Here is a 115,343-nt window from a genome sequence, read left to right as displayed (position 1 = left end):
GAGCGCAGCACGGCACGGCCGTCGCCCATGCGCGAATACGGCGTGCGGCCCGCCCCCTTGAGCTGGACTTCCAGCGGCGGGTGGCCGTCGGCGCCGGCGGTTTCGCCGAGCAGGATGGCGCGGCCATCGCCCAGTTGCCCAGCCCAGACGCCGAACTGGTGGCCGCTGTAGACGCTGGCCAGCGGTGCCGCACCCGCCACGATCCGGTTGCCGGTGAAGGCCTGCAGGGCGGCGTCCGAAGCCATCCAGCCGGCATCGACGCCGAGCAGCGCGGCCGCGTCGGCGCTCTGCGCGACCCAGTACGGCGCGGCCAGCGGCGTGGGCGACAGCAAGGTCGAGAACGCCGGGCCCAGCGCGGCGAAACGGTTGCGCCAGGTCAGTCCGGTGTCGATGGACAGGGTGTCGGCAGTGGGATCGAGAACGGATTGCATCGCGCGATTGTCCGGCACTCGGGATGGGCGTGCGCCGGGCAGGGCCTTGGGCCCGGGGTGTGCCGCAGGTGACGGTCTGGGTAGAACCCCCACGCCGCGCGGCGCAGGCCCTGGGCAATACTGTGGCTTGTCCATGAATCCGAAAAACCACCAGGAGACCCCTCATGCTCGGCTTGATGCAGGACCAACCGCTGTTGATCTCGTCACTGATCCAGTTCGCCGACCGGCACCACGGCGACGGCGAAATCGTCTCGCGCCGCGTCGAGGGTGACGTGCACCGCACCACCTGGCGCGGCATCGCACGCCGGGCACGCCAGGTGGCAAATGCGCTCGACGGCCTGCAGCTGGGCTTCAGCGACCGCGTGGCCACGCTGGCCTGGAACGGCTACCGCCACCTGGAACTCTACTTCGGCGTGAGCGGCTCGGGCCGCGTGCTGCACACCGTGAACCCGCGGCTGCACCCCGAGCAGATCGCCTGGATCACCAACCACGCGGAAGACCAGGTGCTGTGTTTCGACGCCACCTTCCTGCCCATCATCCAGGCCATCCACGGCAAGTGCGCGACGGTGAAGCACTGGGTGATGCTGTGCGACGCCGACAAGCTGCCCGAGGGCACGGGCATTCCCGGGCTGCGCAGCTTCGACGCCTGGATCGACGCGCAGTCCGACACCTACGTCTGGCCGGTCTTCGACGAGAACTCGGCCTCCAGCATGTGCTACACCAGCGGCACCACCGGCAACCCCAAGGCCGCGCTGTACAGCCACCGCTCGACCTCGCTGCACGCCTATGCGGCGGCCTTGCCCGACGTGATGAACCTCAGCGCGCGCGATTCCGTGCTGGCCGTGGTGCCGATGTTCCACGTCAACGCCTGGGGCATCCCGTACAGCGCGGCGCTCACCGGCTGCAAGCTGGTGTTTCCCGGTGCGGCGATGGACGGCAAGTCGGTCTATGAACTCATCGAGGCCGAGCAGGTCACCTTCGCCGCCGGCGTACCTACCATCTGGCAGATGCTGCTCGGCCACATGCGGCCGCAGGGGCTGAGGTTCAGCAGCCTCAAGCGCACGGTGATCGGCGGCTCGGCCTGTCCGCCGGCGATGATCCACGCGTTCCAGGAGGATTACGGCGTGGAGGTGCTGCACGCCTGGGGCATGACCGAGATGTCGCCGCTGGGCACGCTGTGCACGCTGAAGAACAAGCACCTCGGCCTGCCCAAGGAAGAGCAGATGAAGATCCGGCTGAAGCAGGGCCGGGCTATCTACGGCGTGGACATGAAGATCGTGGACGCCAACGGCGCGGAGCTGCCGTTCGACGGCACGAGCTACGGCGACCTGCTGGTCAAGGGGCCGTGGATCGTGGCCCAGTACTTCAAGGGCGAGGGCGGCGACCCGCTGGTGGCCGACGCCGACGGCCAGCGCTGGTTTCCCACCGGCGACGTGGCCACCATCGACGCCGAAGGCTACATGCAGATCACCGACCGCAGCAAGGACGTGATCAAGTCCGGCGGCGAGTGGATCAGTTCGATCGACATCGAGAACATCGCCGTGGCGCACCCGGCCGTGGCCATGGCCGCCTGCATCGGCGTGAAACACCCGAAGTGGGACGAGCGGCCGATCCTGGCCGTGGTCAAGAAGCCGGGCGCTGAGCTCGACCGGGACACCCTGCTCGCGTTCTACGAAGGCAAGGCCGCCAAGTGGCAGGTGCCCGACGACGTGGTCTTCGTCGACGCGATCCCGCTCGGGCCGACCGGCAAGATGCTCAAGACCCGGCTGCGCGAGATCCTCAAGGATTACCAGTTGCCCACCGGCTGAGCGCAACCGCACGGAATCTGGAAAGAGTCGCCTGTGCGATAGCTGCCGCGACCTTGCAAGGGCAATCCCTGAGCGGCGCGCCGGGCTTGGCCCTTAATCTCGGTGGCCTGTTCACCACCGGAGACACACCATGGCATCGGTTTTCAAACACATCGCCCTGACGGTGGCCATCGGCTGCGCCGGGCTCGGGCAGGCCTGGGCCCAGACGGCCGCACAGTCCATGGCGACGGGTCCGCTCAAGGGCGAGGTGGTGAAGATCGCCTGGATCGATCCGCTGTCCGGGCTGATGGCCGGCGTGGGGCAGAACCAGCTCAAGAGCTTCCAGTTCCTCGCCGAATACTTCAACCGCCGCAACCCCGCCGGCGTGACCTTCGAGATCACGGGCATCGACAACAAGCTCAGCCCGCAGGAGACGCTGAATGCGCTGAAGTCCGTGATCGACCAGGGCGTGCGCTACGTGGTGCAGGGCGACGGCTCGGGCGCGGCCGCGGCCATCATCGACGGCGTGGCCAAACACAACGAACGCAACCCGGGCAAGGAGGTGCTGTTCGTCAACTACGCGGCCATGGACCCGGACTTCACCAACAGCAAATGCAGCTACTGGCATTTCCGCGTGGATGCCGACACCTCGATGAAGATGGAAGCGCTCACCACCTACATCAAGGACCAGCCCGACATCAAGAAGGTCTTCCTGATCAACCAGAACTACGCCCACGGCGTCCAGGTGGTGAAGTTCGCGCGCGAGAACCTGGCGCGCAAGCGGCCCGACATCCAGATCGTCGGCGACGACCTGCACCCCCTGGCCCAGGTGCGCGACTTCGCGCCCTACGTCGCGAAGATCAAGGCCTCGGGTGCCGACACGGTGATCACCGGCAACTGGGGTTCGGACCTGGCGCTGCTGATCCGCGCGGCCAACGACGCGGGGCTGAACAACGTCAAGTTCTACACCTACTACGGCGGCATCACCGGTGCGCCCACGGCATTGGGTGCGAACGCGGCCGGCCGCGTCTACCAGATCGCCTACAACGCCACCAACATGCCCGGCGAGATCGGCACGCTCATGGGTGACTTCAAGAAGAGGTTCAACGAGGACATGTACACCGGTGCCGTCTACCACACCTATGCGATGCTGGGCGAGGCCATGGCCAAGGCGCGGTCCTCGGACCCAGTGAAGGTCGCGGCTGCGCTGGAAGGGCTCAAGTTCAAGAGTTTTAACGGCGACGTGGAGATGCGCCGCACCGACCACCAACTGCAGCAGACGCTGTATCTCTCGGTCTGGCAGAAGACCGACGCCAAGAATCCGATGCAGGCCGAGAACACCGGCCACGCCTTCGTGCCGGTGAAGGTGTATGAGCCCTACGTCGCCTCCACACCGACCTCGTGCCAGATGAAGCGGCCCGGTTGAGAGGTTGAGAGCCTCTCGGCCCGGGCCCGGAGCCAGATATCCTTGGCCCCCTCGGCATTCTTGAAGAGGATCGATGGAATTTTTCACCATATCGCTGCTGAACGGCGTGAGCTACGGCTTGCTGCTGTTCATGCTGAGTTCCGGCCTCACGCTGATCTTCAGCATGATGGGCGTGCTCAACTTCGCGCATGCCTCGTTCTACATGCTCGGCGCCTACCTGGCCTACAGCGTCTCCGAATGGCTCGGCTTCTGGCCCGCGCTGGTCGTGGCGCCGCTGCTGGTCGGCCTGCTCGGCGCGGGCTTCGAGAGGTTCTGCCTGCGCCGGGTGCACAAGTTCGGTCATGTGCCGGAGCTACTGATCACCTTCGGCCTGAGCTACATCATCCATGAGCTGGTGCAACTGGTCTGGGGCCGCAGCGCCGTCAACTACGGCATTCCGCCCGAGCTGCAGGGCCCGCTCTTCACGCTGTACGGCACGCAGTTCCCGGTCTACCGCGGCTTCATGATGCTGGTGGCAGTGCTGATGCTGGTGGCGATCTGGGGCCTGCTCACGCGCACGCGCATCGGCCTGGTGATCCAGGCCGCGCTCACGCATCCCGAAATGGTCGAATCCCTCGGCCACAACGTGCCGCGCGTGTTCATGCTGGTGTTCGGCGGTGGCGCCGCGCTGGCCGGGCTGGCCGGTGTGATCGGCGGCAACGCCTTCGTCACCGAGCCGGGCATGGCCGCCACCGTGGGCTCGGTGATCTTCGTGGTGGTGGTGGTCGGCGGCATGGGTTCGCTGGCGGGGGCCTTCCTGGCTTCGCTCTTGATCGGCTGCCTGCAGACCTTCGCGGTGGCGATCGACAGTTCGCTGCTCGGCGCGGCCGGCACGCTCGGCTGGCAGCTCACGCCCGAGAGCTTCGGCTATGCGCTGTGGAAGCTCAAGCTCAGCCAGGTGGCGCCGATCCTGCCTTACCTGTTCCTGGTGCTGATGCTGATCTTCCGGCCCAAGGGCCTGCTCGGCACCCGGGAAGGTTGAAGGCATGGCCAGCACTTCCGTCTACGGCTTCAAGCCCTTGAACCTCGGCCGCATCGCCGTCTGGTCGGCCTTCGCCCTGGTGCTGGTCGTCGCGCCGCTGGTGTTTCGCAGCAGCCTGGCCCATACCATGCTGAGCCAGATGGGCATCGCCATCATCGTCTGCCTGAGCTACAACATCCTGTTCGGCCAGGGCGGCATGCTGAGTTTCGGCCATGCCGTGTATCCGGGCCTCGGTTCGTTTCTGGCCATGCACACGCTGAACTGGGCCAGCGCCGGCAACATCCCGTTTCCCGTGAGCCTGGTGCCCCTGGTCGGGGGCCTTGCCGGGCTGTTCTTCGCGGCGCTGTTCGGCTGGATCACCACGCGCAAGTCGGGCACGACCTTCGGCATGATCACGCTCGGCCTGGGCGAGCTGGTCTGGGCGATGTCGCTGATGTTTCCCGAATTCTTCGGCGGGGAGGGCGGCATCTCGGGCAACCGGGTCACTGGCGCCAAGCCATTCGGCATCACGTTCGGCCCGCAGATCCAGCTGTACTACCTGATCGCCGCCTACACCTTCGCCTGCACCGCGCTGATGTTCGCGTTCACCCGCACGCCGCTGGGGCGCATGCTCAATGCGGTGCGCGACAACCCCGAGCGCGTGGCCTTCGTCGGCTACGACACGCAGATGGTGCGCTATCTCGCGTTCGTCATCGCCGGTTTCTTCGCCGGCATCTCGGGTGGGCTGGCCGCGCTGAACTTCGAGATCGTCACCTCCGAGGTGGTGAGTGCCTACCGCTCTGGCGCCTACCTGCTGTTCACCTTCCTCGGCGGCGCCACGTTTTTCTTCGGCCCGATCATCGGCGCGGTCCTGATGGTGCTGGCGACCGTCCTGCTGAGCGAATTCACGCAGGCCTGGCTGCTGTACCTGGGCCTGGTGTTCCTGTTCATGGTGATGTATGCGCCCGGCGGCATCGCCAGCCTGGTGATGATGAACCTGCGTGTCGCCGCCGCGGGCCGCTTCGGCCAACTGCGCCTGCCCTACCTCGGGCTGCTGCTCACCGGCGCGGTGGCCTTCGTCGGCATCGCGGCGCTGATCGAGATGGTGTATCACCTGCAACTCAATGCGGCGCTGAGCCCGCAGTTGCGGTTCATGGGCGTGATGCTGGACACGCACGGCAGCGCCGACTGGCTAGCCGCAGCGGCAATCGCCGTCGTGGGCTGTGCGCTGTTCGTCATCGCCTGCCGGCGTTTCGCGCAGGTCTGGGGCGGCATCCAGGACGCGATCGAGGCCGAACGCCTGGGCCGCGAAGGCCGGCCATGAACGGCCCGGCACTCGAGCTCGTCGATCTGCGCAAGCGGTTTGGCAAGACGGAGATCATCCGCGGCGTGAACCTGCGCGTGGCGGCGGGCGAACGTGTGGCCGTGATCGGCCCGAACGGAGCGGGCAAGTCCACGCTGTTCAACCTGATCAGCGGGCGCTTCGCGCCCAGCGGCGGCGAGATCCGGCTGGCCGGGCGGCGCATCGACGGCAAGACACCCTACGAAATCAACCGTCTCGGCCTGGCGCGCAGTTTCCAGATCACCAACATCTTTCCCAAGCTCAGTGTCTTCGAGAACCTGCGCTGCGGCGTGTTGTGGAGCCTGGGTTATCGCTACAGCCTCTTCCGGTTCCTCTCCCGCCTGGACGACGCGAACCGGCGCACCGAGGAGCTGCTGGCGATGGTGCGCCTGGAGGGCAAACGCGAGGTGCTGGCGATGAACCTGACCTATGCCGAGCAGCGCGCGCTCGAGATCGGCATCACCATCGCAGGCGGCGCGCCGGTGGTGCTGCTCGACGAACCCACGGCCGGCATGAGCAAGGCCGAAACCGCGCGCTTCATCCAGTTGATCCGCGAGGTCACGGTGGGCCGGACGCTGCTCACCGTGGAGCACGACATGGGCGTGGTCTTCGGCCTGGCCGACCGCATCGCGGTGGTGGTCTACGGCGAAGTCATCGCCTTCGACACACCCGACGCGGTGCGCGCCGACCCGCGCGTGCAGGAAGCCTACCTGGGTACGCCGGCGCAGCCCGAAGGAGACGCCTGATGCTGCAGCTCAAGGACGTGCATGCCTACTACGGCAAGAGCCATGTGCTGCACGGCGTCTCCTTCGAGGTCCGGCCCGGGGAGATCGTGGCGCTGCTGGGGCGCAACGGATCGGGCCGCTCCACCACCGCCAAGGCCATCATGGGCCTGGTGCACGGGGAAGGCTCGCTGCAGTGGCGCCACCAGGAGGTGCTGGGCAAGAAAGCCTATGAAATCGCCCAACTCGGCATTGGCTATGTGCCGGAAAACCGCGACGTCTTCCCACGGCTCACGGTGGAGCAGAACCTGCGGCTCGGGCAGAAGCACCGGCATCCGAGCGGCCGCTGGTCGCTCGAGGACATGTACGCCATGTTCCCGCGGCTGCGCGAGCGCCAGCACACCGAGGCCGGGGTGCTCTCGGGCGGGGAGCAGCAGATGCTCACCTTGTGCCGCACGCTGATGGGCGACCCTGATCTCGTCATCATCGACGAACCCACCGAAGGCCTGGCGCCCCAGATCGTGGAACTCGTCGGCCAGTACCTGAGGCGGCTCAAGGACCGCGGTATCTCGGTGCTGCTGATCGAGCAGAAGCTGACCATCGCCATGGCGATCTCCGACCGCACGCTCGTCATGGGCCACGGCAGCATCGTGTTCGAAGGCACCCCGGACGCCCTGCGCGCGGACGCCGGCGTGCGCAGGGAGTGGCTGGAGGTTTGACTGCCGACCGGCCGCGTCGATGGGGGCAAAACCGGATGAAAATAGGGCCCATGCTGGCGCAGCCTGCAGCTTCAGAAAGATAAAGGGAACCATTTCATGCGAGCTACTTTTGTGGGCCATGCCTCCTTGCTGGTCGAGGCGAACGGGGTGTCCATACTGTCCGACCCCTGGTGGCAGGGGCCTTGTTTCGGTGCCCAGTGGTGGGTGTATCCAGCGCCTCATCTGGCTGCGGTGACGGACCGCAGGATCGACTACATCTACATCTCGCACGGGCACCACGATCACCTGCATCCCGGCACGCTGAACACTTTCGACCGCACGACCCGCGTGCTGGTGTCCAGCGCGCTGGACCTGGCCGCCGGCATCCGCGAGATGGGCTTCGAGGTGATCGAGGTGCCGGACGACGACAGCGAAACCGACCTGGGGCAGGGCGTCAAGGTGCGCATCCGGCAAACGCACGGCGGCGACACGCTGTTCTGCGTCTCCGACGGCAAAGAAGTGCTGGTGAACCTGAACGACGCGCTGCACAGCGCCACGGCCGAAGTGCAGCGGCAGTTCTCCGATTTCCTGCGACGCGCCTACCCGGCCATCGACTATCTGTTCTGCGGCTACGGCGTGGCTTCGCATTTTCCGAACTGCTACGTCGTGCCGGGACAGGATCGCGGCCTGACCGCCGCGCGCCGTCAGCAATATTTCAACCGCCAGTGGGTGTCCCTGGTGCGCGCCATCCAGCCCAAGTTCGGCTTCCCGTTCGCCGCGGATGTGGTGTTCCTGGAGAACGATCTGTCGTGGGCCAATGAGCCGACACACAACAGCGAGCGGCCCGTCGACGTTTTCAAGCAGGCGTATCCGGATGCCGCGACCCAGGTGTACGACATCGCGCCCGGCTTCTGCATCGACGGTGGCCGGGTCGTGGACGCGGTGTTGCGCACTCCCCTCGTCAACGCCCGGATACTGAACGAACTCAAGGACCAGGTGCAGCGCGCCAACCGCTACGGCAGTGAGTCGACGGAACAAGTGCAAGCCGTGCGCGACCTGTTCGCGCAATGTATCGACAAGTGCCAGGCTTATCTGGCGGAATTCAGGGGCGACTACCGCATGCTGATCAGGCCGCGTGCGGCGGCCGAAGGCATCGTGATCGAAAAGCAGGGCCAGCGCTTCGCGGTGACGACGGTGGCGCTCGACGGACTGCGCGACACCGACTTCGACCTGGCCTACAGGGCGCGACTGGTCTACCTGAAGAACGCATTGACGACATCTTACGGCAATGAAATCCTGTTCGTCGGCTCGGGGGGCATCTTCGAGTACTTCAGCACGGCGGCCGTGAAGAAGAGGCTGCATGTGGAACTGATCACCCTGTTGCGCGCCAGCACGGGCGTACCCAAATCGCGTTATGGCGGCCAGTCCTATTACCAGTTTGCGGCCAAGCAATGGGTGAAGCGCCTGTTGCGGGTCAAGAGCGGCATGGATCTCTACGATCTCGATGCGTGGACGGTCTACAAGGGCGACAGGCTCCCGGCCTGAACCGACGCGCCGGCTTTGTCCCGAGCGGGACAAAACCATCCTGGGCGAGGCGCCACAATCAAAAAGTCACGCTGGAGGAGCAAAAAATGAGTGCCGAATACCAAGTCCATGGCGACGTCGCCGTGATCACCCTCGTCAATCCCCCCGTCAACGGGCTGGGCTATGCCACCCGGCTCGGCATCACGAAGGGCCTCGCGGCAGCCAATGCCGACGCGGCGGTGAAGGCCATCGTGATCACCGGCGCCGGCAAGGCGTTCTCGGGCGGTGCCGACATCAAGGAGTTCGGCACGCCGAAGGCGCTCATGGAGCCCAACCTGCTGAGCGTGATCCTCGCGGTCGAACACGCCGACAAACCCGTGGTCGCAGCCATCCATTCGGTGTGCATGGGCGGCGGGCTGGAGCTGGCGCTGGGCTGCCATTACCGCATCGCCGCGCCGGGTTGCAGCGTCGCGCTGCCCGAGGTCAAGCTCGGCCTCGTGCCGGGTGCCGGCGGTACGCAGCGCCTGCCGCGCGTGCTCGGCGTCGAAGCCGCGCTGAACATGATCGCCACCGGCGAGCCGGTGAAGAGCGAGGTGCTGGCCGCGCTGCCGGGCCAGAAGCTGTTCGACAAATTGGCCGCATCGCCGGAAAGCCTGGCGGAAGAAGCGCTCGCGCTGGCCCGCTCCGTGAGCGACGTGCGTCCCTTGCCGCTGGTGCGCCACCTGCCTTGCAAGCATCCGCTCGGGGACGCCTATTTCGGCTTCGCGCGCAACATGGTCCAGGGCATGGCGAAGAACTTTCCCGCGCCGGGCAAATGTGTGGACGCGGTCGAAGCCGCCACCAAGCAGAAGTTCGAGCAGGGCATGGCCACCGAACGCGAATTCTTCATCAACCTGATGTGGACGCCCGAGAGCCGCGCGCTGCGCCACATCTTCGCGGCCGAACGTGCGGCCTCGAAGATTCCCGACGTGCCCGAAGACACGCCGAAGCGCGAGATCAGAGCCGTGGCCGTGATCGGCGCCGGCACCATGGGTGGCGGCATTGCGATGAACTTCCTGAACGCCGGCCTGCCGGTGAAGATGCTCGAGATGAAACAGGAGGCGCTCGACCGCGGCCTGGCCACGATCCGCAAGAACTACGAGTCGCAGGTCAAGAAGGGCAAGCTCAAAGCCGACAAGTACGAGCAGCGCATGGCCCTGCTGAGCACGACGCTGGACTATGCCGACCTCAAGGACGCCGATCTCGTGATCGAAGCCGTGTTCGAGGAACTCGGCGTGAAGCAGGCCGTGTTCCAGGCGCTCGACCGCGTGGCCAAGCCCGGCGCCATCCTGGCCTCCAACACCTCCACGCTCGACGTGAACAAGATTGCGGCCTTCACCGAACGCCCGCAGGACGTGGTCGGCATGCATTTCTTCAGCCCGGCCAATGTGATGAAGCTGCTCGAAGTGGTGCGCGGCGAAAAGACCGGCAAGGACGTGTTGGCCACGGTGATGGCGCTGGCCAAGAAAATCAAGAAGACGGCCGTGGTCTCGGGCGTGTGCGACGGCTTCATCGGCAACCGCATGATCGAGCAGTACAGCCGCCAGGCTGGCTTCCTGCTGGAGGAGGGCGCCACGCCGGAGCAGGTGGACAAGGCCGTCGAGAAATTCGGCTTCGCCATGGGCCCGTTCCGCATGGGCGACCTGGCCGGCAACGACATCGGCTGGGCCATCCGCAAGCGGCGTTACGTGGAAAAGCCCGGCCTCAAGTACAGCAAGACGGCTGACCTGCTGTGTGAGATGGGCCGTTTCGGCCAGAAGACCGGTGCGGGCTGGTACGACTACCAGGCGGGCAAGCGTGACGCGATCCCGAGCCAGGCGGTCGTCGACATGATCGAGCAGCACCGCAAGGCGCTCGGCATCGCGCCGCGCAAGATTGCCGACGACGAGATCGTGCAACGCCTGGTGTATTCGCTCGTGAACGAGGCCGCGCACATTCTCGAGGAAGGCATCGCTTCCAAGGCCAGCGACATCGACATGGTCTATCTCACGGGTTACGGCTTCCCCATCCATCGTGGCGGCCCGATGCTGTATGCCGACACGGTGGGTTTGTTCAACGTGGTGCAGAGCATGCAACGCTTTGCGAAGAACCCGCTCGACGACGCCGAATTCTGGCAGCCCGCGCCGCTGCTGGCCCGACTCGCGGCCGACGGCAAGACCTTCAATTGAGGACCGAAACATGACCGCTGCCGTGATCGTCTCCACTGCCCGCACTCCCCTGGCCAAGAGTTGGAAGGGTTCCTTCAACATGACGCACGGCGCCACGCTCGGCGGCCACGCGGTGCAGCACGCCATCCAGCGCGCCGGCATCGAAGCTGCCGAGGTCGACGACGTGATCATGGGCTGCGCCACGCCCGAGGGCGCGACCGGCGCCAACATTGCGCGCCAGGTCGCACTGCGCGCGGGCTGTCCTGTCACCACCTCGGGCATGACGGTGAACCGTTTCTGCTCCTCCGGCCTGCAGACCATCGCGCTGGCCGCGCAACGCATCATCGCCGGCGAGGGCGATATCTTCGTGGCCGGCGGCGTGGAGAGCATTTCCTGCGTGCAGCAGGAGATGAACAAGCACATGCTGACCGACCCCTGGCTCGTCAAGCACAAGCCCGAGATCTACTGGAACATGCTGCAAACCGCCGAGCAGGTGGCCAAGCGTTACGGCATCGGCCGCGAGCAGATGGACGAATACGGCGCCTTGAGCCAGCAGCGCGCGACCGCGGCGCTCGAGGCCGGCCTGTTCCAGGCCGAGATCGCACCGATCACCGTCACCATGGGTGTGGCCGATCCGGTGCGCGGCTTGAGTACCAGGGAAGTGACCTGCAGCCAGGACGAAGGCATCCGCCCCGGCACCACGGTCGACGGCATCCGCGGCATCCGCCCGGCGATTCCGGGCGGCGTGATCTCGGCCGGCAACGCGAGCCAGTTCTCCGACGGCGGCGGCGCGGTGGTAATGATGAACGAAACCCTGGCCAGCCAGCGCGGACTGCAGCCGCTGGGCCGTTTCCTCGGCTTCGCGGTCGCCGGCTGTGAACCCGACGAGATGGGCATCGGCCCGGTGTTTGCCATTCCCAAGGTCCTGAAACGACTCGGCCTCGGCATCGACGACATCGACCTGTGGGAACTCAACGAGGCCTTCGCCGTGCAGGTGATCTATTGCCGCGACAAGCTCGGCATCCCGGCGGACAAGCTCAACGTCAACGGCGGTGCCATCGCGGTGGGGCATCCCTACGGCGTGACCGGCCAGCGCCTCACCGGCCACGCGCTCATCGAAGGCAAGCGCCGCGGTGCGAAGCGTGTGGTCGTCACCATGTGCATCGGCGGCGGTATGGGCGCGGCCGGCGTCTTCGAGGTGTTGTAGGCGCTGTAGACCCGCGCTAGTCGCGACAACTTTCGCTTTTTAGTACAGTGGCCTGCATGGCTACTCTCAAGACAATCAAAAGGCTGCAAAACCTGATCTGGATCCTGGTCTACGGCGGGCTGCTCACCCTGGTGCTCGGGGTCTTCACCGAGCGCAGCGACGAGCCGCTCGGCTGGACCATGGTCGTCGGCGGCGGCGTTGTGGCCGCCATCGGCTTCGCGCTGATCTTCGTGCGCGCCCGCTTGAAGCTGGACCCGCCCTGAACCATCGCCGCAACCCACCAAAAACAAGAGGAGACAAGACATGACCCGCACCGTCCAGCAACTGTTCGATCTCACCGGCAAGAATGCCCTCGTCACCGGCGGCTCGCGCGGCCTGGGCCTGCAGATGGCGCAGGCGCTCGGCGAGGCGGGTGCGCGCATCATGCTGAGTTCGCGCAAGGCCGGCGACCTGGAGGAGGCCAGCGCCACACTGCAGAGCCAGGGCATCGACACGCGCTGGATCGCGGCCGACTGCGGCAAGGAGGAAGACCTGCGGCGGCTTGCCGACGAAACCCTGGAGCGCATGGGCCCGATCGACATCCTGGTCAACAACGCCGGCGCCTCCTGGGGCGCGCCAGCCGAAGACCATCCCGTGGCGGCCTGGGACAAGGTCATGAACCTCAATGTGCGCGGCTATTTCATCCTGAGCCAGCACGTGGCCAAACACAGCATGATCGCGCGCCGGCGCGGCAGCATCATCAACGTCGCCTCGATCGCCGGGCTGTCGGGCAATCCGCCCGAAATGCAGACCATCGCCTACAACACCTCCAAGGGCGCGGTCATCAACTTCACGCGCGCGCTGGCGGCCGAATGGGGAAAATACGGCATCAACGTGAACGCGGTCTGTCCCGGCTTCTTCATGACCAAGATGGCGGCCGGGCTGATCCAGTCGATGGGCGAGGACCGGATGGCCGCGCAGGCGCCGCTGGGCCGGCTCGGCGGCGACGAGGACCTCAAAGGCCCGGTGCTGCTGTACGCCAGCGAAGCCGGCCGGCACATCACCGGCCAGTGGCTGGCGGTGGACGGCGGCGTGAGCGTGGTCACCGGCTGAACCTTGTTTCTGAAAGACCCCACATGAGCTTCGGCGTTCCGATTCCTTTCGTCGAACATCTCGGCTTCGAACTCACGCGGTTCGAGGACGGCTGGTCGCGCATCCTCTACACCCCGCGGCCCGAGCATCTGAATTCGTTCGCCGTGACCCATGGCGGTGCGGTGATGACGCTGATGGACGTGACCATGGCGGCGGCGGCGCGCAGCTTGCAGTCCGAGATGGGCGTGGTCACCATCGAGATGAAAACCAGCTTCATGCAGCCGGCGCGCGGTCCGTTGCGCGGCGAAGGCCATCTGCTGCACCGCACCCGTTCCATGGCCTTCACCGAGGCCAGCATCTTCGACGCCGAGGGCCGGCTTTGCGCCCATGCCACCGGCACCTTCAAGTACGTGCCTCGGCGCCCCCTCGCAGACGGCGGCACCGCGGCGAACCTTTCCACCGACTGAGGAATCACCATGCCCCGCAACCAGCAGATCCTCCTGAAGAGCCGTCCGAGCGGCGATGCCGGCCTCGACAACTTCGAGCTGGCCAGTGTCGATACACCGGCGCTGGAAGATGGCCAGGTGCTGGTCCGCCACCATTACCTGAGCCTCGACCCCTACATGCGCGGCCGCATGGATGAAGGCAAGAGCTACGCCGCCCCGCAGCCGCTGGGAGCGCCCATGATCGGCGGCACGGTGGGGGAGGTGGCGGAAAGCCGCAACGCGCGGTTCCAGCCTGGCGACGCCGTGGTCGGCATGGGCGGCTGGCAGCTGTACAGCGTGGTCGATCCGGACGTGCCGGGTGCGCTGCGCAAGGTCGACACCAGCCACATTCCGCTCTCGGCCTACCTCGGCGCCGTGGGCATGCCGGGCGTCACGGCCTGGTACGGCCTGGTGCGCATCTGCGAGCCCCGGCCCGGGGAAACCGTGGCGGTAAGTGCGGCCAGCGGCGCGGTGGGCAGTGCCGTAGGCCAGCCGGCCAAGGCGCGCGGCTGCCGCGTGGTCGGCATCGCCGGAGGCGCCGAGAAGTGCGCCTATGTGGTGGAGGAGCTCGGTTTCGACGCATGCATCGACTACAAGCCGCATGCCGATGCGCGTTCGCTGTCGCGTGCCATCAAGGAGGCCGCGCCCAAAGGCATCGACGGCTATTTCGAGAACGTGGGCGGCATGGTGCTCAACGCCGTGCTGAGCCGCATGAACGCCTTCGGCCGCATCGCACTGTGCGGCATGATCGCCGGCTACGACGGGCAGCCGGTGCCGATCACCGAGCCGCGCCACCTGCTGACGAACCGGCTCAAGCTGCAGGGCTTCATCGTCTCGGAGCACATGGAGGCCTGGCCGGAGGCGCTGGGCGAACTCGGCGGCCTGGTGGCCAGCGGCCGGCTCAAGTACCGCGAGAGCGTGGCCGAGGGCCTGGCGGCCGCGCCCGAGGCCTTCCTGGGACTGCTCAAGGGCCGCAATTTCGGCAAGCAACTCGTGAAGCTGGTCTGAGAAAGCCTCTGTGTCTCAACAAGGAGCCGTCCCCATGTCCGAGCTGATCCTGCACCACTATCCGAGTTCACCGTTCTCCGAGAAGATCCGGCTGGTGCTCGGCTACAAAGGGCTGGCCTGGCAGTCGGTGCTCATCCCGAGCATGCTGCCCAAGCCCGATCTGCAGATGCTGACCGGTGGCTACCGCCGCGCACCGGTGTTGCAGGTAGGCGCCGACATCTATTGCGACACCGCGTTGATCTGCGACGTGCTCGAGCATGCGGCGCCCGAGCCCACGCTCTATCCGCCGCATGCCAAGGGCGTGGCGCGCATCCTGGCGCAATGGGCCGACACCACGCTGTTCTGGACGGCGATGGCTTACAACACCCAGCCTCGGGGCCTGGCGGAGATGTTCGCCGGTTTGCCGCCTGAGGCGGCCAAGGCTTTTGGCCAGGACCGCGCGGCGATGAGCGTGGGCATGACGCGGCTGCGCCCGAGCGACGCCACGGCCGCCTACCGCAGCTACCTGCGGCGACTGGCCAACATGCTGGAGGAACATCCGTTCCTGCTCGGGCCCGCGCCTTGCATCGCCGACTTCGCAGCCTTCCATCCGCTGTGGTTCACGCAACACCGCGTGCCATCGCTGGCCGGCATCTTCGATGCCACGCCAGTCATCGGTGAGTGGATGGCACGCATGCAGGCCATCGGCCACGGCACGATGCACAAGCTGGGTGCGGCCGAGTCCATCGCCCTGGCCGCCAAAGCCGAACCTTTGCCGGTGGCCGCCTCGGAACCCTTCCAGGACGACCACGGCATCGCGCTCGGCACACAGGTCAGCATCACCGCCGAAAGCTTCGGCCTGGAGGCCACGCACGGCGAACTCATCGCCGCCACGCGCATGCACTTCAGCCTGCGGCGGATCGACGAGAGCTTGGGCACGGTGCATGTGCACTTCCCGCGCATCGGCTACATGCTGCGCAAGCTGGAAGCCTAGAAAGATGATCGAAGAATTCAATGGCCAGACCGCGGTGCTGACCGGCGCCGGCTCGGGCTTCGGCCTCGAATGCGCCCGCATCGGCGCCAGGCTCGGCATGAATCTCGTGCTCGCCGATGTCCAGCCCGACGCGCTGGAGCGCGCGACGGCGGAGGTCGAGGCCGCCGGCGCCAAGGTGCTGCCCTGGCGGCTCGACGTTTCGCGCGCGGCCGACGTCGAAGCCCTGGGCCGGGCCACCCTGGCCCGTTTCGGCGCGCCGCACCTGGTGTTCAACAACGCCGGTGTCGGAGCGGGCGGGCTGATCTGGGAGAACTCGCTGCAGGACTGGGAATGGGTGGTCGGCGTGAACCTCATGGGCGTGGCCCACGGCATCCGTGTCTTCACGCCGATGATGCTGGCCGCGGCCGCGGCCAATCCCGCCTACCGGGGCCACATCGTCAACACCGCCAGCATGGCCGGCCTGCTCAGCGCGCCGAACATGGGCATCTACAACGCCACCAAGCATGCGGTGGTGGCCATGTCGGAAACGCTGTACCAGGATCTGGCCCTGGTCACCGACCAGGTCGGCGCCTCGGTGCTGTGCCCGTACTTCGTGCCGACCGGCATCGGCCGGAGCCAGCGCAACCGCCCCGCGGAGGCCGCACCGGCCGAGCCCACGCGCAGCCAGCGCATCGGCCAGGCCATGATCGACAAGGCCGTGGGCGCGGGCAAGGTCACCGCAGCGGAGGTGGCGCAGAAGGTATTCGACGCAGTGGCAGCGCGGCAGTTCTACATCTACAGCCATCCGCAGGCCATTGGCGCGGTCCAGACCCGCATGGAAGACGTGCTGCAGGGACGCAATCCCACCGATCCGTTCGCGCACAAGCCGGCGCTCGGCGAGTCGCTGCGTGCAGCGCTACGGGGCTGAAGAGGCGACTACGCCATCAACTGCTTCATCGCGCCCAGCAGGCGATGGGGCTCCAGCGGCTTGGAGAGGTGGATGTCGAAGCCGGCCTCAGCCGCCGTTTGTTTGTCGCTGTCCCGTCCGAAGGCTGTCAGCGCGATCGCGGGAATTCGGGCGTTGCGACCGGCGCCGGAGCGGACGGTGCGCAGCAGTTGATGCCCGTCCATGCCAGGCAGACCGATGTCGCTGACGATCAGGTCGAAACCCGTTTCCGCCAGGGCCAGCAGCCCCTCCCTGGCGTCGCACGCCCATTGCACCTGCGCGCCCCTGTCCTGCAGAATGAGGACCAGCAGATCGGCCGCTTCACGGTCGTCTTCCACCAGCAGGATTTTTCGACCGGTCAGAAAGTACATGTCGTTGCTGTCGCCTCCGGCAAGGTCAGCCGCCGCCGCGATCTTTTGAGGCAGTTTGACGGTGACCGTCGTGCCTTGGCCCAGGCCGGGGCTTTCGACGGCGACGGTGCCGCTATGGAGTTCCACCAGGTGTTTGACGATGGACATGCCCAGCCCGAGGCCGCCTGCCGAGCGGCTACCAGGCAAGTCCGTCTGCGCGAACTTGTCGAAAATGCGTGGGATGAACGCCGCGTCGATACCTTTGCCGTGGTCTTTCACGCAAAGAATCAGTTCACCTTCGCGCAGCACAAGGGACACTTCGACGGTTGCGTCCTGGTTGGAGAACTTGATGGCGTTGTTCAGGATGTTCCAGAAAATTTGCTGGAATCTTGCGCCGTCCAGGTAGGCCATGCAACCGGCGGGTGCGTCCGAAACCTGCAGCACAATCCCTCTCTTGTCGGCCAACGGTTTCATCGAATCCAGTGATGAAGCGATCAGCGCGGCCGGATCGATCCACTCGAGCTCCAGACTCAGCTTGCCCGAATTGATGCGAGACACATCCAGGATGTCGGAGATGATGCGTGCCTGGGTGCTGGCATTGCGCTGTATCGCGTCAATGAATTTGATGAATTTTTCGGGCGGGTTCTGGCGCCCCAGCTGGTGGACGTTCATCAGGATGGCGCTGAGCGGATTACGCAGTTCATGGGACAGGACGGCGACGAAGTCATCCTTGCTGCGGCTGTGTTTCTCGGCCGCCACCCGCGCGGCCTGTTCCCGGTCGAGCAGCGCCTGGCGCTCGCGCTCCAGTGCCACCCGGTCCGAGATGTCGGCCACGGCAACGATGCGCAAGTCATTCTCCACCGGCAACGACACGCTGAGTTCGGCATGCACAGGCAGGCCTGCCGGCGTCAGGAATTGGCATTCGTCGCGCGCGCTCTCCTGGTTCAAGGCGACGCTGGATGTCAGAGCCTCCACCCTTGTCCGGTCTGGCGGCGCGACGAATTCGAGGATCGAACGACCGATCACGGCGTCCGCGGTGCGCCCCAGCATCCGCAGCATGACGGGATTGGCGTCGCGGAAGTGGCCTGCGGCGTCGATGAGCGCGATGCCGCTCTGGGCTTGGTCGTAGATCGATCGAAACTTGGCCTCGCTGCGGTGCACGCGCTCCTCGGCCATCCGCGCCCGGATCAGCGCCTGCACCGAGGCGATCAGCAGCGCCGGTTCCGCAGGATGGATCAGATAGGCGTCCGCGCCCGCATTCAGGCCTGCCACCTTGTCCGTGTCGGAGACGAATGCCGCCGAAAGATGGACGACGGGGATGGCGGTGGTCGTCGGCTGCTGGCGCAGCCGGCGGCAGACCTCGAAGCCGTTGATATCCGGCAGGTTCACGTCGAGCACCACCGCCGAAACGCCCGACGCCGCCGACACGATGGCTTCGCCGCCGGAATCGGCTTCCTTTGCCATGAATCCGGCGGCCGTCAGCGTGCGCACGGTGGCGTACCGCGTGACGGGGTTGTCGTCCACCACCAGCACGGTGTGTTTCGAGCGATCGATGGAGACGTTCAGGCTTGGCGTGACTTCAGGCATCCGACCCTCCGGCATCCGACGCATCGCTTCGCGGCGCCGCGACGGGAATCGTGACGCAGAAGCAAGATCCCTTCTGCAGTTCACTGGTGACCTCGACACGGCCCCCGAGCAGTTCCGCGAGCCGTTTGCTCAGGGACAGTCCGAGTCCGGTGCCGCGCAGCCGCTTCTGGATCGGAGAATCGATCTGCGAATAGTCCTGGAAAATAGCGTGGTGGAATTCGGGCGCGATGCCGATGCCGGTGTCCGACACCGAGAACGTCACCTCGTCGCCGCTGCGACGGGCCGCCACGCGGATCTCGCCTTTCTGGGTGAACTTCAGCGCGTTGCTGATGAAATTTCTCAGGATCTGCGCCAGCTTGCGGTCGTCAGCGAACAGTTTCGGCACGCCCACCGGCTCCTCGAAGATGAGCGTGACTTCGGGATTGACCAGCACCGGTTTGAACATCCCGCGCAACGCCGAGAACAGGTCCACCATGTCGAACCAGGCAGGGGAGACGTCGATGCGGCCGGCTTCCACTTTCGCCAGGTCGAGCAGGTCATCGACCATGTCGGAAAATTCGGTGGCCGTCTTTTGAATGAAGCCGACCTGCCGTTCCTGTTCCTCGGTCAACGGCCCATCCAGGCGGTCCTGCAGGATCCGTGCGATGCTCAGGATGGCTCCGATCGGCGTCCGGAATTCATGGCTCATGTAGGCCAGGAAACGGCTCTTGAGCTCGGTGGCGCGCTTCAGGTCGTCGGCCTGGGACTCGAGTTCCGCATACAACGCCAGGACGCCACGGTTGGTTTCATCAAGTTCTGCGCGCAGTTCGTCGAGCTCGCGCTCCTTCTCGCTCAACCGCAGCAACAGTTCTTCCGCCGCGCGGGGGACGACGTCGTTCGCCGTTTGAGAGGTGTCGATCGGGTCGGTCATCATGGATTCCTGCGTCTCAACACCACCACGGTGGCGTCGTCTTTTCCGCGCACGTAGTCGCGCAGCAGCACGGCAGCGGCCAGGCCGGGGTCGTGGTTGAGCAGCGGCGTCAACGCTTCGGCCGGCCAGCGCGAGATGACGCCGTCCGTGTGCAGCACCACCATGGCGTGCTCCGGCCAGCTGTTTTGCAGTTCTTCCACCCGCTTGATCTGCACCCCGACCGTTCCGTGCTGCGCCATCAGGCTGCGGTTCTGCGTGCCCGAGACCATCCGGATCAGCACGTTGCCCGCGCCCGCCGAGCGGATCGTTGCTTCGTCGCGGTCCAGCTGGACCACCGACAGGGCCGCGCCGCGTGTCATGCGCAGGGCGACGTGGGCATCCTCCACCTGGCGTTTGAGGTCGGCGAATGGCTGCCTGGCGAACAGCGCCACGGCGGCTTGCGCCGCTTCCGAAGCCTGAGGCCCATGACCCAGACCGTCGGCCAGCAAGACAGCTGCGCGCTTGCCATCCACGGCGATCGCCCAGCCATCGCCGCACGCCAGTTCACCTGGCGCGGCCAGCCCCATGGCAGCGCAGAGGAAATCTCCGGGCGCGCTGGCGCCCTGCGGACGGACGCGGGCAACGATGACGGTGCCGGCAACCAGGTCCGAATAGGCGTCGAAGTCGCAGGCCAGCCGACGGACCGCGCCAAGCCCCGTACCCGATGTGCCACCGGTCGAATAGCCGTCGGCCATCGCACGATCCAGGTTGGGAATGCCCGGACCGGCATCCATCGAGACGATTTCCATCTCGGCAATTTCGCCAATGCTGCGGCTGGCGATCAACAACTTGCCCTGTCGCGCGTGTTTGACCAGGTTGGTACCCAATTCAGTCACGATCAAGGCCACCCGGCCCGCGGTCGTGGTGTCGAAGCCGATGGACGCCATGAGCAAGGCGGCGTGCCTGCGGGCCTCGCCGACACGGGTGATCTCATCCATCGGGAAGGCAAGGTGAGGGCTGCCGCGCCTTACTTCCACCGCGTCACACTGACACGAGTGCCCCGTCCAACTTCCGACGTGATTTCAAAGTCGTGCACGAGCCGCTTGCTGCCCGAAAGGCCCAGGCCCATGCCTTTGCCCGAAGTCCAGCCGTCCTTCAGTGCGAGCGCCAGATCCGGAATGCCAGGGCCTTGATCGCAAAACTCGAGCTTGAGTCCTTGCTTGATCCCTACGCTGACGATCTCCCAGCGCATTTCACCACCACCGCCGTAAGTGACCGTGTTTCGCGACAATTCGCTCGCCGCAGTGATCATCTTGGTCTGGTCCACCAGCGAAAACTTGAGCGCAGCACAAAGCTTTCGCACAAGCTGGCGACTGCCGACGATGTCGGCTTCGGTGCGCAATGACGCTGTGCCCGACGTCTCATTGCTCAACGTCTTCTCCCGCCGCGGCTTGCGCCAGCATCTTCAGACCGCGCCGCACATTGAGCGCCGTCTTGACACCTTCCAGCGACAGACCCAACTCGACCAGCGTGATGGCGACGGCAGGCTGCATGCCGACCACCACGGTTGACGCATCCAGCACCTTGCCGATGCCGGAGATGGCGGCCAGCATGCGACCCACGAAGGAGTCGACGATCTCGAGCGCCGAGATGTCGATCAGCACGCCGTTGGCACCGGTTTCGGCAATCTTTTCCGCCAGGTCGTCCTGCAGTTGCAACGCCGTCTGGTCTTCCATATCGACCTGGATCGTCACCAGCAGCGCACGATCCATCTGAAGAATGGGTATGCGGTACATGCTATGTCGCCGAGTCGATCTTCTTGATGATGTAGCCCGTGCGTTTCAAGGCGAGCTTGAGCGCGTTGGCCAGCGACGCCTTGGAGAGCACGGACTGCAGGTCGATGCCCAGGTGCACGATGGTCTGCGCGATCTGCGGTCGCACACCGCTGATGATGCAGTCCGCACCCATCAACCGGATGGCGGCCACGGTTTTCAGCAGATGCTGCGCCACCAGCGTATCCACCGTGGGCACGCCGGTGATATCGATGATGGCCAGTTCGGACTCTGTCTCGACGATGCGTTGCAGCAGGGTCTCCATGACGAGTTGCGTGCGGCTGCTGTCCAGCGTGCCGATCATGGGCACGGCCAGAATGCCGTCCCACAGCTTGATGACCGGCGTGGACAGTTCCAGCAATTCCTGTTGCTGGCGCGTGATCACCCCTTCGCGCATGGACTGGTAGAAGTCCACTGTCCATTGGGCCATGCGGTCCACGACGGCGGTCGTGACATTGACGTTGTTCGCGAAGCCGCCGAGGTCGCCATCGGCCTGCTGCTCCAGCGCCTTGAAGATCGGCCCCTTGAGGAACAACACGAAGGCGCTGGTGGCGCCTCCCGTGAAACCTTGGCTGACCCGGGTGGAGGAGAAGTCTTCCAGCGCCTTCCTGACGGTCTTCCACGCGCTGCCGTCAAGATCGTGCGCATCGCTCGATAGCAGCGTTTCGCGCAATGACGCCAGGATTTCCGTCGCCTCGTCTCGCCCCGCCTTGGACAGCTTTGCGGCCGGTTGGTCCAGCCAGGCATCCAGGATGGTGGACTCGTGTTTCGCGATCGTCTCCGCAACCGCTTTCTCGTTGGATTTCATTGGTTCGCTCGTTGCAATGGTTAAAGTGATGATTGTCAAACAGTTCAGGCTCAATATAGCACCCGACCCCACTGCGGCGCGGGGGTGGCACGAGCCGCCGCCGATGGTCGGCGCCAACCGACAGGCTATCGATCGACGGGGGGCCAGGTGACGTTAATGCACGTTGCGCGGCCTGTTGGGCGCGAACATTTCGACCTGCAGCAGGTCCGCACCGGGCTGGCCCATGAGGTCCACCAGCCGCAGCAATTCCTGGTCCTTGATGAAGCTGGCCGATGAGGTGGCGGCCAGGATTTCCTGTGGCAGCTGCGGCCGGGCCACGGCGTAGCCCTGGACGTAGTCGACACCGATCTCGGTCAGGGTCTGCACCGTGGCGGTGTCCTCGGCCCATTCGGCGATGGTCTTCATGCCGAGGTTGCGCGCCAGGCTGACGATGGCCTCGACGATCGCCACATTGGCCGGGTGGCTGTTCATGTTGACGATGAAGCTGCCGTCGATCTTCAGCAGGTCGGCCGACAACACCTTGAGGTAAGAGAACGAGGTATAGCCCGCGCCGAAATCGTCGAGTGCAACCTTGGCGCCGTAGCTGCGTACGCGGTCGATGAAACGGCGCGTGTTCTCCAGGTCGTGCAAGGCCACGGTTTCGGTGATCTCCAGGCACAGGTGGCCGGCGATGTGGATGTTCTGGGCCAGCATGGCGAAGACGTCGCGCGTGAAGGCTTCGTCGTTCACCGAGGCGCCGCTCAGGTTCATGCACACGAAGCGCGTGCGCGTGAGTCGGGCCGCATGGGTGTTGAGCCAGGCCAGCGTGGTGGACAGCACCCAACGGTCGATCTGGCCCATGTGGCCGCTGCTTTCGCCGGCGGCGATCAGCCGGTCGGTGGGCACCAGCTTGCCGTCGGGGCCGCGCATGCGCAGCAGCACTTCGAAGTTGAGCGAGTCCAGCGGCGCGGTCAGCGACATGATCGGCTGCATTTCGACGAACAGGTCGTCGAGCGCGACGCTGGACGACAGCCGTTCCACGAGCTGCAACTCGGCTTCATGCTGGCGGAAGGCGGCGGCGTTCTTTTCGTACACCACCAGCCCATCACCGCCCGCGCCGCTCTTGGCTTCGCGGCAGGCGCGGTCGGCGGTGGACATCGCGTCCTTCAGCCGCGTGTCGGCCGCAACCTCGATCAGGCCGATCGAGCCGCGCACGTGAAAGGCCTTGTCGCCGATCTGGTAGGGCGTGGCGCCGATGCTGTCCACGATGCCCTGGCAGATCACGGTGGCCAGCGGTATCCGCGTGTCGGGCAACACGATCACGAATTCGTCACCGCCGACCCGGCCCATCTGCATGCCGACCGACAGCATGTCGCTCACGCGCTTGCAGACCAACTGCAGCACTTCGTCGCCCGCGTTGTGGCCGTAGAGGTCGTTGATGAGCTTGAAGCGGTCCAGGTCCAGGTAGGCAAGGGCCAGCGAGCGGCCACCGGCGAGCTGCTGCATGGCATGGTTCAGGATCTTCTCGATGCCGCGGCGGTTCAGCACCTTGGTCAGCGCATCGTTGTTGGCCATGAACTGCAGGTCTTCGGTGGCGCGCGATTTCTCGGTCACGTCCTGCAGCGAGCCTTCGATCTTGTCGTGCGCGCGCGTGGCCTTGACGAGATACCTTTTCGGGCTGTCCACGCCCTCCGTGCCGTCGCGCTTGATCTCGAGCTCGCCATCGGCGTGTGAATGCACCATGTGGTGCAGCTGCATCCATGCCGCGTTGCCGAAATAGCGGTGCCATTCGCGGCTGCCTGGCGCGAGCAGATCGGGGCCGAGCATGCGGCGCATGGCCGGGTTCGCGCTCATGAAGCGGCCGTTGAGATCCAGCGTGAACAGCCCGATCGGCGTCGCTTCGTAGGTGTGCTCGAGTTCGGCCTGCACGGCCAGGCGCTGCTGGTGCTCCTGCCGCATCTGCTCGGCGATCGCCAGCGAAGCCAGCAGGCTGGATGACAGCGCCGCCGTGACACTGTTGATGTTGCCGATGAAGCCCTTGACGCCCAGGGCCGCGGAGATGACCTCGTACAGGCTCGCGAACAGCGTGATCGCCAGCGACGCGGCATACCACATCGCCACATAGGAGCGGGTTTTGAGCAGGATGCGTGTCAACAGGAAGCTCAGCACCGCGATGCTGAAGCCGGATGACACCCAGATGGTGGGCAAGAAGGAGCCGTACGGCAGCACCAGCGCCCCCAGCAGCAGCGGCAGGCAGCTCCATTGCGCGAAGCGAATCAGGCCGTTGTAGCCGACGCGGGCCAGATCGTCCTTGAACAGGGTCTTGAACAAAGTGACCGTGACAAGATAGTACAAGGCCAGCGACACGGCCCGAGCTTCGAACAGCCAGTTCTGCGGCACGCTGCGGCCCAGCCATTGGCTGTCCCAGCCTGCCGAGAGTGCGGCCACACGCAGGTTCAGCAGCAGCCAGGTGGCGAACAGCAGGTAGGTGCCTTCGCGGTTGATCAGCGCTGTGATCAGCACAAACAGGGCCAGCACGGTCAGACCGCCGTCGAGCAGTCCCGCATTGTGGTGAAACTCGTGTTCAGAGATCTGCAACTGGGCGGCCGGCCATTGCACCAGCGACAGCCGGGCGGGACCGAGTGCACTGGTGCGGCAAAGGTATTCGGTGGCCCGCGCCGAGACCGGGACGGCCAGCGCGAAGCCGGCCTTGGCGATCGATAGGCTGCCGTCGGCGGTTTCGCGGTTGGCCTGTCCCAGCGGCGTTTTCGTGGCGGCGTTCCAGCAAGCGAGGCTGACTGCATGCCGCGAGGTAAATTCCACCATCGTGTTCTCGCCGGCCTTGGTCGGCCCGACGGTGAACAACATCCAGAACCCGGCGGGAGACAATCTGGTATCGACGTGCTGCAGGCTGCCCAGTCCCCTCAACTGGGCCAACACCGCGTCCATGTCGGATGCCGCAGCCGTTTCTTGGACGACCTTGAAAGCCAGCGGACGGGCATCTGCGGGGGCATAGACCGGACTCCAGATGATGAGCCCGAGCAGCGAAATCAGGCCGATGGCCAAAGGCAGCGCGTAGGTGGACCCCAGATAGAGCAAGCGATCCAAATGGAGGGTGGCCCATTCCCAAGGCCCGACTTTCCCCGCAGCGCTTTTTGACATCGTTAGTGTTTCACCATAGCGGCAAACATCGTAACGCAAAGTATCAGCGCTGTCCTAGACCTGCATACAGCTTGGAATGCGAATGTGTCGAAACAGCGACGCCCCGCCAACTAGTTGGCGAGGCATCGCCACCTTACATGACGTGCCGCGTGGAAGGAGGGGCGAAACGGACGCCGGCGTGGACGGGCAGGATGGCCTTGGCCCGCACCCGGAGGTCGATGTCGGGATGGCGGGTATGGAAGATGAAGTTCTGCAGGGGATGGTTGGCCGCCGCCCAGCGAGCCTGGGCCGTGGCCACCTCGAACGACATGATGCGATGCGGAAGATTGCCCACGTGGGGCAGGGGGATGTATCCGAGTTCCGGGTACACGTCCTTGAACAGCAGGCTGTCGTATTGGCGGTCCACCGGCGCCCGGCCGGTGACCACCATCCAGTCGATACCGTTTTGCTGGCAATAAAGGAAGAATGCCTTGAACAGCACGGTCTTGACCAAGCGGCCCACGCCAGTGCCGGTCACGCCCAGTCGCGTGGCCTCGGCCAACGACAAGCCCTGCAGGCTGTCGGGAAGGGTCAACGAGTGCTCGAGGCTCAGCGGGCCGAATTGGTTGGTCTGGATGCGCATGGTGCCCAGGGGTGATCCGTCCAGCTTGGATTCGGCCAGCAACACGGCGATGCCATCTTCGAAATCGGAGGCTTCGGGAAAGCGCAGGGTATCGGCAAATGCCGGCACATGGCGCGCATAGGCCGAATGCCGAATGTGCACGGCCTTGGCCAGGTCTTCTTCGTTGCACACCAGGCGCACCGTGAACGGCAGTCGTTCTTCGGCCATGGCCTGGCTTGGCAGCCTCTGCGGCTGCACTGGTGCAGGTTCACGCTGGACCGTGATCGGAGTGGAATCAAAGTGCCGGTTCGTCATTGCTCAATTCCTGGGTATTGTTGAGGGAAGGCCGGGGAAGCCATGAAAGGTGAAAAAGATGTAAGAGACTGTAGAAGCTGGCCCGAAAAAGATTAAGTCGGGGGGCTGCTATTCCTGAACTAGGAATTTGCCTTACAAGCCGAAGGGAGATGCGGACCAAGGCCGATCGTCCGGACGCCATGCCCGTAGCGCATTTCATGCTATGAAGTTTGAATATCGTTGGTGCTGATGAACCAGGCTTTGCCGCCTCCGATCGGCTTGCCTCACCCCGGTCGAGGGCGTACGATGTGTACCAAAAACGGCTTTTGAAACAATTGAAAACACGTGCTCGCCGTCCAATTCTTGCTTGTGCACTGGGTTTGCTGGCGATCGTGCATCTGTCGAACGGCGCAGCGCAGGAGTTGCTGCAGATCGGCCGGGCCATCGACTCGCCGCTGTCCGACATTGCCGAGCGCGTCATCACCGAGGCAGGCCGGCGGGCCGGCATCGCCATGCAGTTCCAGCGCATGCCGCTGACGCGCTCGATCGGTTTGGTGAGCGACGGCGAGCTCGACGGCGACCTGATGCGCATCGACGGCATCGACAGGAACGATCCCAACCTGCTGCGGCTTTCCGTGTCGCACGTCACGGCCGAAGTCGCCGCGTATGGCCATTCCGCCGGCTTCGAGGGCCGCGGCCGGGACGATCTGCGCCTGATGCGCTTCGGCATTCCGAAGGGCGTGGCGGTGCTGCGCAAGTACACCGAGGGTCTGCAGGTGACCGAAACGCAAACCAATGCGACGCTGTTCGACATGTTGTCCGCCGGCCGTTTCGACGTGGTGCTCATGACCCATGTCGACGCGGAGGTGGCACTGCGCGAGAGGCCGGTGCCCGGCGTCGTGCGCTGGCCCCATGCCTGGGCCTCCGAGCCGCTGTACTTCGTTCTCCACCGCAGGCATGCCGAAGTGGGCGCGAGGCTGGAGCGGGCGCTCAGGGAGATGCAAAGGGAAGGTCTGCCCAGGAAATACTATGTGGAAGGACTGAAGCACTATGACATCAAGCCGTTCGCCCCTTTGTGATGGTTGATCCATTGTGGTGACCAACTCCATTCGAACCCGGCTGATCCTGGTCTTCCTGACCGCGATCTCGATCGGACTGGCCGCCTTCGGCGCCTGGAACTATCACGTCAGCCAGGCCGAGCGGACCCAGGAGATGGACGAGCAGCTGGACAGTGCGGCCTCGCGGCTGTCCACCAGCCTGCCGGTGGCCATCTGGGAGTTCAACCAGGACCAGATCGAGCTCATCGTTCGCGCGGAAATGGGCTCCGCCTACGTGGCCGGCATCCGCGTGCAGTACGGACAGAACCGCGCGCTCGGCTTTCAGAAGATCGGCGACCGCATCGAAGCGCTGGACCACCCGATGACGGCGGACATCGTCAAATCGGTGCAGCTGCACAAGCTCGACGCCGGGGCGTTGCGAGACCTGGGCGACGTACAGATCTATGCGACGCGCGCGCGCATCGAAGCCGGCCTGCAACGCGAGCTGTACCGCTTCCTGCTGCAGAGCATCGCCGTGAACCTCATCGCGATGGCCGCCCTCTATCTGTCGGTGTCGGTCGCCGTGCTCAAGCCGCTGCGCCGGATCCGCGATGCCTTGATGCACATCGCCAGCGGCGATGCCGACCTCGGCCTGCGCCTGAAGGCCAATCCCATACGCGAGTTCGACGAGGTGTCGGTCAGCTTCAATGCCTTCGTTGCCAAGCTCGAACGCGTCATGGGCGGCACGATCGACGCCGTGCATGCCAGCATCAAGGGCATTTCCGCAGGCGACCTGGACACCGCCATCACCGTGCAGGACAACAACCGGGACAGCATCCTCGGCAAGCTGGCCGTGATGCGCGACAACCTGAAGCAGGTGAACGAGAACGGGAAGCGGGTGGCCGCCGAGCTCGCCCGTGCCAACCACCTGGCCAACCAGGCCCTGGCGCTGGCCCAGTCCGGCCAGTGGCATGCCAAGTCGGGCGAACTCGACACCATCTATTCGTCTGCACGCATGGCCTCGCTGTGCGGCGAGGCGCCTCGGCCGCCCGACTGGAAATACGACGCCAAGGCCGAACTGTGGGACCGCATGTTCGAAGCCAACCCCGAACTCGCCCACGTGGCTGCGCAGAATTTCCGCGACGCCGTGACCGGGCGGGTGCCGGTGTTCGATGCCACCTACCAGTACCGGCGGCCGGTCGATGGCCGGGTCATCTGGATCCACACGCTGGGCCACGTCGAACGCGGCGCGGACGGGCGCATGACCGAGATCTTCGGCGTGAGCCAGGACATCACCGCGGTCAAGGAGGCCGAGATCGCCACGCTGCAGGCCAAGCAGGCGGCCGAGGAGTCGAACCGCGCCAAGTCCGACTTCCTGGCCAACATGAGCCACGAGATCCGCACGCCGATGAACGCCATCATCGGCATGTCGAGCCTGGCGCTGAACACCGAGCTCAACGCCAAGCAGAAGAACTACATCGAGAAGGTCCATCTGTCGGCCAACAACCTGCTGGGCATCATCAACGACATCCTCGACTTCTCGAAGATCGAAGCCGGCAGGATGGAAATGGAGGTGACGAACTTCCAGCTCGACGACGTGCTGGAAAACCTGGCCAACCTGCTGGGCTCGCGCGCCGACGACAAGGGTGTGGAATTCCTGTTCGATGTCGATCCCGACATCCCCACCGCCCTGATGGGCGACCCGCTCAGGCTGGGCCAGGTGCTGCTGAACCTGGCCGGCAACGCGCTGAAGTTCACCTCCGAAGGGGAGATCGTGGTCGGCGTCCAACCCGCTTCCGATACGCAAGGGCCGCACGCCGATGCCGGCCATGCGCGGGAAGGACGGGAAGGACGGGAGGCACGGGACCCACGGGACGTAGCCCTGCACTTCTGGGTGCGCGATACCGGCATCGGCCTGAACGAGGAGCAGATCGGCCGGCTGTTCAAGGCCTTCACGCAGGCCGATACCTCGACTTCGCGCAAATACGGCGGTACCGGGCTCGGCCTGACGATTTCCAAGACCCTGACGGCGCTGATGGGCGGCGAACTCTGGGTCGAAAGCCAGCCCGGCGTCGGCAGCACCTTTCATTTCACGGCGCGGTTCCAGCGCCAGGCCGAGCAGGACTACGAACGGCGCAAGGCGCGCCGGCCGGAATTCCAGCGCACCCGCGTGCTGGTGGTGGACGACAACGACAGCGCACGCGAGATCCTCGGCCACATGAGCACGGCCTTCGGCCTGCAGGTCGACGTGACCGACAACGGTGGCAGCGCGGTGGCGCTGTCGGTGCAGGCCCACCAGAAGGGTCAGCCCTACGACATGATCCTGCTCGACTGGATGATGCCCGAGCTCGACGGCATCGCCACCTTGAAGCGGCTGCAGTCGCAGGCCGGTGTTCCGCTGCCCAAGGTGGTGATGGTCACCGCGTACGGCCGCACGGAGGCGCTGCATGCGGCGCAGCAATCGGGCGTGGGCATCCAGGGCGTGCTCACCAAGCCGGTGACCGCCTCCACCCTCTACGACACCCTGAACCGCGTGATCGGCAGCGCGCCCTTCGTCGAGCAGACGCGTCAGGTCGTGCAGCGCGAATCGATCCGTGAAAGCGCGGCCAGGCTGCGCGGCCTGAAGCTGCTGCTGGTGGAAGACAACGAGATCAACCAGGAACTGGCAATCGAGCTGCTGCGCAACGCCGGCGTGGAGGTGGCCGTGGCCAGCAATGGCCAGGAGGCGATCGACATGCTGGCCGGGCCGCATCGCTTCGACGCGGTGCTGATGGACTGCCAGATGCCCGTGATGGACGGCTACACCGCCACCTCGATCCTGCGTCAGGACCCGCGCCATGCCGAGTTGCCGATCATTGCCATGACCGCCAACGCCATGAGCCGCGACCGGGAGCGCGTGCTCGCGGTCGGCATGAACGACCACATCACCAAGCCGCTGGACGTGACCACCATGTTCACCACCATCGCCCGATGGGTGCGCCCGAGCGCCCCGGCGCAGGGCATGCGGGTGGCCGGCGGCGCGACGGCCCCGGAGCCCGCCCAATCGACGGTATCGACGGCGCTGGCGGTGCGCCGCGCGCGCGGCGCGGCTGGGGCGGCATCGTTGCCGCCGGACCTGCCCGACCTGCCCGGCATCCAGGTGCTGGCCGGACTGAGGGTGATGTCGGGCAACGTGTCTTTCTATCGGCGCATGCTGCGCAAGTTCGCCAACAGCGAACGCGACTTCGCTGGCCGTTTCGAAGCCGCGCTCGGGCAAGCCGATGCGGGCGCGCCGGCGCGGCTGGCCCATACGCTCAAGGGCCTGGCCGGCAACCTCGGCGCGCGCGAATTGCAGGATGCCGCGGCGCGGCTGGAGGAAGGCTGCCTCGCCGAGACCATCGACACCACGGCCTTGGCATCGCGGCTGAAGCCCGTGCTGGATGAACTCGCGCGTGTGGTGGAAGGGATCGACCGGCTGTTGCCACCCGCCGGCGGCACCGGGCCCGCGGACCCGCCGGCGGCCGGGATGTCGGCGCAGGAGCGCCAGGCGGTGCTCGGCTTGCTCGCCGAGCTTTCGGTGCTGATCGACAACAGCGATGCCGACGCCATCGACAAGGCGGCTGAATGCGTGGCGCGGCTCCAGGGCAGCAACATGCGCGTCATGGCCAACGCACTGGGTCTGGCGCTGCAGGCCTACGACTTCGACAAGGCCGCGGAAAGCCTGGCGCTGCTGCGCAGTGCGCTGGCCTGATGGCGTCCGTGGATCGTTCCCGGTCTCGCGCCACCCGTTACATTTCCACCTGGAATGCTATCGATTGGATAGCTGGCGATGCCGACCCATATTGCGCCAGATGCCAATTGGGCAGGTAACACTTTGCGCACGGGGCAATGCCTCATTCGGCCGCGCTTAAACTCTCGCCCTTTCTCCGCTCTCCTTTCCGATCCAGCGCCCTATGCAGAAAATCATTCGCCAGCTCGCCGCAGAAATCAAGGTTCGTGAAGAACAGGTCAGAACCGCCGTCGAACTGCTCGACGGCGGCGCCACCGTGCCCTTCATCGCGCGTTACCGCAAGGAAGTCACGGGCGGCCTCGACGACATCCAGCTGCGCGAGCTCGAAGCGCGTTTGAGCTACCTGCGCGAACTCGAAGACCGGCGCGAAAGCATCGTCGCCAGCATCGAAGAGCAGGGCAAGATGACCGACGCACTGCGGGTGGCGCTGTTCCATGCCGCCACCAAGCAGGAACTCGAAGACCTCTACCTGCCGTTCAAGACCAAGCGCCGCACCAAGGGCCAGATCGCGCGCGAAGCCGGCATCGAACCGCTGGCCGACCGCTTGTTCGAGAATCCATCGTTGGTGCCCGCCGATGAAGCCCAGGCTTTCGTGAAAGCCGAGAAGGGCGAGAACGGCGACGACTTCACCACGGTGCAGGCCGTGCTCGACGGCGTGCGCGACATCCTCTCCGAACGCTGGGCCGAAGACGCCGGCCTGGTGCAGAACCTGCGGCAGTGGCTGTGGGACGAGGGCCTGCTCAAGAGCAAACGCGTGGAAGCCAAGAACGAGAACGACCCGGACGTGGCCAAGTTCCGCGACTACTTCGACTACGACGAACCCATCGGCCGCGTGCCGTCGCACCGCGCGTTGGCCGTGTTCCGCGGCCGGGGCCTTGAAATCCTCGACGCCAAGCTGGCCTTGCCGGTCGAACCCGAGCCGGGCAAGCCATCGATGGCGGAAGGCCGCATCGCCCTGCACCTGGGCTGGAGCCACGCGGCGCGGCCGGCCGACGACCTGATCCGCAAATGCGTGGCCTGGACCTGGCGCGTCAAGCTCAGCATGTCCACCGAGCGCGACCTGTTCGCACGCCTGCGCGAGGAGGCCGAGAAGGTGGCGATCAAGGTCTTCGCGGACAACCTGCGCGACCTGCTGCTGGCCGCGCCGGCCGGCCCGCGCGTGGTGCTGGGGCTGGACCCCGGCATCCGCACCGGCGTGAAGGTGGCCGTGGTCGACACCACCGGCAAGCTGGTGGAAACCGCCACCGTGTTCCCGCACGAGCCGCGCAAGGACTGGGAAGGCTCGCTGCACACGCTGGGCAAGCTCTGCGCCAAACACGGTGTGAACCTGATCGCCATCGGCAACGGCACGGCCAGTCGCGAGACCGACAAGCTCGCCGCCGACCTGATCAAGCTGCTCGCCAAGATGGCCGATCAGGCCGGCATGCCGGCGGTGGACGTGCAAAAGGTGGTGGTCAGCGAGGCCGGCGCCTCCGTCTATTCGGCCAGCGAATTCGCCTCGCAGGAAATGCCCGACGTGGACGTGAGCCTGCGCGGCGCGGCCAGCATCGCGCGGCGCCTGCAGGATCCGTTGGCCGAATTGGTGAAGATCGATCCCAAGTCCATCGGCGTGGGCCAGTACCAGCACGACGTGAACCAGAGCGAACTCGCGCGCACGCTGGAAGCCGTGGTCGAGGACTGCGTGAACTCGGTCGGTGTGGACCTGAACACGGCCAGCGTGCCGCTGCTGTCGCGGGTCTCCGGCCTGTCGGCCAGCGTGGCCAAGGCGGTGGTCCGCTGGCGCGAGGCCAACGGCGCCTTCGCCAGCCGCCAGCAACTGATGCAGGTCAGCGGCCTGGGCGCCAAGACTTTTGAGCTCAGTGCCGGCTTCCTGCGCATCCGCGGCGGCGAGAACCCGCTGGACATGACGGGTGTGCATCCCGAGACCTACCCGGTCGTCGAGAAGATCATCGCCCAGACCGGCAAACCCGTGGCCGAACTCATGGGCCGCGCCGAGATGCTCAAGAGCCTGCGCCCCGAACTCTTCGCCAACGAGAAATTCGGCGTGATCACGGTGAAGGACATCCTCGGCGAGCTCGAGAAACCCGGCCGCGACCCGCGCCCCGACTTCAAGGTGGCGCGTTTCAACGACGGCGTGGACGACATCAAGGACTTGGTCGAAGGCATGATCCTGGAGGGCACGGTGAGCAACGTCGCCCAGTTTGGCGCCTTCATCGACCTCGGCGTGCACCAGGACGGCCTGGTCCACGTGAGCCAGCTGAGCCACAAGTTCGTCAACGACGCGCGCGAGGTCGTCAAGACCGGCGACATCGTCAAGGTCAAGGTGATGGAGGTGGACGTGGCGCGCAAGCGCATCGGCCTGTCCATGCGCCTGGACGCCGCGCCGGCGCGCAAGGATGGCCCGCGCGACAACCGTTTCGAAGGGGCAGGGCGCGGACAGCAGATGCCGCGCCGGCAGAACGAACCCGTGGCGCAGTCGGCCATGGCTTCGGCATTTGCGAAATTGCAGACCAAGCGGTGAAGCGGACATACATAATCCCACATGCCTTTCACATCCGTACCTGAGTCCATGCTATGGAGTTGAGCGTCCTGCTGACTTCCGAGGCCGCGCTGCCAAGCATCCCCAAGGTGGTGGCGCTGTTGCTGAGCGAACTGGGGCGCAAGGATCCCGACCTGCGCAAGATGAGCCAGCTCATCAGCGCCGACCCTGCGCTGACCACGCGGCTGCTGACGCTGGCCAATGCCTCGATGTTCCAGCTTGCGCGCAAGGTCAGCAGCATTCCCGAGGCGCTGGCGGTGCTGGGGGTGGAGCACCTGCGAACCCTTGCCACGGCGGCCGCGCTGGGCGGCAGCTTCCGTTCCGTGCCGGGCATCGACATGCAGCAGTTCTGGCGCTACAGCGTCAACAGCGCCAAGATCTCGCGGTCGCTCGCCGGCATGGTGCGGCAGAACCAGGCCACGGCCTTCACCGCCGGCCTGATCCATGCCGTCGGCGAACTGGTGATGCACCTCGGCATGCCCGACGCCATGGCGCCGCTGAACCGCATCACGCCGGTGCTCGACCTGAGGCGCGCGCGCACCGAGCAGCGCATGTTCGGCTACTGTTATGCGGAAGTCGGCGCGGGTTTTGCCCGCAAGTGGCAGTTTCCCGACCTGATCGTGGACGCCCTGCAGCACCAGATCGAACCCTTCGACAACGACGCCTACGAGCCGCTGGCCGGTGTCGTGCACCTGGCGACCTGGCGCGCGCGCGCCAAGGAAGCCAACCTCGACGACAAGGCGCTGGCCGTGAGTTTCCCCGATGTCGTCGGCCTCACGCTTGGGCTCGACATCGACATGGTGCTGCAACAGGACCCGATCGACTGGAGCGCGAAGACGGACATGGGCGCGTTTGTGTGACCAGGGCAGAGGAGCGAACCGCATGGATGCCAAACAACGAGATACTTTCATCGAGGTGTTGAAGCAACGCTTCGCTGACCACCCGCATCGGCATGCCACCGTCGATTGGGCTGCCGTCCAGGCCCGGCTGCAGGCGCACCCCGGCAAGCTGAAAACGCTGCTCGAAATGGAAAACACGGGCGGCGAGCCCGATGTGATCGGCGCGGCGGATGCGCACGGCGCCTACCTGTTCTGCGATGGTGCCACGGAGAGCCCGCAAGGTCGCCGCAGCCTGTGTTTCGATGAACCAGCCCTGATGGCACGCAAGGAGAACCGGCCCGAGGGGAGTGCGCTCGGCATGGCCCAACGCATGGGCGCCGAACTATTGACCGAGGCGCAGTACGCCGAGCTCCAGCGGTTCGGCGAGTTCGACCTGAAGACCTCCAGCTGGCTGGCGACACCGCCCGAAATCAGAGCGCGCGGCGGCGCGCTGTTCGGCGACCGGCGTTATGGCCGGGTCTTCACGTACCACAACGGCGTGCAGTCGTACTACGCGGCACGCGGCTTTCGCTGTGCGCTCAGCGTTTGACGGCGCCGCGACTACATCGCTTCTTCGAGCAACCCGCGGTATTCGTCCGCCGTCGCAATCCGCGGATTGGTCTTGTGGCAATGGTCGGCCAGCGCGCCGCTGATGATGTGGTCGAACTGATCGGTCGCCACGCCCATGGCGGCCAGGCCGGTGGGCAACCCGAGCCGGGCGTTCAGATCGCGGATCGCCTCGGGAATGTCGCCTGCGGATGACAGGCCCATGGCCTGGGCCATGCGCTCCAGCCGGTGGTCTTTCTGCACCGACTCGGCACTGGCGTTGAACTTCACCACCGCCGGCAGGAACATCGCGTTCAGCGTGCCATGGTGCAGCCGTGGGTCGACGCCGCCCAGGCTGTGGCTCAGCGAATGCACGCAGCCCAGGCCTTTCTGGAACGCCATCGCGCCCTGCATCGAGGCGCTCATCAGGTTGAAGCGGGCCTCGCGGTCGGCACCAAAGCGCGTCGCGCGTTCGATGAAGGCCCAGCCGCGCTGCAGGCCGTCGAGCGCGATGCCGTCGGCCGGCGGGTTGAAGGCCGGCGCCATGAAGGTTTCCATGCAGTGGGCGATGGCGTCCATGCCGGTGGCGGCGGTCAGCCGGGCGGGCAGGCCGAGCGTGAGTTCGGGGTCGCAGATCGCCGTCTTGGGCACCAGATGCCAGGAATGGAAGCCAAGCTTCCTGTGGTCGTCGACGATGAGGATGGCACCGCGCGCCACTTCGCTGCCGGTGCCGCTGGTGGTGGGCACGGCGATGATGGGGGCCACGCGCTCGGTGATCAGACCCGAGCCGCCTTCGATGGTGGCGTAGCGTGCGAGCGGCCCTTCGTGCGTGGCGGCGATGGCCACGCCCTTGGCGCAGTCGATGGCCGAGCCGCCACCCACGGCGATCAGGCCATCGCAGTTCCCCGCGCGGTAGGCGGCGGCCGCGGCACGCACCGCGGCTTCGGTCGGATTGGACGGGGTCTGGTCGAACACCGCGACCGGGATGCCGGGCAGGGCGTCCAGCGCCTTCTGCAGCACGCCGGCGGCCTTGACACCGGCATCGGTGACGATCAGCGGCCGGGTGATGCCCACGCGTTCGCATTCCTGTTTCAGCAGCTTGATGGCGCCGAACTCGAACTGGATCTGCGTCACGTAATAGATCAGGGCCATGGGTCTTGTCTCTTCCTCGTTGTAGGATGACCAACTTTACCCAGACCGCCGCTTCCCCGCCATGCTCCGTAACCCCAGTCCGCCGGGCGCGCCGCCCGCCGCGCCCCACCGATTGACGCCCGCGATGCGTTCCGTGATCGACCGCATGGCCAAGGCCGGCCGGCCCGCGATGCACACCTTGACCGGCGCCGAAGCCCGCGCCGCCTATGCCTTGGGCGCGGGCGTGCTGGAAATCCCCAAGCCCGCACTCTTGCGCGTCGAAGACTTCCGCATTCCCGCGCGCGACGGCTTTGCGCTGCCGGCCCGGCTGTACGCACCGTCCCACGAGGTGCTGCCGCTGCTGCTGTATTTCCACGGCGGCGGCTTCACCATCGGCAGCATCGAAACCCACGACATCCTGTGCCGCGAACTGAGCCGGCTGTCGGGCTGCATGGTGGTGTCGCTCGACTACCGGTTGGCGCCAGAGCACAAATTTCCAACCGCGGCCAACGACGCCTGGGACGCGCTGGGCTGGCTGGCCGGCCACGCGGCGCAACTCGGCGCCTTGCCAGGGGCGCTGGCCGTGGGTGGCGACAGCGCCGGCGGCACCCTGGCCGCGGCCTGTGCGCTGCAGGCGAGGGCTACGGCCGATGCGCCCGGCCTCCCGCTGGCGCTGCAGTTGCTGTTCTACCCCGGCCTGTCGGCGGACCAGGACACTCCTTCACACGCCATGTTCGCCGACGGCCTGGTGCTCAAGCGCTCCCACATCGACTACTTCTTCGACCTCTACCTGCGCACGCCGGCCGACCGCGACGACTGGCGCTTCGCGCCGCTGCTGGTGCCGGAGGTAGACGGCGTGGCGCCGGCCTGGATCGGCCTGGCCGAATACGACCCGCTGTTCGACGAAGGCGTGGCCTATGCCGACCGGCTGCGCCTGGCCGGCGTGCCGGTGGACCTGGACATCTACCGCGGCGTGACGCATGAGTTCATCAAGATGGGCCGGGCATTGCCCGAGGCGCGCCAGGCCCACCGCGACGCGGCCAAGGCCCTACGCGCCGCCTTCCACCTGCCCGAAACAACACCCACGGACGCCCGATGACCGAACCAAGCCAAGTCTTTTCCCACCGCCTGCGCGTACGCTGGTCCGAGGTCGACATGCAGCGCATCGTCTTCAATGCGCATTACCTGGCCTACCTCGACGTGGCCATCACCGAATACTGGCGCGCGCTCGGCCTGCCGTATTTCGAGGCCATGGAGGCGCTCGGCGGCGAGTTCTACCTGAAGAAGGCCACGCTCGAATACCACGCCTCGGCGCGGGCCGACGACCTGCTGGACATCACGCTGCGACACATCCGCACCGGCAACAGTTCCATGCTGATGGCCGGTGCGGTGAAAAGGGGCGATGCCGTGTTGGTGAGCGGCGAACTGCTCTACGTCTTCGCCGACCCCTCAACCCAGAAGCCCACGCCGGTGCCAGAGGCGCTGCGCGCGCTGCAGGCTTCGTACGCCGCAGGTGAACCGGTGTTCGAGTTGAAGACCGGTGCCTGGAGTGAATTTGGGCCGGCCGCAGGCAGCGTGCGCCACGAGGTGTTCGTCGAAGAGCAGGGCATCCCGAAGGAACTCGAGTGGGACGACGCCGACCAGACCGCGGTGCACGCCGTGGTGTTCAACCGCCTGGGCCAGCCGCTGGCCACCGGCCGCCTGTTGCCGCAACCTGGCGCGCCGGGCGTTGGCCGCATCGGCCGCATGGCGGTGAAAAAAGCCTTGCGCGGCACGAGGGTCGGCCGTGCCGTGCTCGAAGCGCTGGTGAAGGCTTCGGCCGAACGCGGCGACCACGAGGTGCTGCTGCACGCGCAGACCAGCGCCGAAGCCTTCTACCTGCGCTGCGGCTTCACGCCGCGTGGCGAGGTGTACGAGGAAGCCGGCATCCCGCACCGCGAGATGTTCAGGACGCTTGTATAAAGCCGTTCACCAACCCCGTTCGCCCTGAGCTTGTCGAAGGACCACAGGCTCAGCACGAACGGTGGAGGGGACCTCAAATGTCTTCGAGCAGCTCGTAGGGCAGCGGCAGCAAGGCGATCGAAGCCCCGCTGGCGGCGCCGAGCGTGAGCCCGGCCGATTGCGCCGCCGTCTGCATCGACACGATGGCGTCGAAACCACCGTTCGGCGCAGGCGCGGCCTGCACCACCAGGCCGCAGGGTTGCTCGGCATCTGTGTCGGCAAACACCTCCTGGCCGGCAAACATGGGGGCATCTGCATGAGCCACATAGGCCCGGCGTTTCAGCGTGCCGCGGAACTGGCTGCGCGCCACGACTTCCTGGCCCGGGTAACAGCCCTTCTTGAAGTTCACGCCGCCGACCGACTCGTAGTTCAGCATCTGCGGCACCAGGGCTTCAAAGATCGCCTGCGACACCGTGGCCACGCCGCTCTGGACTTCGGTCCAGAGCCATTGCTCCGTCGTCAACGCAGCACCCGTCGGCGCGGCAGCGTCGGCCGGCGTGAGCAGCAACGCGCGTGGCTGGCCGTTGGCTGGGTACAGCGCGACCGCGGTGCTGGTGCCGGCGTCGACCCGCGTCCAAGGCGCTGCGGCGGGATCGATGGCCTGGGCCACGGCATCGCCCACCAGCCCGTACAGCTTGAACTGGTCCGTCGCGTCCGTGAGCTTGGCCTTGGCGCGCATCACGAACATCGACAGCCGCTTCTGCGTCGTGGCCAGCAGGTCGAGGCTGCAGACCAGCAGCACCTCGGCCGGGCCGCGCTTGAAGCCGATGAAACTGGCCTGCATGCGGCCCTTGGGCGAACAGAACGCGGCCAGGCGGGCATGGCCGTCGTCGAGCAGCGCGAAATCGTTGGTCAGCTGGCCTTGCAGGAACTTGACGGCGTCTTCGCCCTCGACGCGGATCACGCCCAGATGGGAGAGCGGCGCAAAACCATGGAGTAGGTGTTTCATGCGGTCAATTATCATGCGCCTCCATTGTTCGTAAGGCGGGTAGGGTTGTGCGTCGTTTCTTAAGTGTGGTGCTGGTCGTGGCGATCCTGGCTGGCGGCGCGGGTTGGTGGTGGCTGCATCGACCCTTGCCGGTGGGCAACGCGGTGCTCGATCTGACGATTCCGCCCGGCACCTCGGCGCGTGGCGTGGCTGAAGCCGTGAGCGACGCGGGCGTGAAGACGCCGCCGGCCCTGCTGTTCCTGTGGTTCCGCCTGTCGGGCGAGGCGCGCCAGATCAAGGCCGGCAGCTACGAGATCGAGCCCGGCGCCACGCCGATCAGCCTGCTCGGTAAATTGGTGCGCGGCGAGCAGGCGCTTCGCTCGGTGACTTTCGTGGAAGGCTGGAACTTCCGCCAGGTGCGCGAAGCGCTCTCGAAAGCAGAGCGCCTCGCGCCCGATTCCAAAGGGCTGGCGCCCGATATGTTGATGAAATCGCTCGGCCGGCCGGGCGTCGACCCCGAGGGCCGCTTCTTCCCCGACACCTACACCTATGCCAAGGGCAGCAGCGACCTCGATGTGCTCAAGCGCGCCATGCTGGCGATGGATCGGAGGCTCGACGCCGCCTGGGCCCAGCGCCAGCCCGGCATTCCGTTGAAGACGCCCGAGGAGGCTTTGACGCTGGCCAGCATCATCGAAAAGGAAACCGGGCAGGGCGCGGACCGGCCGCTGATCTCCGGCGTGTTCAACAACCGGCTGCGCATCGGCATGCCGCTGCAGACCGACCCGACGGTGATCTACGGTCTCGGCGCCACTTTCGACGGCAACCTGCGCCGGCGCGACCTGCAAACCGACACACCCTACAACACCTACACCCGCAACGGCCTGCCGCCCACGCCGATCTCGATGCCGGGCGCGGCATCCCTGTTGGCGGCCGTGCAGCCGGCGCAGACCACCGCGCTGTATTTCGTGGCCCGCGGCGACGGCAGCAGCCATTTCAGCCCGACGCTGCAGGAGCACAATCGGGCGGTGAACCAGTTTCAACGTCGATGAGTTTGGAACACCCCCAGGTTGGCTCACTTCGTGTAGCCGCCCACCCCCTTGCAGGGGGCGACACCAGCGGCCCGGCAAAGGCTCTCCTGAGCTTGTCGAAGGGCCGGTTCCGCGGTGTCCCCCGAAACAGACAGGCTTGTCCTTAAACTGCGCACATGACTAACGGCATCTTCATCAGCTTCGAAGGCATCGACGGTGCCGGCAAGTCGACCCACATCGAATCCCTGGCCACGGCCTTGCGGGCCCAGGGCCGCACGGTCACCTTGACGCGCGAGCCGGGCGGCACGCCGCTGGCCGAAAAGCTGCGCGCGCTGGTGCTCAACGACGCCATGGACGCGCTGACCGAGGCGCTGCTGATCTTCGCCGCGCGGCGCGACCACCTGCAGCAGGTGATCGAGCCGGCCCTGGCGCGCGGCGAGGTAGTGATCAGCGACCGCTTTACCGACGCCACCTTCGCCTACCAGGGCGGGGGGCGTGGCTTCGATCTGCGGGTGCTATCGACATTGGAGCAATGGGTGCAGGCTGTGCCTGCGCGAGAAGGCGATTTGGTGCGCCAACCGGATTTGACGCTGCTGTTCGAACTCGCGCCCGAACTCGCAGCCGAACGCCTGGCCGGCGCGCGCGTGCCGGACCGTTTCGAGTCGCAGCCGGTCGAATTCTTCCGCCAGGTCGCGCAGGGCTACGCCGACCGCGCCTCAGCATCCCCCGGCCGCTTCGCGCGCATCGACGCCGCGGCTTCGAAACACGCGGTGTGGCAGCAGATCACCAACACGCTGGTGCGACGCGGGTGGCTGTCGATCATGGTGCCGACGCCGGAAGGCCTGAGATGAGCGACATCGTCGAAGCCGAAGTCTTGCCGCCTTGGCTCGCCGCGCAGCGCACGGCCTTGCTCGGCCAGCGCGGCCATGCCTGGCTGCTGCAGGGGCCTTCGGGCCTGGGCCAATACAGCCTGGCGCTGGAACTGGTGCGTGCGTGGCTGTGCGATCGTTTCGATGGCTCGGCCGAGTCGGTGGCGCGCGGCGCGTGCGGCGAATGCGGCAGTTGCCATGCGATCGACGTGCATGCGCATGCCGACCTGTGCGTGCTGATGCCCGAGACGGCGATGATCGACCTGGGCTGGCCGCTCGCGGAGAAAGCGCAGTCCGACATCGATGACAAGAAACGCAAGGCCAGCAAGGAGATCCGCGTCGAGGCCATGCGCGATGCCGTCGAGTTCTCGCAGCGCACGAGTGCACGTGGCCGCGGCAAGGCGGTACTGGTGTATCCGGCCGAACGCATGAACCACGTCACGGCGAATGCGCTGCTGAAGACGCTGGAAGAGCCACCCGGCGACGTGAAGTTCGTGCTGGCCACCGGCGCGGCGCACCAGTTGCTGCCGACCATCCGCAGCCGCTGCATGGGCCACAACATGGCCTGGCCGGACACGGCCGATGCCTTGCAATGGCTGCAGGCGCAGGATGTCGCCGCCGTCGATGCGGCCACGCTGCTGTCGGCCGCCGGCGGCCGGCCCGACGACGCCCTGAAGATGGCGCGCGGCGGGCAGAGCGCCAGGACCTGGGCCCTGGTGCCCAAGGCCGTGGCGCGCGGTGACGTCACCGTGTTCGCCGATTGGGCCATGGCCCAGGTGGTGGACGCGCTGCAGAAGCTCTGCCATGACCTGCTGGTGGTGCACAGCGGCGCGGTGCCGCGTTTCTTTGCGGACGCGGACCTGCCGCCGGCGGCGTCGATGCACGCCCTCACGCGCTGGTCCAAGGAACTGGGCGCCACGGTGCGTGTGGTCGAACACCCCTTTAATTCGGGGCTGATGCTCGAAACGCTTGTGAGCCGCGCGCAAACCGCCCTAAACTCGAAGCGCTAGATCTCATCCCCTTCGAAGCGACCCATCCATGAGCAGCCATTCCTCTTCGCCGCGTCCCAGCGTCATCCAGCTCGCCATCAAGGAAAAGGCGGCGCTGTATGCGGCCTATATCCCGCTGTTCTCCGAAGGTGGCATGTTCATTCCGACCACGCGCGAATACCAGCTTGGCGACGACGTCTATGTGTTGCTGTCGTTGCCCGAAGACCCGCAGCGCTATCCGATCGCTGGCCGCGTGGCCTGGGTGACGCCGGGGCGGGCCGCGGGCAACCGTACGCAGGGCGTCGGCATCCAGTTCCCGAAGGACGAGAAGGCGCGGCTGCTCAAGCTCAAGATCGAGGAACTGCTCGGCGGCCATCTGGGTTCGGACCGGCCCACCCAAACGATCTAGACGATCCGGGCGCTGTTTGCCTTTCATGCGGCTAACTTCGCCGCTTGCCCGGACTCCACACAGGCGCCGAGGCCGATTCCTATGTTCACAGACTCCCACTGCCATCTTTCCTATCCCGAACTGGCGGGCAACCTGCCCGCCATCCGCACCGCCATGGCCGAGGCCCAGGTCGACCGCGCGCTCTGCATCTGCACCACGCTCGAGGAGTTCGAAGAGGTGCATGCGCTCGCCACGGGCTACGACAACTTCTGGGCCACGGTCGGCGTGCACCCCGACAACAACGATGTGCGGGAGCCGAGCCTGGCCGACTTGCTCGAACGCGCCGCGCTGCCGCGCATCGTCGGCATCGGCGAGACCGGGCTCGACTACTACCGGCTCGAAGGCCGCAGCATCGCCGACATGGAATGGCAACGCGAGCGCTTCCGGGTGCACATCCGCGCCGCGCGCCAGACGGCCAAGCCGCTGGTGATCCACACGCGCAGCGCTTCGGACGACACCATCGCCATCCTGAAGGAGGAGGGCGAGGACGGATCGGCCGGTTCGGCTGGCGGCGTGTTCCACTGCTTTACCGAAACCGCCGAGGTGGCGCGCGCCGCGCTCGACCTGGGCTTCTACATCTCGTTCTCTGGCATCCTGACTTTCAAGAGCGCGCAGGACATCCGCGATGTCGCGGCCTTCGTGCCGATGGACCGCCTGCTGATCGAGACCGACAGCCCTTATCTCGCGCCCATGCCTTACCGGGGCAAGACCAACAACCCGTCGTACGTGCCGTTCGTGGCGAAGCAGCTCGCCGTGCTGAAAAATACGACGGTGGAAAACATCGCCGACGTCACCAGCCACAACTTCGACCGCCTTTTCACGGGGGTGATGGCATGAACTCAAACCTCATCCGATACTTCAAGACATTTCTCTACCTTGTTGTTTTCCTTGGTTTTGGTGTCACCCGAGCCGGTTCCTTCGACGACTTCTTCACCGCCGTGAAGCGGGACGATCCCGACGCCATCAAGACGCTGCTGAACCGCGGGTTCGACGCCAACACGCCGGATCCCAAAGGGCAGACCGGCCTGTTTCTCGCGTTGCGCGAACCATCGCCGAAGGTGGCCGAGTTGTTGATCGCCTGGCCGAAAACGGTGGTCGAGTCGCGCAACGACAAGGACGAAAGCCCGCTGATGATCGCGGCCATCAATGGCCAGCTCGACCTCTGCCGGAAGCTCATCGCGCGCGGCGGCGACGTCAACAAGACCGGCTGGACGCCGCTGCACTACGCGGCCACGCGCAGCCACCTCGACGTCATCCGGCTGCTGCTCGACAACTACGCCTACATCGACGCCGAGTCGCCCAACAAGACCACGCCGCTGATGATGGCCGCCTCCTACGGCAGCATGGAGACGGTGCAGTTGCTGCTCGACGAAGGCGCCGATCCGACGCTGAAGAACCTGCAGAACCTGAGTGCCATCGACTTCGCGCAACGCTCGGGCAAGGCCGATGCGGCCGAAGCCATTGCAGCGGCCATCCGCAAGCAGCGGGCCGCCAAAGGTAAGTGGTAGGGCGGTAAAGGACTGCCCTGTCTTATTCCTGGGACACCGTGGAACCGGCCCTTCGACAAGCTCAGGAGAGCCTTTGCCGGGCCACTGGTGTCGCCCCCTGCAAGGGGGGTGGAGCTACACGAAGTGAGCGACTTGGGGGTGAGCAGAAGCTACTGCATGAACCAGCCGTGGCTCACGACGAGCGACTGGCCGGTGAGGGCGTTGGTCTCGAAACCGGCGAACAGCAGCGCCACTTCGGCCACGTCCTGCACGGTGGTGAATTCGCCGTCCACGGTTTCCTTCAGCATGACCTTCTTGATCACGTCTTCTTCGCTGATGCCGAGGGCTGCGGCTTGCTCGGGGATCTGCTTTTCCACCAGCGGCGTGCGCACGAAGCCGGGGCAGATCACATTGGCGCGAATTTTGTACTTGCCGCCTTCCTTGGCCACGGTCTTGCACAGGCCGATCAGGCCGTGCTTGGCGGTGACGTAGGCCGACTTCAGCACCGAGGCTTCCTTCGAGTGCACCGAGCCCATGTAGATGATGCTGCCACCCTTGCCCGACTTCTGCATGTGCGGCATGACGGCCTTGGTGGTGAGAAAGGCGCCGTCCAGGTGGATGGCCAGCATCTTCTTCCAGTCGGCGAACGGGAATTCCTCCACCGGATGCACGATCTGGATGCCGGCGTTGCTGACCAGGACATCGACCGTGCCGTAGGCGGCGATCACCTCGGCCACGGCGCTGTTGACCTGCTCTTCATTGGTCACGTCCATGGCCACCGCCATCGCCGTGCCGCCAGCCTTGACGATCTCGTCGGCCGCCGCCTGCGCCGCCGCCTTGTTCAGGTCGGCGATCACGATCTTGCCGCCTTCGCGCGCGTAGGTGAGGGCGATTTCCTTGCCGATGCCGCTGGCGGCGCCAGTGACGATACAGACCTTGTCTTGCAGTTTCATGGGCGTGTTTTCCGTTTAAGTACTGGTTGAGGGAGGTTGAGCGAAATCCGTCGAAATTCAGGCGAGATAGTCGTGCAGCACGGTGCCGAGGCCGAGGGTCATGTCGGTGAGGATGTGGGTGCCCGAGAGCACTTCCAGCACGGGTAACTGCGCCACCGGCGCGAGCGCATGGTGGGCCAGTTGCAACGAGGCCGGCCCGGTCCAGGCGCCCTTGATCGTCACGTCCTCGAGATAGTACTGCACCAATTCCAGGATGCGCGGGCCACCGTCCACGTGCGGGATGATCTTCAGCAGGTAGTTGGGTGCGAGCAGGCCGGCGAGCACGGCCGCGTGGTCCAGCGTGCGGTGCTTGTAGCCCATGGTGGCCGTGGCCACGCGCACCGGGCCGTAGTCGAGCACACCGAGCAAGGTGTCCACTTCGACCGACATCTTCGGTGCGGCGAGTTTCTTCGGAAAGCCCCACAGCTCGCGGCCGCCGGCGATCGGGCCCTCGTCGTTCAGGTACATCGAATGCACGTAGCCGCCGGCGCGGCCTTCGAAGGTGACCGGGATCACCTGGCCCGATTCGGTGTAGTCGCCAAAACCGGTCGAGTCGGGCATGCGGATGAACTCGTACTTGACGATCGGCTCGGTGATCTGCAACGGCTCCGGAACGACGGCGCGCAGCGCATCGAGGTCGGTGCGGTAGGTGACGATGAGGAACTCGCGGTTCACGAACCGGTAGGGCCCGGGCGGAAAAGCCGGGCTGGTCAGCGGCATGGCGTAGGCGCGTTTTTTGACTTCTTCGATGTTCATGCTTGGGCCTTGCTGGGCGTGAGTGCCTTGGTGACGCCGGTGGTCTTGCGCGCGTCCGACGGGGCGATGGCTTGGAGCGCGGTGGGATGGTCGGAAGACAGATCGAATACCCGGACACCGGTCTGCGCGGGTGCGCGATGAAGCCACCGCTCGTCATGCAGCGTGTGCGCCATGTCGGCGCGCCCGCTTTCCCAGTGCTCTTGCATCGACAGCCGCGAAAACTCGTAGTCCTTGGACTGGCGTTCGTAGTGCTTGCTGCGGTAGATCAGGTGCACCACGTCCACCGCGCTTTCACAGCGCAGCTTGGACAAGGCCTGCACATCGGGATCGTCGCGCAGCGCGGGCGGCAGCTTGGCGATCAGCCGCTTGGCCGCCTGGGCGATCACCTGCCGGTCGAGTTCGTTGGTGGTGTTGAGCCGGGTGCGGCTTGAAAAACGGATGTCTTTCTCGCGCCCCGTGACTTCCTGCAGCGTGCCGGGCAGGGCGCCTCTGGCTGCGAACAGATCGACCTGGAACACGGTCCGGCGTTTGTCCCCGGGCTGGTCGAGCACATACTGGAGCGGCGTGTTCGAAACCAGTCCGCCATCCCAGTAGTGTTCACCGTCGATCTCGACCGGTGCGAATCCTGGCGGCAGCGCGCCGCTGGCCATGATGTGACGCGCGTCGATCGTCTGTTTCGCCGAGTCGAAATACTCGAAGTTGCCGGTGCGCACATTGACGGCCCCGACCGACAGCCTGACACCATCGTGGTTGAGACGGTCGAAATCGACGAGCCGCTCCAAAGTCAGCTTCAGCGCCGAGGTGTCGTAATAACTGATGGCCTCGATCGAGCCGCGCGGCTGGAACGGCGCGGGCGGAAACCGCGGCTTGAAGAACCCTGGCACGCCGTAGACCATGGCCTGCGTGGCGCTGGCTTCGTTGAGCGCTTCGCGGGCCGTGCCGGTGCTGGAGACCGAAGGCAGCGGGACCGAGGAACTCACAAGGTCCCAGAATTCACGCAACCGCGCCACACGCTGCGACGGCGGATTGCCCGTGATCAGCGCAGCGTTGATGGCTCCAATGGAAATGCCGGCCACCCAATTGGGCTCGCGGTAGACCTTGCTCAACGACTCGAAGACGCCGGCCTGGTAAGCACCGAGCGCGCCGCCGCCTTGCAGCACCAGAATGCATTCATCGCCAGCACGCGCCGAAGGATGAACGGGATTGGCGGACGGATCTGGATGCGGTGCGGGCATGAACGGCCTTGTGGAGTTGTGATGAAAGTGGGCTGCGAAAGGATAGCGGAGTTGGCTGCGCTTTATCGCCGCGGCGACGTGATGCTGGTGGGATAGTGTTTCAGGATACGGGTTCCGTGAAGCCGAGGTGAAGATCGGTATGCGGGTGATTCGTGCCGCATCATGTTACTTCATACGATGTATATTATGTTAAGTTAAAGATGTGTCGCTGATGACGTCGATATGCCCTGCGCGTTGCCGGCCAGGCATCAACCCAGCGCCGCGCCGAACAGCCGTCCCACTCCAGCCGTCACGCCGAACGCCAGAGCGCCCCAGAACGTGACGCGCCACGCACCGACCCACGGGTTCGCACCGCCGACGCCAGCTGCCACGCCGCCCAGCACTGCCAGCAGCAACAAGGACGTTCCCGAGATCCACCACGACAGTCCTGTTTCCGGTGCGAATGCGGCGATGGTCACAGGAAGGCTGGCGCCCACCGCGAAGCTTGCAGCCGACGACAGCGCCGCCTGGACCGGTCTCGCGCTGGCAACGTCGGAAAGTCCCAGCTCGTCGCGCGCGTGTGCACCGAGCGCGTCGTGCGCCATGAGCTGGGCGGCAACTTCCCTGGCCAGTTCGGGCTTCAGACCCCGGCCGGTGTAGATCGCGGTCAACTCGCGGCGTTCGGCGACCGGATCCGCTTCGAGCTCCGCGCGCTCGCGCGCGAGATCGGCGTTCTCGGTGTCGGCCTGGGAATGCACCGAGACATATTCGCCCGCCGCCATGGACATGGCGCCGGCCACCAGACCTGCCACGCCGGTCGTGACCAGCGTGGCGTGGCTGGCGTGGGCAGCGGCGATGCCGACCAGCAGACTGGCCGTGGAGACGATGCCGTCGTTGGCGCCGAGCACGGCGGCCCGCAGCCAGCCGATGTGCTGGCTTCTGTGCTTTTCCAGGTGGTGACGCCTGGCCACTCAGGCTTCCACGCGCCGATGGCCGCCCAGCATGCGCAGCAGCGTGTTGTCGCGCACCACGTAGTGATGGAACAGCGCGGCCGCCGCATGCCCACCGATCAGGAAGTACCCGATCGTCGCCAGCGTCTCGTGGATCTCCTTGATCCCGCTGGCCGTGGCCTTATCGGCGCCAATCAGCGCGGGCAACTGCAGCCCGAAGAACGGAATCGACACTCCCTTGGCGCTGAGCACCAGCCAGCCCAGCACCGGCGTGGCGACCATGAAAGCGTACAACGCGAGTTTCATGAGAAGCGCGGTCCGCGATTGCCATTTCGGCGGCTGCGGAACGATGGGCGGTGTGCGGCTGACCACGGCCACGACGATACGTACCAAGGCCAGCGCCAGCACGGCGAGCCCCAGCATGAAATGCCAGGTCTGGATGCCTTCGCGGCCCGCGCTGCCCCTGGGGAAAATGCCTTTGAATTCCATGCAGGCATAGACGGCGGCGATGAGCAATAGCATCAGCCAATGCAACGAGATGCTCAGCCGGCTGTAGCGGTCTGTGTCGTGTCGGACGGACATGGGACGGCTTTCATGGAAGTGGATGCAGAGAAAAGACAGACAGGCGCCATTCTCACAGCGCCGCATTAACCGCAGCTTAAGCACGCGGCAAAACGCGAACCCGCTTATAGTGAAACATTTCCTCAAAGGAACTGCCGATGATCCGCTTTTCCCTTCGTGCTTCGGCGGCCGGCGGTCATCCTTGGCAGGCGACCTCCTCATGACCGAGTCCGTGCTGCTCACCACCGCCCGGGTGTCGACCTTCGAAGGGGCCAAGCTCCTGACCGGCGCCACCGGCTTCTTTTTCGAACGCGACGACCGCCTGTTCCTGGTGACGAGCCGCCACGTGTTCATCGATACGCCGACAAAGCATTTTCCGAACCGCATCGAGATCGAGATGCACACCGACGCGGTGAACCTCACCGGCGTGTTCTCCGTGTCGCTGTGGCTGTACGCGGAGGGCAAGAGCCTGTGGCGCCAGGGCAGTGATTCCGGCGGCGAGATCGATGTGGCGGCGATCGAGATTCCGCGTGCCGCCCTGCCCTCGCCGGTCGCGTTCAAGAGCTTCAAGCCGACGCACCTGCAGGCCTCGCTCGACGAGGTCGAAGTCGGCACCGCGCTGTTGGTGGTCGGCTTCCCGCTGGGCTTCCACGACGTCATCCACCATCTGCCGGTGGTGCGCCATGCGGTGATCTCGTCCTCGTTCGGCGTGCGGTTCCAGGGTCAGGGTTTTTTCCTCACCGATGCACGCACACACCGCGGCACCAGTGGCGCGGCCGTGGTGATGCGTGATCCGAACGGCGATCCGGCGCTGCCCTGGCGGCTGCTCGGCGTGCATTCGTCCCGCATGGACATGAACAGCCGCGACCTGAAGCTGGACGAGTCGCTCGGACTGAACTGCGCCTGGTACGCCGACATCCTCATGACGCTGACGACCGGCGGCGCCCCGACGGGCCAACCGGCCGGCTGAATCGAAGGGGGTTCAGGAGACTTCGCGTCGGCCCGATTCGAAAAGGAACCAGGTGCGGCGTTCGGTTTCGTCGATCCAGTTCTCCAGCAAGCTCGACGAAGCGATGTCGCGGTGTTCATCCGTCACGTTGTGCGCCTCGCGCAGGCGGGCGGCGAGGGACTTGTTGTCCTCGCGGAGCTCGGCGAGCATGTCCAGCGGTTCGACGAACTCGGCATCGTTGTCCGAAATGCGCTGCAGTCGCGCAATGTGCCCAATCGAGCGCAAGGTGTTGCCACCCACCTTGCGGATGCGCTCGGCCAGCGGATCGGTCATGGCGTAGAGCTGGTCGCCCTGTTCGTCGAGCAGCAGATGGTAGTCCCGGAAATGCGGGCCACTCATGTGCCAATGGAAGTTCTTGGTCTTGAGGTAGAGCGCGAAAACGTCCGCCAGCACGCCGTTCAACGCACCCGAAATGTCGGTCGTGGCCTTGGCCGACAGGTCACTGGGCGTGGCCAACGGCGCAGATCGCCGTGTCTTGATTTCCGATTTCTTGCTGTTGCTGAGTTTCGCCATGGCGCAGAGTCTTTCTTTCAAGTGAAGGGAGGTCCGACGCTCGTATCACCGAACGCGCAGACAGCCTAACCGATTTGCGCAGGCTGCTCATCCGTGCCCGTCTCGCGCCCTGCGCGGCGGTGACGCGGCAGGCGCCGGGTCTGCCGGATACCGGGCTCAGCCCCCGTTGCCGCTCACTGGCGCACCCTGCGCGGTCGCGGCCTTGGCGCCCTTGCCACCCCGGCTCTTGGAGCCGGCCGCGCGTGCCTCTTCCGAGGTGAACTCGTGCGCATTGCCACTGGCGTGCGCCGCCCGGCCGCCCTCACTCGCGATGCGCCTTTGCTGTGCCGGATCCATGGCGGCGAAGCCGCGCAAACTCTTCTTCACAGGCGCCACGCCGTTGTCGGTCTTGCCTGCGGATTCGCCCGTTGCGGTCGTGCTGATGTTCACCATGGTGTTGCTCCTCGTTGATAGGTATATCGCCGGCAGCGTGCCGGCAGGGCAAAGCGGCAATTGGCATGCCGGTCGAGTTAGCGCTTGTAACGTCCTCGTTATGAGTGTTGCGTCGATCGAAGGCTTCAAGGATTTGATAGCAGACTCCGCAGCAAACACCTGAAGAAAAATGCACATGCGGTATTTGCAACTGTCGGTAAGGCCGGCGACAGTTGCAAAGAACAGCAGGTTCATGCTGGTCCTTTTGCATGCTTCAACGGCCGAGTTGTGCGCTGGACGGTAGGGTTTGCGGCAAGTTTTACCGCCCCGACCCAAGCCAGTTACCAAGAGTTACCGTAACAATGACGCGCTTCGTTTTTTAATGCGCGGCATGCGCCTACAAACACATGCGTGGCTCTCCGGTGCACGAATTCGGCACCCGCGCAGACAGTGGTCCACACCCTCTCACATCCCCGCGTGCACCACACGCCACTCGCATGACTCCCATCGCCGAACAGGACATTCATTTCTTCCGTGAAGGCACCCACACCCGGCTTGGCGATACGCTTGGCGGCCGCCTGTTGGCCGCGGGGCAAGGTGCGCATTTTTCGGTATGGGCCCCGAATGCCGAAGCGGTGAGCGTGGTGGGCGACTGGAACGGCTGGGACGGCTCCGCAGACCCGTTGAGACCGCGCGCCGACGGCAGCGGTATCTGGGAGGGTACCGTGTCTCGGGCCGCCCACGGCGACGTCTACAAGTTCCGCGTGCGCAGCCGCTTCCATGGCTACGCCGCCGACAAGGCGGACCCCTATGCGCTGTGCGCCGAGCTCCCGCCCGCCACCGGCTCGCGCCTGTGGTCGCTGGATTTCGCGTGGACCGATGCCGAATGGATGGCCGACCGCAGCGTCCGCGTCGCGGCCGAGGCGCCGATGTCCATCTACGAAGTGCATGCGGGCTCGTGGCGTCGCAACGACGGCGTGTTCATGAACTACCGTGAACTGGCGCATGCGCTGGCCGACCATGCAAGCGCCCTGGGCTTCACCCATGTGGAACTGATGCCGGTGACCGAGCATCCCTTCTACGGCTCCTGGGGCTACCAGACCACGGGTTACTTCGCACCCACCGCGCGTTACGGTTCGCCGCAGGACTTCATGTATTTCGTGGATCACCTGCACAGCCGCGGCATCGGTGTGATCCTCGATTGGGTGCCTGCGCACTTCCCCACCGACGAACACGGGCTGCAGTATTTCGACGGCACGCACCTGTATGAACACGCCGACCAACGCCAGGGTTTCCATCCCGAATGGAATTCGAGCATCTTCAACTATGGCCGCAACGAGGTGAAGAGCTTCCTGCTGTCGTCGGCGCTGTTCTGGCTGCGGCATTACCACTGCGACGGCCTGCGCGTCGACGGCGTGGCTTCGATGCTTTATCTCGACTATGCGCGACAGCCCGGTGAATGGATTCCCAACCGGCACGGCGGCCGCGAGAACCTCGAGGCCGTGGCGCTGCTGCAGGCGCTGAACCAGGCGACGCACCGCGACCACCCTGGCGCGGTGACCATCGCCGAAGAATCCACCGCCTGGCCTGGTGTCTCGCGCGATGTCGAGGGCGGCGGCCTCGGATTCGACATGAAATGGAACATGGGCTGGATGCACGACACGCTGGCCTATTTCGCCCACGAGCCGCTGTACCGGAAGTACCACCAAGGCCAGCTCACCTTCTCGATGGTCTACGCCTTCAACGAAAACTTCGTGCTGCCGTTCTCGCATGACGAAGTCGTCTACGGCAAGGGCTCGGTGCTCACCAAGATGCCGGGCGACGACTGGCAGCAGTTCGCCAACCTGCGCGCCATGTACGGCTACATGTGGGCGCATCCGGGGAAGAAGCTGATGTTCATGGGCAGCGAATTCGCCCAGCGCAGCGAATGGGCCCATGAAGGCCAACTCGACTGGGCGCTGCAGTCCGCGCCAGCGCATGCAGGCGTGCAGGCCCTGGTGCGCGACCTGAACCGGCTCCACCGGCACGAACCCGCCCTGCATCAGCTGGACTTCGAGGCCGAGGGCTTCGAATGGGTGGCCATGGACGACGCCGACGCCAGCGTGATCGCCTTCCTGCGCAAGCCCCGGACAGGCACCACCACGCTGCTGGTGGTCTGCAGCCTCACACCGGTGGCGCGCCACGGCTATCGCGTCGGCGTGCCGCATGCCGGCACCTGGCGCGAACTGCTCAACACCGACGCGGCGGACTACGGCGGTTCGGGCGTCGGCAATTTCGGCGGGGTGCCCGCCGAAGCAAACCCCGCTCATGGCCGCCCCTATTCGGTCAGCCTGTCCCTGCCGCCGCTGTCCACCTTGTTTTTTCGCCACGAAGGAATCATCGATGCCACCTGAGAACGAAGCGCCGAAGCTGAACGCCCCCAAGAGCCGCACCCGTACGTCGCCGCGCAAACCCGACAAGCCCCGCGTCATCTTGCCCGACGAAGGCCGGGCACGGGCGGTGGTCGATGCGGTATTGCCGTGGATCGACGGCGGGCGTTTCGCGGTCAAGCGGGTCGAAGGCCAGGCCATCGCGGTGACGGCGCATGTTTTCACCGATGGTCATGACCAGGTGAGTGCGCGCCTGTGCTGGGGCGCGGAAGGTGCGGCCGACATGCACGAGGTGGAGATGTCGCCCACCGGCAACGACGAATGGACCGCCAGCTTCACCCCGCCAACGCAGGGCCGCTACCGCTACACCGTGGCAGCCTGGGTCGATCATTTCGCCGCGTGGCGCGTGGAGTTGGGCCGCCGCGTGGACGCGGCCGACATCCTCATTGCCGCGCAGATCGGTGCCGTTCTGGGCGAAGAGACCGCGGCACGCGCACGCGGGGAAGACCGCAAGGCCCTGGGCAAATGGGCGCAGGGCCTGCGCAAGCGCGCCCTCGCCGCGGCCAAGGCCGACCTGAGCCAGATGGACCAGGTGGAGGCCGAGATCGAGGCCATCAAGGCCCTGGCGCTGGACGACGGCCTAGCCGAGGTGGCCGCGCGTTATCCGGACCGCCAATTCGAAACACGCTTCGTGGCGCCGCAAGCCGACTTCGCGGCCGGCCTGCCCCTGGTGGTGGACCGCCAGCGCGCGGCCTTCAGCGCCTGGTACGAAATGTTCCCCCGCTCGGCCGCGCTGGAAGAAGGCCGGCACGGCAGTTTCCGCGACGTGGCCGCGCGGCTCCCCTATGTGGCCCAGATGGGTTTCGACGTGCTGTACCTGCCGCCGATCCACCCGATCGGCCGCATCAAGCGCAAAGGCCGCAACAATGCCCTGGCCGCCGAGGACGGCGACGTGGGCAGCCCATGGGCGATCGGTGCCGACGAGGGCGGGCACAAGGACGTGCTGCCCGAGCTCGGCACGCTCGAGGATTTCCGCGCGCTCGTGGCCAAGGCCGGCGAACTCGGCATCGAACTCGCGCTCGACATCGCCTTCCAGTGCGCGCCCGACCATCCCTACGTGAAGCAGCATCCGCAGTGGTTCCGCTGGCGCCCGGACGGCAGCGTGCAGTACGCCGAGAATCCGCCGAAGAAATACCAGGACATCTACCCGTTCAACTTCGAGACAGAAGACTGGCGGGCCCTGTGGCTCGAGCTCAAGAGTGTGTTCGACTACTGGATCGCGCAGGGCGTGAAGATCTTCCGTGTGGACAACCCGCATACCAAGGCGTTCCCGTTCTGGGAGTGGTGTATCACGGCCATCAAGCGCGAGCATCCCGAGGTGCTGTTCCTGGCCGAGGCCTTCACGCGGCCGAAGGTCATGCACCGGCTGGCCAAGCTCGGCTTTTCGCAGTCCTACACCTACTTCACCTGGCGCAACGACAAGGCCGGACTCACCGAGTATTTCACCGAGCTGTCGCAAGGCCCGGGGTACGACTACTTCCGTCCGAACGCCTGGCCGAACACGCCCGACATCCTCAACGAACAACTGCACCACGCGCCGCGCGCGGTGTTCACCACACGGCTGATCCTCGCCGCCACACTCTGCGCCAACTACGGCATCTACGGGCCGGCCTACGAACTCATGGAAGGCCGGCCGCGCTCGCCCGGCAGCGAGGAATACCTCGACTCCGAGAAATACCAGCTGCGCCATTGGGACATCGAGCAGGACCACAGCCTGCGCGGCCTGATCGGCAAGCTCAACGACATCCGGCGCCACCACCCTGCCCTGCACGGCAACCGGCAGCTGCGCTTCTTCGATACCGGCAACGACCAGCTGATCGCCTACGCCAAGCGCGACGACGCCGGCCAGGCCGTGCTGACCGTCGTCAACCTCGATGCCACCTTCCGTCAGTCGGGCTGGGTGCACCTGGATGCCGCCTGGCTCGGTGCCGGCGGTGTCGAGACCTTTGAAGTGTTCGACCTGTTGTCCGGCCAGCGCTTCACCTGGCGCGACGGCGGCAATTTCGTCATCCTCGACCCGGCCGAAATGCCAGCCCACATCTTGCGCATCGAGCGGAGCAGCAACCCATGAAGAACCCATCCACCGTGCCCCTCACGGCCACGCCGCAGCTCGAAGAAGCCGCCGGCGGCGCCATCGTCCCGAGCGACAACGCCTCGCTCTGGTACAAGGACGCGGTCATCTACCAGCTCAATGTCAAGGCTTTCTTCGACTCGAATGCCGACGGCGTGGGCGACTTCAAGGGCGTGGCCTCCAAGCTCGACTACGTGAAGGACCTCGGCGTCAACACCATCTGGCTGATGCCTTTCTATCCGTCGCCCCTGCGCGACGACGGCTACGACATTTCCGACTACGACAACATCCATCCGCAGTACGGCACGCTCGACGACTTCAAGTTCATGCTCGCCGAAGCCCATAAGCGCGACCTGAAGGTCATTACCGAGCTGGTGATCAACCACACCTCGGACCAGCACCCCTGGTTCCAGGCCGCCCGCAAGGCACCGCCCGGCTCGCCCGAGCGCGAGATGTACGTCTGGAGCGACACCGACCAGAAGTACAAGGGCACGCGCATCATCTTCACCGACACCGAGACCAGCAACTGGACCTACGACCCGGTGGCCAAGGCCTATTTCTGGCACCGTTTCTTCAGCCACCAGCCCGACCTGAACTACGACAACCCGGCGGTACTGGAGGCGATCTTCAAGGTCATGCGCTTCTGGCTCGACATGGGGGTCGACGGCTTCCGGCTCGACGCCATACCCTACCTCGTCGAGCGCGAGGGCACGAGCAACGAGAACCTGTTCGAGACGCATGCGGTGATCAAGCAGATCCGCGCGGCCATCGACGAGAACTACCCGAACCGCTTCCTGCTGGCCGAGGCCAACATGTGGCCCGAGGACGTGCGCGAGTACTTCGGCAACGAAGACGAGTGCCATGCCTGCTACCACTTCCCGCTGATGCCGCGCATGTACATGGCCATCGCGCAGGAAGACCGCTTCCCGCTCACCGAGATCATGCAGCAGACGCCCGAGATTCCGGACAGCTGCCAATGGGTGATTTTCCTGCGCAACCATGACGAGCTCACGCTCGAGATGGTGACGAGCAAGGAGCGCGACTACATGTACAGCACCTATGCGGCCGATCCGCGCGCGCGCATCAACCTCGGCATCCGCCGCCGGCTGGCACCGCTGATGGACAACGACACCGACCGCATCAAGCTCATGAACAGCCTGCTGCTGTCCATGCGCGGCTCGCCCATCGTCTACTACGGCGACGAGATCGGCATGGGCGACAACGTCTTCGTGGGCGACCGCAACGGCGTGCGCACGCCCATGCAGTGGAGCCCCGACCGCAACGCCGGCTTCTCGCGTGCCGACCCGCAGCGCCTGTACCTGCAGCCGATCATGGACGCGGTCTATGGTTATGAAGCCCTGAACGTCGAGGCCCAGCAACGCGAACCGGCCTCGCTGCTGAACTGGATGCGGCGCATGCTCGCCGTGCGTTCGTCGAGCAAGGCTTTCGGCCGCGGCGACCTGCACTTCCTCAAGCCCGGCAACCGCAAGATCCTGGCCTACCTGCGCAGCTACACCGAAGGCGGCGTGGACGAGGTGATCCTGTGCGTGGTCAACCTGGCGCGCTCGGCGCAGCCGGCAGAGCTCGACCTGTCCGCCTTCAAGGGCCGTGTGCCGGTGGAGATGCTCGGCCGCACGGCCTTCCCGCCGGTGGGCGAGTTGCCCTACCTGATGACGATCCCGGCGCACGGGTTCTATTGGTTCAGGCTCACCACCGACGTCAAGGTGCCGAGCTGGCACCAGGAATTCACCGCTGCCGAGGATCGCCCGGTCATGGTGCTCTTCGACGGCTGGAACAGCCTGTTCCGCGACCACGTCGTGCCATGGCGCATCGGCATGGCGGTCAAGACGCGTGCGCAGTTCGAGACCGAGGTATTGCCCAGCCATGTGGAAGCCCAGCGCTGGTATGGCGACAAGGGCACGCCGGTGCGCCGCGCCACCCTGCTCGACCACGCCATGTGGGAAAACGGTAACGACACCTGGATGCTGCCGCTGCTCGAGCTGCAAGGCCCCGCGGACGCCGTGTACTTCGTGCCGCTGGCCATCGCCTGGGAAGACCGCGAGGAAGAGCGCTACCGCAACTTCTCCACCGCCGCCGTGGCGCGCGTGCGCCAGCAGGCCGAAGTCGGCGTGATGGCCGATGCATTCGCCGACGAACGTTTCTGCCGGGCCGTCATCGCCGCCATCGGCAGCGGCCGCAAACTGCCTGCGGGCAGCGGCACCATCCGCTTCACCCCGACCAGCGTCTTCGCCGAACTCGCCGGCTCCGACCTCGACCACCTGGCCGATCTCACGGTCGGGCGGCCACAGGCCCAGAGCAGCAACACCATCGTGACCATCAACGAGCGCCTGTTCCTCAAGGGCTACCGGCGCATCCGCACCGGCGTGAACCCCGAGTTCGAGGTCGGCCGGTTCCTCACCGAAGTCGCGCAGTTCCCGCACTCCGCGCCGGTGGCGGGTGCCGTCGAATACCTCGGCAACGACGGCCTGGTGCGTACCCTGTGCCTGCTGCAGGCGCACGTGTCGAACCAGGGCGATGGCTGGGTCTACACCCTGGGCTACCTGCAGCGCCATTTCGAGGAACGCCGCACCAGTGCCGTGCCGGCCATCGAGGACGTGCACGGCGGCCACTTGGCGCTGATGCAGACCATGGGCCAGCGCACGGCGGAGATGCACCTGGCGCTCGCCACGCGCAGCGGCAATGCGGCCTTCGATCCCGAGCCGCTGAGCGAGGCCGACGCCGCGGGCTACCGCCGGCAGGCCGTGGACGAGGCCCGCGCCACGTTCGCGCAACTCGAGGCGGCGCTACCTGGTCTGCCCGGTGCGGCGCAGGAGGAAGCGCGCGCGGTGCTGGCCGGCCAGGCGGCGCTGCTGCAACGCATCGAGTCCAGCGGCCTGGCGCTGCACAACGCGCTGAAGACGCGCATCCACGGTGATTACCACCTCGCCCAGGTGCTGGTCACGAAGAACGACTTCGTGATCGTCGACTTCGAAGGCGAACCCGGCCGCAGCTTCGACGAACGGCGCGCCAAGCATTCGCCGCTGAAGGACGTGGCCGGCATGTTGCGCTCCTTCAGCTACGCACGGGCCAGCGGCCTGCGCGAGGCGGCGCACACGGCCGACGAGGAGACGCTGCTTGAGGCGCCGGCCCGCGAATGGGAGGTGGCGACGCGCGCGGCCTTCCTGCAGGCCTACCTCGATGCCCTGGCCGGCACGCCGCTGGCGCAGCCCGATGCCGGTGCCGGTCTGCTGCCGCTGTTCGAGTTGCAGAAGGCTTTCTACGAACTGCGCTACGAGCTCAATAACCGTCCGGACTGGGTGCGCATTCCGCTCTCCGGCATCCTCGGGTTCCTCGACCCGGGTCAACCTGCAAGCAAGGGAGAATGAACATGGAAAAGATCGACGTGATGCTCGAGCCCGTACGGGCCTTCCTGATCCAGATCGGGGTTTTCATCCCCCGGCTGGCCGTGGCACTGGCGGTGCTGCTGATCGGCTTCCTCATCGCCAAGGCCGCGCGTTTCGCGGTGCAGAAGGCGCTGCGCGCCATCAACTTCCACATCCTCACGCAACGCGCCGGGCTGGACAGCTTCCTGCAGCAGGGCGGCACCCACATCGACACCATCGGCGTGGTGGGGCTGCTGACCTACTGGGTGGTGATCCTGGCCGCACTGATCGTGGCCTTCAACGGACTCGGCCTGACGCATGTGACCGACCTGCTGAGCCGGGTGATGCTGTTCGTGCCCAAGGTGATCGTGGCGCTGCTGGTATTGGCCTTCGGCTCCTACTTTGCGCGCTTCGTCTCGAACGCGGTGGTCACCTATTGCAACGGCGTGGGCATCCGCGATTCGGATGCGCTGGGCCGTATCGCGCGCTACGCCATCATGGCCTTCGTGGTGATGATCGCCTTCGACGCGATCGACGTCGGAGGCACGATCGTGCGCGAAGCCTTCCTGCTGCTGCTCGGCGGCCTGGTGCTGGCACTCGCACTGGCCTTCGGACTCGGCGGACAACGCTGGGCGGCGGCGCACCTGGAGCGCTGGTGGCCCTCGCGCGACGTGCCCGATCCGGAACTGCCCGAGCCGAAGAACGTCGCCAAGATGTTCCGCAGCGACAAGCTTCCATGACCGGATTCGGCGCCCGGCTGCAGCCCGACGGGGGCACCGTGTTCAGCCTGTGGGCGCCGAGTGCGCCGGACGTGACGCTTTGCATCGAATCGCCCAGCCCGCGGCAGCTGCTCATGGAGGGCGCGGCCGACGGCTGGTTTGTGTTGCAACTGCCCGATGCCGAGGCCGGCACGCGCTACAAATTCAGGATCGGCGATGGCGCGCCGGTGCCCGATCCGGCTTCCCGGTACAACCCGCTCGACGTGCACGGCCCGAGCGAGGTCGTCGATCCCCAAGGCTACGCCTGGCGCCACCCCGACTGGCGCGGACGGCCCTGGCACGAGGCGGTGATCTACGAGTTGCACGTGGGCGCATTCACGCCCGAGGGCAGCTATGCGGCCGCCGCGCGGCAGCTGGCCGCCCTGGCCGAACTCGGCATCACCGCCATCCAGCTCATGCCGCTGTCCGACATGCCAGGCACGCGCAACTGGGGTTATGACGGCGTATTGCCGTTCGCTCCCGACGCGGCCTACGGCACACCCGACGAGCTCAAGGCCTTCGTGGACACGGCCCACGGCCTGGGCATGATGGTGCTGCTCGACGTGGTCTACAACCACTTCGGCCCCGAGGGCAACTACCTGCATGTCTACTGCCCGGAATTCTTTAATCCCCGCCACCAGACGCCCTGGGGTTCGGCGATCAATTTCGACGGCGAGCACCACGGGCCGGTGCGCCAGTTCTTCATCGAGAACGTGCTGTACTGGACCGAGGAATTCCGGTTCGACGGCCTGCGCTTCGACGCCGTGCACCAGATCCGCGACGACTCTTCCCGCCATATCCTGCAGGAGATCGCCGACCGGCTGCGGGAAGGCCCCGGGGCGCGCCGACACGTGCACATGGTGCTGGAAAACGAATTCAACCAGGCCGGGCCGCTGGCGCGCGACACGCACGGCGAGCCACGCTGCGCCACCGCCCAATGGAACGACGACCTGCACCACTGCGCCCACGTGTGGTTGACCGGCGAGACCGACGGCTACTACGAGGACTACGCGGCGCAGCCCGTGGCGGATCTGGCGCGGGCCCTGGCCCAGGGCTTCGTCTACCAGGGCCAGGCCACGCCGCGGCACGGCGGCCACCGTGGTGAATCCAGCGGGCACCTGCCGCCCACGGCGTTCGTCTCCTTCCTGCAGAACCACGACCACATCGGCAACCGCGCGCTGGGCCAGCGCATCGGCGCGCTGACGGACGCCGCGCGGCTCGACGCCCTGTACGCCTGCCTGCTGCTGTCGCCGCACATCCCGATGCTGTTCATGGGGGAAGAGTTCGCGGCGTCCACGCCTTTCCTGTATTTCTGCGACTTCCACGGCGAGCTGGCCGAGGCGGTGTCGACCGGTCGACGCAACGAGTTCGCCCCGTTCAAGGCGTTCGCCGATCCCGCGGCGCGAGCGGCGATTCCCGATCCGAACGCGGCCGAAACCTTTGCCGCGTCCAAACTCGACTGGACCGAAGCGGCAGCCTCGCCCCACCGCGAACGCATGGCGCTGGTCCGCGAACTGTTGTCGCTGCGCAGGGAACACCTCGTGCCGAGGCTCGCCCATGCCACGGGCGGTGCGCGTTTTACCAGCAATGGCGCCGTGATCCACATCCAATGGCCGCTGGCGGATGGCGCCACCTGGGAGATGGTCGCCAATCTGGGCACCACTGCCGCGCCGGCCGCCGTGCCCCGCAAAGCCCGCACCATCTATGCCTGCGGCGAACAAACCCTGGCGGAAGACGCAATGACACTGGGCCCGAACGCCGTGCGCGTCACGCTCAACCAGCCTAACCCCTGATGTCTCACACCCAAACCCAAAACCAATCCACCCCGACCGCCACGGTTGCGGTCGCGGTCATCCCGCGCGCGACCTACCGGCTGCAACTGCACAAGGACTTCGGCTTCGAAGCCGCCACGACCATCCTCCCTTACCTGCAGCGCCTGGGCGTGAGCCACGTCTACTGCTCGCCGATCAGCCGCGCACGGCCGGGCAGCCTGCATGGCTACGACGTGGTGGACCACCGCGAGATCAACCCGGAGCTCGGCGGTCAGGAAGGCTTCGAGCGGTTCGCCGCGGCGGCGCGGGCCCACGGCCTCGGGCTGGTGCTCGACCTGGTGCCGAACCACATGGGCGTGATCGGCGCGCACAATCCGTGGTGGGCCGACGTGCTGGAAAACGGCCAGGCGTCAGGCTACGCGGGGTTCTTCGACATCAACTGGCATCCGTTCAACGAAGAACTCGTCGGCAAGGTGCTGATCCCGGTATTGGGCGAGGCCTATGGCGAGGTGCTCGCGCAGGGGCAACTGCAGCTGGCCTTCGACGCCGCCGCGGGCCAGTTTCAGCTGGCGTATTTCTCGCATCGCTTCCCCGTCGATCCGCACACCTGGCCGGTGCTGCTGGATGCGGCGCTGGCCGAACTCGAGGCGGCCGGGGGCGACGCCAGCCTGCGCGCCAGGTTCATCGCGCTGAGCGCCTATGCGGCCGCGCTGCCCGATCGCTCGGAAGTCGGCGAAGCCGCGCGCAACTACCGGGCCGACGTGATCGCGCCGCTGAAACAGCAGTTGGCCGAACTCGCCGGCGAAGCCGATGCGGCGGGAGCCATCGAACGAGTGTTGGCCACCGTCAACGGCGCCGAGGGCCACGATGAACTGCATCGGCTGCACGAGGCGCAGGCCTACCGGCTGGCCTCCTGGCTGGCCGCGGCCGACGAGATCAACTACCGCCGCTTCTTCGACGTCAACGAATTGGCGGCGCTGCGCATCGAGGACGAACGCGTGTTCGAAGCCACGCATGCCCTGGCGCTGGATCTGACGGCCTCCGGCGTCGTGGACGGCCTGCGCATCGACCACCCCGATGGCTTGCGCGACCCGGCCCAGTATTTCGAGCGGCTGCAGCGGGGCCATGCGCGGCGCCTGGCGCAGCGCCTGCCGGACGCCGCCACGCCCGTGGCCACGGCGGATGCGCAGGCGCTCGGCATCTATGTCGTCTCCGAAAAGATCACGGCGGCGCACGGCGACCAGCCCGACGACTGGGCCTTGCACGGCACCACCGGCTACCGCTACGGCATGCTGGTCAATGGCCTGTTCGTCGACCGCCGGCAGGCGCGGCGGTTCGAACGCATCTGGCGCAGCTTCTCCGGCGTGGAGACGGGCTACGAAGATCTGGTCACCGACGCCAAACGCGCCGTGGCGCTGGGCCCGCTCGGCGCCGAGCTCACGGTGCTGGCGACCCAGCTCAAGCGCATCGCGAATACCGACCGCCACACGCGGGACTACGGCTTCAGCACGCTGCGCGACACCATTGCCGACACCGCGGCCAGCATGCCGGTCTACCGCACCTATGTGGTCGACCAGGCTTCGGCGCAGGACCGGCGCTTCATCGACTGGGCCATCGCGCAGGCGCGCAAGCGCAGCGCGGCGGCCGACACCGGGGTGTTCGATTTCCTGCGCAGTTGCCTGCTGGCCGAGTTCGCCCGGGACGACGAGGCCCACCGTCCGCAGGTGCTGCAGTTCGCCTGGCGCTTCCAGCAGTTCTGTGCGCCCGTGGCGGCCAAGGGCGTGGAGGACACGGCCTTCTACCGCTACCACCGGTTGATCTCGCTCAACGAGGTCGGCGGCGACCCGGCCACCTTCGGCACCACGGTGGCCGCGTTCCACGGCGCGAGCAGCGACCGTTGCGCACGCTGGCCCCACACCATGCTGGCCACCTCCACCCACGACAACAAGCGCTCGGAGGACGTGCGCAACCGGATCGACGTGTTGTCCGAGGTGCCAGGCGTGTTCCGCCTCGGCCTGCGCCGCTGGCACCTGCTCACGCGTTCGCTGCAGCGCGAGGTGGACGGCCGGCGCGCGCCCTCGCCCGCCGACGAGTACCTGCTCTACCAGACCTTGCTGGGCAGCTTGCCCGCGGGCGAACTCGACGACGCCGCGCTGGCCGACTACCGCGAACGCGTGGCCGCGTACATGACCAAGGCCGCGCGCGAGGCCAAGCGCGAAACCAGCTGGATGCGGCCGAACGCCGCCTACGAGGAAGCCCTGCTTGGCTTCACGCGGGGCGTGCTCGGCCGCAGCGCCGGTAATCCGGCGTTGAACGAGTTGCGCACGCGTGCCACCGAACTCGCCCGGTTCGGCGGGCTCAACAGCTTTTCGATGGCCCTGCTCAAATACAGCTCGCCCGGCGTGCCCGATATCTACCAGGGCAACGAGACCATCGACCTGAGCCTGGTCGACCCTGACAACCGGCGTCCGGTGGACTATGCCGTACGCGACCAGATGCTCGACACCCTGCAGCCTTTGGTCGATGCACTCGATGCCCCCGACCGCGCGGCGGTGCAGGCCGCGCTGCAGCGCATGGCGGCCGATCCGGCCGACGGTCGGCTCAAGCTCTGGACCACGTGGCGGCTGCTCGAACTGCGTCGGCGCGACCCGCCGCTGTTCGAAAACGGCGACTACCTGCCGCTGAAAGTGCACGGCAAGGCGCGGGAACACATCGTCGCCTACGCACGGCGCACGCCAAGCGCCATGCTCGTCGTCGTGGCGGCCCGGCTCTATGTCGGGCTGCTCGGCCGGCCAGGCGCGCCGTTGTTCGGGGAGGCGTGCTGGGGCGACACCACGGTGGACCTGACCCCGCTGCGCGAGGCGCACCTGGCCATCCTGGAGGCGCAGGACGTGCTTAGCGGTCAGCGCCATGCATTGATGCAGCCTGGCGTCGCGGACAGCGGGCACCTGCGCGTGGCCGAACTCTTCGCGTCGTTGCCGGGCGCGGCGCTGTACCTGGGGCCGCAGGCGTAAATAGTCCATCGGAGGTGCTTGGAAGAAGCGTCACAACGGCGCGTAGGAGCGCACCTACGGCTTTGTTCTGACGCTTCCTTCATGGCGCGGCGCAGGCAGCATCGATGATGGGAGCATGCCCCAGTATCTACGCCCGGAGTCCGCCATGGCCCACCACACCAATGTCCTGTCTTTTGTCATGGCGGGGGGCGAAGGCTCCCGCCTGCGTCCGTTGACCGCGAACAACTGCAAGCCGGCCGTCCCCTTCGGCAGCGGCCATCGCATCGTGGACTTCGTGTTGTCCAACCTCGTGAATTCCAACGTTCTGGCCAATTACCTGCTGGTCCAGTACAAATCGCAGTCGCTGGAGGCGCATGTACAGCGCGTGTGGCAAGCCGGCGGGCAGGTGCCCAAACGTTGCGTCACGGTGGTTCCGCCGCGCTCGGGCCAGGTGTTCCAGGGCACGGCCGATGCGGTCTACCAGAACATCGACCTGATCCGCCGCCACAAGCCTGACGTCGTCGCGGTGTTCGGTGCCGACCACATCTACCGCATGGACGTGCAGCAGATGATCGATTTCCACCAACGCAGCGGCGCCGACGCGACCGTCGCCGCCCTGCCCGTGCGGCTGGACGAATGCCACCAGTTCGGCATCGTCGAGACCGACGGCGAACAACGCATCACCGACTTCAGGGAAAAGCCGAAGACCTCCTCGCCGATGCCCGGCAGCACCAGCCATGCGCTCGCGTCGATGGGCAACTACATCTTCAATGCCGACGTGCTGCTCGCCGCGCTGGAGCGCGCCGCCGGCACCGGCGCCACGGATTTCGGCAAGGACATCCTGCCAGCCATGGTGAGGACCCACCACCTCGCCGCCTACGACTTCACGACCAACGAAATCCCCGGTGTCGCGGGCTTCGAAGAGCTTGGCTACTGGCGCGACGTCGGCACGATCGACGCCTATTTCGAGGCCCACCTCGACACCCTGGGCGCGCAGCCACGCTTCAGCATGGCCAATCCGCACTGGCCCATCCATGGTGCGGACCCGACCGCGGCGGAAACGGCGCAGTGCCACGCGATGCAATCGGTGGTCGGCACAGGCTGCAGCCTCGCAGATGGCGCGAGCCTGGAGCGCAGCGTGCTGCGCAGCGGCGTGGTGGTAGAGCGCGGCGCGCAGCTGGAGCGCTGCATCGTCATGGACCGTGCGCGCATCGGCAGCGGAGCGCGGTTGCGCGGCGTGATCGTGGACCAGGACAACGAAGTGCCGGCCAACGAATGCATCGGCTTCGATGCGGAACGTGACCGGCAACGCTTCCAGGTCACCGACAGCGGCGTGGTGGTGGTACCGGCGGGCTTCTTCGCGCCGCGGCCCGTGGTGGTCCAGCCGGCCCGCAACCTCCTGCCTTCCCTGCCCTTCCTGCGGCCCAAGCGCGGCACGGCGGGTGAAGGTGTCGGCGGCCTGGGCATGGCCGTCTGATCAAGGCGGTTTGAGCCGGGCGGCCAGGAGCGCCCGGCTCGCGCCAGCGCTGTCTCGCGACGCTCTATCGCTCAGGTGCGGTGGATCAGCAGGGTTTCGTAGACGAAATTCTGCAGGATCACCTGGTGCGCCATGTCGATGTCGTGGAAGTTGATGCCGTGTGAGTAGACGGTGTGGAAGCTCGCACCGTCCTCCGTGCTGCCGGCCGACTGTTGCACGCTGCGAATGGATGCCGTGGTGGCGATGGTCACGTCCTGGTTGGACGTCTGATCCCGCAGCGAAAATTCGATGTTGATCGTGTCGCCGGCACCGCCGAGCGGGCGGGCCGTCGAAACCAGAGCCCCGGTCAGGCTGATGTCCGACAGCGTGGCCATCTTGAACACGTTGGGGTCGGTGGCGCTCTTGATCTTGACCGGCAGGTTGGCCTTCACACGGACCGCCTTGCGCAAGCCCACCTTCTGGATGGCACCTGGAAAGTCGAGGTACATCGAGGCGTAGGGGGCGTGCTGGATCGCCTGCACCTTGCTGCTGAAGGTGTAGACCGAGACGCCGGAAAACACCCGGATGACAACCGGATCGCCGTTTTTCATCGCCACCGGCTTGTCGTTTTCCTGCGGAATCTTCAACAGAAGATACTCGCCCGACACGAAACCGATCAGGGTCGTGTAATGCACGGTGGGATTGGAAACTTCGCTGAGCATGATCTGCAATCGCACGCCGATCTGCAAATTCATGTCCTCGAACTCGATGTTTGACTTCTTTACCATGGCTTTTGTGGAATGACCCGATGACTGTTGCACATTTAGCGCGAATTCGCGGCAGCATTCATTTTAGTACCGCGCAGATAAAGAAAGGACACATGCGGGGAGGGACGGGATTCTGTCCGACATCCTACCGTTCGTGACGGGGTGTATACCCCCACCGCAGGCGGGGGTCAAATCAATAGAGCGAGGGGTGCGAGACGCTGAGCGAAAAAATCACCGTGGGTGAGCTCAGGTCGTTGAAGGGCACGCCGAGCGCGATCTCCCCGTGCCCGTGCAACAGGCACTCGTCGCGGCGCAGCGGCACGTCGGTGTCGCTCCCCGCGAACCGCACCCAGGTGCCGAAGCTGCTGAGATCGACGAGCACGAAAGCGCCGTTGCGCCACTCGATGCGCGCATGCAGGCGGGAGACGCGCGGATCGTCGACCAGGAATTCGGCCTGCGCCGAGCGGCCCAGGTGCACCGGCATCTGGGCCGAACTCAGCGTTTGGCTCAGGTTGAGGTACGACAGGTGGATCTGCCCTTCGCTCTGGGCATCTCGACGGCTGATCTGGCCGAGCGTGGCCTGCATGGTGACGTTGCCGCCGATGCCGGTTTCCTGCCATTCGACGCGGTACAGCGACAGCGGCTCGAGCTTGCCGCGCAAGGTGACCGGCCCGAGGCTCAGAAAGCGCACGCCCAGGGCGTCGTCGAGCTGGTCGACCACCGCTTCGGTGGCCCAGATCTGGTTGGCGCCGGACAGGTCGCTGAGCCGCGAAGCCACGTTGACCGCGTCGCCGTAGCAATCGCCGTCGACCTCCACGACTTCCCCGCTGGCGATGCCGGCCTTGATCTCCATGCGGATCGCCGCCGGCCACTTCAACAGCCGCAACTGGTGGCCGCGCTGGATCTCGATGACCGCATTGGCCGCGTCGCTGGCGGTGGTGAACACGGCCAGCACGCCGTCGCCGAGCTTCTTGACCACCCGCCCCTGGTTGGCAACACATACGTCGCCGATCCATTGCGTCAGCCGCGTGACCGCCCGCGTCGCTTTTTCGTTACCCAATGCATCGAAAAAAGCGGTGCTTTCGGTGAGATCGGCGAAAACGACGGTGGCTTGTACGCCCATGCTGGGGAGATTGGTTTGGGAAGCGGAAGTTGACTTTCACAGTTTAAAGGATTGGATCGTTTTTCAGCTGCGATGTGACTTATTACCTGTGCTTTCAAGCCAATTTAGTGTTTTCGCGACAGACCTCGTGCAAATCCTGCGTTCAATTGTTACGTTTTTGCTTACATCCGACGGGCTTGGTCGCATTAAGCTGCGCAGCTTCCAAAGACGACCCCCATGCGCTGGAACAAAGATATCCTCCTCAGCAGCTTGCATAGCCTGCTCGGCCACGGCAGTTCGCGCCCGGCGCGCCTGGCGAAGGGCGGCTCGGCGCCTGCGCGGCTCGAGGCCGTGCGCGCCGCCATGCTGGCCGAGCTGGAGCGCGCCGAGCCGGTGGGCTTCGAACACGTAATGAAGCGGCTGGAACTTGCGCGCGACGCCGAGGCCCTGTGGTTCCTCCGCGCCGATCTGATGGCCGCGCTGAACGTGCTGATCGGCGACCACGCCGCGCAACGCAGCCTCGCGCGGATCACGCCGCTGTTCCGTGGCCTGCTGCCGGCCAGCCTGAATTCGCGGCCGAGCCGCCTGGGCTGAATTTCCCTCAGTGCCGGTGATGGCCGTGATGGCCATCCGCGCCATTTGCGCCGTGGGCGGCATGGGCATGGCCGGTGTGGCCGACATGCCCCCAGAACATCAGCGCATCCCGGCCTTCCACCGCCAGTTCGATCTCGGCGCCGATCGGCAGCAGCACCTTCGTCGGCACATGGCCGAACGGCAGGTTCGTCAGGACCGGCACCTTGAGCCGCGCCTGCAGCCAGGCGACCACCGTGGCCATGCGGAACGTGCCGTCGTGCGGCACCTTGGTGTAGCTGGTGAACTGGCCGAGCACGATGGCCTTCTGCCGCGCGAGCACGCCCGCGTGCAGCAGTTGCGTCAACATGCGTTCGATCCGGTAGGGATGTTCGCCCACGTCCTCGAGGAACAGCACGCCACCCTTGATCTCGGGGAAATACGGCGTGCCGACCTGTGACACCAGCACCGCGAGGTTGCCGCCCCACAGCGTGGCGCTCTTGAGGTGGAAGTCGGCGCCGTTCGCCTTCTTCTTGGCGGCAGCGGCCGCCAGCGGCGTTCCTTCGGCCACGTCGGCAGCACCGATGCGCCAGCCCGTGCCTTCCCCGTTGCCGCTGGTCAGGTCGTCGAAACAGGCTTCCATGATGTCGTCGGGCGTGCCTTCCACGCCGAAGTCCTCGCCCAGCGCCGGCCCGGCCCAGCTCAGCGTGCCGGTCTTGGCCAGCATGGCGTTCTGCATGGCGGTGAAATCGCTGAGGCCGACGAACTGCGTGCCCTTCTCCACGGCCTTGGCCAGCGCCTTGTAGGGCAACTGGTCGAGGATGCGCGTCAGGCCGTAGCCGCCGCGCGAGATCAACGCCACGTCGGCACCGCTGGCGGCGGCGCGGGTGATGGCCGCAACGCGGGTGGCGTCGTCGCCGGCAAAACGCATGTGGCTCTTGAGTGCCGCCTCGTCGATCTCGACCTCGTAACCCAGGCCCTCGAGCCGCTTGACGCCGCGTTTGAAGGCCGCCTTGTTGCGCACCGCGCCCGAAGGCGAATAGATGTAGATATGTTTTTTCACGGGCGTCAGTATCCCATTGAAGGCGTGGGCCTCGTCACGGCGCGATCGAGCGCAGGGCAAGCCGCGCTTGGGCCGCGGCCGCCTCGTCCTGCGGCTCGGGCCGCATCCCCGCGAAGGCCCGGACCGCCGCGCGGAAGCCCCTGTCGGGAAATGGCGCCGCGTCGCCGGCTTCGGCCTCCTGGCTGTGCGGGTCGGTGGCGGCGCCCATATCGACCACCTGCAGGCCCACGAAGCGCGCGGGCGCGGCCGCCGCCAGGGCCAGGCCGAGCGGTTCGCTCCCAGGGGCCACGACGAGCACGGTGCCCCCCAGGTCCAGCCGCTCGATCAGTTCGAGCATGACCTGCCGGTGCCAAGCGAAGTTGTGCGCCGCTGCCTTCTTGGGCTTGTCGCTCTTGCCAAAGCCGACCAGGTCGGGCGCCACGACGCGGTAGCCGGCGGCCAGCCAGGACGGGATCATGTGGCGGAAGCGGTAGCTCCAGCCCGGGCTGTCGTGCAGGCACAGATAGGTCAGGCCCGACGGGGTATCTGCCGCACCTTCATCGAGGTAGTGCAGACGCAGGCCGTCGAGCGCGGGCAGGTCGGCGATGTAGTGCGGCGGCCACGGATAGTCCGGCAGGCTAGCAAAGGCCGCATCCGGGGTGCGCAAAGCGTCGTCGCGCAGCGGGTGGTTGGCCTGCGCCTGGGCGCGCCGGGTTTCGCGGCGCGCACGGAAAAAGTCCTGCAGCAGAGCTCCGCAGTCCTCGGCCATTACGCCGGGCTGCACCGCGGTCTGGTGGTTCAGCCGGCGCTCCGCAAAAAGATCGAGCACCGATCCCGCGGCGCCGGTCTTGGGATCGGCCGCGCCAAACACCACGCGGCCGATGCGCGCATGCAGCATCGCGCCGCTGCACATGGCGCAGGGCTCCAGCGTCACGTAAAGCGCGCAGCCGTCGAGCCGGTAATTGCTCAGCGCCTGCGCGGCCGCACGCAGCGCCACGATCTCGGCGTGCGCGGTCGGGTCGTGGCCGCCAATCGGCGCATTGCGGCCGGTGGCGATGACCCGGCCGTCCTTCACCACCACGGCGCCGACGGGCACTTCGCCGGCCGCCGCCGCCTGGCGCGCCTCGGCCAGCGCCAGTTGCATGGCTTCAATGTCGTTCAATGGGTGGGCTTCACTACCATTTTCATAGCTCACTGCGCAGTCTGCATCTGCGTCAGAGGCCGATTTCATGGTGAATCCTCGGACAGGGGCCGCGGCTGCTGCATCGCGCCTTCGATGGCCTTCTTCACGTCCTGCTGGATCTGCTGGCTTTGCTGCCGCACCGTGCCGCTGGCCGGCGCCGATGCCGCGCCCACCGGCATCACCAATGGTTTCGGCGCGAGTTGTTTTTTGGCCAGCACGCCGACCAGCGCCAGCACGACCACCAGGCCGATCAGGCTGAACACGCCTCGCATGTCAGTGCCGCCCGGCCGCCCGAAGGCACTGAGCCGCCCCCTCGGGGGGCCGCGATCCGCAAAGCGATGGGCGCGGGGGCCTTTTCATCTCAGTGCCGCCCGGCCGCAGGCACCATGCCGAGTTGCGCCATCCATGCCGCGAGCGCCTGTTCATCGGGCGTGCCGGCGGCGTACATGGCCAGCATCTTTTCGTGCGCCTCGGGCCGGTGCTGGTTCAGCTTGAGCTTGCATTCGAGCTGGGTCACGCGCAGCTCGAATCCCACGATGCCGGCCAGCATCTTGTGCGCGAATGCCTCGCCGAGGTCACGCCACTGCTTCGCGTAGGCCGGCTCGTGGTCGCCGATCAACTGCTTGAGCAACGCGTCCTTGGCCGCCGGGTCCTCGATGAGCCGGGCCTCCACCGTGCAATGCACGGCCAGGTAGTTCCAGGTCGGCACACGTGCGAGGTCGGGATACACCTGTGGCGACAGGTAGGCATGCGGTCCGAGAAAAGTCACGACCGCCTTCGGCCGCGCCTGCAGATAGCGCCAGTGCGGGTTGGGCTTGGCCACGTGGCCGAGGAGCAGCATGTCTTCGGTCTCGCCATCGGCCACCAGGTGCAGCGGCAGATGGGTGACGAACGGCAGGCCGTCTTCGTCGTTGCTGATGAGGCTCGCGAACGGATGCTCGGTGATCAGCCGGACCGCATGGGCGCGGTCCTTGGCCTTGAACTGGGGCGGCAAATACATGGTCTGTGACATGGTGGCTGGACTTTACTGCTTTTGCGCGGGGTCCCATCCACGGCGCAACACGCGAAAATGCGCGGGTGACCAACCAGAACGCCCTCTTTCCCGAGTTCGAAGACGACCAGACGGCGTCGGAGCCCATCCGCGTTCCCACCCCGCCTGCCGCCGCGAAACGCGCCAAGGCGGCCAAAGCCGCGGAAACGGTCGGCCTGGTCCCCCCCGACGACGCCACGCTGGCCCTTTCCGAAGCGCTGCCGCGCCGGCTCCGGCTCGGCACCTCGTCGTGGACCTATCCCGGTTGGGCCGGCCTGGTGTGGGATGGCGACCATGCGCAGACCGCCCTGTCGCGACACGGTCTGGCCGCCTATGGCCGCCATCCGCTGCTGCGCACGGTGAGCCTGGACCGCAACTTCTACCGTGCGCTCACGGCCGCGCAGTACGCGCGTTACGCGGGCCAGGTGCCGGATGGCTTCCGTTTCGTCGTCAAGGCGCCGAGCCTGGTCACCGATGCGCTGGTGCGCGCCGAGGACGGCCGCGGCATGCAGGCCAACCCGGCCTTCCTCGACCCCGAACTCGCGGTGCAGGAATTCGCCCTGCCCGCGCTCGAAGGCCTGGGCGCGAAAATCGGCGCGCTCGTCTTCCAGCTGAGTCCGTTGCCGCCGGTCTTGCTCGGGCGAATGCCCGAAGTGCTGGCGCGCCTGGCCCGGATGCTGGCCGCGCTGCCCGCTCTGAAATCCGTCGCGTCCGACGCCGTGGTTGCGGTGGAAGTGCGCGACCCGGCCTTCGTCACCATCCACGCAGCAGGTTTTGCCGCCGTGTTACGCGAGGCCGGCGCCACCTACTGCCTCGGCTTGCATCCCAAGCTGCCGCCGATCGCCGAGCAACTGCCGATGCTGCGCGCGCTGTGGCCCGGACCGCTGGTGTGCCGCTGGAACCTGAACCGCATCCACGGGCCGTATGGCTACGAGGAGGCGGAGAAACGCTACGAACCCTTCGGCCAGGTCCTCGACCCCGATCCGGAAACCCGCGCGGCCCTGGCCCGCGTCGTCGCCGGCACGGTGGGCCGCGGGCAGAACGCCTTCGTGACCATCAGCAACCACGCCGAGGGTTCGGCGCCGCTGACCCTGCGGGCGTTTGCCCAGGATGTGGCCGATCTGCTGGATCCATATGAGGCAGCAGGCCCGGGATAATCAACGCATTGCATCCAACCGAAAGGCCGCCACCATGAACGACCAAATCGCCGCCGCCCTGCATGCCCTGCTGATGGCCCAGGCCGGGCAGATCCGGGCCATGCAGGTGATCAACGACACCCTCATCACCACCATCGGCCGGGCTTCGCCCGAACTGCTCGACGCGCTGAACGAAAGCATCGGCACGGTGACGCACTGGGGCGCCGAGAACCTGGAGGAAGGCAGCCTGGACAGCTACCACGCCATGATCGGCAGCACGACGCGGCTCATCGAGACGCTGCAGGACAGTTGATCAGCCATCCAGGCGCCAGCGCGCCAGCGGCACGTGGGTGCTGTTGCCGAGCAGGCTGTGCACCAGCACGAATTCGCTCACGGGCCAGCTGATTTCCTCGATCGGCAATTCTTCCACGGCCCGGTCGTCGTACAGCAGGGTCACGTGCGGAGTGAACTGCGGTATGGCCCAGCGGCCCAGGCCGGTGCGCTGCATGGCCTCGCCCAGCGCATCGTGGAAATCCTTCAGGCCCCTGATGCCCGGACCATCGCTGCCGCCACGCAGCACCAGCGGCCGGTTCGAGGGCTTGCTGTCGAAGCTGGCCGCGCGGTCGAAGCCCACCCGGAACGGCGCCATCCGCACCGCGTCGCCGGCCGCCCGGGCGTTGCGCACCAGGTCGGGTGGCAGCGCGGCATAGTCGCCCATGAAATGCACGGTGGCATGGAAGCGCTCCGGGGCGATGGGTTGGCCGCGCAGGCTGAGCTCGGCGCGCAGCCGTTGGGCCAGCGGCGCGATGCGCGTGGTGGCGGTCGGCCAGCTGGGATAGACCGCGAACAGCAGGCGATCCGTGGCGCGTTCCGGCGGAAAACCCTCGAACGTGAGTTGGGCCGGGTTGTACGCTTTGCGAGCAGACTGGGGCATGGGTCACTCCATCGACATCGAGCACAGGCGGCCGATTCTGCGCCGCATCGTCGCGGCAAAACGTAAGAAATTGGAAACCCCTGCCGGTGTCGCGGTTGCGGTTGACCGCCTGGCCCCAAAATGGGTGGGCATGTCCCCTGTGTCGTCATCCCGCCGCCCCGTTGCTAGCCCGGACGCCCTTGCCGGATTCCACCCTGCGGTGGGCGCGTGGTTCCGTTCGCACTTCGCCGGCGGCGCCACGCCCGCCCAGCAGCAGGCCTGGCCGCTGATCCAGAGCGGCCGGCCCACGCTGGTGGCGGCGCCCACCGGTTCAGGCAAGACGCTGACCGCCTTCCTGGCGGCGATCGACGCCCTGGTGCGCGACAGCGCCGACCACGGTGGCGCACTGCCCGACGAGACCACGGTGGTCTATGTCTCGCCGCTGAAGGCCTTGTCGAACGACATCCGCATCAACCTGCAGGCGCCGCTGGCAGGCATCACGCGCGAGCTCGAGAAGCTGGGCCTGCCCGACCCGGGCATCCGCGTGGCCGTGCGCACCGGCGATACGCCGCAAAAGGAGCGGCAGCGCATGCGCAAGACCGCGCCGCACATCCTCGTGACCACGCCGGAATCCCTGTACGTGCTGCTGTCTTCCGATGGCGGCCGTGCCATGCTGGGCAAGGTCCGCACGGTGATCGTCGACGAAATCCATGCGGTGGCCGGCGGCAAGCGTGGCAGCCATCTGGCGCTGAGCCTGGAGCGGCTCGACGCGCTGTGCCGGTCATCGGGGCAGGCGCGGCCGGTGCGCATCGGCCTGTCGGCCACGCAGAAGCCGCTCGACGCAGTGGCGCGGTTCCTGGTCGGCGGCTCGGGCGATGGCCTGAACAACGACTGCGGCATCGTGGACATCGGCCATGGCCGTGCGCGCGATCTGGCCATCGAGCTGCCGCCGGTGCCGCTGGAAGCGGTGATGGCCAACGACGTGTGGGAGCGCGTCTACGACCGCATGGCCGAACTCGCCGTGCTGCACCGCACCACGCTGCTGTTCGTCAACACCCGGCGCATGGCCGAACGCACGGCGCGGCATCTCGCGGACCGGCTCGGCGCCGAGGCGGTGGCCGCGCACCACGGCAGCCTGGCCAAGGAATACCGGCTGGACGCCGAGCAACGGCTCAAGCGCGGCGAGTTGCGCGTGCTGGTGGCCACGGCTTCGCTGGAACTCGGCATCGACATCGGCGACGTGGACCTGGTGGGCCAGGTCGGCTCGCCGCGCAGCATCGCGGCCTTCCTGCAGCGTGTGGGCCGCTCCGGCCACCATGTGGGCGGCACACCCAAGGGGCGGCTGTTTCCCACCTCGCGCGACGACCTCGTCGAATGCGCGGCCCTGCTCGACTGCGTGCGCCGCGGCGAACTCGACACGCTGCGCATCCCGCGCGCGCCGCTGGACGTGCTGGCCCAGCAGATCGTCGCCGAAGTGGCTTGCCGCGAATGGTTTGAGGACGCATTGTTCGCGCTGGTGCGCGGCGCCGAGCCCTATGCCGCACTCGACCGCGCACACTTCGACGCCGTCGTCGCCATGCTCTGCGAAGGCAACCGGGGCAGCGCGGGCGCAGGCGTCGGGGCCCGCGGCGCCTACCTGCACCGCGACACGGTCACCGGCACGCTGCGCGCGCGGCGCGGCGGCCGGCTCACGGCCGTCACCTCGGGCGGCACGATTCCCGACAACGCCGACTACACCGTGTTGCTCGAACCGCAGGGCCAATCGGTCGGCACCGTCAACGAAGACTTCGCCGTGGAGAGCCTGGCCGGCGACGTGTTCCAGCTCGGCAACACCTCGTACCGCATCGTGCGCATCGAAACCGGCAAGATGCGCGTGGAAGACGCCCAGGGCGCGGCGCCGAACATCCCGTTCTGGCTCGGCGAAGCGCCGGGGCGCAGCGACGCCCTGTCGGCGGGTGTGGCGCGGCTGCGCGGGGAGATCGACGGTCGGCTCGAGACCGGCCGGGACGTGGCGGTCGACTGGCTCGTCGACGAGCCCGGCCTGCATGCGGACGCGGCGCGGCAGATCGTCGACTACCTCGCGCGATCGCGCCAGGCGCTCGGCGCCCTGCCGACGCAGGACACGCTGGTCATGGAGCGTTTCTTCGACGAATCCGGCGGCATGCAGCTGGTGATCCACACGCCTTTCGGCAGCCGCATCAACCGCGCCTGGGGCCTGGCCCTGCGCAAGCGTTTCTGCCGCAGCTTCAATTTCGAACTGCAGGCGGCGGCTTCCGAAGATGCCATCGTGCTGTCGCTCGCCACCAGCCACAGCTTCGTGCTCGACGAGGTGTGGCGCTACCTCAAGTCCGCGAGCGCCGAACACCTGCTGGTGCAGGCCCTGCTCGATGCACCGCTGTTCAACGTGCGCTGGCGCTGGGCCGCCACCACGGCGCTGGCCCTGCCGCGTTTCGCCGGCGGCCGCAAGGTCGCGCCACAACTGCAGCGCATGCGCAGCGACGACCTGCTCGCCTCCGTGTTTCCGGACCAGGCCGCCTGCCTGGAGAACATCGTCGGCGAGCGCGAACTGCCCGATCACCCGCTGGTCGAACAAACCCTCGACGACTGCCTGCACGAGGCCATGGACTGCGAAGGCTGGCTGGCGGTGTTGCGCCGCATCGAAGCCGGCACCGTGCGCCTCGTCGCGCGCGACCTGCCGGCGCCCTCCCCGCTGGCCATGGAAATCCTGAACGCGCGGCCGTATGCCTTCCTCGACGACGCACCGCTCGAAGAGCGCCGCACGCAGGCCGTCATGGGCCGGCGTTGGTCCGACCCTGAATCCGCCGACGACCTGGGCGCGCTCGATGCACAGGCGATCCAGGCCGTCGCCGAAGACGCCTGGCCGCGCGCGCGCAGCAGCGACGAGGTGCAGGAGGCCCTGCTGAGCCTGGTCTGCGTCACCGAAGCCGAAGCCGCCGCCAACGATGGCTGGCCGGACTGGCTCGCGGAACTGGCGCGCGGCGGCCGGGCTGCGCGGTTGACGAGCGTTGACGGCGCCGTTCTATGGGTGGCGCTCGAACGGCTCGCGTGTGTAGCGGCGGCCTGCCCCGGTGCGCGGCTCGAGCCCGCGCTGAAGCCGCCCCAAAAGAGCATCGAGACACGCGAGGACTGGACGCAGGAGACGGCCATCGTGGAGATCGTGCGGGCCCGGCTCGGCGGCTTCGGCCCGCAGACGGTGGAGACCATCGCCGCACCGCTGGGGCTTGAGGCCGGTGCGATCGGGCAGGCCTTGGTGCAGCTCGAGACCGAGGGCTACGTGATGCGCGGCCGGTTCACGCCCGGTGCCGACCAGGAAGAATGGTGCGAGCGCCACCTGCTGGCCCGCATCCACCGCGCCACGCTCAAGCACCTGCGCCGCGAGATCGAGCCCGTCGAACGGCAGGACTTCATGCGCTTCCTGCTCGACTGGCAACACCTCTCGCCCGATACCCGCCTGCAGGGCCAGGACGCGCTGCTGGAGGCCGTGGCCCAGCTCGAAGGCTTCGAGGCCGCCGCCGGCGCGTGGGAGGCCGAACTGCTGCCGGCGCGGCTGAACGGCTATGCCGCGCCCTGGCTCGACAGCCTGTGCCGCGCCGGCAAGCTGGTCTGGACCCGGCTCGGCGCGCCCGCCAAGGCCGCTGGCGGACCGGTGCGCACCACGCCCATCGTGTTGCTGCCACGGCGCCGACTCGGGCTCTGGAATGCCCTGCCCCAGGCCGCCGGACCACCCGAGGTGTCGCCGCGCGCAGAGCGGGTCCGCGCCGCCTTGTTGCGCGACGGGGCGATGTTCTTCGACGAACTGCAGGCCGACGCCCGGCTGCTGCCCGCGGAGCTCGAAGACGCGCTGGGTGAACTGGTCTCGACCGGCCTGGTCAATGCCGACAGCTTCGCGGGCCTGCGCGCGCTGCTGTTGCCGCAGGCCAAGCGCAGCAGCCATGCGAACACACGGCGTCGCCGCACGGGGGCCGCGCCGAGCCCCATGGAAGAAGCCGGCCGCTGGGCGCTGCTGCGCCGCGGCGACATGCCGTCGGGCGAAGCCGCCACGCCGTCACGCCGCAGCCGGACCGATCCCGAAGCGCTGGAACACGTGGCGATGACGCTGCTGCGCCGCTACGGTGTGGTGTTCTGGCGCCTGTTGGAACGCGAAGCCGCCTGGCTGCCGCCCTGGCGCGAGCTGCTGCCCGTGCTGCACCGGCTGGAGGCGCGCGGCGACATCCGTGGCGGGCGGTTCGTGGCTGGGCTTGCGGGCGAACAGTTCGCGCTGCCCGAGGCGATCCCGATGCTGCGCGAGGTGCGGCGGCGCGCGCCGGACGGTCACCTGGTGTGTGTTTCGGGTGTCGACCCGCTGAACCTGTGCGGCACGCTGCTGCCGGGCGACAAGCTGCCGGCCTTGACGGGCAACCGCGTCGTGTTCCAGGACGGTCTGCCGATCGCGACGCTGGTGGCGGGTGAGATCCGCTTTCTGCGGGATACGGCACCGGCCGTCAGCGAGCAGGCGCGGCTGATGTTGCTCGGCCTGCCGTCGGCATCGCGCCTGAACGCGGCACTGCGCCTGCAGGCTTGATCAGGTCGAATGGGCCCGCACGGCCTTGCCGCCGCGCCGGCCGTTGCGCTCGCTGGCCAGGGACCAGGCGAAGATGCCCAGCCCGGCCAGGGCCAGCAGCGCGCCGACCCAGCCCGTGGAAGTCCAGCCCAGGCCGGCGCTGATGGCCACGCCACCGAGCCAGGCGCCGAGCGCGTTGGCCATGTTGAAGGCCGAATGGTTGAGTGCGGCGGCCAGCGTCTGTGCGTCGCCGGCCACGTCCATCAACCGGATCTGCAGTGCGGGGCCGATGGCAACCGTGGTGCCGATGAGGAACACGGTGATGCCCGCCGCAACCAGGTTGTGCGCCGCAAAGACAAACGCCGTGAGCACGAACATGGCCCAGACCAGCACGCCGCCGATGGTGCGCATCAGCGATTTGTCGGCCAGCCGCGAGCCGACCAGGTTGCCGGCGACCATGCCCAGTCCGAACAGCGCCAGCACCACCGGCACGCCGGCGACCGACAGGCCCGTGACCTCCGTGAGCGTGGGCTTGATGTAGCTGAACACCGAGAACATGCCGCCGAAGCCGATGGCCGCGATGCCGAGCGTGAACCACACCTGCTTGCGCTTGAGCGCGCCGAGTTCGCGCCAAGGGCTCGCGCCGTGTGCCGCGGCGAGGTCGGGCACCTCGCGCCGGATCATGACGATGGCCAGCAGGCCGATCAGTCCCACGAAGACGAAGGCCGCCCGCCAGCCGAACAGCTGGCCCAGCCAGGCCGCGATCGGCACACCGACCAGCGTGGCACCGGTCAGGCCGAGCATCACCAGGCCGACGGCCCGGGCACGCCGCCCCGGAGGCGCCAGGGTCGCGGCCACCAGCGCGGCCACGCCGAAATAGGTGCCGTGCGGCAGCCCGGTGGCAAAGCGCAGCAGGTTCAGCGACAGGTAGCCCGGCGCCAGCGCGCTGGCGAAATTGCCCAGCGCGAACACCGCCATCAGGGCGATGAGCAATGTGCGCCGGCCCCAGCCGGCGGCCAGCACGGCCAGCAACGGCGCGCCGATGACGACGCCCAGCGCATAGGCGCTGATGACGTGGCCGGCCTGCGGGATGCTGACGGCGATGTCCTTCGCCACTTCGGGCAGCAGGCCCATGATGACGAATTCACCGGTGCCGATGGCGAAGCCGCCCACGCCGAGCGCCAGCACGGCGCGCAGCAGGACGCGGTTGCGTTGATCTTCTGAAATATCTGTCATTGGTGGCGTGCGCCGAACGGCGAGAACCTAGTGTTTACCCTAGGTTCAACCTTATCACATCGACTGCAGAGCTGCAGCCGCGCACCAATCAGGAGGGCTGCGCCGGCAGGTTCGCCGATGGTGCGCCGTGGGCCGCGTGGTAGCGCTCGAGGGTGGCATACAGGACCAGGCCGCCGACCAGCGGCAGCAGGTAATACAGTGCACGGTAGGCCAGCACCGCACCCATCAACCGGCCCTGCCCCACCGTGCCGGCCAGTAGCGCGATGTACACCGCTTCGAGCACACCCAGGCCCGCCGGGATCGGTGTGAGCACGCCGACGATCGACGCCGCCAGCAAAACGCCCAACGTCATGCCGTAGCCGACCTTTTCGCCGAGCAGCAGATACATCGCACAGCCCATGAGCGCCCAGTTTGCGGCCGAAATCGCCAGTTGCACCAGCGCCAGCTGGGGCGACGGCAGATGCAACGCCTTGCCGCGCACACGCCATTCGCGGCCGCGTGCGACGGCACAGGCGACGACGTAGCCGGCGGCCAGCAGCATCATCGCCACGCCGATGGCGCGCAACGTCGTGCTGCCAATGTGCGCCTGCTCGGGTGGCGCGATCAGGCCGGCGGCAAACAGCCCGCCAGCCAGCAGGCCATAGCCCAGCCAGTTGGTGGCCAGGCTGATGCCCACCACCTGGGCGACCGTGGCCTCGTCGAGTCCGGCGCGCGCATACAGCCGTGCGCGCAGCGCCACGCCACCGACCAGCGAGCCGAGGTTGAGGTTGAACGCGTAACTTGTCACCGCGATGGCCCAGGCCTGCCACCAGGGCAACGCATGGCGGGTATGGCGCCGTCCGATCAGGTCGAAGCAGCCATAGAGCGCGTGGCTGGCCGTGGCGACACCCAGCACGCCCAGCAGCAGCAGCGGTGGATAACGCTTGAGCGCCTCCCACGCGCCGGCCCAATCGACCTTGTGCGCGTGCGAAAGCAGCAGGCCTAGTACCAGCACGCCGAGCGCGGGCACGGCCCAGCGCCGCACGCGTGCCCAAACGGACACGGCCGTGGCACCCTGCGTCAAGGAACCCTGCGGTGGAATGGCAGCCGAATCGATGGACATGTTGCTGCGATTTTCGTGTCGACGAGCGCCCGCGCGACGCGGCGACGGGCGCCTTTCGGCGTAGGTTCAAACCGACGGCGCCGAGGGGTGACCGACCCAGGTGCCCCTGGCAAGCAGGGTAAGCCCTAGCGGTTGGCAAAAGGCAGATTTGTATGATAACCCGGCAACTTTGGTGCCCAGATCCACAACAACAGGAGTCAAGAATGAAGCATCGTTTTCGGATGGCCGCGGTTCTGGCGGCGCTGGCAAGCTCTGCCGCCGCGTTCGCCGCCGGCCCGTCCGTCGTCAGCGGTCCCGGCGAGAACCCGGGCTGTTTCAAGCCCTGGGACGCCAACACCAAGTACTTCCAGTGGCCGGCCAAGAAAGGTCCTTACCGCATGGCACTGGCCAACGGCTTCGTCGGCAACACCTGGCGCATCCAGATGATCAAGATGGCCAAGGCCTATGCCGCCACGCCGGAAATGAAAGCCCAGCTCAAGGAATTCAAGATCGTCTCCACCGGTACCGATGTGGCGGCGCAGATCGCGGCCATGGACAACTTCATCAACTCAGGTTATGACGCGATCATCACGCTCGCGGTGAATCCCGCCGCGTTCGCCCCGGTGATCCGGCGCGCCAACGCGGCCGGGGTGGTCGTCGTGCCTTTCGACAACGTGCTCGACACCGACCAGGTGATGATGGTCAACGAGGACCAGACCAGCATCGGCTCGCAATCCGGCGAATGGGTGCTGAAGAACCTCAAGGCCAAGACCGGCAAGCTGCTCGAGGTGCGCGGCCTGCCCGGCAATTCGGTGGACCGCGACCGCCACCTGGGCTTTCGCAAGGTGGCCGAGGCGCCGGGCAACAAGTTCGAGATCGTCGAAGTCGTCGGTAACTGGGACGACGGCACGGCGCAGAAGGCCGTGGCCGACGCGGTGTCGGTGCACAAGAAGTTCGACGGCATGTTCGTGCAGGCGGGCTCCACCGGCGCCGTGCGTGCGCTGATCGACGCCAAGCATCCGATGATCCCCGTGGCCGGCGCCGACGAGAACGGTTTCCGCAAGCTCTGCGCGGCCAATGCCAAGGATGGGCTGTTGTGTGCCTCCATCGGCCAGTCGCCGGGCCTGGTGGCGATCTCCATGAAGGCCGCGGTCGCGGCCCTGCAGGGCAAGGTCATGCCGCAGATGATCTCGGTGCCGATTCCGCAGGCCACGCACCCGAACTTCAAGGCGGGCGAGAACTTCTACCCGGACCTGACCGACAACTTCTTCACCACCAACGAATTCCCGGCCTGCGATGTCAATCTGAAAGCCACCGACATCATGTCGAAAGACGAAAAGAACAACTAGGCCGATGCAGAACGCCCGTGAGCCCGTCCTGCAACTCGTCGACATCGCCAAGCGCTACGGCGGCGTGCGGGCGCTGGAACGCGCGCAGTTCGCCTGCGCGCCCGGCCGCGTCCATGCGCTGCTGGGCGAGAACGGCGCGGGCAAGTCGACGCTGATCAAGGTCATGACCGGCGTGGTGCAGCCCGACGAGGGCCGCATCCTGCTCGAAGGCGCGGAACGTCGCTTCGCGCATCCCAAGGAGGCGGTGGCCGCCGGCATCGCCTGCATCTTCCAGGAACTGTCGCTGATGCCGAGCCTTTCCGTGGCCGACAACATCTGCATCACGGATCCGCCCACGCGTTTCGGCCTGGTGGACCGCCGCGCGCAACGGCGCATCGCCGAGGCCGCGCTGGCGCGTGCGGGCGCCGAAGACATTCATCCGCTGGCGCCAGTGGAATCGCTCACCCTGTCGCGCCGGCAGCTGGTGGAGATCGCCAAGGCGCTGGCGCGCCAGCCGAAGATCCTGATCCTCGACGAGGCGACCTCTGCGCTGACCGCGGCCGACGTGCTGCGTGTGTTCACGCTGCTCAAGCGGCTGCGCAGCGAAGGCATGGCCATCGTCTACATCTCGCACCGCATGAACGAGATCGCCGAGCTCGCCGACGACTGCTCGGTGTTCAGGAACGGCAGCCACGTCGCCACCTTCGCCGCGGGCAGCCGCAGCGATGCCGAAGTCGTGGAGATGATGATCGGGCGCAACATAGAACACGCTTTCCCGCCCAAGCCTGCGCCGAGGCCGGCCACGGCGGCGCCCGCGCTGGAGACGCGCGGCCTGTCGTGGAGCAACCGCCTGCATGCCATCGACATGGCGGTGCGGCCGGGCGAGATCGTCGGGCTTGGCGGCCTGGACGGACAGGGCCAGCGTGAATTCTTCCTGGCGCTGTTCGGCGTGCTGCGGGGGGTAAGGGGTGAGGTGTTGCTCGACGGCCGGCCGATCGAGGTGCAGAGCCCCAAACACGCGAAGCGCCCGGAACTGGGCATTGCCCTGGTGCCGGAGGACCGCAAGACCGACGGCCTGATGCTGCCGATGTCGGTCAACGACAACCTTGGCTACGCGTCCCTCGACCGGCTGAGCCGCGCCGGTGTGCTGCGCCGCGACGACGAGAGCGCGGCCGTGGCCGGCATGGTGCGGCGGCTGTCGATCAAGGTGGCCGATCCGGGTGTGGCCGTGGGCACGCTTTCGGGCGGCAACCAGCAGAAGGTGGTGATCGGCAAGTGGCTGCTCAATGCGCCACGCATCCTGCTGCTGAGCGACCCGACACGCGGGATCGACGTCGGAACGAAGCAGGAAATCTATGCGCTGCTGCGCAAGCTGGCCGAGGAAGGCGTGGCGGTGCTGCTGTATTCGACCGACTATGCCGAGCTCATCGGCTGCTGCGACCGGGTGGCCGTGTTCTACGACGGCCGCATCGTGCGCTGGCTGGCCGGACCCGAATTGACCGAACACGCGCTGGTGGCCACGGCGCTCAATCTCGAAACCGATCTCGAAACCCAACCCGAAAACATCGCCGCCTGATGTCTTCCAAACGCTCCGACTGGTATTTCCGCCTGCGCGAGCACCGCGCCACGCTCATCGCGGTGGCGCTGTTCGCCGTGTTGTTCGCCGTCTACATCGCCAAGCACCAGATCGGCTGGACCGTGCCGGTGCTGACCACGGCCGCGAACAAGGGGGTGCTGCTGGCCGTGGTGGCCATGGCGCAGACCCTGCCGGTGCTTACCGGCGGCATCGATCTGTCCGTGGGCATGGTTTTCGTGCTGGCGAATTGCCTGGCCTCCTACCTCGTGGTCGGCACGCCGCTGCAGGCGGCCGGTGGCGTGGTCGTGGTGCTCGCGGCCGGCGCGTTGTGCGGCTTTCTCAACGGGCTGATCATCGTCTACGGCCGGCTGCAGCCGATCATCACCACGCTGGCCACCGGCATCGTTTACTACGGCCTGGCCTTGGGCCTCAGGCCCGTGCCCGGCGGCGACGTACAGGCCGGGCTGGCGGATGCGCTCACGGGCGCCCTGCCCGGCGGCGTGCCGGCGATGATCGCCGTCCTGTGCGCCACCGTCGTGCTGGTGTGGCTGCCCTACCGGCGTTCGGTGCTGGGCCGCGCGGCGCTGGCGATCGGCTCGTCGGAAGCCGCGACCTACATGTCGGGCGTGGCCATCGGCCGCACCAAGATCGTCACCTACACGCTGGCCGGGCTGCTGGCGGCGGTAGGCGGCCTGCTGCTCACCTTCGTCACCTTTTCCGGCGAGGCCTCGTCGGCCATCGGCGGCGTCTACACGCTGAATTCGATCGCCGCGGTGGTGATCGGCGGTACCGTGCTGTCGGGCGGCGCGGGCAGCGCCATCGGCTCGATCTTCGGCGCGTTCGCATTGCGCACCATCGGCGACCTGCTGTTCGTGTTCGACCTCGAGCCCCTGTGGCAACCCCTGTTCCAGGGCGTGATCCTGCTGACGGCGGTGAGCTTCGGCGCCGTGCGCCTGCTCAAGCTCCAGAACCGGCTCGACCTCTACCGATGACCCGCATGTCCAGTCTTGCCCTGCGCCTGAGAAGTTCCGAACACCTGCCCGTGGCCGCCGGCGCGGCCTGCACGCTGGCCTTGCTGCTGTTCGGCAGCCTGTACTCCAGCAATTTCCTGTCGCCCGACTACCTGCTGCTGCAGTTGCAGATCGCGTCGTTCCTCGGCGTGGTGGCCACGGGCGCGATGCTGGTCATCCTGCTCGGCGGCATCGATCTCTCGGTGCCCTGGGTGGTGACGGTCGGCGGCATGATGTCCACCGCGGCGGCCGGCTGGTGGGGCGAGTCCGGCGCCGTGTTCGCCATTCCCTTCGGCATCCTGTGCGGCGCGGCGCTGGGGCTGTTGAACGGCATCGGCGTGGCCTACCTGCGCGTGCCGTCGATGATCTTCACCCTCGGCATCAATGCCGTGGCGCAGGGTCTGATCGTGCTGCAGACCGGCGGCTTCGCGCCGCAGGACCGCGCCACGCCGGCCATGCACCTGATCGCGACCGGCCGCTCCTGGTTCGGCCTGCCGAACGCGTTGCTGGTCTGGGCCGTGGTCGGCGCGGGCACGATGTTCCTGCTGCACCGCACGACGCTGGGCCGCTCGATCTATGCCATCGGCAACCGCGAACGCGCGGCTTATCTCTCGGGTGTGAACACGCGGTTCGTCACCCTGCTGTGCTTTGTGATCGCTGGCGCCTGCTCCGCCGCGGCGGGCGTGCTGCTCACGGGTTATTCGACCAAGGCCTACCAGGCCATGGGCGATGCCTACCAGTTGCCGGCCATCGCCGCCGTGGTGCTGGGCGGCACCAACATCCTGGGCGGGCGTGGCTCCCACCTTGGCACGGTGGTCGGCGTGGTGCTGATCACGCTGCTGCAATCCATCCTGTCGGTGATGCAGATCTCCGAGATGGGCCGGCAGGTGACCTACGGCGTGGTGATCATCGGCATGCTCCTGATCTACGGCCGCGGTCGGCGGCATTCGGCTTGAAGAGAAAACCCATGGAAATTGCCTTCACTCCCAGCTTCGAAGTCCTGGACCCGCGCTTTCGCGGCCTGGTGTTCCCCAACGTGCATGTGGAAAAACTCCACACCGGCTGCCGCTGGGCCGAAGGGCCGGCCTGGTTCGCCGCGGGCCGCTATCTGGTCTGGTCCGACATTCCGAACGACCGCATGCTGCGCTGGGACGACACGGATGGCTCGGTGTCGGTGTTCCGCCAGCCGGCGCTCAACACCAACGGCCACACGGTCGATCTGCAGGGCCGGCTCGTCTCCTGCGAACACCGCGGGCGCTGCGTCTCGCGCACCGAGCACGACGGCAGCCGCACGGTGCTGGCCTCGCACGTCGACGGGAAACGGCTGAATTCGCCCAATGACGTGGTGGTCAAGTCCGACGGCAGCATCTGGTTCACCGACCCGAGCTACGGCATCGACAGCGACTACGAAGGCGACGCCGCTCCGAGCGAGATCGGCGCGTGCTGCGTGTACCGCATTTCACCGGACGGCCGCCATGTGGCCAAGGTGGCCGACGGTTTCGTGCAGCCGAACGGGCTGGCGTTTTCGCCCGACGAATCCCTGTTGTACATCGCCGATACCGGTGCCACGCACCAGGCCGGCGGGCCGCGCCATATCCGCCGCTTCGGGGTGGTCGACGGCCACGGCCTGAGCGGGGGCGAGGTGTTCGCCGAATCCACGAACGGGCTGTTCGACGGCTTCCGCATCGACAGCCGTGGCCACCTGTGGACGAGTGCCGGCGACGGCGTGCATTGCTACACCGCCGAGGGCCAACTGATCGGCAAGATCCTGCTGCCCGAAGCCGTGGCCAACGTCTGCTTCGGCGGCGCCAAGCTGAACCGGCTGTTCATCTGCGCGACCACGTCGCTGTATGCGGTGTATTTGAACGCGCGCGGCGCAGCCCGGCCAGGATGAAAAAAAGCCCCCGGATTCCGCAGAACCCGGGGGCCTCGTTGGGGCGGCGGCCACCTTGCGGTGGCCGCGTGCCATCGGCTTAGTTCAGCGCCGTCTTCTTGCCGTCCTTGTAGACGTACAGGGTGATGGCCGGGTTCTTCAGTTCGCCGTTGGGCTCGAACTGGATCGTGGTCGTCACACCCTTGAAGTTGCTCTTGATGAGTTCAGGCGTGTAGACCTTCGGATCCACCGAGTTGGCGCGCTTCATGGCATCGACCAGCAGGTAGGTGGCGTCGTAGGTGTACGGGCTGTAGACCTGGAACTGGCCAGGGTACTTGGCGTCGTACTTGGCCTTCCATGCCGTGCCGCCAGGCATCTTGGCCAGGGAAGCGCCGCCTTCGGCGCAAACCACGTTTTCCAGCGTCTTGGCACCGGCGGCCAGCTTGGCCACTTCCGAGGTGCAGATGCCGTCGCCGCCGAAGTACTTCACGTTGGACAGGCCGAGTTGCTCCATCTGGCGCAGCATCGGGCCGGCTTGGGGGTCCATGCCGCCGTAAAAGATCGCGTCTGGCGACTTCGACTTGATGGAGGTCAGGATGGCCATGAAGTCGGTGGCCTTGTCGGTGGTGAACTGTTCATCGACCACGGTCATGCCCTTGGCGATGGCCGTCTTCTTGAACACGTCGGCGACGCCCTGGCCGTAGGCGGTACGGTCGTCGATGATGGCGACCTTCTTCAGCTTCAGCGCGTCGGCGGCATAGAACGCCAGGCCGGCGCCCAGGGCGTTGTCGTTGGCGATGATGCGGTAGGTGGTCTTGTAGCCTGGCTTGGTCAGGTTGGGGTTGGTGGCCGCGCCGGTGACGTGGGGAATGCCGCAGTCGTTGTAGACCTTGGAAGCGGGAATGGTGGTGCCCGAATTCAGGTGGCCGACCACGCCGGCCACCTTGGCGTCGCACAACTTCTGTGCGGCGGCCGTGCCCTGTTTTGGATCGGCCGCATCGTCTTCAGCCTGGATTTCGAACTTGATCTTCTTGCCACCGATCACGATGTTCTGCGTGTTCAGCTCTTCGATGGCCATGCGCACGCCGTTTTCGTTGTCCTTGCCGTAATGGGCTTGCGCACCGGAAACCGGGCCGACGTGGCCAATCTTGACCACTTGCACGTCTTGTGCAGAGGCCATGCCAGCAACGGCGGCAATGGCGGCAGCGACGGTCAGTTTCAACTTCATTTGCATAAATACTCCAGTGATGAAAATAGCTTCAAGCCAATAACTCTGTGAATGTCAAAGTTCACGAGCGACACAATAGCGCAATTTCCTGGCCCAAGATATAGGGAACACACGGGTGCACTATTGGGTATACCAGGCGCTGCACGAACCGTGCCTGAATGGCCGGCGGACGGGGATAGGCGCTGGCCGCATTCAGCGCGGGTTGCGGGTGGCCAGCTCATCGGCAACAGCGTCGGACACCGATTGCCGCACCACGAATTCGATTTCCTCGCGCAGCCGCGGCACCAGCAGCTGCGTTTGCGCCAGCACCATGGCGGAGACGGCCTGTTGCAGGCGTTGCTCAAGCGACAGGTCGACGCGCTGCATCACGCGGTGGATGATCTGGTCTTCCAGGGTTTCGGTGGCGACGACATCGAGCATTGCCTTGGGCTCGGCGGTGGGGTCCGATTCGGCGGACAGCTGGGACAGGGCAGGCACGAAGGCCGCCGGTGCCACCGGTTCCGGCGGCGACATCGGAGACGACACCGGTTCGTTCTGCACCACTTCGGTGAGCGTCGGGACGAAGCGCGGCGGCGTGCGAGGCGTCTGCATGTTCAGGCCGCCTTGAGCACGAGGTCCTTGCGCTCGATCGCATAGCCGCGCGCGGCATAGTGTTTCCAGCGCTCGCGTGCGCGCAGGCGGTCGGCGTCGTCGAGCGAGACGACCTCGATGAGCCGTTCGAAGCGCTCGAAGCCTTCGGGCACCGATTCGCCGAGATTGAGCAGCACGTGTTGGTGCGGCGCGTCCAGCACCGAGCCGAGCAGCACCACGGGCGACGCCTCGAGCAGCGCCTGGCCCTGGCGCTCGGTGGCGTGCGGCACGAAATCGAGCGGCGAAAAGGTCCACAGCGCCGTGTCGAGGCGCTGCAGAAAGTCGGCTTCGGCCGTCACCGCCACGCGCGAACCCATGCCGGCGGCCTTGCGCAGCAGCCGGCAGGCATAGGCGAGCTTGTCGGGCGCATTGAAATGGAACGCGACTTCGGTCATGACACCCTGCTGCCCTCAGCGCGTCAGGCCGCCGCCGTGCCGCGCCGCGGCTTCTTCACGGCCGGCGTCTTCTGCGCGCGGCGGGCCTTGGCCTCGACCGACGGCGCCGGTGCCTTGTCGCCGTGGGCGAGCAGGTAGTCGACCAGCAGGCCGACCGGGCGGCCGGTGGAACCCTTGGCCGCGCCGCTCTTCCACGCGGTACCGGCGATATCGAGGTGCGCCCACGGCATCTTGGCGGTGAACTTCTGCAGGAACTTCGCCGCGGTGACGGCCCCGCCCGCACGCCCGGCCACGTTCGCCATGTCGGCGAAATTGGACTTCAGGCCCTCGCCGTACTCGTCGTCCAGCGGCAGGCGCCAGCACAGGTCCAGCGCCGACTCGCCTGCGGCCAGCAGCGCCTCGGCCAGCGCGTCGTCGGCCGAGAACAGCCCGCTGCGCACACCGCCGAGCGCGACCACGCAGGCACCGGTGAGCGTGGCGATGTCGATCACCGCGCGCGGCTTGAAGCGCTCGGCATAGGTGAGCGCATCGCACAGCACCAGCCGCCCTTCGGCATCGGTGTTGAGGTTCTCGATCGTCTGGCCGCTCATGCTGGTGACCACGTCGCTGGGCTTGACCGCGCCGCCATCGGGCATGTTCTCGCAGGCCGGGATCAGGCCGACCACGTTCATCGCCGGCTGCAGGTCGGCCAGGGTGCGGAACACACCGAGCACGCTGGCCGCGCCGCACATGTCGAACTTCATCTCGTCCATTTCGGCCGAGGGCTTGATCGAGATGCCGCCGGTGTCGAAGGTGATGCCCTTGCCGACCAGCACACTGGGCGCCGCCGTCCTGGCCGCGCCTTCATAACGCAGCACGATGAAGCGCAGCGGCTCCTTGGAGCCTTGCGCCACCGACATGAAGGACAGCATGCCGAGCTTCTCGACCTCCTTGGGGCCGAGCACCTCGCACTTGATGCGCGGGAAACGCGCCAGCGTGCGGGCGGCGCCAGCCAGCAGGGTCGGCGTGGCGTGGTTGGCCGGGCGGTTGCCCCATTCCTTGGCGAATTCGATGCCCGCAACGAGTGCCTTGCCCTGGGCCAGTTCGGTGCGCACGGCGCCGGCATCGGGCACGGCGATGGTCACGCCGGCCAGGCTGCGGCCTTCGGCCTTGGACTTGGTGGTGGTGTAGACATAGCTGGCCTCGGCCGCGGCCTGCACGGCGCAGCGCACGGCCAGCGGCGCCGGCGCATCGGCGAAGCACACGACGAGTTTCTTCACCTGAGGCGATTTCACGGCGCCGACGGCGGAGGCCACGGCCTGTCGCACCTGCTTGGGCGAGCCGTCGCCGCAGCCGACCAGCACCAGCCGCGCGGCCGCCGCGGCAGCGGGCTTGTACATGGCCAGCAGCTTGCCCGGCTTGGTCTCGAAATCCCCGGCTTTGCGGGCTTGTTCGATCAACTGGGACAATGCGTCCCTGGCGGGCTTGAAGCCCTCGGCCACCAGCACCACCAGCGCGTCGCACGTCAACGCCGCGCTGCCGGCCAGGTCGAGGGATTTCAGTTCGAAGTTCATAATTCAGCCTTTAATTGGCGACGATGTTATTCCATTCTTCCATTCGCAAAGAGCTGGCCCGAAGTTTCGGCGCCACGCTGGTCGCCCTCATCACGATCGTCATGACCATGATGCTGATTCGCACGCTGGGCCAGGCCTCGCGCGGCAGCGTGAACCCGTCCGACGTGATGCTGGTGATGGGCTACACGGTGCTCGGCTACCTGCCCACCATCCTCACGCTGAGCCTGTTCGTCGCAGTGGTGGCGTGCCTGTCGCGCATGTACCGCGACAGCGAAATGGTGATCTGGTTCGGTGCCGGCCGCGGCCTGGCCTTCCTGCTCACGCCGCTGTTGCGCTTCGCCTGGCCGGTGCTGCTGGTGGTGGCGGTGTCGTCGCTGTTCGTCTGGCCCTGGACCAACCAGCGGATCCAGGACATGAAGGACCGGTACGAACAACGTGGCGATCTCGAACGCATCACCCCCGGGCAGTTCCAGGAATCGGCCAGCGGCAACCGCGTGTTCTTCATCGACAAGGATTCGCCCGACAACCGCACCGGCAACAACGTCTTCATCTCGGCCGTGGACCACGGCAAGGAAGCCGTGACGTCGGCACGCAGTGCGCGCGTGGAGAGCGTGGGCGATGGCCGCTTCCTGATGCTCTCCAACGGCCAGCGGCTCGAGTCCAACATCGGCCAGGCCGAACTCAAGGTCAGCGAATTCAAGGAGTACGGCACGCGCATCGACGCCAAGACGCTGAGTCCCTCGGACAACGTGCCGCCGCGCGCGCTGGCCAGCATCGACCTCCTGCGCCAGCCCACGGCGCTGAACATGGGTGAGCTGGGATGGCGCGTCGGCCTGGCTTTCGCGTCGCTGAATTTCGTCGTCCTCGGCCTGGCGCTGGCCAGCGGCAACCCCCGCTCCACGCGCGGCGGCGGCCTGATGTTCGCGCTGTTCGCCTTCGTGGTGTATTTCAACCTGCTCAACCTCGGCCAGAGCTGGGTGGGCAGCGGCAAGCTGCCGTTCGCCGCGTTCATCGCCGGTCTGCACGGCGGCATCTTCCTGCTGGCGGTGGGCTGGCTGATGGTGCGGCACCACCATTGGTCGTGGCGCTCGCTCCTGGCTGGCCCGCGGCGTGCCAGCGCAGCCTCAGGCCGCACGGGAGCCGCCGCATGAGGACCATCCGCCGCCTGATCTACAAGGAGGTGCTGGCCTCCGTCGCCTTCGTCACCCTGGGCTTCCTGGCGTTGTTCTTCTTCTTCGACTTCGTCGACGAATTGCGCTGGATCGGCCGCGACGGCCCGGCCGGCGCGGGCGCCTACCAGCTGCCGCAGGCGCTGGCCGTCGTGGCGCTGATGGTGCCCAGCCACCTCTACGAGCTGCTGCCCATCACCGTGCTGATCGGCACCATCTTCGTGATGGCGCGCTTCGCACAGAGTTCGGAATACACCATCCTGCGCACCAGCGGCCTCGGCCCCTGGCGGGCGCTGTACACGCTGCTGGTGCTGGCCTCGGTGTTCGTCGTGCTGACGTTTGCCGTGGGCGACTACCTGTCGCCGCTGTCCGATCGTGCCGCGCAGTTGCTCAAGGCCCGCTACCAGGGCGTAATCACCATCGGCCAGACCGGCGCATGGCTGAAGGAGAAACAGAACGGCAGCACCTCGGCGGCGAACGTCGGCGCCCTCACGCCCGACGGCGGCATGAAGAACATCCGTATCTTCGAGTTCGACGCCAACGGCATGCTGCTGTCCACGCTGCAGGCCGAGTCGGGCCGCTTCGCCGGCGACCGCGCCTGGAGCCTGTCCCAGGTGCAGCGCAACGTGTTCAACACGCAGAAGGCCGACACCGCGACCATCGAGCGCCAGCGCACGGACAGCTTCCGCTGGCCCACCGAGATCACCGCCGAAATGGTCTCGACCGCGCTGCTCAAGCCCGACCGCATGCGCACCGTCGACCTGTTCCAGTACATCAGCCACCTCAACGCCAACGGCCAGTCGGCCCAGCGCTACGAGATCGAGTTCTGGCGCAAGGTGTTCTACCCGCTGAGTTGCATCGTGATGGTGGTGCTGGCCCTGCCCTTCGCCTACCTGCATTTCCGCGCCGGCGGCATCGCCACCTACGTGTTCGGGGGGGTGATGGCCGGCATCAGCTTCTTCCTGCTCAACAACGTGTTCGGCTACATCGGCAACCTGCAGACCTGGCAGCCCTGGCTGACGGCGGCCGCGCCGGGCATGATCTATTCGGTGCTTTCGCTGGCGGCCTTCGGCTGGCTGGTGCTGCGAAGGTAGACGCCGCATGCCCAACATGTCTCCCCAACGCGGCATCGTGCTGTTCGCCCACGGTTCGCGCGACCCGCTGTGGCACCGCCCGATGCAGGCCGTGGCCGCCCGCGTCCAGGCCATCGAGCCGCAGGCCGCGGTCGTTTGCGCCTATCTCGAACTGACCGAGCCCGATCTCCCGACCGCCGCCGCCGGGTTGATCGCCCGCGGCGCCCGCAGCGTGACGGTGGTGCCGATGTTCCTCGGTGTCGGCCGGCATGCGCGCGAAGACCTGCCCGCGCTGATGGACGCCTTGCGGGCGGCCCACCCCGCCGTGGCATGGCAGCTGCAACCCGCGGTGGGCGAAAACCCCGCGTTGGTCGAGCTGCTGGCGCATATCGCTTTGGGCGAAATACATAGATAGCTGAGGCATAATGAATTTCAACGTTAGCTGAAATTCGATATGAATCTACATCAATTCCGTTTCGTGCAGGAAGCCGCGCGGCGCGGCCTCAACCTGACCGAGGCCGCCAAGGCCCTGCACACCTCGCAGCCCGGCGTCTCCAAGGCCATCATCGAGCTGGAGGAAGAGTTGGGCGTGGAGATCTTCGCGCGGCACGGCAAGCGCCTCAAGCGCATCACCGAGCCGGGGCAGCACGTGCTCAAGAGCATCGAGGCGATCATGCGGGAGGTGGGCAACCTCAAGCGCATCGGCGAACAGTTCAGCGCGCAGGACAGCGGCACCCTTTCCATCGCCACCACCCACACGCAGGCGCGTTATGTGCTGCCGGTGCCGGTGGCACGGCTGCGCGAGGCGTATCCCAAGGTCAACGTCAGCCTGCACCAGGGTGCACCCGACCAGGTGGCACGCATGCTGATCGACGAGGTGGCCGAGATCGGCATCGCCACGGAATCGCTGTCCAATTACACCGAACTCGTCACCCTGCCCTGCTACGAATGGCAGCACGTGATCGTGTTGCCGCCGGGCCACCACCTCGCGGCCAAGGAGCGGCTGACGCTGGAAGACATCGCCCAGGAGGCGATCATCACCTACCACCCGTCCTTCACCGGCCGCACCAAGATCGACCAGGCCTTCGCCTCGCGCAAGCTGGAGCCGCGCATCGCGCTTGAAGCCATCGATTCCGACGTGATCAAGACCTATGTGCGGCTCGGCCTGGGCATCGGCATCGTGGCCGAGATGGCGGTGAAGGACGACGTGAATTCCGATCTCATTGCCCGGCCCGCCGGCATCCTGTTCGGCGTGAACGTGGCGCGCGTGGCCTTCAAGCGCGGTGCGTACCTGCGCAACTTCGTCTATAAATTCGCCGAGCTGCTGAGCGACCGGCTGGACCGCAACCTCGTCGCCAAGGCCATGAACGGCCACGTGAACGACTACGAGCTTTAAGCTGACCACTTCTCCACCATGAGCACTGATACCACTCCCGCCATCCGCACCCCGCACCTGCAGACCAAGCTGCCGGCCGTCGGCACCACCATCTTCACTGTGATGTCCGCACTCGCCACGGAAAAAGGCGCGGTCAATCTCGGCCAGGGTTTTCCGGATTTCGACTGCGACCCTGCGCTGGTGCAGGCCGTCACCGATGCGATGGCGGCAGGCCAGAACCAGTATCCGCCGATGGCCGGCATCCCGGCACTGCGCGAAGCCGTGGCCGCCAAGATCGAAGCGCTGCATGGCTACCGCTTCGACGCGGCCAGCGAGATCACCGTCACCGCCGGCGCCACGCAGGCCATCATCACCATCATCCTTGCCGTGGTGCGGCCGGGCGATGAAGTGATCGTGCTCGAGCCCTGCTACGACAGCTATGTGCCCAACATCGAACTGGCCGGCGGCACCGTGGTGCGCGTGCCGCTTACGCCGGGCACGTTCCGGCCCGACTTCGACCGGATTTCGGCCGCGCTGAATGCGAAGACCCGCGCCATCCTGATCAACTCGCCGCACAACCCGAGCGCCACCATCTGGTCGCGCGAAGACATGCTCAAGCTGCAGGAACTGCTGGCGCCGACCGAAACGCTGCTGATCAGCGACGAGGTCTACGAACACATGGTCTTCGACGCACGCCAGCACGAAAGCGCGGCGCGTTATCCGAGCCTGGCCGCGCGAGCCTTCATCGTTTCGAGCTTCGGCAAGACGTTCCACGTGACCGGCTGGAAGGTGGGCACCGTGGCCGCGCCCGCCTCGCTCACCGCCGAATTCCGCAAGGTGCACCAGTTCAATGTGTTCACGGTCAACACACCGATGCAGCACGGGCTGGCCCGCTACCTCGCCGACCCCAGGCCGTACCTGGAATTGCCGGCCTTCTACCAGCGCAAGCGCGACCTGTTCCGCGAAGGCCTGGCCGGCACGCGCTTCAAGCTGCTGCCGAGCGAGGGCAGCTATTTCCAGTGCGTGGACATCTCGGGTATTCCTTCGGCGTCGCAACTCAACGAATCGGAGTTCTGCCTGTGGCTGACCTCCGAGATCGGCGTGGCGGCCATTCCGCTGTCGGCTTTCTACGGCAACCAGTTCGACCAGCGCGTGGTGCGCTTCTGCTTCGGCAAGAAGGAGGAGACGCTCAAACTTGCGCTCGAGCGCCTGGCCAGGCTCTGAAGCGCGGGCAAACCCCTAGCGCCCGTGTTGCGCAACGCGGCGCTTTGGTGATTCAATAGCATCCACGAAGGGGAGTAGCTCCCAACGTCGACAGCAGGGAGGCCCGGACAACCGGTGCCGCTGCCGATGTGACAACCAGGTCGTCAACACGAAGCACGACTTCCGGCCTGGTTGGGCCCAGACGTACGATTCCACGCCGAGCCAGACCTTCGATCGAGACCCGTTGCCGGGGAAGGTCGAAGCATGGCGTGAGCCGGGGCACCGCCCCACCCACCCAGCATCCACCGCCCCGCCGCCGGGTCACCGTTCGAAGCGACGTGTGGAGGTGATGACGATGGAATTCATGTCCGTTGCGTGGTGGTCGGCCCTCGCGGCCATCGTGCTCATCGATCTGGTGCTGGCGGGCGACAACGCCATCGTCATTGCCCTGGCCGCGCGCAACCTGCCGCCCCATCTTCAGAAAAAAGCCATTTTCTTCGGCGCACTCGGCGCCATCGTCGTGCGTTCGCTGATGACCGTGGGCGTGGTCTGGCTGCTGAAAATCCCCGGGCTGCTGCTCGTCGGTGGTCTCGGCCTGCTGTGGATCGCGTACCAGCTGCTGGCCGAGCAGGACAGCGAGAAAGAGCATGGCGAAGTCGCCAGCACCTTCTGGGGGGCGATGCGCACCATCGTCGTCGCCGATGCGCTGATGGGGGTGGACAACGTGCTCGGCGTGGCCGGGGCCTCGCACGGTGCCATGGACCTGGTCATCATCGGCCTGCTGGTGAGCGTGCCCATCGTGATGTTCGGCAGCACCATGGTGCTCAAGCTCGTCGAACGCTTCCCCGCCATCGTGCAGATCGGCTCGGCCGTACTGGCCTACACGGCCGCCAAGATGATCGTCGACGAACCGCTGCTGGCCTCGGTCTTCGAGCCGCCGGCACCGGCCGCCACGGTGGCGCGCTGGGCGGTGTTCGCCCTCGCAATCGCCGGTGTGCTGGGCGCCGGCCACTGGGCCACACGCCGTCGCCGGGCCCGGCGCGGACACACCGGGTCGATCGAAGGTGCGGCCGTGCCCGACTCGCCGGATCCCCTCGCCCCGCCGACCGGAATAGCCGCTTCAAGCGCTTCGACCGCTTTCACCCCTCTCACGACTTCCGCCGCTTCCGCCCCGTCACCACAGAAGGAGAATTCCATGGACAAGATCATCGTGTACATCGACGACGCCGCCTACGCGCTGGGGCAATTGCAGCCGATGCTGCTGGTCGAACGCCGCACCCAGTGGGTGATCGTGGCCTGCGCGCCGAAGCTCACGCGGCACGCGAGCAAATGGGTGCCGGCGCACGCGCGCCAGGCCTGGCGCCAGCAATGGGCCGACAAGGCGTTCGCCACGCTGGGCCCGGTGCTGCAGTCGCGCGGCGACGCGGTGGAAACGGTGGTGGCCAGCGGGCCGCTGCACGAGGTGACGGCCAGAATGTCCGCCCGGTTCGGCCCGGCGCGCATCATGGACGCGCGGCGTCCGAAGTTCGGCCATCGCCTGCCTACCGTGTCGGCCACACAAGGCGAAACGGCCAGCAGCAGCGGCTGGCAGTTGCCGCTCGCGCTCGCCAGCGTGGGGGCGATGCTGACGCTGGTCGGCGACTGACCGGCGCCGGGCTCAGCCGCCCTTGTTGGCCAGGCCGAGCCGTTCGATCGTCGCCTTCTCCGAGGCGAAGGTCTCGTGGGCGTACCTGGTGTAGGCCGCGGTGTCCTTGTAGACGACGACCTGGTCGTACTTGTCGAAGGTGGCCAGCACGTTCGGGTCTTCCAGGGTTTTCTTGAAGCCGTCCTGCAGCGTCTTCACGATGGCGGGATCCATGCCCTTGGGCCCGCACACGCCGAACGGCGAGTCGGACACCGTCTTGTAGCCGAGTTCATCGAGCGTGGGCACGTTGGGCCAGCGCTTGGTGCGTTTGCTGCCGTAGGTGGCGAGCAGCCGCAGCCTGCCGGATTCGACATAAGGCCCCCAGCCGGTGGCATCGGTCGCGGCCATGGTGTGGCCGCCCAGCACGGCCTGCATGTTGTCGGCGTTGCCCTTGAACGGCACATGGGTGAGCTTGATGCCGGCGCGCTGCGCGAACTCTTCGACCGCCAGGTGCGGGCTGGTACCGGTGCCGGTCGAGCCGTAGGTGAACTTCTCCGGATTGGCCTTGGCGAAGTCCACCAGGTCCTTGATGCTCATCAACGGCGAACTGCTCGGCACCACCAGGCCGAAGGTGTAGCCGGTCAGGCAGGCGATCCAGGTGAAGTCCTTGAGCGGGTCGTAGGCGGTCTTCTGCATGTGCGGGAACCGGAACACGCCGAACGGCAATTGCGACAGCGTGTAGCCGTCGGGCTTGGCGTTGACCAGCTCGATCGCACCCAGCATGCCGCCCGCGCCGGGCTTGTTGTCGACGATGATGGTGGCGCCGAGCGCACGGCCCGCGCTGTCGGCGATGGACCGGATCACCGCATCGGTGGAGCCGCCGGCCGGCCAGGGGCAGATGTAGCGGATCGGGCGAGAGGGAAAGGCCTGGGCGCGAACCAGCGTCGGCGCGGCCACACCGGCGGCGCCGGCGAGCGAGGTTGCGGAAGCGGCGAGGAATTGGCGGCGTGTCGTCAAGGAAGTCTCCGTTGTTCTGGGTTGTGCACACGCTTGGCATCAAGCCGCGGGCAAACGGAAAGCTTAGTCACCGGTGCACATGCCACCCCGTAGGAAAACCCTGACCGTGTCGCGCGGCGGACACCGGCTGACAGGCCATGCCGGTGGACCGAACATGGGCTCACAAACAACAAAGGGAAAGCGCCATGTCCATTTCACTGATTCTTCTGATCGTTCTGATCCTGATCCTGCTCGGCGTACTGCCCACCTGGGGCCACAGCCGGTCGTGGGGTTACGGGCCGAGCGGTGGCGTGGGTCTGGTCGTGATCATCCTGATCGTGCTGCTCCTCATGGGCAAGATCTAGGCTTCGCGCCCCTGCCTGCACAATGGCGGCCTTCGGGCCGCCATTTGCGTTCTGGCATCAGCTGTTGAGCTGGCCCCAGGCCTTGTCCAGGCGTTTCACGCTGACTGGCTGGGGCGTCTTCAACTCCTGCGCGAAGAAGCTCACGCGCAACTCTTCCAGCAGCCAGCGGAATTCCTGCATGCGCGGGTCGGCCACGCCCTTGCGTTCGGCCACCAGACGCCAATAGCGTTGCTCCTGCGGCCGCAGCTCCGCCAGCCGCGCGGCGTCGCGCGCCGGGTCGGCACGGTACTTGTCCAGGCGCGATGTGATGGCCTTGAGGTAGCGCGCGAAGTGCTGCAGCGGCCCCCACGGCGTCGTGGCGAGAAAGCGCTTGGGCATCAGCCGCGCGAGCTGCTGCGCCGCGTCGGCCGTGGCCTCGGGTGCGCTCTTGGTGTCCTTGATCTTGCGCGCGGCCGTGGCGTATTCGGCCAGGATCGTGGCCGCGAGCCGCGCCACCTCGTTGGCGATCAGCGTGAGGCGGCCGCGTCCCTCCTCGATGCGGCGCTTGAAATCGGCCTCCGCGGTCGGCAGCGGATCGAGCAGGAAGGCCCGGTCCAGCGCCACGGCGATGATCTGTTCGCGCAGTTCCTCGACCGTGCCGCCACCCGAGCCGTCGGCATTCCTGCCCACCTGCATGAAAACCACGCCCATCTTCTGCAGGTCGGGAATGTTTTTCTCGAGGTACTTCAGCGCGTCCTTGATCTGCAACGCGAACAGGCGGCGCAGGCCGGCACGGTGTTTGGCGGCGGCCACCTCGGGCTCGTCGAAGACTTCGATGGTGACCGCATCACCGGCGTCGATCAGCGCCGGATAGCCGATCAGCGTCTGGCCGCCCTTCTGGATTTCGAGCAGCTCGGGCAGTTCGCCGAAGCTCCAGTTCGTATGGCGCTGGCTGGCCACGGTCGATAGGCTTGCTCCTGTTTTGGGAGCGGACCTCGCAGATGCTTCCTGCGCCAAAGGCTGTTTTGGTGCCGAACTCTGCGGGACGGCAGTGGCTGCGCCAGAGCCCGCCAGCTTCAGGCCCGCGAGTGCCTGGAACGCCCCGCGCGCCTGCGCGCCGAGTTCGGCCTTCAGCGCGCCGATGTTGCGGCCCGTGCCGAGCTGGCGGCCGTGCTCATCGACGACGCGGAAGTTCATGAACAGGTGCGGGCTCAGCATGTCGACCTTGATGTCGGCGCGCACGATGTCCAGCGAGGTCTGCGCACGCACCAGCTTCAGCACCGCATCGACCAGCGCGCCATGGCCGAAGACTTGGGGCGCGTTCAGTGTCTCGGCCATCTTGGTGGCGGTGTCGGGCAGCGGCACCAGGCGCGAGCGCGGGCGCTGGTGCAGCGTCTTGATCAGCGCCTGGATCTTGTCCTTCAGCATGCCGGGCACCAGCCATTCGCAGCGCTCCTCGTTGACCTGGTTCAGTACGAACAGCGGCACGGTCACGGTCAGGCCGTCCTTGGCGTCGCCGGGTTCGTGCAGGTAGGTGGCGGCACAGTCCACGCCGCCCAGGCGGATGGTCTTGGGAAACGCATTGGTGGTGATGCCCGCCGCCTCGTGGCGCATCAGCTCCTCGCGCGTGAGCATCAGCAGCTTGGGCTGCGTCTGCTGCGCTTCCCGGTACCAGCGCTCGAAGCTCGCGCCGCCGTACACATCGGCGGGCAACTGCTGGTCGTAGAAGGCGTAGATCAGTTCGTCGTCGATCAACACATCCTGTCGGCGGGCCTTGTGCTCCAGGTCCTGCACCTGCTTGATGAGTTTCTGGTTGGCCGCGAGGAACGGGAACCTGGTTTCCCACTGGCCATCGACCAGGGCTTCGCGGATGAAGATCTCGCGCGCCCCGACCGGGTCGACCCGGCCGAAGTTCTGCCGCCGGCCGCTGTAGATGACGATGCCGTACAGTGTGGCGCGCTCGAAGGCCGTGACCTCGGCCGCCTTCTTTTCCCAGTGCGGATCGAGCAACTGCTTCTTCAGCAGGTGGCCGGCGACCTGCTCCACCCATTGCGGCTCGATGTTGGCGATGCCGCGGCCGAACAAGCGCGTGGTCTCCACGAGTTCGGCCACCACGATCCAGCGGCCCGGCTTCTTGCGCAGGTGCGCGCCGGGATGGCGGTGGAACTTGATGCCGCGCGCGCCCAGGTATTCGCTCTGCGCGACTTCGTCGCCCTCTGTCTTCCAGCCGATGTTGCCGAGCAGGCCAGCCAGCATCGACAAATGGATCTGCTCGTAGCTCGCCGGCTTGTCGTTGAGCTTCCACTTGTGCTCGGCGACGACCGTGTGCAGCTGGCTGTAGATGTCGCGCCACTCGCGCACGCGGCGGATGTTGATGAAGTTTTGCCGCAGCAGTTGTTCGTATTGGCGGTTGCTGAGCTTGTGGCTGGCCTGCCCTTCGACAGGCTCAGGGCGAACGGGAGGGGCCATTCGTCCTGAGCTTGTCGAAGGACTCTGGCGGGCCGAGCCCGTTTGAACGGTACCGCCCCCGCGCGCCTCGTTCAACCACTTCCACAAATTCAGATACCCGCTGAACTCGCTCTTGTCGTCGTCGAACTTCGCATGCTGCTGGTCCGCCTGGGTCTGCATGTCCATCGGCCGGTCGCGCACGTCCTGCACGCTGAGCGCACTGGCGATCACCAGCACCTCGTCGAGCGCCTGGCGTTCGCGCGCTTCGAGGATCATGCGGCCCACGCGCGGGTCGAGCGGCAGCTTGGCCAACTCGCGCCCCACCGGCGTGAGTTCGTTGGCCTCGTCCACGGCGCCGAGCTCGGCCAGCAACTGGTAGCCGTCGGCGATCGCCCTGCCCTGCGGTTTCTCGAGGAAAGGGAAGTCCTCGACGATGCCCAGGTGCAGCGACTTCATGCGCAGGATCACGCCGGCCAGCGAACTGCGCAGGATTTCGGGGTCGGTGAAGCGTGGCCGGCCGTTGAAGTCGGCTTCATCGTACAACCGGATGCAGATGCCGTTGGCCACGCGGCCGCAGCGGCCCGCGCGCTGGTTGGCCGAGGACTGGCTCACCGGCTCGACCAGCAACTGCTCCACCTTGCTTCTAAAACTGTAGCGCTTGATGCGCGCCGTACCTACGTCGATGACATATCGGATGCCGGGCACGGTGAGCGAGGTCTCGGCCACGTTGGTGGCCAGCACCACGCGCCGGCCGCCGGCATGGTTGTCGAAGATGCGATCCTGCTCGGCCGGGCTGAGCCTGGCGAACAGCGGCAGCACCTCGGCGCTGCGGTACACCGGCTGGTGCGCCAGGTGCTTGCGCAGGTGGTCGGCGGCCTCGCGGATCTCGCGCTCGCCCGGCAGGAAGACCAGGATGTCGCCGGCGTTGTGCGGGTCGCGCCAGAGTTCGTCCACGCCGTCGGCGATCGCGTCGTTCAAGCCGTAGTCGCGGCTTTCCTCGAAAGGGCGGTAGCGCTGCTCGACGGGGAACATGCGACCGGACACGTACAACACCGGCGCGGGCCCCTTCGCCGATTCGAAATGCTTGGCAAACCGCTCCGCATCGATCGTGGCCGAGGTCACGATGATCTTCAGGTCCGGCCGGCGCGGCAGGATCTGACGCAGGTAGCCCAGCAGGAAATCGATGTTCAGGCTGCGCTCGTGCGCCTCGTCGATGATCAGGGTGTCATAGGCCAGCAGCAGCGGATCGGTCTGCGTCTCGGCCAGCAGGATGCCGTCGGTCATCAGCTTGACCGAGGCGTCGCGGCTCAGCCGGTCCTGGAAGCGCACCTTGAAGCCGACCACCTCGCCCAGCGGCGTTTTCAATTCTTCGGCGATGCGCTTGGCCACGGAACTCGCGGCGATGCGGCGCGGCTGGGTATGGCCGATCAGATGGCCCTTCTGGCCAGGATGGTTGCATTTGCCGCGGCCCATGGCCAGCGCGATCTTGGGCAACTGCGTGGTCTTGCCCGAGCCGGTCTCGCCGCAGACGATGACCACCTGGTGCGCCGCGATGGCCGCCATGATTTCCTCGCGCTTGCCCGAGACGGGCAGGGTCTCGGGAAAATCGATCTTCAGCGGTGCAACAACGGCAGGAGAGGTGGCGGCAGGGACGGACAAGGTGAAAATTTCGCAGTCAAAAACATCGGGGACAATCGCGGATTATCCCAGCCTGCCACATTCCTTACCCGCCCCACCGCAATGTCCGCCGTTTTCAACTTCACCTTCGTGCCCTGGTTTCGTTCGGTTGCGCCCTACATCCACAAGTTTCGCAACCAGACGTTCGTGATCGGTTTGACCGGAGAGGCGATTGCCGCGGGCAAGCTGCAGAGTATTGCGCAGGATCTGGCCTTGATCCAGGCCATGGGCGTGAAGATCGTGCTGGTGCACGGCTTTCGTCCGCAGGTCAACGAACAGCTGGCCGCCAAGGGGCATGAGGCCAGGTACTCGCATGGCATCCGCATCACCGATTCGGTGGCGCTCGACTGCGCGCAGGAAGCGGCGGGCCAGTTGCGCTACGAGATCGAGGCGGCTTTCAGCCAGGGCCTGCCCAACACGCCGATGGCGGGTGCCACGGTGCGCGTGATCTCGGGCAATTTCCTGACCGCGCGGCCCGTCGGCATCATGGACGGCGTGGACTTTCAGCACTCGGGCGTCGTCCGCAAGGTGGACGTGGGCGGCATCCAGCGCACGCTGGACATGGGCGCGCTGGTGCTGCTGTCGCCGTTCGGTTTTTCGCCCACCGGCGAGGCCTTCAACCTGGCGATGGAAGAAGTGGCGACCAGCGTGGCCATCGCGCTGCGCGCCGACAAGCTGATTTTCCTGACCGAAGTCCCCGGCATCCGCATGCAGCCGGGCGAGCCCAAGGGCGACGACAACCCGATCGACACCGAGCTGCCGCTGGCCGCGGCACAGAAGCTGATGGCCACCCTGCCCACGGCCCAGCAGCCGACGGACACCGGCTTTTACCTGCAACATTGCATCAAGGCGTGCCAGGCGGGCGTGGAGCGCAGCCACATCCTGCCGTTCGCGGTGGACGGCTCGCTGCTGCTGGAGGTGTATGTGCACGACGGCATCGGCACCATGGTGATCGACGAGAAACTCGAAGAGCTGCGCGAAGCCACCATCGACGACGTGGGTGGCATCCTGCAGCTGATCGAGCCGTTCGAAAAAGACGGGACGCTGGTCAAGCGCGACCGCACCGAGATCGAACGCGACATCCAGACCTACACCATCATCGAGCATGACGGCGTCATCTTCGGCTGCGCGGCGCTCTACCCCTATCCCGAGGCCAGGACCGCCGAGATGGCCGCCGTCACGGTGTCGCCGCAAAGCCAGGGCACGGGGGACGGTGAAAAGCTGCTCAAGCGCATCGAGCAGCGCGCCCGCGCCGCGGGCCTGGAAAGCATCTTCGTGCTGACGACCCGCACCATGCACTGGTTCATCAAGCGCGGCTTCGTGCCGACCGAGCCCGACTGGCTGCCCGAGGCCCGCAAGCGCAAGTACAACTGGGACCGCAAGAGCCAGGTGCTGGTCAAGAAGCTGGTGTGAGCCGGTGTCGCGCCCGCCCGCCCGGGCTAGGCGGGCAGCGGGGAAAGCGGCGTCGGCTCGGTGGGCACTTCGGTGTCGGCAGGGGCTTGCGCCGTCGTGGCGGCGGGGTAACCCGGCGGGTTGTAGTCCGTCGGAATATCGACCTGCTCCGGGTCCAGGAAGGCGTCGGCATAGGTGCGGTACACCTTCTGGCGCATGAACACGTCGAACAGGTCGGGGTCGATGTGCCCGTTCTTGTTGAAGCGCACCATGATCTCCAGCGCCTTGGACAGCTTCATGCCGGGCTTGTACGGCCGGTCGTGGGCGGTGAGCGCTTCGAAGATGTCGGCAATGCCGAGCATGCGCGCCTGCAGCGACATCTGGTGGCGGGTGAGGCCGTTGGGATAACCCCGGCCGTCCATGCGTTCATGGTGGCCACCCGCGTATTCGGGCACGTTCTTCAGGTGCTTGGGCCACGGCACCTGGCCGAGCATGCGGTTGGTGGCGACGATATGGTGGTTGATCACGTCGCGCTCCCGGGCGTTGAGCGTGCCGCGGCGGATCGACAGGTTTTCCAGCTCGTCGTCGGACAGGAAGGACTGCGGCTCGCCGGCCGGCCCGCACCATTGGCGGCCGATGCCGATGTCGCGCACGCGCTGGATGATGGCGTCGGTCATCACCGACTCACCGCTGTTCACCCCGCGCAGAAACGCCCGGTCGGCGTGCAGGCCGGCCACGGCGGCATCGCGCTCGGCGTCGAGCGCTGCCTCGGCGGCTGCGTCCACGGAGGGGCGCAGTGCGAGCTGGGCGCGCAGCGCGGCGATCTCGGCGTCGCGCCGGAGTACCTCGAAACGGGTGTCGACCAGGTCGATGCGGTCGTACAGGGTCTGCAGCTTGGTGGCCTTGTCGACCACGTGCACCGGCGTGGAGATCTTGCCGCAGTCGTGCAGCAGGCCGGCGATCTTGAGCTCGTAGCGGTCGCGATCGCTCATCTTGAAGCCGGCATACGGGCCATCGACCGACGCGTCCACGGCCTCGGCGAGCATCATCGTGAGCTCCGGCACGCGCGCGCAATGGCCAGCCGTGTACGGCGACTTGTCGTCGATCGCCATGTTGATCAGCTTGATGAAGGATTCGAACAGGTCTTCGAGCTGGTTCACCAGCTGCCGGTTGCTCAGCGCGATCGCCGCCTGAGAGGCCAGCGACTCGACCAGGCGCTGGTCGGCCTCGGAGAACGTCACCACCCGGCTCAAGTCGGGTTCCTGCGCATTGATGAGTTGTAACACGCCGATGACTTCGCCATCGTGGTTTTTCATCGGCACGGTGAGGAAGGATTGCGAGCGGTAGCCGGTGCGTTCGTCGAAACGCCGGGTGCCGGAGAAATCGAAACCGGCCTCGACGTAGGCATCGGCGATGTTCACCGTGCGGTCGTGGATGGCGGCGTAGGTGGCCACCATGGAATCGTTGAATTCACCCTCGGCGTTGATCAGTTGCAGCGGCGGGAAGTCGATGCTGCGCCCGGTGGTGCCGCCCATGAACAGGTCCAGCGAGTTGGTGCGCATGATCTCGAAGCGCAGCGCACTGCCGTCCTCGGTCATGCGATAGAGCGTGCCGCCGTCGGCGTGGGTGATGTTCTTGGCGGCGATCAGGATGCCTTCGAGCAGCGCGTCGATGTTGCGCTCCTTGGACAGCGCGGCGCCGATTGCATTGAGTTGATCGAGTCGGCCGAGCAGGTCGCCGACGAGGTCCATCGCCATATCACATCCTGTAAGAAGTGCCATGCCCAGCTTGCTGTCATCCGGGCGGCATGGCATCGAGTCACCCAGATTACCATCAATTTACACTTTGACAAATGTCGGGGGGCCGCGCGGACCTGGGTGAAAATCACCCGCACCGCGCGAAGGATTTTGCGCGAGGCCGCCGTTCACGGCCACAGCGTATATTCCCGTGCCTATGCACTCCTTCGGCGCAGCCGCCCGGTCCGACACCTGAAAGCACCGCATTGAAGTTGGCCGATCTCATCCCCGCCGGGTCCGCGTCCCACGCGACGCCGGCGCAGCGTCGCCAGCGCAACGAGTGGCTGGCGCTGGCGCTGGGCCTGCTGCTGCTCACCGCCGCGCTGGCCTTCGTCATCTGGGAAGACCGGGCCAGCACCGGCGAGCGCGAACGCAACCGGCTGCAGACCCAGGCCCGGGTCATCGAGGAAAACCTGGTGCGCCAGCTGCAGGCCGTCGACAGCGTGCTCATCGGCATGCGGACCGAGTTGAACGCCCAGCAAGCGGGCAACCAAGTCATCGATGCCGACAAGGAGGCGCGCCGACTCAAGAGCCTGAGCGACGCGATGCCCGGCGTGCGGGCCCTCTATGTGGTCGACCGCCATGGCCTCGTGCTGATGGCCGAACAGAAGAACCTCATCGGACGTGACGCCAGGGAGCGTCTCTACTTCACCACGGTGCGCGACCACCCGGACGACGCGCTGGTCTACGTGTCGCCGCCCTATCTGTCGATCCGCGGCAACTATGTGATCAACCTGAGCAAGAGCGTCACCGGCACGGACGGCCGTTTCGCCGGCATCGCCACGGCGGTGCTGGACCAGTCGTACTTCGAGATCCTGGCGCGCTCCGTGGTCTATGCGCCGGACATGTCGGTCAGCCTCTCGCACGCCGACGGCCAGGTCTTCCTGATCACCCCTTCCTACGCGCGCGCCGTGGGCACCAGCCAGAACGCCGCGGGCTCGCCTTTCACACGCCACCGCGAAAGCGGTACCGCCGCCGCCGTCTACGAGGAAACCGCGGAAGACAACCGGCAGCCACGCATGTTGGCGCTGCGCAGCGTCACACCGCCCATGCTGCACCTGGACAAGCCGCTGGTCATCACCGTGGCGCGGCCGCTGTCGGGCATCTACGCCGCCTGGCGCGAACAGGCGATGGTCTATGCGTTCTTCTGGTGCCTGCTACTGGTCACCGCGGCGCTGGCGCTGTTCTTCCATCAGGCGCGGCGCCGCGCGTTGGCCGCGGCGGAGACGGCGGTGCAGGCCGCCCAGCGCGAGACGGCGCAGCGCCTGGAGCTGGCCATGCAGAGCGGCAACATCGGCCTGCTCGACTGGCACCTGCCCAGCGGCCGCGTGATCCTCAATCCGCTCGGCCACGCGCTGCTGGGCCGCGCCGCGGACGCGCCCCCGCTGGCGGCGCCCGAGTGGGAAGCGCTGCGCCATCCCGAGGATGCGGCCGAGGTCGCTGCGGTGCAGGCGGCGCTGCTGCGCTGCGAATTCCAGACCGCGGACCTCGAATACCGGGTGCGCCATGCCGCCGGCCACCACATCTACATCCACATGCGTGCCGAGGTCGTGGCGCGCGATGCGGCAGACCGGCCGCTGCGCCTGGTCGGCATCTTCCGCGACGTCAGCGCGCGCAAGCAGACCGAGGCCGCCCTCGCCGACGCCCTGGCGCTGCAGCGCCGCACCGGCGAGCTGGCCCGCGTGGGCGGCTGGGAACTCGACCTGCCCGACGGCGTGCCGGTGTGGACCGACGAGGTCTACCGCATCTACGACATGGACGCCCACGACGACGGGCACAGGCCGCTGAGCCTGACGCAGGCGCTGGACGGTTATGCCGCCAAGGACCGCGCGCGGCTCGAGTCGGCGCTGCAGCACGCCATCGAGGATGGTCAGCCCTGGGACATGGAGCTGCCCATGACCACCGTGCTCGGCCGCCGCATCTGGGTGCGTTCCCGTTGCGAAGTGGTGCGCCATGACGGCCGGCCGCGGCGACTGGTCGGCACCATCCAGGACACGACCGAACGCATGACCGTACAGCTGGAATTGGAGCGCGCCAATGCGCGGCTGGCCGAACTCTCGCTGACCGACGGCCTCACCGGCGTGGCCAACCGCCGGCGTTTCGACCAGGCGATCGCTGGCGAATGGCCGCGCAGCGTGCGCCAGCAGCTGCCGGTGGCGCTGCTGATGATCGACATCGACCACTTCAAGGCCTTCAACGACGCACTCGGCCACCAGAGCGGCGACGCCTGCCTGCGCGACGTGGCACACATCCTGGCACGCTGCGCCTGGCGCCCGGGTGAGTTGCTGGCGCGCTACGGCGGGGAGGAGTTCTGCATCCTGCTGCCGGGCAGCACGACACAGGACGCGCTGGTGGTGGCCCAGCGCTGCCTCGACCGGCTCGAACAGGCGCGCATCCCGCACCCGGCGTCGCCGCGGTCGCCGTCCTCGCCGGAGGCGGCCTGGCTCACGATCAGCATCGGCCTGGCCAGCATGGTGCCGCGCCTGGGCAGCCTGCCGGACGCGCTGGTGGAGCGCGCCGACACGGCCTTGTACCAGGCCAAGCGCAAAGGACGCGCGCGCCTCGAATGTGCCTCGGACCCAGGAGAGGACGACGCGATGGCGACCCCCCTGGATGCCCAGCCGCCGCTCGACTGAGGCGGATCAGTAACGGCTGCGCGTACCGGCGCGGCGCACCAGCAGCGTCAGGCCCACCACGACGATCGCCACGAAGCAGACGAAGGACCAGTTCGCGATGGAGCCGCCCAGGAAGGTCCAGTCGATCGCCGTGCAGTCGCCGCCGCCCTTGAAGATCATCGGGATCGCCCGCTTCAGCGGAAAGGTTTCGATCATGCCGTACAGGTCGCGGCCGCAGGTGGCCACCTCGGGCGGATACCACTGCAGCCAGCTCTGCCGCGCCGCCACGAAGGCGCCGAAACCCGCCACCAGCAGCAGCAGCACGATGCCGAAAATCTGCATGCCCTTTTTGCCGCTCAGCGCCGTCAATCCGGCGATGATTGCTACCAAAAGAAGAGCATAACGCTGCACGATGCACATCGGGCACGGCTCCAGCCCGACCACATGCTGCAGGTACAGCCCGAAGCCCAGCAAGGCCAGGCAGCCCACGCTGATCAGCAACAACACGCGCCGCGGCGCCCGATCCATCCAGTTCAGCAGCATTCCGTTCTTTCCATAAAAAACCACCTCGGCCCGGGACAGCCCCGCGGCATGAAAAAACGCCCGCGAGGGGCGTCTTCGAAGTGGCTGCCCGCGGCCGCGTTCAGATATCGAACGTGAGCGACTGGGCGTCCTCCACAAACACCTTGGCATGGCGCGGTGTGACCACCAGCGTCTCGCCCTCCTTCAACCCCATGTCCTTGAATTGCTGCGACGGAATCTGCGCCTCAATCAAATGGTCATCCGACGGATTGTCGGTGCGTTTGTGCTCGTCCAGCGGCGTAAGTTCCAGCCGAGCGATCGGTCCGATGACGATGGCACGCGTCAACTGCACCACGATGCCGTTCGGCCGCCCGTGGATGTCGAGGTGCGCGCCCGGCGAATAACGCTGCACGTCGAGATCGTGCGGGCGGACATAGGCGAAGGCCTTGGCGTCCTGCGCACCCTGGTGCTCGGGTGCGTCGAAGCGCAGGCCCTCGAGGTGCACCTCGCCCTCGTGGGCGCGACCGTGGAACAGGTTCACGTCGCCGAGGAAGCCGTAGACGAACGGACTGGCCGGATGGTCCCAGACCTGCTGGGGCGAGCCGATCTGCTCGATCTTGCCCTGGTTCATCAGCACCACCCGGTCGGCGACTTCCAGGGCCTCCTCCTGGTCGTGGGTCACGAAGATACTGGTGACGTGCAGGTCGTCGTGCAGCCGGCGCAGCCAGCGGCGCAGCTCCTTGCGCACCTTGGCATCGAGCGCGCCGAAGGGTTCGTCGAGCAGCAGCACCTTGGGCTCCACGGCCAGCGCGCGCGCCAGGGCGATGCGCTGGCGCTGGCCGCCCGAGAGCTGCGACGGGTAGCGGTCGGCCAGCCAGTCGAGCTGCACCAGCTTCAACAGGTCCGTCACCTTCTGCTTGATCTGCGCCTCGGGCGGGCGCTGGCCGCGCGGCTTCACGCGCAGGCCGAAGGCCACGTTTTCGAACACCGTCATGTGGCGGAACAGCGCATAGTGCTGGAACACGAAGCCGACCTGGCGCTCGCGCACGTGCACGTCGGTGGTGTCCTCGCCCGAGAACAGGATGCTGCCGCGATCGGCCGTCTCCAGGCCGGCAATGATGCGCAACAGCGTGGTCTTGCCGCAGCCCGACGGGCCGAGCAGCGCGACCAGTTCGCCGGATGCGATGTCCAGGCTCACGTCGCCCAGGGCCTGGAACGTGCCGAATTGTTTGCTGACGTTGCGGATTTCGATGCTCATGGGATGGCTCTTTCTTGACTTTTCCAGGAACACCGCGGAACCGGCTTTGCCGGGCCGCTGGTGTTGCCCCCTGCAAGGGGGTGGGCGCTACACGAAGTGAGCAATCTGGGGGTGTTTCATGGTTCTCGCGGACGCTCGGGCGGAAGTTCGGCGATGGCTTTGAGTTCTCGCTCGATGCGCCACTCGGACACCGATTTAATGACCAGGGTCACCAGCGCCAGGATGGCCAGCAGCGAGGCCACCGCGAACGCGGCCACCGACTGGTATTCGTTGTAGAGGATCTCCACGTGCAGCGGCAAGGTATTGGTCTGGCCGCGGATGTGGCCCGAGACCACCGACACCGCGCCGAATTCGCCCATGGCGCGCGCGTTGGTCAGGATCACGCCGTACAGCAGGCCCCACTTGATGTTGGGCAGCGTCACGTGCCAGAAGGTCTGCCAGCCGGTCGCGCCGAGCACGATGGCGGCCTGCTCCTCGTCGTTGCCCTGGGCCTGCATCAGCGGGATCAGCTCGCGCGCGATGAACGGGAAAGTCACGAACACGGTCGCCAGCACAATGCCCGGCACGGCGAAGATGATCTTGATGTCGTGCGATTGCAGCCAGGGGCCGATCCATCCGTTGGCGCCGAAGAGCAGCACGTACACCAGGCCCGCCACCACCGGCGATACGGAAAACGGCAGGTCGACCAGCGTCGTCAGGAAGGATTTGCCCCTGAACTCGTACTTGGCGATGGCCCAGGAAGCCGCCACGCCGAACACCAGGTTCAACGGCACGGCGATCGCCGTCGCCAGCAGGGTCAGCTTGATCGCCGACCAGGCATCGGGCTCGGCCAGCGCCTCGAAATACGCGCCAAAGCCCTTCCTCAGCGCCTCGGTGAACACCGCGGCCAGCGGCAGCACCAGGAACAGGAACAGGAACACCAGCGCGATGCCGATGAGCGTCCACTTGACCCACGGCGCTTCCGTGGTGCCGGCTTTCGCGCGGCGAATCGGTTGAGTCGCCCCGCTCATGACTTCGTCCCCGTACGGCTGCGTTGCCAGGCCTGCAGCGCGTTGATCACCAGCAGCAGCACAAACGAAAAGAACAGCATCACCACCGCCACGGCGGTCGCACCCGCGTAGTCGTACTGCTCGAGTTTGCCGATGATGATCAACGGCGTGATTTCGGAGATCATGGGCATGTTGCCGGCGATGAAGATCACCGAGCCGTACTCGCCGATGCCGCGCGCGAAGGCCATGGCGAAACCCGTCATCAGCGCGGGCAGGATGTGCGGCAGGATCACCTTGTAGAAGATCTGGAAACGCGTGGCGCCGAGCGAGGTGGCGGCTTCTTCGAGTTCCTTTTCCGCGTCCTCGAGCACCGGCTGCACCGTGCGCACCACGAAAGGCAGGCCGATGAAGATCAGCGCGATGACCACGCCGGCCGGCGTGAACGCGAGTTTGATGCCCATCGGCTCCAGGTACTGGCCGAGCCAGCCGTTGCCGGCCAGCAGCGCCGTGAGCGAGATGCCGGCCACGGCCGTGGGCAAGGCGAAAGGCAGGTCCACCAGCGCATCGACGATCTTCTTGCCCGGGAACTTGTAGCGCACCAGCACCCAGGCCACGAGCAGGCCGAATACCAGGTTCACCACGGCCGCGAACAGCGACGCGCCGAAGGTCAGCCGGTAGGACGCGAGCACGCGCGGCCCGGTCACCGCGGACCAGAATTGCTCCCAGGTCAGCGTGAAGGTCTTGAAGAACAGCGCCGAGAGCGGAATCAGCACGATCACGCTCAGATAGAACAGCGTGTAGCCGAGCGTCAACCCGAAACCGGGCAGCACCCGCTTCGCGCCGCGCGCGCCGCCGACCGCCGCCAGCGGCGCCGCCGCAGAAATGACCGCCGCCACTTTATTTCGGCGCGGTGTACAGCTTGTCGAACTGGCCACCGTCGTTGAAGTGCACCTTCTGCGCCTGGGCCAGACCGCCGAAATATTCTTCCACCGTGAACAGCTTGATCGGCTTGAAGACATCGGCATGGCGCTTCAGCACGGCTTCCGAGCGCGGACGCAGGGCATGCTTGGCGGCGATTTCCTGGCCTTCGTCCGAGTACAGGTAGTCCAGGTAGGCCTTGGCCAGTTCGCCCGTGCCCTTCTTGGCCACCGTGCGCTCCACGACCGCGACCGGGTTCTCGGCCAGCACGCTGGTGCTCGGGTACACCGCATCGACCTTGCCTTCGCCGAATTCGCGGTTGATGGACACCACTTCGGATTCGAAGGTGATCAGCACGTCGCCGATGTTGCGTTGCAGGAAGGTGGTGGTGGCGGCGCGGCCACCCGAGGCCAGCACCGGCACGTTCTTGTAGAGCTTGGCCACGAATTCCGCGGCCTGCGCATCGGTGCCGCCTTTGGCGCGCACATGACCCCAGGCGCCGAGGTAGGCGTAACGGCCGTTGCCTCCGGTCTTGGGGTTCACCACCACCACCTGCACGCCGGGTTTGATCAGGTCGTCCCAGTCCTTGATGCCCTTGGGGTTGCCGTTGCGCGTGAGAAACAGCATGGTCGAGGTGGTGGGCGAGGCATTGCCTGGGAACTTCTTGTTCCAGTCCTTGGCGACCACGCCCTTGTCGGCCAGGAAGTCGATGTCGGTCGAGGTGTTCATGGTCACCACGTCGGCGTCCAGCCCCTCGGCCACGGAACGTGCGATGGCGCTGGAGCCCGCGTGCGACTGATCGATCTTCACATCCTTGCCAGTGGTCTTCTTGTAGTTGGCCACGAAGGCGGCGTTGTAGTCCTTGTAGAACTCGCGCGCCACGTCATAGGAGCCGTTGAGCAGCGTGGTGGTCTGCGCCGAAGCCAGGCCCGAGCCCACCACGGAGGCGGCCAGCAACGCGCCGGCAAGAAGGGAAGCGATATTGTTTTTCATGCGGTTTCAGCGGATTGAGAAAAAGAAGACGGTGGATTTTCGCCGAGAGTCGCATCCTGCGCCCTCAGCGGCAAAGGAGCATCGGTCCCAGCCAGGGATTGCAGCAGCGCCAGGCCGAGCGGCCATTCGCCAAAACCCGACTCGACATTGATGTGGCCGGCGTCCTGCAGCCGCACGAATTCGCTGCCCCAGGCGCGCGCATAGGCACCGGCCAGGCGCACCGGGCAGTACGGGTCGTTGCTGCTGGCCACGAGCACGCTGCGGTAGGGCAGCTTCTGGTAAGGCACGGGCGCGAAATCGCTGAGCACCGAGCGGCGTTCCGGATCAGCCGGCGCGACCAGCAGCGCGCCCTGGATCCGGTTCGCGGCTTCCGGCGGCAGGTGGGTGGTGGCGATGCAGCCCAGGCTGTGGGCCACGACGACCACCGGCGCGGGCGACGCCAGGATCGCCCGTGCCAGCGTGCCGACCCAGGCATCCTTCGACGGCACCACCCAGTTGTCCTGCTCGACGCGCTCAACGGCGGCGAGACGGTCGGTCCAAAGGCTTTGCCAGTGGCCCGGGCCCGAGTTGCGCCAGCCCGGCACCATCAGGATGCGCACAGCATTCACCTTGGTCAGCAGACGGCCTCGTTCACTTGTTGGGCTGCGGCGTGACGCGCAGGTAGGGCCGCACGGCGTTGAAACCCTTGGGGAAGCGCTGGGCCAGTTCGGTCGGGTCCTGCAGGCTCGGCAGGATCACGACGTCGTCGCCGTCTTGCCAGTTGGCCGGCGTGGCCACCTTGTGGCTGTCGGTGAGCTGCAGCGAATCGATGACGCGCAGGATCTCGTCGAAGTTGCGTCCGGTGCTGGCCGGGTAGGTGAAGGTGGTGCGGATGGTCTTCTTCGGGTCGATGATGAACACGCTGCGCACCGTGGCATTCGCGAGCGCGTTCGGGTGGATCATGTCGTAGAGCGTGGCGACCTTGCGGTCCGCATCGGCGAGGATGGGGAAGTCGACCTCGGTGTCCTGCGTGTCGTTGATGTCCGGTACCCATTTGCCGTGGGACTCGAGCGTATCGACGCTGACTGCGATCGGCTTGACGCCGCGTTTGGCGAATTCGCCCGCGAGCGCTGCGGTCTTGCCGAGTTCGGTGGTGCACACCGGCGTGAAATCGGCCGGGTGCGAGAACAGCACCGCCCAGTCGTTGCCGATCCATTCATGAAAGGAGATCGGACCCGCGGTCGAGTCCTGGGTGAAGTCGGGTGCGGTGTCGCCGAGTCGCAATGTTGGCATGCTGGTTCTCCTCTGGATGCTTGGTTGCGCCGATTGTGGAGAAGCCGCGTTAAAACTCAAACGACTCTATTCTTGTTTGCATAGCTTCGATTGAGCATAAAGAACCGCCGATGCTCAACCCACGAGCTGCGATTCGCCGAGGAAATCGAGGAATGTCCGCACGGCCGGCACCAGGCCGCGGCGCGACGGGAACACCGCGTGCAGCACTCCGGGTGGCAGCGACCAGCCCGGCAGTAGCCGGTGCAGCCGACCGTCGGCGATTTCGGCACTGCACATGTAGTCGGGCAGGAATGTGGCGCCGACCCCCCTCAGGGCCGATAGCTTGAGCGTGAGCAGGTCATCGGCCACAAGACGTGGATGGTGCACCCAGGTGTATTCGGCCCCTTCCGGGCCGACCAGCTTGAGCGACGAGCGGCCGTCCACCGCCGACATGGCGATGGTGTCCAGCCGTTGCAGGTCCGCCGGACTCTGCGGATGGCCCTGCCGCGCGAGCTGTTCGGGGCTGGCCACCAGCAGCCCGGTCGACACGGACAGCCGCTTCACCACGAGGCTCGCGCTGCCGTCGAGGTTGGTGCGTACCCGCAGCGCCACGTCCACGCCCTCCTCCACCAGGTCGACCACGCGGTTGGTGACTTCCATCTCGATGCGCACTTGCGGATGCCGGGCCATGAACAAAGGCAGCTTTTCGCCCAGCACGCCCTGCGCCAGCGTGACCGGGCAGGTCACGCGCACGGTGCCGCGCGGCTCCGCCTGCACGCGCAGCACGGCCTCGTCGGCGGCGCTGGCCTCGGTGCGCATGGCTGCGCAGTGGCGGAAGTACACCTCGCCCACGTCGGTCAGCGAGAGCTTGCGCGTGGTGCGCTGCAACAGCCGCACGCCGAGCCGGGTCTCGAGCTCGGCCACGCGGCGTGAAAGCCGGGATTTCGGCAGGCCCAGCGCCCGGCCGGCGGCCGCGAAACTGCCCTGCTCGACCACCTCGGCGAAATAAAACATGTCGTTCAGATCCTGCATAAGGGCTCCTTTAACGGCTCAATTGTCTCATCAACAGGACAATCTAGTGCAGTTTCAGGCTCTTATCGGAAGATTGGATCGACCTCACAATTAATCCATGGCCACGCACCGTGGCTTCCACCACCTTGAAAGGTCTGTCATGCAACTGCTCCACATCGATTCCAGCGTCCTCGGCGAAAACTCCGTCACTCGCGTGCTCACCCAACGCATCGTCACCGAATGGCAGGCCAGCCACCCGGGCACTGCCGTGCAGCGACTGGACCTGGCCACCGACGCGCCCAGCCATCTGTCCATGGACTCGCTCGGCTTCCGCCTGGGCGCCGACCATGCCGATCTGAGCGACGTGCAACGCCAGGAGAACGCGGTCTCCGAAGCGCTGGTCCGGCAATTCCTGGACGCCGACGTCGTCGTCATCGGCGCGCCGCTCTACAACTTCACCATCCCGACCCAGCTCAAGGCCTGGATCGACCGTATCGCCCAGGCCGGCCGCACCTTCAAGTACACCGACAAGGGCCCGGTCGGTCTGGCCGGCGGCAAGACGGTGATCGTGGCCATCGGCCGCGGTGGCGTCTATTCCAACAGCGAAGGCGGCCGCGCCATGGAACACCAGGAAAGTTACCTGTCGGTGCTGTTCGGCTTCCTCGGGGTGACCGATGTGCGCTTCGTGCGCGCCGAAGGCGTGGCCATGGGACCGGACGCCAAGGCCAGCGCCCTGGCTTCAGCCGAAGCCGAGATCAAGCTGTTGACGGCGCCGGCCGCCAACCAGGACAAGGTGTCGCTCGCAGCCTGACCTCCGCTTCCTTCCGGGGCCTGCCCCGGCGTTTTCCCGCCCTGCCGGCTTGGCTTGGCCCTTTCGAGGACCAGGCCAAGCCGGCAGGGCCATTTGTTCGATCGTTTGTTCAGTTGACAGACGAATCCGAAGGCTCGCATCCACCAGCCCGAGCCATCAAATGCTCGGCATCGGTATTTATCACACAACCACGCCAGCGAAATAAGGCACAGAATCCGGCATTTTTACAATCATTCACGATGATGTCGGCGCCAAGCCGCGCCGCACGCCGGAAAACGCATGGCAAAACACGGATTGCTGGGTCACTGGTCGCGCCTGCCCTGCTGGCTGGTCTTCTGCCTGCTTTCGTCCTTTCTTTGCAACAATGTCTCGGCGGCCGACTTCATCTACACGGTCCAGCCAGGTGACCATCCCTGGAACCTTGCCCAGCGTTATCTCCGGCACATGGCGCTGGGTGCG

Annotated in this window: 97 protein-coding genes and 1 pseudogene (2 of these 98 running past the window's edge); 56 read left to right on the top strand and 42 right to left on the bottom strand. The window is 66.5% G+C overall.

Translation table 11 applies throughout. The features are described from left to right. On the bottom strand, window positions 1–431 hold the start of the coding sequence (locus RD110_RS14155; RefSeq protein WP_076200081.1) for a protein adenylyltransferase SelO. Its footprint begins 1,084 nt before the window's first position; the window shows 431 of its 1,515 coding nt (coding positions 1–431); it begins with the start codon at window positions 429–431; the stop codon falls past the left edge of the window. A gap of 164 nt (window positions 432–595) precedes the next feature. On the opposite strand from RD110_RS14155, the gene RD110_RS14150 reads away from it, so the two are divergent. The 15 genes from RD110_RS14150 to RD110_RS14080 all read left to right on the top strand — a co-directional run bounded on the left by RD110_RS14150 (window position 596) and on the right by RD110_RS14080 (window position 16,767). Next, window positions 596–2,239: a 3-(methylthio)propionyl-CoA ligase gene (locus tag RD110_RS14150; RefSeq protein ID WP_076200080.1), complete on the top strand. Its 1,644-nt coding sequence runs from the start codon at window positions 596–598 to the stop codon at window positions 2,237–2,239. A gap of 130 nt (window positions 2,240–2,369) precedes the next feature. After that, entirely contained in the window at window positions 2,370–3,644 is a 1,275-nt protein-coding gene (locus tag RD110_RS14145; protein WP_076200079.1) for a branched-chain amino acid ABC transporter substrate-binding protein, read from the top strand. A gap of 73 nt (window positions 3,645–3,717) precedes the next feature. Then, window positions 3,718–4,665 (top strand): branched-chain amino acid ABC transporter permease, encoded by a 948-nt coding sequence (locus tag RD110_RS14140; RefSeq protein WP_076200078.1) that lies wholly within the window; start codon window positions 3,718–3,720, stop codon window positions 4,663–4,665. 4 nt (window positions 4,666–4,669) lie between these two features. Further along, a complete protein-coding gene (locus RD110_RS14135; RefSeq protein WP_076200077.1) occupies window positions 4,670–5,968 on the top strand; it encodes a branched-chain amino acid ABC transporter permease in 1,299 nt (432 codons plus the stop codon). Beyond that, the gene (locus RD110_RS14130) at window positions 5,965–6,732 is read left to right on the top strand and encodes an ABC transporter ATP-binding protein (RefSeq protein WP_076200076.1); all 768 of its coding nucleotides are present in this window, start codon (window positions 5,965–5,967) and stop codon (window positions 6,730–6,732) included. Before RD110_RS14135 ends, RD110_RS14130 begins: the two co-directional genes overlap by 4 nt. Then, window positions 6,732–7,427, top strand: coding sequence for an ABC transporter ATP-binding protein (locus tag RD110_RS14125; protein ID WP_076200075.1), 696 nt, complete (start codon window positions 6,732–6,734; stop codon window positions 7,425–7,427). The genes RD110_RS14130 and RD110_RS14125 overlap by 1 nt, the downstream gene beginning before the upstream one ends. A gap of 96 nt (window positions 7,428–7,523) precedes the next feature. Continuing rightward, the gene (locus RD110_RS14120) at window positions 7,524–8,951 is read left to right on the top strand and encodes an MBL fold metallo-hydrolase (RefSeq protein WP_083686272.1); all 1,428 of its coding nucleotides are present in this window, start codon (window positions 7,524–7,526) and stop codon (window positions 8,949–8,951) included. An 86-nt stretch (window positions 8,952–9,037) separates the two neighbouring features. Next, the gene (locus RD110_RS14115; RefSeq protein ID WP_076200073.1) at window positions 9,038–11,137 is read left to right on the top strand and encodes a 3-hydroxyacyl-CoA dehydrogenase NAD-binding domain-containing protein; all 2,100 of its coding nucleotides are present in this window, start codon (window positions 9,038–9,040) and stop codon (window positions 11,135–11,137) included. Window positions 11,138–11,147: 10 nt separating this feature from the next. After that, entirely contained in the window at window positions 11,148–12,323 is a 1,176-nt protein-coding gene (locus RD110_RS14110; RefSeq protein ID WP_076200072.1) for an acetyl-CoA C-acyltransferase, read from the top strand. Window positions 12,324–12,379: 56 nt separating this feature from the next. Further along, window positions 12,380–12,586, top strand: coding sequence for a hypothetical protein (locus RD110_RS14105; protein WP_076200071.1), 207 nt, complete (start codon window positions 12,380–12,382; stop codon window positions 12,584–12,586). Window positions 12,587–12,626: 40 nt separating this feature from the next. Continuing rightward, a complete protein-coding gene (locus RD110_RS14100) occupies window positions 12,627–13,415 on the top strand; it encodes an SDR family oxidoreductase (RefSeq protein ID WP_076200070.1) in 789 nt (262 codons plus the stop codon). Window positions 13,416–13,438: 23 nt separating this feature from the next. Continuing rightward, entirely contained in the window at window positions 13,439–13,861 is a 423-nt protein-coding gene (locus tag RD110_RS14095) for a PaaI family thioesterase (protein ID WP_076200069.1), read from the top strand. 9 nt (window positions 13,862–13,870) lie between these two features. Further along, a complete protein-coding gene (locus RD110_RS14090; protein WP_076200068.1) occupies window positions 13,871–14,887 on the top strand; it encodes an NADP-dependent oxidoreductase in 1,017 nt (338 codons plus the stop codon). A gap of 34 nt (window positions 14,888–14,921) precedes the next feature. Further along, complete coding sequence (locus RD110_RS14085) at window positions 14,922–15,860, top strand: glutathione S-transferase family protein (RefSeq protein ID WP_076200067.1); 939 nt, start codon at window positions 14,922–14,924, stop codon at window positions 15,858–15,860. Window positions 15,861–15,864: 4 nt separating this feature from the next. Further along, window positions 15,865–16,767, top strand: a complete 903-nt coding sequence (locus tag RD110_RS14080) for an SDR family oxidoreductase (RefSeq protein ID WP_076200066.1) — start codon at window positions 15,865–15,867, stop codon at window positions 16,765–16,767. Window positions 16,768–16,775: 8 nt separating this feature from the next. On the opposite strand, the gene RD110_RS14075 is transcribed toward RD110_RS14080, so the two are convergent. The 8 genes from RD110_RS14075 to RD110_RS14040 all read right to left on the bottom strand — a co-directional run bounded on the left by RD110_RS14075 (window position 16,776) and on the right by RD110_RS14040 (window position 26,221). Beyond that, on the bottom strand, window positions 16,776–18,722 hold the full coding sequence (locus tag RD110_RS14075; protein WP_076204988.1) for a hybrid sensor histidine kinase/response regulator: 1,947 nt from the start codon (window positions 18,720–18,722) through the stop codon (window positions 16,776–16,778). Further along, window positions 18,715–19,632 carry a sensor histidine kinase gene (locus RD110_RS14070; protein WP_076200065.1) on the bottom strand — a complete coding sequence of 306 codons (918 nt, stop codon included), beginning with the start codon at window positions 19,630–19,632 and terminating at the stop codon, window positions 18,715–18,717. The genes RD110_RS14075 and RD110_RS14070 overlap by 8 nt, the downstream gene beginning before the upstream one ends. Then, a complete protein-coding gene (locus RD110_RS14065; protein ID WP_157900187.1) occupies window positions 19,632–20,609 on the bottom strand; it encodes an ATP-binding protein in 978 nt (325 codons plus the stop codon). Before RD110_RS14065 ends, RD110_RS14070 begins: the two co-directional genes overlap by 1 nt. A gap of 29 nt (window positions 20,610–20,638) precedes the next feature. Next, a complete protein-coding gene (locus tag RD110_RS14060) occupies window positions 20,639–21,043 on the bottom strand; it encodes an anti-sigma regulatory factor (protein WP_076200063.1) in 405 nt (134 codons plus the stop codon). Beyond that, window positions 21,033–21,407 carry an STAS domain-containing protein gene (locus RD110_RS14055; protein WP_076200062.1) on the bottom strand — a complete coding sequence of 125 codons (375 nt, stop codon included), beginning with the start codon at window positions 21,405–21,407 and terminating at the stop codon, window positions 21,033–21,035. Before RD110_RS14055 ends, RD110_RS14060 begins: the two co-directional genes overlap by 11 nt. Window position 21,408: 1 nt before the next feature. Beyond that, on the bottom strand, window positions 21,409–22,251 hold the full coding sequence (locus RD110_RS14050) for an STAS domain-containing protein (RefSeq protein ID WP_076200061.1): 843 nt from the start codon (window positions 22,249–22,251) through the stop codon (window positions 21,409–21,411). A gap of 153 nt (window positions 22,252–22,404) precedes the next feature. After that, window positions 22,405–25,329, bottom strand: a complete 2,925-nt coding sequence (locus RD110_RS14045) for a putative bifunctional diguanylate cyclase/phosphodiesterase (RefSeq protein ID WP_239467036.1) — start codon at window positions 25,327–25,329, stop codon at window positions 22,405–22,407. Between the two features lie 196 nt (window positions 25,330–25,525). Then, window positions 25,526–26,221: a hypothetical protein gene (locus tag RD110_RS14040; protein WP_157900186.1), complete on the bottom strand. Its 696-nt coding sequence runs from the start codon at window positions 26,219–26,221 to the stop codon at window positions 25,526–25,528. Window positions 26,222–26,517: 296 nt separating this feature from the next. Here RD110_RS14040 and RD110_RS14035 point away from each other — a divergent pair, with 296 nt between their 5' ends. The 5 genes from RD110_RS14035 to RD110_RS14015 all read left to right on the top strand — a co-directional run bounded on the left by RD110_RS14035 (window position 26,518) and on the right by RD110_RS14015 (window position 35,060). Beyond that, window positions 26,518–27,366: a substrate-binding periplasmic protein gene (locus RD110_RS14035; RefSeq protein WP_157900185.1), complete on the top strand. Its 849-nt coding sequence runs from the start codon at window positions 26,518–26,520 to the stop codon at window positions 27,364–27,366. 16 nt (window positions 27,367–27,382) lie between these two features. Further along, a complete protein-coding gene (locus RD110_RS14030; RefSeq protein WP_157900184.1) occupies window positions 27,383–31,054 on the top strand; it encodes a hybrid sensor histidine kinase/response regulator in 3,672 nt (1,223 codons plus the stop codon). Between the two features lie 202 nt (window positions 31,055–31,256). After that, window positions 31,257–33,614 (top strand): Tex family protein, encoded by a 2,358-nt coding sequence (locus tag RD110_RS14025; RefSeq protein WP_076200056.1) that lies wholly within the window; start codon window positions 31,257–31,259, stop codon window positions 33,612–33,614. Window positions 33,615–33,667: 53 nt separating this feature from the next. Beyond that, on the top strand, window positions 33,668–34,492 hold the full coding sequence (locus RD110_RS14020) for an HDOD domain-containing protein (protein ID WP_076200055.1): 825 nt from the start codon (window positions 33,668–33,670) through the stop codon (window positions 34,490–34,492). A 22-nt stretch (window positions 34,493–34,514) separates the two neighbouring features. Next, entirely contained in the window at window positions 34,515–35,060 is a 546-nt protein-coding gene (locus RD110_RS14015; RefSeq protein WP_076200054.1) for a DUF4256 domain-containing protein, read from the top strand. Between the two features lie 11 nt (window positions 35,061–35,071). Here RD110_RS14015 and RD110_RS14010 read toward each other — a convergent pair whose 3' ends face one another. Next, complete coding sequence (locus RD110_RS14010; protein WP_076200053.1) at window positions 35,072–36,208, bottom strand: iron-containing alcohol dehydrogenase; 1,137 nt, start codon at window positions 36,206–36,208, stop codon at window positions 35,072–35,074. A gap of 61 nt (window positions 36,209–36,269) precedes the next feature. Here RD110_RS14010 and RD110_RS14005 point away from each other — a divergent pair, with 61 nt between their 5' ends. Both RD110_RS14005 and RD110_RS14000 read left to right on the top strand, forming a co-directional pair. Further along, window positions 36,270–37,286: an alpha/beta hydrolase gene (locus tag RD110_RS14005; RefSeq protein ID WP_076200052.1), complete on the top strand. Its 1,017-nt coding sequence runs from the start codon at window positions 36,270–36,272 to the stop codon at window positions 37,284–37,286. Further along, on the top strand, window positions 37,283–38,149 hold the full coding sequence (locus tag RD110_RS14000) for a YbgC/FadM family acyl-CoA thioesterase (protein ID WP_076200051.1): 867 nt from the start codon (window positions 37,283–37,285) through the stop codon (window positions 38,147–38,149). Before RD110_RS14005 ends, RD110_RS14000 begins: the two co-directional genes overlap by 4 nt. Window positions 38,150–38,222: 73 nt before the next feature. Here RD110_RS14000 and ygfZ read toward each other — a convergent pair whose 3' ends face one another. Further along, window positions 38,223–39,137 carry a CAF17-like 4Fe-4S cluster assembly/insertion protein YgfZ gene (gene ygfZ / locus RD110_RS13995; protein ID WP_076200050.1) on the bottom strand — a complete coding sequence of 305 codons (915 nt, stop codon included), beginning with the start codon at window positions 39,135–39,137 and terminating at the stop codon, window positions 38,223–38,225. A gap of 47 nt (window positions 39,138–39,184) precedes the next feature. Between ygfZ and mltG the strand changes: the two genes are divergently transcribed. The 6 genes from mltG to RD110_RS13965 all read left to right on the top strand — a co-directional run bounded on the left by mltG (window position 39,185) and on the right by RD110_RS13965 (window position 43,958). Further along, on the top strand, window positions 39,185–40,165 hold the full coding sequence (gene mltG / locus RD110_RS13990; protein WP_076200049.1) for an endolytic transglycosylase MltG: 981 nt from the start codon (window positions 39,185–39,187) through the stop codon (window positions 40,163–40,165). Window positions 40,166–40,320: 155 nt separating this feature from the next. Then, window positions 40,321–40,995 carry a dTMP kinase gene (gene tmk / locus RD110_RS13985; RefSeq protein WP_076200048.1) on the top strand — a complete coding sequence of 225 codons (675 nt, stop codon included), beginning with the start codon at window positions 40,321–40,323 and terminating at the stop codon, window positions 40,993–40,995. After that, window positions 40,992–42,023 (top strand): DNA polymerase III subunit delta', encoded by a 1,032-nt coding sequence (locus RD110_RS13980; protein ID WP_076200047.1) that lies wholly within the window; start codon window positions 40,992–40,994, stop codon window positions 42,021–42,023. Before tmk ends, RD110_RS13980 begins: the two co-directional genes overlap by 4 nt. Before the next feature lie 28 nt (window positions 42,024–42,051). Next, window positions 42,052–42,411 (top strand): PilZ domain-containing protein, encoded by a 360-nt coding sequence (locus tag RD110_RS13975; RefSeq protein WP_076200046.1) that lies wholly within the window; start codon window positions 42,052–42,054, stop codon window positions 42,409–42,411. Between the two features lie 81 nt (window positions 42,412–42,492). Beyond that, a complete protein-coding gene (locus RD110_RS13970) occupies window positions 42,493–43,287 on the top strand; it encodes a TatD family hydrolase (RefSeq protein ID WP_076200045.1) in 795 nt (264 codons plus the stop codon). Continuing rightward, window positions 43,284–43,958, top strand: coding sequence for an ankyrin repeat domain-containing protein (locus RD110_RS13965; protein ID WP_076200044.1), 675 nt, complete (start codon window positions 43,284–43,286; stop codon window positions 43,956–43,958). The genes RD110_RS13970 and RD110_RS13965 overlap by 4 nt, the downstream gene beginning before the upstream one ends. 149 nt (window positions 43,959–44,107) lie before the next feature. Here RD110_RS13965 and RD110_RS13960 read toward each other — a convergent pair whose 3' ends face one another. The 5 genes from RD110_RS13960 to RD110_RS13940 all read right to left on the bottom strand — a co-directional run bounded on the left by RD110_RS13960 (window position 44,108) and on the right by RD110_RS13940 (window position 48,431). Then, window positions 44,108–44,890, bottom strand: a complete 783-nt coding sequence (locus RD110_RS13960; protein ID WP_076200043.1) for a 3-hydroxybutyrate dehydrogenase — start codon at window positions 44,888–44,890, stop codon at window positions 44,108–44,110. A gap of 57 nt (window positions 44,891–44,947) precedes the next feature. Next, window positions 44,948–45,685: an acetoacetate decarboxylase gene (locus RD110_RS13955; RefSeq protein ID WP_076200042.1), complete on the bottom strand. Its 738-nt coding sequence runs from the start codon at window positions 45,683–45,685 to the stop codon at window positions 44,948–44,950. Continuing rightward, complete coding sequence (locus tag RD110_RS13950; RefSeq protein ID WP_076200041.1) at window positions 45,682–46,920, bottom strand: patatin-like phospholipase family protein; 1,239 nt, start codon at window positions 46,918–46,920, stop codon at window positions 45,682–45,684. The genes RD110_RS13955 and RD110_RS13950 overlap by 4 nt, the downstream gene beginning before the upstream one ends. 248 nt (window positions 46,921–47,168) lie before the next feature. Continuing rightward, complete coding sequence (locus tag RD110_RS13945) at window positions 47,169–47,870, bottom strand: VIT1/CCC1 transporter family protein (RefSeq protein WP_076200040.1); 702 nt, start codon at window positions 47,868–47,870, stop codon at window positions 47,169–47,171. Further along, complete coding sequence (locus RD110_RS13940; protein ID WP_076200039.1) at window positions 47,871–48,431, bottom strand: cytochrome b; 561 nt, start codon at window positions 48,429–48,431, stop codon at window positions 47,871–47,873. 199 nt (window positions 48,432–48,630) lie between these two features. Here RD110_RS13940 and RD110_RS13935 point away from each other — a divergent pair, with 199 nt between their 5' ends. Beyond that, window positions 48,631–49,380: a trypsin-like peptidase domain-containing protein gene (locus RD110_RS13935; RefSeq protein WP_076204986.1), complete on the top strand. Its 750-nt coding sequence runs from the start codon at window positions 48,631–48,633 to the stop codon at window positions 49,378–49,380. A gap of 12 nt (window positions 49,381–49,392) precedes the next feature. Here RD110_RS13935 and RD110_RS13930 read toward each other — a convergent pair whose 3' ends face one another. Together RD110_RS13930 and RD110_RS28960 are read right to left on the bottom strand one after the other, a co-directional pair. Then, window positions 49,393–49,932, bottom strand: a complete 540-nt coding sequence (locus tag RD110_RS13930) for a Dps family protein (RefSeq protein ID WP_076200038.1) — start codon at window positions 49,930–49,932, stop codon at window positions 49,393–49,395. A 156-nt stretch (window positions 49,933–50,088) separates the two neighbouring features. Next, window positions 50,089–50,598, bottom strand: a complete 510-nt coding sequence (locus RD110_RS28960) for a KGG domain-containing protein (RefSeq protein WP_394329414.1) — start codon at window positions 50,596–50,598, stop codon at window positions 50,089–50,091. Window positions 50,599–50,840: 242 nt separating this feature from the next. Between RD110_RS28960 and glgB the strand changes: the two genes are divergently transcribed. The 7 genes from glgB to RD110_RS13890 all read left to right on the top strand — a co-directional run bounded on the left by glgB (window position 50,841) and on the right by RD110_RS13890 (window position 65,226). After that, window positions 50,841–52,736 (top strand): 1,4-alpha-glucan branching protein GlgB, encoded by a 1,896-nt coding sequence (gene glgB / locus RD110_RS13920; RefSeq protein WP_076200037.1) that lies wholly within the window; start codon window positions 50,841–50,843, stop codon window positions 52,734–52,736. Further along, window positions 52,726–54,843 (top strand): alpha-1,4-glucan--maltose-1-phosphate maltosyltransferase, encoded by a 2,118-nt coding sequence (locus RD110_RS13915; protein WP_076200036.1) that lies wholly within the window; start codon window positions 52,726–52,728, stop codon window positions 54,841–54,843. The genes glgB and RD110_RS13915 overlap by 11 nt, the downstream gene beginning before the upstream one ends. After that, window positions 54,840–58,229, top strand: coding sequence for a maltose alpha-D-glucosyltransferase (gene treS, locus RD110_RS13910; RefSeq protein WP_083686268.1), 3,390 nt, complete (start codon window positions 54,840–54,842; stop codon window positions 58,227–58,229). The genes RD110_RS13915 and treS overlap by 4 nt, the downstream gene beginning before the upstream one ends. A 2-nt stretch (window positions 58,230–58,231) precedes the next feature. Then, entirely contained in the window at window positions 58,232–58,966 is a 735-nt protein-coding gene (locus RD110_RS13905) for a mechanosensitive ion channel family protein (RefSeq protein WP_076204964.1), read from the top strand. After that, window positions 58,963–60,777 (top strand): malto-oligosyltrehalose trehalohydrolase, encoded by a 1,815-nt coding sequence (gene treZ, locus RD110_RS13900; RefSeq protein ID WP_076200035.1) that lies wholly within the window; start codon window positions 58,963–58,965, stop codon window positions 60,775–60,777. The genes RD110_RS13905 and treZ overlap by 4 nt, the downstream gene beginning before the upstream one ends. After that, window positions 60,777–63,770 (top strand): malto-oligosyltrehalose synthase, encoded by a 2,994-nt coding sequence (treY, locus tag RD110_RS13895; protein WP_076200034.1) that lies wholly within the window; start codon window positions 60,777–60,779, stop codon window positions 63,768–63,770. Before treZ ends, treY begins: the two co-directional genes overlap by 1 nt. A gap of 145 nt (window positions 63,771–63,915) precedes the next feature. Continuing rightward, on the top strand, window positions 63,916–65,226 hold the full coding sequence (locus RD110_RS13890; RefSeq protein ID WP_076200033.1) for a glucose-1-phosphate adenylyltransferase: 1,311 nt from the start codon (window positions 63,916–63,918) through the stop codon (window positions 65,224–65,226). Between the two features lie 71 nt (window positions 65,227–65,297). On the opposite strand, the gene RD110_RS13885 is transcribed toward RD110_RS13890, so the two are convergent. Then, window positions 65,298–65,993 carry a flagellar brake protein gene (locus tag RD110_RS13885; RefSeq protein WP_076200032.1) on the bottom strand — a complete coding sequence of 232 codons (696 nt, stop codon included), beginning with the start codon at window positions 65,991–65,993 and terminating at the stop codon, window positions 65,298–65,300. A 172-nt stretch (window positions 65,994–66,165) separates the two neighbouring features. Then, window positions 66,166–67,095 (bottom strand): adenylate/guanylate cyclase domain-containing protein, encoded by a 930-nt coding sequence (locus tag RD110_RS13880; RefSeq protein WP_076200031.1) that lies wholly within the window; start codon window positions 67,093–67,095, stop codon window positions 66,166–66,168. A 216-nt stretch (window positions 67,096–67,311) separates the two neighbouring features. Here RD110_RS13880 and RD110_RS13875 point away from each other — a divergent pair, with 216 nt between their 5' ends. After that, on the top strand, window positions 67,312–67,668 hold the full coding sequence (locus RD110_RS13875) for a hypothetical protein (RefSeq protein ID WP_076200030.1): 357 nt from the start codon (window positions 67,312–67,314) through the stop codon (window positions 67,666–67,668). A gap of 7 nt (window positions 67,669–67,675) precedes the next feature. Here RD110_RS13875 and RD110_RS13870 read toward each other — a convergent pair whose 3' ends face one another. The 4 genes from RD110_RS13870 to RD110_RS13855 all read right to left on the bottom strand — a co-directional run bounded on the left by RD110_RS13870 (window position 67,676) and on the right by RD110_RS13855 (window position 70,869). Next, entirely contained in the window at window positions 67,676–68,707 is a 1,032-nt protein-coding gene (locus tag RD110_RS13870) for an LD-carboxypeptidase (protein WP_076200029.1), read from the bottom strand. 34 nt (window positions 68,708–68,741) lie between these two features. Next, a complete protein-coding gene (gene tadA, locus RD110_RS13865) occupies window positions 68,742–69,830 on the bottom strand; it encodes a tRNA adenosine(34) deaminase TadA (RefSeq protein WP_076200028.1) in 1,089 nt (362 codons plus the stop codon). A gap of 83 nt (window positions 69,831–69,913) precedes the next feature. Then, window positions 69,914–70,141, bottom strand: coding sequence for a hypothetical protein (locus RD110_RS13860; RefSeq protein ID WP_076200027.1), 228 nt, complete (start codon window positions 70,139–70,141; stop codon window positions 69,914–69,916). 89 nt (window positions 70,142–70,230) lie between these two features. After that, window positions 70,231–70,869, bottom strand: a complete 639-nt coding sequence (locus RD110_RS13855) for an FMN-binding negative transcriptional regulator (protein ID WP_076200026.1) — start codon at window positions 70,867–70,869, stop codon at window positions 70,231–70,233. A 77-nt stretch (window positions 70,870–70,946) separates the two neighbouring features. Between RD110_RS13855 and RD110_RS13850 the strand changes: the two genes are divergently transcribed. Both RD110_RS13850 and RD110_RS13845 read left to right on the top strand, forming a co-directional pair. Beyond that, entirely contained in the window at window positions 70,947–72,056 is a 1,110-nt protein-coding gene (locus RD110_RS13850; protein WP_076200025.1) for a DUF72 domain-containing protein, read from the top strand. Window positions 72,057–72,090: 34 nt separating this feature from the next. Further along, window positions 72,091–72,348 carry a hypothetical protein gene (locus tag RD110_RS13845; protein ID WP_076200024.1) on the top strand — a complete coding sequence of 86 codons (258 nt, stop codon included), beginning with the start codon at window positions 72,091–72,093 and terminating at the stop codon, window positions 72,346–72,348. Here RD110_RS13845 and RD110_RS13840 read toward each other — a convergent pair whose 3' ends face one another. After that, window positions 72,349–72,969 carry a 2'-5' RNA ligase family protein gene (locus RD110_RS13840; RefSeq protein WP_076200023.1) on the bottom strand — a complete coding sequence of 207 codons (621 nt, stop codon included), beginning with the start codon at window positions 72,967–72,969 and terminating at the stop codon, window positions 72,349–72,351. Between the two features lie 130 nt (window positions 72,970–73,099). Between RD110_RS13840 and RD110_RS13835 the strand changes: the two genes are divergently transcribed. After that, on the top strand, window positions 73,100–77,530 hold the full coding sequence (locus RD110_RS13835; protein ID WP_076204961.1) for a DEAD/DEAH box helicase: 4,431 nt from the start codon (window positions 73,100–73,102) through the stop codon (window positions 77,528–77,530). On the opposite strand, the gene RD110_RS13830 is transcribed toward RD110_RS13835, so the two are convergent. Both RD110_RS13830 and RD110_RS13825 read right to left on the bottom strand, forming a co-directional pair. Beyond that, window positions 77,531–78,745, bottom strand: a complete 1,215-nt coding sequence (locus tag RD110_RS13830; protein WP_076200022.1) for an MFS transporter — start codon at window positions 78,743–78,745, stop codon at window positions 77,531–77,533. It abuts the gene before it with no gap. Window positions 78,746–78,833: 88 nt separating this feature from the next. Further along, a complete protein-coding gene (locus tag RD110_RS13825) occupies window positions 78,834–79,847 on the bottom strand; it encodes a lysylphosphatidylglycerol synthase domain-containing protein (RefSeq protein WP_076200021.1) in 1,014 nt (337 codons plus the stop codon). A 203-nt stretch (window positions 79,848–80,050) separates the two neighbouring features. On the opposite strand from RD110_RS13825, the gene RD110_RS13820 reads away from it, so the two are divergent. From RD110_RS13820 to RD110_RS13800, 5 genes are read left to right on the top strand one after another with little or no spacing between them, the layout of a single operon-like run. Beyond that, window positions 80,051–81,175, top strand: a complete 1,125-nt coding sequence (locus tag RD110_RS13820; RefSeq protein ID WP_076200020.1) for a sugar ABC transporter substrate-binding protein — start codon at window positions 80,051–80,053, stop codon at window positions 81,173–81,175. Between the two features lie 4 nt (window positions 81,176–81,179). Continuing rightward, window positions 81,180–82,730 carry a sugar ABC transporter ATP-binding protein gene (locus tag RD110_RS13815; RefSeq protein ID WP_076200019.1) on the top strand — a complete coding sequence of 517 codons (1,551 nt, stop codon included), beginning with the start codon at window positions 81,180–81,182 and terminating at the stop codon, window positions 82,728–82,730. Next, complete coding sequence (locus tag RD110_RS13810) at window positions 82,730–83,722, top strand: ABC transporter permease (RefSeq protein WP_076200018.1); 993 nt, start codon at window positions 82,730–82,732, stop codon at window positions 83,720–83,722. Before RD110_RS13815 ends, RD110_RS13810 begins: the two co-directional genes overlap by 1 nt. Window positions 83,723–83,727: 5 nt before the next feature. After that, window positions 83,728–84,696, top strand: coding sequence for an ABC transporter permease (locus tag RD110_RS13805; protein ID WP_239467035.1), 969 nt, complete (start codon window positions 83,728–83,730; stop codon window positions 84,694–84,696). Between the two features lie 11 nt (window positions 84,697–84,707). After that, a complete protein-coding gene (locus RD110_RS13800; RefSeq protein ID WP_076200016.1) occupies window positions 84,708–85,634 on the top strand; it encodes an SMP-30/gluconolactonase/LRE family protein in 927 nt (308 codons plus the stop codon). A 79-nt stretch (window positions 85,635–85,713) separates the two neighbouring features. Here RD110_RS13800 and RD110_RS13795 read toward each other — a convergent pair whose 3' ends face one another. The 4 genes from RD110_RS13795 to RD110_RS13780 all read right to left on the bottom strand — a co-directional run bounded on the left by RD110_RS13795 (window position 85,714) and on the right by RD110_RS13780 (window position 89,419). Continuing rightward, the gene (locus RD110_RS13795) at window positions 85,714–86,847 is read right to left on the bottom strand and encodes a branched-chain amino acid ABC transporter substrate-binding protein (protein WP_076200015.1); all 1,134 of its coding nucleotides are present in this window, start codon (window positions 86,845–86,847) and stop codon (window positions 85,714–85,716) included. Between the two features lie 186 nt (window positions 86,848–87,033). Then, window positions 87,034–87,432 carry a hypothetical protein gene (locus tag RD110_RS13790; protein WP_076200014.1) on the bottom strand — a complete coding sequence of 133 codons (399 nt, stop codon included), beginning with the start codon at window positions 87,430–87,432 and terminating at the stop codon, window positions 87,034–87,036. 2 nt (window positions 87,433–87,434) lie between these two features. Further along, window positions 87,435–87,866: a DNA polymerase III subunit chi gene (locus RD110_RS13785; RefSeq protein ID WP_076200013.1), complete on the bottom strand. Its 432-nt coding sequence runs from the start codon at window positions 87,864–87,866 to the stop codon at window positions 87,435–87,437. 23 nt (window positions 87,867–87,889) lie between these two features. Continuing rightward, window positions 87,890–89,419 (bottom strand): leucyl aminopeptidase, encoded by a 1,530-nt coding sequence (locus RD110_RS13780; protein WP_076200012.1) that lies wholly within the window; start codon window positions 89,417–89,419, stop codon window positions 87,890–87,892. Window positions 89,420–89,442: 23 nt separating this feature from the next. Between RD110_RS13780 and lptF the strand changes: the two genes are divergently transcribed. From lptF to RD110_RS28605, 6 genes and pseudogenes are all read left to right on the top strand, one after another. After that, window positions 89,443–90,570, top strand: coding sequence for an LPS export ABC transporter permease LptF (gene lptF / locus RD110_RS13775; protein ID WP_076200011.1), 1,128 nt, complete (start codon window positions 89,443–89,445; stop codon window positions 90,568–90,570). Beyond that, a complete protein-coding gene (lptG, locus tag RD110_RS13770) occupies window positions 90,567–91,682 on the top strand; it encodes an LPS export ABC transporter permease LptG (protein ID WP_076200010.1) in 1,116 nt (371 codons plus the stop codon). The genes lptF and lptG overlap by 4 nt, the downstream gene beginning before the upstream one ends. A gap of 7 nt (window positions 91,683–91,689) precedes the next feature. Continuing rightward, on the top strand, window positions 91,690–92,076 hold the full coding sequence (locus RD110_RS13765; protein ID WP_083686265.1) for a sirohydrochlorin chelatase: 387 nt from the start codon (window positions 91,690–91,692) through the stop codon (window positions 92,074–92,076). Between the two features lie 39 nt (window positions 92,077–92,115). After that, window positions 92,116–93,057 (top strand): CysB family HTH-type transcriptional regulator, encoded by a 942-nt coding sequence (locus tag RD110_RS13760; RefSeq protein ID WP_076200009.1) that lies wholly within the window; start codon window positions 92,116–92,118, stop codon window positions 93,055–93,057. Window positions 93,058–93,075: 18 nt separating this feature from the next. Continuing rightward, the gene (locus tag RD110_RS13755) at window positions 93,076–94,260 is read left to right on the top strand and encodes a pyridoxal phosphate-dependent aminotransferase (protein ID WP_076200008.1); all 1,185 of its coding nucleotides are present in this window, start codon (window positions 93,076–93,078) and stop codon (window positions 94,258–94,260) included. Between the two features lie 334 nt (window positions 94,261–94,594). Continuing rightward, window positions 94,595–95,275, top strand: a pseudogene (locus RD110_RS28605) (TerC family protein); the annotation flags it as partial. Between the two features lie 621 nt (window positions 95,276–95,896). Here the strand turns inward: RD110_RS28605 and RD110_RS13745 are convergent. Beyond that, a complete protein-coding gene (locus RD110_RS13745; protein ID WP_076200007.1) occupies window positions 95,897–96,880 on the bottom strand; it encodes a Bug family tripartite tricarboxylate transporter substrate binding protein in 984 nt (327 codons plus the stop codon). Window positions 96,881–97,065: 185 nt separating this feature from the next. Between RD110_RS13745 and RD110_RS13740 the strand changes: the two genes are divergently transcribed. Next, a complete protein-coding gene (locus RD110_RS13740; protein WP_076200006.1) occupies window positions 97,066–97,224 on the top strand; it encodes a DUF3309 family protein in 159 nt (52 codons plus the stop codon). Window positions 97,225–97,281: 57 nt separating this feature from the next. On the opposite strand, the gene hrpA is transcribed toward RD110_RS13740, so the two are convergent. Then, window positions 97,282–101,214, bottom strand: coding sequence for an ATP-dependent RNA helicase HrpA (hrpA, locus tag RD110_RS13735; RefSeq protein WP_239467287.1), 3,933 nt, complete (start codon window positions 101,212–101,214; stop codon window positions 97,282–97,284). Window positions 101,215–101,391: 177 nt separating this feature from the next. Here hrpA and argA point away from each other — a divergent pair, with 177 nt between their 5' ends. Further along, window positions 101,392–102,741, top strand: a complete 1,350-nt coding sequence (argA, locus tag RD110_RS13730; protein ID WP_076200004.1) for an amino-acid N-acetyltransferase — start codon at window positions 101,392–101,394, stop codon at window positions 102,739–102,741. A gap of 26 nt (window positions 102,742–102,767) precedes the next feature. Here argA and RD110_RS13725 read toward each other — a convergent pair whose 3' ends face one another. Beyond that, window positions 102,768–104,477, bottom strand: a complete 1,710-nt coding sequence (locus RD110_RS13725; RefSeq protein WP_204249970.1) for an HD family phosphohydrolase — start codon at window positions 104,475–104,477, stop codon at window positions 102,768–102,770. Between the two features lie 245 nt (window positions 104,478–104,722). Here RD110_RS13725 and RD110_RS13720 point away from each other — a divergent pair, with 245 nt between their 5' ends. After that, window positions 104,723–107,152 carry a diguanylate cyclase domain-containing protein gene (locus RD110_RS13720; RefSeq protein ID WP_162277361.1) on the top strand — a complete coding sequence of 810 codons (2,430 nt, stop codon included), beginning with the start codon at window positions 104,723–104,725 and terminating at the stop codon, window positions 107,150–107,152. Window positions 107,153–107,158: 6 nt separating this feature from the next. Here RD110_RS13720 and RD110_RS13715 read toward each other — a convergent pair whose 3' ends face one another. The 8 genes from RD110_RS13715 to RD110_RS13680 all read right to left on the bottom strand — a co-directional run bounded on the left by RD110_RS13715 (window position 107,159) and on the right by RD110_RS13680 (window position 114,094). After that, complete coding sequence (locus RD110_RS13715; protein WP_076200002.1) at window positions 107,159–107,674, bottom strand: disulfide bond formation protein B; 516 nt, start codon at window positions 107,672–107,674, stop codon at window positions 107,159–107,161. A gap of 100 nt (window positions 107,675–107,774) precedes the next feature. Beyond that, entirely contained in the window at window positions 107,775–108,911 is a 1,137-nt protein-coding gene (locus RD110_RS13710; protein ID WP_076200001.1) for a sulfate/molybdate ABC transporter ATP-binding protein, read from the bottom strand. 116 nt (window positions 108,912–109,027) lie between these two features. After that, a complete protein-coding gene (gene cysW / locus RD110_RS13705; protein ID WP_076200000.1) occupies window positions 109,028–109,921 on the bottom strand; it encodes a sulfate ABC transporter permease subunit CysW in 894 nt (297 codons plus the stop codon). Then, entirely contained in the window at window positions 109,918–110,796 is an 879-nt protein-coding gene (gene cysT, locus RD110_RS13700) for a sulfate ABC transporter permease subunit CysT (protein ID WP_157900183.1), read from the bottom strand. Before cysT ends, cysW begins: the two co-directional genes overlap by 4 nt. Before the next feature lies 1 nt (window position 110,797). Next, window positions 110,798–111,811, bottom strand: a complete 1,014-nt coding sequence (locus RD110_RS13695; RefSeq protein WP_076199999.1) for a sulfate ABC transporter substrate-binding protein — start codon at window positions 111,809–111,811, stop codon at window positions 110,798–110,800. Then, window positions 111,808–112,398, bottom strand: coding sequence for an RBBP9/YdeN family alpha/beta hydrolase (locus RD110_RS13690; RefSeq protein WP_083686262.1), 591 nt, complete (start codon window positions 112,396–112,398; stop codon window positions 111,808–111,810). Before RD110_RS13690 ends, RD110_RS13695 begins: the two co-directional genes overlap by 4 nt. 43 nt (window positions 112,399–112,441) lie before the next feature. Next, a complete protein-coding gene (locus RD110_RS13685) occupies window positions 112,442–113,083 on the bottom strand; it encodes a peroxiredoxin (protein ID WP_076199997.1) in 642 nt (213 codons plus the stop codon). 114 nt (window positions 113,084–113,197) lie between these two features. Further along, window positions 113,198–114,094 (bottom strand): LysR substrate-binding domain-containing protein, encoded by an 897-nt coding sequence (locus tag RD110_RS13680; RefSeq protein ID WP_076199996.1) that lies wholly within the window; start codon window positions 114,092–114,094, stop codon window positions 113,198–113,200. Between the two features lie 139 nt (window positions 114,095–114,233). Between RD110_RS13680 and RD110_RS13675 the strand changes: the two genes are divergently transcribed. After that, window positions 114,234–114,884, top strand: a complete 651-nt coding sequence (locus RD110_RS13675) for an FMN-dependent NADH-azoreductase (protein ID WP_076199995.1) — start codon at window positions 114,234–114,236, stop codon at window positions 114,882–114,884. A gap of 279 nt (window positions 114,885–115,163) precedes the next feature. Further along, window positions 115,164–115,343, top strand: the beginning of a protein-coding gene (locus RD110_RS13670; RefSeq protein WP_076199994.1) for a FecR domain-containing protein. 1,488 nt of this gene lie beyond the right edge of the window; the window shows 180 of its 1,668 coding nt (coding positions 1–180); it begins with the start codon at window positions 115,164–115,166; its stop codon lies off the right edge, out of view.

It is taken from the genome of Rhodoferax koreense (assembly GCF_001955695.1).
In the GTDB taxonomy this organism is placed as follows: Bacteria; Pseudomonadota; Gammaproteobacteria; order Burkholderiales; family Burkholderiaceae_C; genus Rhodoferax_B; species Rhodoferax_B koreensis.
Note: the sequence above shows the minus strand (reverse complement) of the source record. Positions and strands in the feature narration are given on the sequence as shown.

Bases quoted from the DNA above. Each gene is read 5' to 3' on its own strand.
- RD110_RS14150 (WP_076200080.1), top strand. From the start codon at position 596: ATGCTCGGCTTGATGCAGGACCAACCGCTGTTGATCTCGTCACTGATC.
- RD110_RS14145 (WP_076200079.1), top strand. From the start codon at position 2,370: ATGGCATCGGTTTTCAAACACATCGCCCTGACGGTGGCCATCGGCTGC.
- RD110_RS14140 (WP_076200078.1), top strand. From the start codon at position 3,718: ATGGAATTTTTCACCATATCGCTGCTGAACGGCGTGAGCTACGGCTTG.
- RD110_RS14135 (WP_076200077.1), top strand. From the start codon at position 4,670: ATGGCCAGCACTTCCGTCTACGGCTTCAAGCCCTTGAACCTCGGCCGC.
- RD110_RS14130 (WP_076200076.1), top strand. From the start codon at position 5,965: ATGAACGGCCCGGCACTCGAGCTCGTCGATCTGCGCAAGCGGTTTGGC.
- RD110_RS14125 (WP_076200075.1), top strand. From the start codon at position 6,732: ATGCTGCAGCTCAAGGACGTGCATGCCTACTACGGCAAGAGCCATGTG.
- RD110_RS14120 (WP_083686272.1), top strand. From the start codon at position 7,524: ATGCGAGCTACTTTTGTGGGCCATGCCTCCTTGCTGGTCGAGGCGAAC.
- RD110_RS14115 (WP_076200073.1), top strand. From the start codon at position 9,038: ATGAGTGCCGAATACCAAGTCCATGGCGACGTCGCCGTGATCACCCTC.
- RD110_RS14110 (WP_076200072.1), top strand. From the start codon at position 11,148: ATGACCGCTGCCGTGATCGTCTCCACTGCCCGCACTCCCCTGGCCAAG.
- RD110_RS14105 (WP_076200071.1), top strand. From the start codon at position 12,380: ATGGCTACTCTCAAGACAATCAAAAGGCTGCAAAACCTGATCTGGATC.
- RD110_RS14100 (WP_076200070.1), top strand. From the start codon at position 12,627: ATGACCCGCACCGTCCAGCAACTGTTCGATCTCACCGGCAAGAATGCC.
- RD110_RS14095 (WP_076200069.1), top strand. From the start codon at position 13,439: ATGAGCTTCGGCGTTCCGATTCCTTTCGTCGAACATCTCGGCTTCGAA.
- RD110_RS14090 (WP_076200068.1), top strand. From the start codon at position 13,871: ATGCCCCGCAACCAGCAGATCCTCCTGAAGAGCCGTCCGAGCGGCGAT.
- RD110_RS14085 (WP_076200067.1), top strand. From the start codon at position 14,922: ATGTCCGAGCTGATCCTGCACCACTATCCGAGTTCACCGTTCTCCGAG.
- RD110_RS14080 (WP_076200066.1), top strand. From the start codon at position 15,865: ATGATCGAAGAATTCAATGGCCAGACCGCGGTGCTGACCGGCGCCGGC.
- RD110_RS14075 (WP_076204988.1), bottom strand. From the start codon at position 18,722: ATGCCTGAAGTCACGCCAAGCCTGAACGTCTCCATCGATCGCTCGAAA.
- RD110_RS14070 (WP_076200065.1), bottom strand. From the start codon at position 19,632: ATGACCGACCCGATCGACACCTCTCAAACGGCGAACGACGTCGTCCCC.
- RD110_RS14065 (WP_157900187.1), bottom strand. From the start codon at position 20,609: ATGGATGAGATCACCCGTGTCGGCGAGGCCCGCAGGCACGCCGCCTTG.
- RD110_RS14055 (WP_076200062.1), bottom strand. From the start codon at position 21,407: ATGTACCGCATACCCATTCTTCAGATGGATCGTGCGCTGCTGGTGACG.
- RD110_RS14050 (WP_076200061.1), bottom strand. From the start codon at position 22,251: ATGAAATCCAACGAGAAAGCGGTTGCGGAGACGATCGCGAAACACGAG.
- RD110_RS14040 (WP_157900186.1), bottom strand. From the start codon at position 26,221: ATGGCCGAAGAACGACTGCCGTTCACGGTGCGCCTGGTGTGCAACGAA.
- RD110_RS14025 (WP_076200056.1), top strand. From the start codon at position 31,257: ATGCAGAAAATCATTCGCCAGCTCGCCGCAGAAATCAAGGTTCGTGAA.
- RD110_RS14020 (WP_076200055.1), top strand. From the start codon at position 33,668: ATGGAGTTGAGCGTCCTGCTGACTTCCGAGGCCGCGCTGCCAAGCATC.
- RD110_RS14015 (WP_076200054.1), top strand. From the start codon at position 34,515: ATGGATGCCAAACAACGAGATACTTTCATCGAGGTGTTGAAGCAACGC.
- RD110_RS14010 (WP_076200053.1), bottom strand. From the start codon at position 36,208: ATGGCCCTGATCTATTACGTGACGCAGATCCAGTTCGAGTTCGGCGCC.
- RD110_RS14005 (WP_076200052.1), top strand. From the start codon at position 36,270: ATGCTCCGTAACCCCAGTCCGCCGGGCGCGCCGCCCGCCGCGCCCCAC.
- RD110_RS14000 (WP_076200051.1), top strand. From the start codon at position 37,283: ATGACCGAACCAAGCCAAGTCTTTTCCCACCGCCTGCGCGTACGCTGG.
- ygfZ (WP_076200050.1), bottom strand. From the start codon at position 39,137: ATGAAACACCTACTCCATGGTTTTGCGCCGCTCTCCCATCTGGGCGTG.
- tmk (WP_076200048.1), top strand. From the start codon at position 40,321: ATGACTAACGGCATCTTCATCAGCTTCGAAGGCATCGACGGTGCCGGC.
- RD110_RS13980 (WP_076200047.1), top strand. From the start codon at position 40,992: ATGAGCGACATCGTCGAAGCCGAAGTCTTGCCGCCTTGGCTCGCCGCG.
- RD110_RS13975 (WP_076200046.1), top strand. From the start codon at position 42,052: ATGAGCAGCCATTCCTCTTCGCCGCGTCCCAGCGTCATCCAGCTCGCC.
- RD110_RS13970 (WP_076200045.1), top strand. From the start codon at position 42,493: ATGTTCACAGACTCCCACTGCCATCTTTCCTATCCCGAACTGGCGGGC.
- RD110_RS13965 (WP_076200044.1), top strand. From the start codon at position 43,284: ATGAACTCAAACCTCATCCGATACTTCAAGACATTTCTCTACCTTGTT.
- RD110_RS13960 (WP_076200043.1), bottom strand. From the start codon at position 44,890: ATGAAACTGCAAGACAAGGTCTGTATCGTCACTGGCGCCGCCAGCGGC.
- RD110_RS13955 (WP_076200042.1), bottom strand. From the start codon at position 45,685: ATGAACATCGAAGAAGTCAAAAAACGCGCCTACGCCATGCCGCTGACC.
- RD110_RS13950 (WP_076200041.1), bottom strand. From the start codon at position 46,920: ATGCCCGCACCGCATCCAGATCCGTCCGCCAATCCCGTTCATCCTTCG.
- RD110_RS13940 (WP_076200039.1), bottom strand. From the start codon at position 48,431: ATGTCCGTCCGACACGACACAGACCGCTACAGCCGGCTGAGCATCTCG.
- RD110_RS13935 (WP_076204986.1), top strand. From the start codon at position 48,631: ATGACCGAGTCCGTGCTGCTCACCACCGCCCGGGTGTCGACCTTCGAA.
- RD110_RS13930 (WP_076200038.1), bottom strand. From the start codon at position 49,932: ATGGCGAAACTCAGCAACAGCAAGAAATCGGAAATCAAGACACGGCGA.
- RD110_RS28960 (WP_394329414.1), bottom strand. From the start codon at position 50,598: ATGAACCTGCTGTTCTTTGCAACTGTCGCCGGCCTTACCGACAGTTGC.
- glgB (WP_076200037.1), top strand. From the start codon at position 50,841: ATGACTCCCATCGCCGAACAGGACATTCATTTCTTCCGTGAAGGCACC.
- RD110_RS13915 (WP_076200036.1), top strand. From the start codon at position 52,726: ATGCCACCTGAGAACGAAGCGCCGAAGCTGAACGCCCCCAAGAGCCGC.
- treS (WP_083686268.1), top strand. From the start codon at position 54,840: ATGAAGAACCCATCCACCGTGCCCCTCACGGCCACGCCGCAGCTCGAA.
- RD110_RS13905 (WP_076204964.1), top strand. From the start codon at position 58,232: ATGGAAAAGATCGACGTGATGCTCGAGCCCGTACGGGCCTTCCTGATC.
- treZ (WP_076200035.1), top strand. From the start codon at position 58,963: ATGACCGGATTCGGCGCCCGGCTGCAGCCCGACGGGGGCACCGTGTTC.
- treY (WP_076200034.1), top strand. From the start codon at position 60,777: ATGTCTCACACCCAAACCCAAAACCAATCCACCCCGACCGCCACGGTT.
- RD110_RS13890 (WP_076200033.1), top strand. From the start codon at position 63,916: ATGGCCCACCACACCAATGTCCTGTCTTTTGTCATGGCGGGGGGCGAA.
- RD110_RS13885 (WP_076200032.1), bottom strand. From the start codon at position 65,993: ATGGTAAAGAAGTCAAACATCGAGTTCGAGGACATGAATTTGCAGATC.
- RD110_RS13880 (WP_076200031.1), bottom strand. From the start codon at position 67,095: ATGGGCGTACAAGCCACCGTCGTTTTCGCCGATCTCACCGAAAGCACC.
- RD110_RS13875 (WP_076200030.1), top strand. From the start codon at position 67,312: ATGCGCTGGAACAAAGATATCCTCCTCAGCAGCTTGCATAGCCTGCTC.
- tadA (WP_076200028.1), bottom strand. From the start codon at position 69,830: ATGCAACTGGCGCTGGCCGAGGCGCGCCAGGCGGCGGCGGCCGGCGAA.
- RD110_RS13860 (WP_076200027.1), bottom strand. From the start codon at position 70,141: ATGCGAGGCGTGTTCAGCCTGATCGGCCTGGTGGTCGTGCTGGCGCTG.
- RD110_RS13855 (WP_076200026.1), bottom strand. From the start codon at position 70,869: ATGTATTTGCCGCCCCAGTTCAAGGCCAAGGACCGCGCCCATGCGGTC.
- RD110_RS13845 (WP_076200024.1), top strand. From the start codon at position 72,091: ATGAACGACCAAATCGCCGCCGCCCTGCATGCCCTGCTGATGGCCCAG.
- RD110_RS13840 (WP_076200023.1), bottom strand. From the start codon at position 72,969: ATGCCCCAGTCTGCTCGCAAAGCGTACAACCCGGCCCAACTCACGTTC.
- RD110_RS13835 (WP_076204961.1), top strand. From the start codon at position 73,100: ATGTCCCCTGTGTCGTCATCCCGCCGCCCCGTTGCTAGCCCGGACGCC.
- RD110_RS13830 (WP_076200022.1), bottom strand. From the start codon at position 78,745: ATGACAGATATTTCAGAAGATCAACGCAACCGCGTCCTGCTGCGCGCC.
- RD110_RS13825 (WP_076200021.1), bottom strand. From the start codon at position 79,847: ATGTCCATCGATTCGGCTGCCATTCCACCGCAGGGTTCCTTGACGCAG.
- RD110_RS13820 (WP_076200020.1), top strand. From the start codon at position 80,051: ATGAAGCATCGTTTTCGGATGGCCGCGGTTCTGGCGGCGCTGGCAAGC.
- RD110_RS13815 (WP_076200019.1), top strand. From the start codon at position 81,180: ATGCAGAACGCCCGTGAGCCCGTCCTGCAACTCGTCGACATCGCCAAG.
- RD110_RS13810 (WP_076200018.1), top strand. From the start codon at position 82,730: ATGTCTTCCAAACGCTCCGACTGGTATTTCCGCCTGCGCGAGCACCGC.
- RD110_RS13805 (WP_239467035.1), top strand. From the start codon at position 83,728: ATGTCCAGTCTTGCCCTGCGCCTGAGAAGTTCCGAACACCTGCCCGTG.
- RD110_RS13800 (WP_076200016.1), top strand. From the start codon at position 84,708: ATGGAAATTGCCTTCACTCCCAGCTTCGAAGTCCTGGACCCGCGCTTT.
- RD110_RS13795 (WP_076200015.1), bottom strand. From the start codon at position 86,847: ATGCAAATGAAGTTGAAACTGACCGTCGCTGCCGCCATTGCCGCCGTT.
- RD110_RS13790 (WP_076200014.1), bottom strand. From the start codon at position 87,432: ATGCAGACGCCTCGCACGCCGCCGCGCTTCGTCCCGACGCTCACCGAA.
- RD110_RS13785 (WP_076200013.1), bottom strand. From the start codon at position 87,866: ATGACCGAAGTCGCGTTCCATTTCAATGCGCCCGACAAGCTCGCCTAT.
- RD110_RS13780 (WP_076200012.1), bottom strand. From the start codon at position 89,419: ATGAACTTCGAACTGAAATCCCTCGACCTGGCCGGCAGCGCGGCGTTG.
- lptF (WP_076200011.1), top strand. From the start codon at position 89,443: ATGTTATTCCATTCTTCCATTCGCAAAGAGCTGGCCCGAAGTTTCGGC.
- lptG (WP_076200010.1), top strand. From the start codon at position 90,567: ATGAGGACCATCCGCCGCCTGATCTACAAGGAGGTGCTGGCCTCCGTC.
- RD110_RS13765 (WP_083686265.1), top strand. From the start codon at position 91,690: ATGCCCAACATGTCTCCCCAACGCGGCATCGTGCTGTTCGCCCACGGT.
- RD110_RS13760 (WP_076200009.1), top strand. From the start codon at position 92,116: ATGAATCTACATCAATTCCGTTTCGTGCAGGAAGCCGCGCGGCGCGGC.
- RD110_RS13755 (WP_076200008.1), top strand. From the start codon at position 93,076: ATGAGCACTGATACCACTCCCGCCATCCGCACCCCGCACCTGCAGACC.
- RD110_RS13740 (WP_076200006.1), top strand. From the start codon at position 97,066: ATGTCCATTTCACTGATTCTTCTGATCGTTCTGATCCTGATCCTGCTC.
- hrpA (WP_239467287.1), bottom strand. From the start codon at position 101,214: ATGGCGGCCATCGCGGCGCACCAGGTGGTCATCGTCTGCGGCGAGACC.
- argA (WP_076200004.1), top strand. From the start codon at position 101,392: ATGTCCGCCGTTTTCAACTTCACCTTCGTGCCCTGGTTTCGTTCGGTT.
- RD110_RS13725 (WP_204249970.1), bottom strand. From the start codon at position 104,477: ATGGCGATGGACCTCGTCGGCGACCTGCTCGGCCGACTCGATCAACTC.
- RD110_RS13715 (WP_076200002.1), bottom strand. From the start codon at position 107,674: ATGCTGCTGAACTGGATGGATCGGGCGCCGCGGCGCGTGTTGTTGCTG.
- RD110_RS13710 (WP_076200001.1), bottom strand. From the start codon at position 108,911: ATGAGCATCGAAATCCGCAACGTCAGCAAACAATTCGGCACGTTCCAG.
- cysW (WP_076200000.1), bottom strand. From the start codon at position 109,921: ATGAGCGGGGCGACTCAACCGATTCGCCGCGCGAAAGCCGGCACCACG.
- RD110_RS13695 (WP_076199999.1), bottom strand. From the start codon at position 111,811: ATGAAAAACAATATCGCTTCCCTTCTTGCCGGCGCGTTGCTGGCCGCC.
- RD110_RS13690 (WP_083686262.1), bottom strand. From the start codon at position 112,398: ATGGTGCCGGGCTGGCGCAACTCGGGCCCGGGCCACTGGCAAAGCCTT.
- RD110_RS13685 (WP_076199997.1), bottom strand. From the start codon at position 113,083: ATGCCAACATTGCGACTCGGCGACACCGCACCCGACTTCACCCAGGAC.
- RD110_RS13680 (WP_076199996.1), bottom strand. From the start codon at position 114,094: ATGCAGGATCTGAACGACATGTTTTATTTCGCCGAGGTGGTCGAGCAG.
- RD110_RS13675 (WP_076199995.1), top strand. From the start codon at position 114,234: ATGCAACTGCTCCACATCGATTCCAGCGTCCTCGGCGAAAACTCCGTC.